The sequence below is a fragment of the Roseateles sp. P5_E1 genome, from assembly GCF_054049335.1.
The window spans coordinates 1-113,164 of record NZ_JBFUMN010000012.1 but is presented as its reverse complement, the minus strand read 5'-3'; the positions used below and the strand labels follow the sequence as shown (position 1 = coordinate 113,164).

The 113,164-nt window shown below is 67.7% G+C and carries 105 protein-coding genes and 1 riboswitch (1 of these 106 cut by a window edge); of the genes, 60 read left to right on the top strand and 45 right to left on the bottom strand.

Translation table 11 applies throughout. The features are described from left to right. The 16 genes from ACXJKJ_RS13240 to ACXJKJ_RS13165 form a co-directional block, all read left to right on the top strand. Positions 1-624, top strand: the 3' portion of a protein-coding gene (locus ACXJKJ_RS13240) for a polysaccharide deacetylase family protein (RefSeq protein ID WP_457390429.1). It extends 114 nt beyond the left edge of the window; 624 of the gene's 738 nt are visible here — the last part of the coding sequence; the start codon falls outside the window, past its left edge; it ends in the stop codon at positions 622-624. A gap of 20 nt (positions 625-644) precedes the next feature. Next, the gene (locus ACXJKJ_RS13235) at positions 645-1,805 is read left to right on the top strand and encodes an alpha/beta hydrolase family protein (RefSeq protein ID WP_457390428.1); all 1,161 of its coding nucleotides are present in this window, start codon (positions 645-647) and stop codon (positions 1,803-1,805) included. Between the two features lie 122 nt (positions 1,806-1,927). Further along, positions 1,928-4,258, top strand: a complete 2,331-nt coding sequence (locus tag ACXJKJ_RS13230; RefSeq protein ID WP_457390427.1) for a bifunctional salicylyl-CoA 5-hydroxylase/oxidoreductase — start codon at positions 1,928-1,930, stop codon at positions 4,256-4,258. Then, the gene (locus tag ACXJKJ_RS13225) at positions 4,255-4,986 is read left to right on the top strand and encodes an SDR family NAD(P)-dependent oxidoreductase (protein WP_457390426.1); all 732 of its coding nucleotides are present in this window, start codon (positions 4,255-4,257) and stop codon (positions 4,984-4,986) included. The genes ACXJKJ_RS13230 and ACXJKJ_RS13225 overlap by 4 nt, the downstream gene beginning before the upstream one ends. Continuing rightward, entirely contained in the window at positions 4,986-5,468 is a 483-nt protein-coding gene (locus tag ACXJKJ_RS13220; RefSeq protein WP_457390425.1) for a MarR family winged helix-turn-helix transcriptional regulator, read from the top strand. The genes ACXJKJ_RS13225 and ACXJKJ_RS13220 overlap by 1 nt, the downstream gene beginning before the upstream one ends. Then, complete coding sequence (locus ACXJKJ_RS13215; RefSeq protein ID WP_457390424.1) at positions 5,465-6,304, top strand: enoyl-CoA hydratase family protein; 840 nt, start codon at positions 5,465-5,467, stop codon at positions 6,302-6,304. Before ACXJKJ_RS13220 ends, ACXJKJ_RS13215 begins: the two co-directional genes overlap by 4 nt. 1 nt (position 6,305) lies before the next feature. After that, a complete protein-coding gene (locus ACXJKJ_RS13210; RefSeq protein ID WP_457390423.1) occupies positions 6,306-7,445 on the top strand; it encodes an acyl-CoA dehydrogenase family protein in 1,140 nt (379 codons plus the stop codon). Between the two features lie 7 nt (positions 7,446-7,452). After that, the gene (locus ACXJKJ_RS13205) at positions 7,453-9,051 is read left to right on the top strand and encodes an AMP-binding protein (protein WP_457390422.1); all 1,599 of its coding nucleotides are present in this window, start codon (positions 7,453-7,455) and stop codon (positions 9,049-9,051) included. A gap of 30 nt (positions 9,052-9,081) precedes the next feature. After that, positions 9,082-10,248 (top strand): ABC transporter substrate-binding protein, encoded by a 1,167-nt coding sequence (locus ACXJKJ_RS13200; protein WP_457390421.1) that lies wholly within the window; start codon positions 9,082-9,084, stop codon positions 10,246-10,248. Between the two features lie 631 nt (positions 10,249-10,879). Then, on the top strand, positions 10,880-11,800 hold the full coding sequence (locus ACXJKJ_RS13195; protein WP_457390420.1) for a branched-chain amino acid ABC transporter permease: 921 nt from the start codon (positions 10,880-10,882) through the stop codon (positions 11,798-11,800). A 46-nt stretch (positions 11,801-11,846) separates the two neighbouring features. Next, entirely contained in the window at positions 11,847-12,743 is an 897-nt protein-coding gene (locus ACXJKJ_RS13190) for a branched-chain amino acid ABC transporter permease (RefSeq protein ID WP_457390419.1), read from the top strand. Continuing rightward, on the top strand, positions 12,703-13,488 hold the full coding sequence (locus ACXJKJ_RS13185) for an ABC transporter ATP-binding protein (RefSeq protein WP_056193533.1): 786 nt from the start codon (positions 12,703-12,705) through the stop codon (positions 13,486-13,488). Before ACXJKJ_RS13190 ends, ACXJKJ_RS13185 begins: the two co-directional genes overlap by 41 nt. Continuing rightward, positions 13,485-14,195 carry an ABC transporter ATP-binding protein gene (locus ACXJKJ_RS13180; RefSeq protein WP_394326311.1) on the top strand — a complete coding sequence of 237 codons (711 nt, stop codon included), beginning with the start codon at positions 13,485-13,487 and terminating at the stop codon, positions 14,193-14,195. Before ACXJKJ_RS13185 ends, ACXJKJ_RS13180 begins: the two co-directional genes overlap by 4 nt. Positions 14,196-14,197: 2 nt before the next feature. Next, a complete protein-coding gene (locus ACXJKJ_RS13175) occupies positions 14,198-14,632 on the top strand; it encodes an acyl-CoA thioesterase (protein ID WP_457390418.1) in 435 nt (144 codons plus the stop codon). Beyond that, complete coding sequence (locus ACXJKJ_RS13170) at positions 14,629-15,057, top strand: RidA family protein (protein ID WP_457390417.1); 429 nt, start codon at positions 14,629-14,631, stop codon at positions 15,055-15,057. Before ACXJKJ_RS13175 ends, ACXJKJ_RS13170 begins: the two co-directional genes overlap by 4 nt. A gap of 57 nt (positions 15,058-15,114) precedes the next feature. Next, the gene (locus ACXJKJ_RS13165; protein WP_457390416.1) at positions 15,115-16,302 is read left to right on the top strand and encodes a DUF4172 domain-containing protein; all 1,188 of its coding nucleotides are present in this window, start codon (positions 15,115-15,117) and stop codon (positions 16,300-16,302) included. A gap of 70 nt (positions 16,303-16,372) precedes the next feature. Here ACXJKJ_RS13165 and ACXJKJ_RS13160 read toward each other — a convergent pair whose 3' ends face one another. From ACXJKJ_RS13160 to ACXJKJ_RS13135, 6 genes are read right to left on the bottom strand one after another with little or no spacing between them, the layout of a single operon-like run. Next, the gene (locus tag ACXJKJ_RS13160; RefSeq protein WP_056193545.1) at positions 16,373-17,065 is read right to left on the bottom strand and encodes a hypothetical protein; all 693 of its coding nucleotides are present in this window, start codon (positions 17,063-17,065) and stop codon (positions 16,373-16,375) included. An 8-nt stretch (positions 17,066-17,073) separates the two neighbouring features. Next, entirely contained in the window at positions 17,074-17,880 is an 807-nt protein-coding gene (locus ACXJKJ_RS13155) for a DeoR/GlpR family DNA-binding transcription regulator (RefSeq protein WP_056193548.1), read from the bottom strand. Between the two features lie 44 nt (positions 17,881-17,924). After that, complete coding sequence (locus ACXJKJ_RS13150) at positions 17,925-18,881, bottom strand: N-acetylglucosamine kinase (protein WP_457390415.1); 957 nt, start codon at positions 18,879-18,881, stop codon at positions 17,925-17,927. A gap of 14 nt (positions 18,882-18,895) precedes the next feature. Further along, positions 18,896-20,065, bottom strand: a complete 1,170-nt coding sequence (locus ACXJKJ_RS13145) for an SIS domain-containing protein (RefSeq protein WP_056193554.1) — start codon at positions 20,063-20,065, stop codon at positions 18,896-18,898. Between the two features lie 4 nt (positions 20,066-20,069). Beyond that, the gene (locus tag ACXJKJ_RS13140) at positions 20,070-21,353 is read right to left on the bottom strand and encodes a D-tagatose-bisphosphate aldolase, class II, non-catalytic subunit (protein WP_457390414.1); all 1,284 of its coding nucleotides are present in this window, start codon (positions 21,351-21,353) and stop codon (positions 20,070-20,072) included. Then, complete coding sequence (locus tag ACXJKJ_RS13135) at positions 21,350-22,273, bottom strand: EamA family transporter (protein ID WP_457390413.1); 924 nt, start codon at positions 22,271-22,273, stop codon at positions 21,350-21,352. The genes ACXJKJ_RS13140 and ACXJKJ_RS13135 overlap by 4 nt, the downstream gene beginning before the upstream one ends. A 385-nt stretch (positions 22,274-22,658) precedes the next feature. Between ACXJKJ_RS13135 and ACXJKJ_RS13130 the strand changes: the two genes are divergently transcribed. From ACXJKJ_RS13130 to ACXJKJ_RS13100, 7 genes are all read left to right on the top strand, one after another. Next, entirely contained in the window at positions 22,659-25,490 is a 2,832-nt protein-coding gene (locus tag ACXJKJ_RS13130; protein ID WP_457390412.1) for a TonB-dependent receptor, read from the top strand. Further along, a complete protein-coding gene (locus ACXJKJ_RS13125; RefSeq protein ID WP_457390411.1) occupies positions 25,490-26,584 on the top strand; it encodes an amidohydrolase family protein in 1,095 nt (364 codons plus the stop codon). Before ACXJKJ_RS13130 ends, ACXJKJ_RS13125 begins: the two co-directional genes overlap by 1 nt. Continuing rightward, positions 26,581-29,265, top strand: coding sequence for an alpha-galactosidase (locus tag ACXJKJ_RS13120; RefSeq protein ID WP_457390410.1), 2,685 nt, complete (start codon positions 26,581-26,583; stop codon positions 29,263-29,265). Before ACXJKJ_RS13125 ends, ACXJKJ_RS13120 begins: the two co-directional genes overlap by 4 nt. After that, a complete protein-coding gene (locus ACXJKJ_RS13115) occupies positions 29,262-31,166 on the top strand; it encodes an NPCBM/NEW2 domain-containing protein (RefSeq protein WP_457390409.1) in 1,905 nt (634 codons plus the stop codon). The genes ACXJKJ_RS13120 and ACXJKJ_RS13115 overlap by 4 nt, the downstream gene beginning before the upstream one ends. Before the next feature lie 123 nt (positions 31,167-31,289). Continuing rightward, positions 31,290-33,221, top strand: coding sequence for a DUF4832 domain-containing protein (locus ACXJKJ_RS13110; protein ID WP_457390408.1), 1,932 nt, complete (start codon positions 31,290-31,292; stop codon positions 33,219-33,221). 23 nt (positions 33,222-33,244) lie between these two features. Further along, positions 33,245-34,117, top strand: a complete 873-nt coding sequence (locus ACXJKJ_RS13105) for a spherulation-specific family 4 protein (RefSeq protein WP_457390407.1) — start codon at positions 33,245-33,247, stop codon at positions 34,115-34,117. A gap of 14 nt (positions 34,118-34,131) precedes the next feature. Continuing rightward, the gene (locus tag ACXJKJ_RS13100) at positions 34,132-34,992 is read left to right on the top strand and encodes a spherulation-specific family 4 protein (RefSeq protein WP_457390406.1); all 861 of its coding nucleotides are present in this window, start codon (positions 34,132-34,134) and stop codon (positions 34,990-34,992) included. Between the two features lie 40 nt (positions 34,993-35,032). Here the strand turns inward: ACXJKJ_RS13100 and fusA are convergent, their stop codons facing one another. Next, on the bottom strand, positions 35,033-37,048 hold the full coding sequence (gene fusA, locus ACXJKJ_RS13095) for an elongation factor G (RefSeq protein ID WP_457390405.1): 2,016 nt from the start codon (positions 37,046-37,048) through the stop codon (positions 35,033-35,035). A gap of 854 nt (positions 37,049-37,902) precedes the next feature. Then, a complete protein-coding gene (locus tag ACXJKJ_RS13090; RefSeq protein ID WP_457390404.1) occupies positions 37,903-38,676 on the bottom strand; it encodes an AraC family transcriptional regulator in 774 nt (257 codons plus the stop codon). Between the two features lie 290 nt (positions 38,677-38,966). Between ACXJKJ_RS13090 and ACXJKJ_RS13085 the strand changes: the two genes are divergently transcribed. Then, positions 38,967-39,368 carry an ester cyclase gene (locus tag ACXJKJ_RS13085; RefSeq protein ID WP_457390403.1) on the top strand — a complete coding sequence of 134 codons (402 nt, stop codon included), beginning with the start codon at positions 38,967-38,969 and terminating at the stop codon, positions 39,366-39,368. A gap of 359 nt (positions 39,369-39,727) precedes the next feature. Here ACXJKJ_RS13085 and ACXJKJ_RS13080 read toward each other — a convergent pair whose 3' ends face one another. Continuing rightward, entirely contained in the window at positions 39,728-40,111 is a 384-nt protein-coding gene (locus tag ACXJKJ_RS13080; RefSeq protein ID WP_457390402.1) for a hypothetical protein, read from the bottom strand. A gap of 74 nt (positions 40,112-40,185) precedes the next feature. Between ACXJKJ_RS13080 and ACXJKJ_RS13075 the strand changes: the two genes are divergently transcribed. After that, positions 40,186-41,181 (top strand): hypothetical protein, encoded by a 996-nt coding sequence (locus tag ACXJKJ_RS13075; RefSeq protein WP_457390401.1) that lies wholly within the window; start codon positions 40,186-40,188, stop codon positions 41,179-41,181. A gap of 487 nt (positions 41,182-41,668) precedes the next feature. On the opposite strand, the gene ACXJKJ_RS13070 is transcribed toward ACXJKJ_RS13075, so the two are convergent. From ACXJKJ_RS13070 to ACXJKJ_RS13030, 9 genes are all read right to left on the bottom strand, one after another. After that, the gene (locus tag ACXJKJ_RS13070; protein WP_457390400.1) at positions 41,669-43,213 is read right to left on the bottom strand and encodes a tryptophan halogenase family protein; all 1,545 of its coding nucleotides are present in this window, start codon (positions 43,211-43,213) and stop codon (positions 41,669-41,671) included. Beyond that, entirely contained in the window at positions 43,210-44,217 is a 1,008-nt protein-coding gene (locus ACXJKJ_RS13065) for a cupin-like domain-containing protein (RefSeq protein ID WP_457390399.1), read from the bottom strand. The genes ACXJKJ_RS13070 and ACXJKJ_RS13065 overlap by 4 nt, the downstream gene beginning before the upstream one ends. A 2-nt stretch (positions 44,218-44,219) precedes the next feature. Then, positions 44,220-44,939, bottom strand: coding sequence for a SapC family protein (locus tag ACXJKJ_RS13060; protein ID WP_457351807.1), 720 nt, complete (start codon positions 44,937-44,939; stop codon positions 44,220-44,222). Further along, the gene (locus tag ACXJKJ_RS13055; protein WP_457390398.1) at positions 44,936-46,468 is read right to left on the bottom strand and encodes a tryptophan halogenase family protein; all 1,533 of its coding nucleotides are present in this window, start codon (positions 46,466-46,468) and stop codon (positions 44,936-44,938) included. The genes ACXJKJ_RS13060 and ACXJKJ_RS13055 overlap by 4 nt, the downstream gene beginning before the upstream one ends. 172 nt (positions 46,469-46,640) lie before the next feature. After that, a complete protein-coding gene (locus tag ACXJKJ_RS13050) occupies positions 46,641-49,655 on the bottom strand; it encodes a TonB-dependent receptor (RefSeq protein ID WP_457390397.1) in 3,015 nt (1,004 codons plus the stop codon). A 634-nt stretch (positions 49,656-50,289) separates the two neighbouring features. Beyond that, entirely contained in the window at positions 50,290-51,336 is a 1,047-nt protein-coding gene (locus ACXJKJ_RS13045) for a LacI family DNA-binding transcriptional regulator (RefSeq protein WP_457390396.1), read from the bottom strand. Between the two features lie 90 nt (positions 51,337-51,426). Beyond that, a complete protein-coding gene (locus ACXJKJ_RS13040; RefSeq protein ID WP_457390395.1) occupies positions 51,427-52,842 on the bottom strand; it encodes a carbohydrate-binding protein in 1,416 nt (471 codons plus the stop codon). Between the two features lie 208 nt (positions 52,843-53,050). Beyond that, positions 53,051-54,607 carry a chitinase gene (locus ACXJKJ_RS13035; RefSeq protein WP_457390394.1) on the bottom strand — a complete coding sequence of 519 codons (1,557 nt, stop codon included), beginning with the start codon at positions 54,605-54,607 and terminating at the stop codon, positions 53,051-53,053. A gap of 77 nt (positions 54,608-54,684) precedes the next feature. Next, positions 54,685-56,451 carry a glycosyl hydrolase family 18 protein gene (locus ACXJKJ_RS13030; protein WP_457390393.1) on the bottom strand — a complete coding sequence of 589 codons (1,767 nt, stop codon included), beginning with the start codon at positions 56,449-56,451 and terminating at the stop codon, positions 54,685-54,687. Positions 56,452-56,765: 314 nt separating this feature from the next. Here ACXJKJ_RS13030 and ACXJKJ_RS13025 point away from each other — a divergent pair, with 314 nt between their 5' ends. The 8 genes from ACXJKJ_RS13025 to ACXJKJ_RS12990 all read left to right on the top strand — a co-directional run bounded on the left by ACXJKJ_RS13025 (position 56,766) and on the right by ACXJKJ_RS12990 (position 65,869). After that, entirely contained in the window at positions 56,766-58,034 is a 1,269-nt protein-coding gene (locus tag ACXJKJ_RS13025) for an ABC transporter substrate-binding protein (protein ID WP_457390392.1), read from the top strand. Between the two features lie 699 nt (positions 58,035-58,733). Further along, on the top strand, positions 58,734-59,624 hold the full coding sequence (locus ACXJKJ_RS13020) for a carbohydrate ABC transporter permease (protein WP_457390391.1): 891 nt from the start codon (positions 58,734-58,736) through the stop codon (positions 59,622-59,624). After that, entirely contained in the window at positions 59,621-60,439 is an 819-nt protein-coding gene (locus tag ACXJKJ_RS13015) for a carbohydrate ABC transporter permease (RefSeq protein WP_457321293.1), read from the top strand. The genes ACXJKJ_RS13020 and ACXJKJ_RS13015 overlap by 4 nt, the downstream gene beginning before the upstream one ends. A 9-nt stretch (positions 60,440-60,448) precedes the next feature. Then, positions 60,449-61,792: a GH1 family beta-glucosidase gene (locus ACXJKJ_RS13010; RefSeq protein WP_457390390.1), complete on the top strand. Its 1,344-nt coding sequence runs from the start codon at positions 60,449-60,451 to the stop codon at positions 61,790-61,792. Positions 61,793-61,913: 121 nt separating this feature from the next. Beyond that, on the top strand, positions 61,914-62,819 hold the full coding sequence (locus ACXJKJ_RS13005) for a glycoside hydrolase family 16 protein (RefSeq protein WP_457390389.1): 906 nt from the start codon (positions 61,914-61,916) through the stop codon (positions 62,817-62,819). Positions 62,820-62,821: 2 nt separating this feature from the next. Beyond that, positions 62,822-63,382: a hypothetical protein gene (locus ACXJKJ_RS13000; RefSeq protein ID WP_457390388.1), complete on the top strand. Its 561-nt coding sequence runs from the start codon at positions 62,822-62,824 to the stop codon at positions 63,380-63,382. A 143-nt stretch (positions 63,383-63,525) separates the two neighbouring features. Then, the gene (locus ACXJKJ_RS12995) at positions 63,526-64,284 is read left to right on the top strand and encodes a substrate-binding periplasmic protein (protein WP_457390387.1); all 759 of its coding nucleotides are present in this window, start codon (positions 63,526-63,528) and stop codon (positions 64,282-64,284) included. 61 nt (positions 64,285-64,345) lie between these two features. Continuing rightward, positions 64,346-65,869 carry a hypothetical protein gene (locus tag ACXJKJ_RS12990; protein ID WP_457390386.1) on the top strand — a complete coding sequence of 508 codons (1,524 nt, stop codon included), beginning with the start codon at positions 64,346-64,348 and terminating at the stop codon, positions 65,867-65,869. Positions 65,870-65,873: 4 nt separating this feature from the next. Here the strand turns inward: ACXJKJ_RS12990 and ACXJKJ_RS12985 are convergent, their stop codons facing one another. After that, positions 65,874-66,935 carry an ABC transporter ATP-binding protein gene (locus ACXJKJ_RS12985; protein WP_457390385.1) on the bottom strand — a complete coding sequence of 354 codons (1,062 nt, stop codon included), beginning with the start codon at positions 66,933-66,935 and terminating at the stop codon, positions 65,874-65,876. Then, positions 66,932-68,182 (bottom strand): ABC transporter substrate-binding protein, encoded by a 1,251-nt coding sequence (locus tag ACXJKJ_RS12980; RefSeq protein WP_457390384.1) that lies wholly within the window; start codon positions 68,180-68,182, stop codon positions 66,932-66,934. The genes ACXJKJ_RS12985 and ACXJKJ_RS12980 overlap by 4 nt, the downstream gene beginning before the upstream one ends. Positions 68,183-68,260: 78 nt before the next feature. Here ACXJKJ_RS12980 and ACXJKJ_RS12975 point away from each other — a divergent pair, with 78 nt between their 5' ends. Continuing rightward, entirely contained in the window at positions 68,261-68,920 is a 660-nt protein-coding gene (locus ACXJKJ_RS12975; RefSeq protein ID WP_056193638.1) for a response regulator transcription factor, read from the top strand. Beyond that, entirely contained in the window at positions 68,917-70,299 is a 1,383-nt protein-coding gene (locus ACXJKJ_RS12970; protein WP_457390383.1) for a sensor histidine kinase, read from the top strand. The genes ACXJKJ_RS12975 and ACXJKJ_RS12970 overlap by 4 nt, the downstream gene beginning before the upstream one ends. Here the strand turns inward: ACXJKJ_RS12970 and pdxR are convergent. Next, positions 70,296-71,720: a MocR-like pyridoxine biosynthesis transcription factor PdxR gene (gene pdxR / locus ACXJKJ_RS12965; RefSeq protein ID WP_457390382.1), complete on the bottom strand. Its 1,425-nt coding sequence runs from the start codon at positions 71,718-71,720 to the stop codon at positions 70,296-70,298. The two genes, ACXJKJ_RS12970 and pdxR, sit on opposite strands and share 4 nt — an antisense overlap. Before the next feature lie 96 nt (positions 71,721-71,816). Between pdxR and ACXJKJ_RS12960 the strand changes: the two genes are divergently transcribed. After that, positions 71,817-72,260, top strand: coding sequence for a carboxymuconolactone decarboxylase family protein (locus ACXJKJ_RS12960; RefSeq protein WP_457390381.1), 444 nt, complete (start codon positions 71,817-71,819; stop codon positions 72,258-72,260). A gap of 9 nt (positions 72,261-72,269) precedes the next feature. Here ACXJKJ_RS12960 and ACXJKJ_RS12955 read toward each other — a convergent pair whose 3' ends face one another. Further along, complete coding sequence (locus tag ACXJKJ_RS12955) at positions 72,270-73,184, bottom strand: LysR family transcriptional regulator (RefSeq protein WP_457390380.1); 915 nt, start codon at positions 73,182-73,184, stop codon at positions 72,270-72,272. 118 nt (positions 73,185-73,302) lie between these two features. Here ACXJKJ_RS12955 and ACXJKJ_RS12950 point away from each other — a divergent pair, with 118 nt between their 5' ends. The 5 genes from ACXJKJ_RS12950 to ACXJKJ_RS12930 all read left to right on the top strand — a co-directional run bounded on the left by ACXJKJ_RS12950 (position 73,303) and on the right by ACXJKJ_RS12930 (position 79,850). Then, on the top strand, positions 73,303-74,037 hold the full coding sequence (locus ACXJKJ_RS12950) for an SDR family oxidoreductase (protein WP_457323358.1): 735 nt from the start codon (positions 73,303-73,305) through the stop codon (positions 74,035-74,037). Positions 74,038-74,099: 62 nt separating this feature from the next. Beyond that, the gene (locus tag ACXJKJ_RS12945) at positions 74,100-76,097 is read left to right on the top strand and encodes a molybdopterin-containing oxidoreductase family protein (protein WP_457390379.1); all 1,998 of its coding nucleotides are present in this window, start codon (positions 74,100-74,102) and stop codon (positions 76,095-76,097) included. 132 nt (positions 76,098-76,229) lie between these two features. After that, positions 76,230-78,224 (top strand): M30 family zinc metallopeptidase, encoded by a 1,995-nt coding sequence (locus tag ACXJKJ_RS12940; RefSeq protein WP_457390378.1) that lies wholly within the window; start codon positions 76,230-76,232, stop codon positions 78,222-78,224. 62 nt (positions 78,225-78,286) lie between these two features. After that, the gene (locus tag ACXJKJ_RS12935; protein WP_457390377.1) at positions 78,287-79,351 is read left to right on the top strand and encodes an aminopeptidase; all 1,065 of its coding nucleotides are present in this window, start codon (positions 78,287-78,289) and stop codon (positions 79,349-79,351) included. After that, positions 79,317-79,850 carry a GNAT family N-acetyltransferase gene (locus ACXJKJ_RS12930; RefSeq protein WP_457390376.1) on the top strand — a complete coding sequence of 178 codons (534 nt, stop codon included), beginning with the start codon at positions 79,317-79,319 and terminating at the stop codon, positions 79,848-79,850. The genes ACXJKJ_RS12935 and ACXJKJ_RS12930 overlap by 35 nt, the downstream gene beginning before the upstream one ends. 119 nt (positions 79,851-79,969) lie before the next feature. Here the strand turns inward: ACXJKJ_RS12930 and ACXJKJ_RS12925 are convergent, their stop codons facing one another. Continuing rightward, positions 79,970-80,737: a tetratricopeptide repeat protein gene (locus ACXJKJ_RS12925; RefSeq protein WP_457390375.1), complete on the bottom strand. Its 768-nt coding sequence runs from the start codon at positions 80,735-80,737 to the stop codon at positions 79,970-79,972. 132 nt (positions 80,738-80,869) lie between these two features. Here ACXJKJ_RS12925 and ACXJKJ_RS12920 point away from each other — a divergent pair, with 132 nt between their 5' ends. Beyond that, positions 80,870-81,199, top strand: coding sequence for a polyhydroxyalkanoic acid system family protein (locus tag ACXJKJ_RS12920; RefSeq protein WP_457390374.1), 330 nt, complete (start codon positions 80,870-80,872; stop codon positions 81,197-81,199). A gap of 40 nt (positions 81,200-81,239) precedes the next feature. Here the strand turns inward: ACXJKJ_RS12920 and ACXJKJ_RS12915 are convergent, their stop codons facing one another. After that, positions 81,240-81,491: an acyl-CoA-binding protein gene (locus ACXJKJ_RS12915; RefSeq protein ID WP_057300694.1), complete on the bottom strand. Its 252-nt coding sequence runs from the start codon at positions 81,489-81,491 to the stop codon at positions 81,240-81,242. Between the two features lie 97 nt (positions 81,492-81,588). Between ACXJKJ_RS12915 and ACXJKJ_RS12910 the strand changes: the two genes are divergently transcribed. Next, positions 81,589-83,019 (top strand): wax ester/triacylglycerol synthase family O-acyltransferase, encoded by a 1,431-nt coding sequence (locus tag ACXJKJ_RS12910; protein ID WP_457390373.1) that lies wholly within the window; start codon positions 81,589-81,591, stop codon positions 83,017-83,019. A 144-nt stretch (positions 83,020-83,163) separates the two neighbouring features. On the opposite strand, the gene ACXJKJ_RS12905 is transcribed toward ACXJKJ_RS12910, so the two are convergent. The 5 genes from ACXJKJ_RS12905 to ACXJKJ_RS12885 all read right to left on the bottom strand — a co-directional run bounded on the left by ACXJKJ_RS12905 (position 83,164) and on the right by ACXJKJ_RS12885 (position 86,025). Further along, positions 83,164-83,523: a hypothetical protein gene (locus ACXJKJ_RS12905; RefSeq protein WP_056193676.1), complete on the bottom strand. Its 360-nt coding sequence runs from the start codon at positions 83,521-83,523 to the stop codon at positions 83,164-83,166. A 109-nt stretch (positions 83,524-83,632) separates the two neighbouring features. Beyond that, positions 83,633-83,974: a hypothetical protein gene (locus ACXJKJ_RS12900; protein ID WP_056193679.1), complete on the bottom strand. Its 342-nt coding sequence runs from the start codon at positions 83,972-83,974 to the stop codon at positions 83,633-83,635. 128 nt (positions 83,975-84,102) lie between these two features. Further along, the gene (locus ACXJKJ_RS12895; protein WP_457390372.1) at positions 84,103-84,444 is read right to left on the bottom strand and encodes a hypothetical protein; all 342 of its coding nucleotides are present in this window, start codon (positions 84,442-84,444) and stop codon (positions 84,103-84,105) included. A gap of 127 nt (positions 84,445-84,571) precedes the next feature. Further along, positions 84,572-85,345 carry a hypothetical protein gene (locus tag ACXJKJ_RS12890; RefSeq protein WP_457390371.1) on the bottom strand — a complete coding sequence of 258 codons (774 nt, stop codon included), beginning with the start codon at positions 85,343-85,345 and terminating at the stop codon, positions 84,572-84,574. Between the two features lie 14 nt (positions 85,346-85,359). Next, on the bottom strand, positions 85,360-86,025 hold the full coding sequence (locus tag ACXJKJ_RS12885) for a TetR/AcrR family transcriptional regulator (RefSeq protein WP_056193685.1): 666 nt from the start codon (positions 86,023-86,025) through the stop codon (positions 85,360-85,362). A 143-nt stretch (positions 86,026-86,168) separates the two neighbouring features. Here ACXJKJ_RS12885 and ACXJKJ_RS12880 point away from each other — a divergent pair, with 143 nt between their 5' ends. Genes ACXJKJ_RS12880 through hisD form a run of 5 tightly spaced genes read left to right on the top strand, consistent with a single transcriptional unit; the run spans position 86,169 to position 90,080 of the window. Then, on the top strand, positions 86,169-87,089 hold the full coding sequence (locus ACXJKJ_RS12880; protein ID WP_457390370.1) for an ABC transporter ATP-binding protein: 921 nt from the start codon (positions 86,169-86,171) through the stop codon (positions 87,087-87,089). Beyond that, complete coding sequence (locus ACXJKJ_RS12875; protein ID WP_457323447.1) at positions 87,086-87,841, top strand: ABC transporter permease; 756 nt, start codon at positions 87,086-87,088, stop codon at positions 87,839-87,841. The genes ACXJKJ_RS12880 and ACXJKJ_RS12875 overlap by 4 nt, the downstream gene beginning before the upstream one ends. Positions 87,842-87,880: 39 nt before the next feature. Next, a complete protein-coding gene (locus ACXJKJ_RS12870) occupies positions 87,881-88,123 on the top strand; it encodes a BolA family protein (RefSeq protein WP_056193694.1) in 243 nt (80 codons plus the stop codon). Continuing rightward, positions 88,120-88,776 (top strand): ATP phosphoribosyltransferase, encoded by a 657-nt coding sequence (gene hisG, locus ACXJKJ_RS12865; RefSeq protein WP_457390369.1) that lies wholly within the window; start codon positions 88,120-88,122, stop codon positions 88,774-88,776. Before ACXJKJ_RS12870 ends, hisG begins: the two co-directional genes overlap by 4 nt. Further along, on the top strand, positions 88,773-90,080 hold the full coding sequence (hisD, locus tag ACXJKJ_RS12860) for a histidinol dehydrogenase (protein ID WP_457390368.1): 1,308 nt from the start codon (positions 88,773-88,775) through the stop codon (positions 90,078-90,080). The genes hisG and hisD overlap by 4 nt, the downstream gene beginning before the upstream one ends. A 14-nt stretch (positions 90,081-90,094) precedes the next feature. On the opposite strand, the gene ACXJKJ_RS12855 is transcribed toward hisD, so the two are convergent. Beyond that, the gene (locus tag ACXJKJ_RS12855) at positions 90,095-91,408 is read right to left on the bottom strand and encodes a GNAT family N-acetyltransferase (protein WP_457390367.1); all 1,314 of its coding nucleotides are present in this window, start codon (positions 91,406-91,408) and stop codon (positions 90,095-90,097) included. 109 nt (positions 91,409-91,517) lie between these two features. On the opposite strand from ACXJKJ_RS12855, the gene ACXJKJ_RS12850 reads away from it, so the two are divergent. The 7 genes from ACXJKJ_RS12850 to hisA are packed head-to-tail and all read left to right on the top strand — an operon-like array spanning position 91,518 to position 95,898. Then, positions 91,518-91,736, top strand: a complete 219-nt coding sequence (locus ACXJKJ_RS12850; RefSeq protein ID WP_056193705.1) for a hypothetical protein — start codon at positions 91,518-91,520, stop codon at positions 91,734-91,736. Beyond that, complete coding sequence (locus ACXJKJ_RS12845) at positions 91,736-92,164, top strand: PIN domain-containing protein (protein WP_457351738.1); 429 nt, start codon at positions 91,736-91,738, stop codon at positions 92,162-92,164. The genes ACXJKJ_RS12850 and ACXJKJ_RS12845 overlap by 1 nt, the downstream gene beginning before the upstream one ends. Next, a complete protein-coding gene (hisC, locus tag ACXJKJ_RS12840) occupies positions 92,161-93,243 on the top strand; it encodes a histidinol-phosphate transaminase (protein WP_457390366.1) in 1,083 nt (360 codons plus the stop codon). The genes ACXJKJ_RS12845 and hisC overlap by 4 nt, the downstream gene beginning before the upstream one ends. Beyond that, complete coding sequence (gene hisB / locus ACXJKJ_RS12835; RefSeq protein ID WP_056193714.1) at positions 93,231-93,845, top strand: imidazoleglycerol-phosphate dehydratase HisB; 615 nt, start codon at positions 93,231-93,233, stop codon at positions 93,843-93,845. Before hisC ends, hisB begins: the two co-directional genes overlap by 13 nt. An 8-nt stretch (positions 93,846-93,853) precedes the next feature. Beyond that, on the top strand, positions 93,854-94,444 hold the full coding sequence (locus ACXJKJ_RS12830; RefSeq protein ID WP_457323442.1) for a hypothetical protein: 591 nt from the start codon (positions 93,854-93,856) through the stop codon (positions 94,442-94,444). Further along, on the top strand, positions 94,441-95,088 hold the full coding sequence (hisH, locus tag ACXJKJ_RS12825) for an imidazole glycerol phosphate synthase subunit HisH (protein ID WP_056193720.1): 648 nt from the start codon (positions 94,441-94,443) through the stop codon (positions 95,086-95,088). The genes ACXJKJ_RS12830 and hisH overlap by 4 nt, the downstream gene beginning before the upstream one ends. Before the next feature lie 60 nt (positions 95,089-95,148). Then, positions 95,149-95,898, top strand: coding sequence for a 1-(5-phosphoribosyl)-5-[(5-phosphoribosylamino)methylideneamino]imidazole-4-carboxamide isomerase (hisA, locus tag ACXJKJ_RS12820; RefSeq protein ID WP_056193723.1), 750 nt, complete (start codon positions 95,149-95,151; stop codon positions 95,896-95,898). 7 nt (positions 95,899-95,905) lie between these two features. Here the strand turns inward: hisA and ACXJKJ_RS12815 are convergent, their stop codons facing one another. Continuing rightward, complete coding sequence (locus ACXJKJ_RS12815; protein WP_457390365.1) at positions 95,906-96,511, bottom strand: CHRD domain-containing protein; 606 nt, start codon at positions 96,509-96,511, stop codon at positions 95,906-95,908. A 120-nt stretch (positions 96,512-96,631) separates the two neighbouring features. On the opposite strand from ACXJKJ_RS12815, the gene hisF reads away from it, so the two are divergent. The 4 genes from hisF (at position 96,632) to ACXJKJ_RS12795 (ending at position 98,851) form a co-directional block, all read left to right on the top strand. Continuing rightward, entirely contained in the window at positions 96,632-97,393 is a 762-nt protein-coding gene (hisF, locus tag ACXJKJ_RS12810) for an imidazole glycerol phosphate synthase subunit HisF (protein WP_457390364.1), read from the top strand. After that, the gene (gene rsmD, locus ACXJKJ_RS12805; protein ID WP_457390363.1) at positions 97,394-97,942 is read left to right on the top strand and encodes a 16S rRNA (guanine(966)-N(2))-methyltransferase RsmD; all 549 of its coding nucleotides are present in this window, start codon (positions 97,394-97,396) and stop codon (positions 97,940-97,942) included. Next, entirely contained in the window at positions 97,939-98,439 is a 501-nt protein-coding gene (gene coaD / locus ACXJKJ_RS12800) for a pantetheine-phosphate adenylyltransferase (RefSeq protein WP_056193735.1), read from the top strand. The genes rsmD and coaD overlap by 4 nt, the downstream gene beginning before the upstream one ends. Positions 98,440-98,563: 124 nt before the next feature. After that, positions 98,564-98,851: a YfhL family 4Fe-4S dicluster ferredoxin gene (locus ACXJKJ_RS12795; RefSeq protein WP_056193738.1), complete on the top strand. Its 288-nt coding sequence runs from the start codon at positions 98,564-98,566 to the stop codon at positions 98,849-98,851. Here the strand turns inward: ACXJKJ_RS12795 and ACXJKJ_RS12790 are convergent. The 14 genes from ACXJKJ_RS12790 to pth all read right to left on the bottom strand — a co-directional run bounded on the left by ACXJKJ_RS12790 (position 98,811) and on the right by pth (position 111,799). Next, positions 98,811-99,818: a S1/P1 nuclease gene (locus tag ACXJKJ_RS12790; RefSeq protein WP_457390362.1), complete on the bottom strand. Its 1,008-nt coding sequence runs from the start codon at positions 99,816-99,818 to the stop codon at positions 98,811-98,813. The genes ACXJKJ_RS12795 and ACXJKJ_RS12790 overlap by 41 nt on opposite strands. Before the next feature lie 11 nt (positions 99,819-99,829). After that, positions 99,830-101,281 carry a cobyric acid synthase gene (locus ACXJKJ_RS12785; protein ID WP_457390361.1) on the bottom strand — a complete coding sequence of 484 codons (1,452 nt, stop codon included), beginning with the start codon at positions 101,279-101,281 and terminating at the stop codon, positions 99,830-99,832. Positions 101,282-101,354: 73 nt separating this feature from the next. Further along, positions 101,355-102,329, bottom strand: coding sequence for an aminotransferase class I/II-fold pyridoxal phosphate-dependent enzyme (locus ACXJKJ_RS12780; RefSeq protein ID WP_457390360.1), 975 nt, complete (start codon positions 102,327-102,329; stop codon positions 101,355-101,357). Continuing rightward, entirely contained in the window at positions 102,326-103,237 is a 912-nt protein-coding gene (gene cbiB, locus ACXJKJ_RS12775) for an adenosylcobinamide-phosphate synthase CbiB (RefSeq protein ID WP_457390359.1), read from the bottom strand. Before cbiB ends, ACXJKJ_RS12780 begins: the two co-directional genes overlap by 4 nt. Further along, on the bottom strand, positions 103,234-103,572 hold the full coding sequence (locus ACXJKJ_RS12770) for a DUF1636 family protein (protein ID WP_457390358.1): 339 nt from the start codon (positions 103,570-103,572) through the stop codon (positions 103,234-103,236). Before ACXJKJ_RS12770 ends, cbiB begins: the two co-directional genes overlap by 4 nt. Next, entirely contained in the window at positions 103,569-104,138 is a 570-nt protein-coding gene (gene cobO / locus ACXJKJ_RS12765) for a cob(I)yrinic acid a,c-diamide adenosyltransferase (RefSeq protein WP_056193756.1), read from the bottom strand. The genes ACXJKJ_RS12770 and cobO overlap by 4 nt, the downstream gene beginning before the upstream one ends. 3 nt (positions 104,139-104,141) lie before the next feature. Next, a complete protein-coding gene (locus ACXJKJ_RS12760) occupies positions 104,142-105,431 on the bottom strand; it encodes a cobyrinate a,c-diamide synthase (RefSeq protein ID WP_457390357.1) in 1,290 nt (429 codons plus the stop codon). Continuing rightward, complete coding sequence (locus ACXJKJ_RS12755; protein WP_457390356.1) at positions 105,428-106,186, bottom strand: ABC transporter ATP-binding protein; 759 nt, start codon at positions 106,184-106,186, stop codon at positions 105,428-105,430. Before ACXJKJ_RS12755 ends, ACXJKJ_RS12760 begins: the two co-directional genes overlap by 4 nt. Then, positions 106,183-107,163: a FecCD family ABC transporter permease gene (locus ACXJKJ_RS12750; RefSeq protein WP_056193766.1), complete on the bottom strand. Its 981-nt coding sequence runs from the start codon at positions 107,161-107,163 to the stop codon at positions 106,183-106,185. Before ACXJKJ_RS12750 ends, ACXJKJ_RS12755 begins: the two co-directional genes overlap by 4 nt. Beyond that, positions 107,163-108,017 carry an ABC transporter substrate-binding protein gene (locus ACXJKJ_RS12745; RefSeq protein WP_457390355.1) on the bottom strand — a complete coding sequence of 285 codons (855 nt, stop codon included), beginning with the start codon at positions 108,015-108,017 and terminating at the stop codon, positions 107,163-107,165. Before ACXJKJ_RS12745 ends, ACXJKJ_RS12750 begins: the two co-directional genes overlap by 1 nt. Beyond that, positions 108,010-108,558: a bifunctional adenosylcobinamide kinase/adenosylcobinamide-phosphate guanylyltransferase gene (cobU, locus tag ACXJKJ_RS12740; protein ID WP_457390354.1), complete on the bottom strand. Its 549-nt coding sequence runs from the start codon at positions 108,556-108,558 to the stop codon at positions 108,010-108,012. The genes ACXJKJ_RS12745 and cobU overlap by 8 nt, the downstream gene beginning before the upstream one ends. 10 nt (positions 108,559-108,568) lie before the next feature. Beyond that, positions 108,569-110,449, bottom strand: a complete 1,881-nt coding sequence (locus ACXJKJ_RS12735; protein WP_457390353.1) for a TonB-dependent receptor domain-containing protein — start codon at positions 110,447-110,449, stop codon at positions 108,569-108,571. 77 nt (positions 110,450-110,526) lie between these two features. Then, positions 110,527-110,764, bottom strand: a riboswitch (cobalamin riboswitch). Beyond that, positions 110,760-111,170 carry a hypothetical protein gene (locus tag ACXJKJ_RS12730; RefSeq protein ID WP_457390352.1) on the bottom strand — a complete coding sequence of 137 codons (411 nt, stop codon included), beginning with the start codon at positions 111,168-111,170 and terminating at the stop codon, positions 110,760-110,762. (Overlaps the previous riboswitch by 5 nt.) Then, positions 111,167-111,799: an aminoacyl-tRNA hydrolase gene (gene pth / locus ACXJKJ_RS12725; RefSeq protein WP_457323777.1), complete on the bottom strand. Its 633-nt coding sequence runs from the start codon at positions 111,797-111,799 to the stop codon at positions 111,167-111,169. The genes ACXJKJ_RS12730 and pth overlap by 4 nt, the downstream gene beginning before the upstream one ends. Before the next feature lie 82 nt (positions 111,800-111,881). Between pth and ACXJKJ_RS12720 the strand changes: the two genes are divergently transcribed. Then, the coding region (locus ACXJKJ_RS12720; protein ID WP_457390351.1) for an MdtA/MuxA family multidrug efflux RND transporter periplasmic adaptor subunit at positions 111,882-113,164 on the top strand (1,283 nt) is incomplete at its 3' end.

Below are 113,164 nucleotides of genomic sequence, written 5' to 3'. Positions count from 1 at the left end.
GGCGCGGCCTGGGGCAAGGCGCAACATGCGGCGCTGCCAGGGCTGGCGCCGAAGGAGGTCGTGCTGACCTTCGACGACGGCCCGCGGCCCGAGTCCACACCGCTGGTGCTAAAGGCCCTGGCCGACCAGTGCGTGAAGGCCAGCTTCTTCATGAACGGCGAGCCCATGCGCGCCCACGCCGCCCTGGCCCGCCAGGTGCGCGACGCCGGCCACAGCGTCGGCATGCATGGTTTCCAGCATCTGGCATTCGGTCAGCTGCCCGCACCGGCGCAGATCGCCGACCTGGATGCCATGGTGGCTGCCTACCGTGAGGTGCTGGGCAGCGAGCCGGCGGCCTATCGCTTCCCCTTTCTGGCGGAATCGCCCGTGCTGATGGCCGCGCTGCGCGAGCGCGACATCACCGTCATGTCCGTCGACGCCGGTGCCGAGGACTGGCTGCCCGACCAGACGCCGCAGATGCTTGCGACCAAGCTGCTGGGCCAGCTGGCCAAGAGCGGCGGTGGCATCGTGCTGCTGCACGACGTTCAGGACCAGACGGCGCGGGCGTTGCCCTTTTTGCTGCAGTCGTTGAAGGCCACCGGCTATCGCGTCGTGCACCTGCGCTGGGACGACGTGCCGCGCTGATCGCCTCCCAAAGGAATTCCATGTCTCGCCTGCTGGCCCGATTGCTTCTTCTTCTGGCCACCGGGGGGCTGGCGTGCGCCCACGCTGCCGACTTCGTCGCCCCACCCGGCCCGTACGCGGTCGGCAGCACCAACATGGCGGTCGCCACCAGCGCCGCTGGCGACCGGCCGCTGGTGGACTATCTCAACGGCAAGGTCGACGGCTCGCGCAGCCTGTACGTCGATGAACTGCTGAGCCGCCGCGACGCCGCACAGCTGCTCAAGGTCACCGTACCGGCCAACGAACCCGGCGCGGGGGCGCTGGCCGGGCAGCAGCTGCCGCTGCTGCTCTACGTCCTGTATCCCACCCGCGCCGACAACGCCCGGCCGAACTACGCCTTCCCCTACAAGGACACCGGCGACAACGTCTTCCCGCACATGCAGGCGCCGGGCGAGCGGCCGGTTTTTGCGGACCCGGCCGCCAAGTACCCACTCATCGTCTACTCGGGCGGCTACAACACCCACGGTCTCTGGCATCTGGCCCACCTCAAGCAGCTGGCCTCGCACGGCTACATCGTCGTCGACATCTTCCATGGCGATGGCCGCGTCAACGGCTATGCCGAACCCGTGGCCCTGCGCCGGGTGGCCTTCAAGGCCGCACTCGATCATGTGCTCAGCCACCCGGACTTTGCCGGCGCGGTGGACACGGCCCGCATCGGCGCCTCGGGCGCCAGCGCGGGCGGCCAGACGGTGCTGGCGATGCTCGGCGGCGCCGACCCGGCTGTGCCCGGGCAGTCCTTTCGCGACGCCCGCCTGAAGGCCGGCTTCGGCCTTGTGCCCTTCCTCGGCGCCAGCTTCGGCATCTGGCCCTTCCAGACCCATGCCTGGTCCTTCGGCCGCGACTTCAGCGGCCTTGCCCAGGTCAAGACGCCGTTCTTCGCCGTCTATGCCGAGAAGGACGGTTCGGTCTCGCCCGACAGCGTCAAGGCCGGCGTGCGCCGCCTGGGCGGCCCGGCCTGGGCCGTCGAAATGCCGGGTGAGGGCCACCTCCTCAGCGGGCCTGCCGAACAGGAAGCCACCGCCTGGGAGCTGCTGTTCTTTGACGCCTATCTGCGGGACAACGCGGCGGCCCGGGCGCGCCTCGCCGATGTCAAGCCTCTAGCCGGTGGGCGCGGCACCGTCAACTACAGCAAGCCGCGCTGACGCCGTCGCGCCGCCCCTCCCCACCGCTTCAAGCTGCGGGTTTGTCCGTGGGGTTGCAGTCAAGATAAATGCTTGACGTTTGAACTATCGATTCCTAAAGTGCTACGCAGAAGGGGTTCCCCATGCGTATCACCTGTGTCGGCGGCGGGCCCGCCGGCCTGTATTTCGCGCTGTTGATGAAGAAGGCCGACCCGGCCCACCAGGTCAGGGTGCTGGAGCGCAACCGCGCGGGCGACACCTTCGGCTGGGGCGTCGTGCTGTCCGACCAGACCGTCGACGCGCTGCGCGAGGCCGACGCCGAGACCGCTGAGCAGATCAGCGAGGCCTTCAACCACTGGGACGACATCGCCGTCCACTTCCGCGGCCGCAGCATCGTCTCCAGCGGCCACGGCTTCTGCGGCATCGGCCGCAAGAAGCTGCTGAATATCCTGCAGGCGCGCTGTGAGGCGCTGGGCGTGGAACTGGTCTACGAGACCGACGTGCTGGACGACGCCGACATCGACGCCGATCTCATCGTTGCCGCCGACGGCCTGAACAGCCGCATCCGCCAGAAGTACGCTGCCACCTACCAGCCCGACGTCGACCTGCGTGCCTGCCGCTTCGTGTGGCTGGGCACCACCAAGCTCTTCGACGCCTTCACCTTCGACTTCCAGCAGACCGAATGGGGCTGGTTCCAGGCGCACGCCTACCGCTTCGACGCCACGCACTCGACATTCATCGTCGAGGCGCCCGAAGACGTCTGGCGCGCCGCGGGCTTGGAGGACATGAGCAAGGAAGACGGCATTGCCTTCTGCGAGAAGCTCTTCGCCAAGGTGCTGGATGGTCACCCGCTGATCTCCAACGCATCGCACCTGCGCGGCTCGGCGTCGTGGATCCGCTTCCCGCGTGTCGTCTGCAAGACCTGGGTGCATCACAACGGGCGCGCGCCGGTTGTGCTGATGGGCGACGCCGCCCACACGGCGCACTTCTCCATCGGCTCGGGCACCAAGCTCGCGCTGGAGGATGCGATCGACCTGGCGCGCGACATCCAGGCGCATGGCAATCTGCAAAAGGCACTCGACGCTTACGAAGCCACGCGCAGCATTGAGGTCTTGCGCATCCAAAACGCAGCGCGCAACTCCACTGAGTGGTTTGAGAACGTCGACCGCCACGCAAGGCTGGCGCCCGAGCAATTCGCCTATTCGCTGCTGACGCGCTCGCAGCGCATCTCGCACGAGAACCTGCGCCTGCGCGATGCGCGCTATGTCGGCGAGTTCGAGCGCTGGCTGGCGGCGCAGAGCGGTGTCGATGCTCAGGTGCCGCCGATGTTCACGCCCTTCAAGCTGCGCGGCGTCACGCTGAAGAACCGCGTCGTCGTGTCGCCGATGGCGCAGTACAGCTGCGAGGACGGCAATCCTGGCGACTATCACCTGGCCCACCTCGGCGCCCGGGCGCTGGGCGGTGCCGGCCTCGTTTTTGCGGAGATGACCTGCGTGTCTCCCGACGCGCGCATCACGCCGGGTTGCCCGGGCCTGTGGAACGACGGCCAGGGCGCCGCGTGGCAGCGCATCGTCGAGCATGTGCACACCCACAGCAGCGCCAGGATCGCCATGCAGCTCGGCCACGCCGGCCCCAAGGGCTCGACATGCGTGCCCTGGGAGGGTGAAGACCAGCCGCTGCCCGACGGCAACTGGCCGCTGATCTCGGCCTCGCCGCAGCAATACCTGGATGGCATCAGCCAGGTCGCGCGGGCGATGACGCGCGCCGACATGGACCGCGTGCGCGAGGACTTCGTCAACGCCGCTCGCCGCGCCGCCGATGCCGGCTTCGACTGGCTGGAGCTGCACTGCGCCCACGGCTATCTGCTGTCCGCCTTCATCTCGCCGCTGACCAACCACCGCGACGACGACTACGGCGGCTCGCTGGAGAACCGGCTGCGCTATCCGCTCGAAGTCTTCACGGCGCTGCGCGAGGTCTGGCCGCTGGACCGGCCCATGTCCGTGCGCATTTCGGCTCACGACTGGGTGCGGGGCGGCACGACGCCCGAGGACGCAGTGACCTTCGCTGCCGCATTCAAGGAAGCGGGCGCCGATCTCATCGACGTGTCGTCCGGCCAGGTCAGCAAGGCGCAAAAGCCCGTTTACGGCCGCATGTTCCAGACGCCGTTCGCCGAGAGCATCCGCAACCGCGTCGGCATCGCGACCATGGCCGTCGGCGCCATCTCCGAGGCTGACCACGTCAACAGCATCATCGCGTCGGGGCGCGCCGACCTCTGCGCCATCGCGCGGCCGCACCTGGCCAATCCAGCGTGGACTTTGACCGAGGCCGCGCGCATCGGCTACCGCGGGCCTATCGGACTGGAATGGCCAAAACAGTACCTGTCCGGCAAGAGCCAGCTGGAGCGCGAATTCGAGCGCCAGCGCGCAGGCAATGTGGCCGCAGCCGAGCAGGCGAACAAGGCGTTGGGTGTATGAAGCACGCAGTGGTGACGGGTGGAGGAAGCGGCATCGGCGCCGCGGTGGCGAAGCGGCTGCTCGCGGACGGTTTTCGCGTCACATTGATGGGTCGCAGTGAAGATCGCTTGCGCAGTGCACAGGCGGCGTTGGGTGATGTGGCCATCCAGATCTGCGACGTCGGCAACGAGGACAGCGTCACCGACGCCTTCGCCGCCGTGGGCGAGGTGGACACCCTCGTCAACAACGCCGGCCAGGTCGAGACGGCGCCGCTCGCCCGCACCTCGCTGGAGCTGTGGCAGCGCCTGCTCAACGTCAACCTCACCGGCAGCTTCCTGTGCAGCCGCGCGGTGCTGCCCGGCATGCTGCTGCGCAAGGAAGGTCGCATCATCAACGTGGCCAGCACGGCGGCGCTCAAGGGCTATGCCTATGTGGCGGCTTACTGCGCGGCCAAACATGGTGTGCTGGGACTGACGCGGGCGATGGCGCTGGAAGTGGCGGCCAAGGGCGTGACGGTCAACGCGGTGTGCCCGGGCTACACCGAGACCGACATCGTCGCGAATGCCGTCGACACCATCGTCGCCAAGACCGGCCGCACGGCCGAGCAAGCGCGCACAGAGCTGGCCAAGGTGAACCCGCAGGGCCGCCTGATCCAGCCCGAGGAAGTGGCGGACACCGTGGCATGGATCGTCGGCAACAGCGCCATCAACGGCCAGGCCATTGCCGTCTGCGGCGGGGAGACGATGTGATGTCGGCCACCGAGTCCGATCTCGAAACGCGGCTTTCGGAAGACGACCACCAGGCCCTCAGGCTCTGGCTGCGCCTGCTGTCCTGCACGACCCGCGTAGAGGACCAGATCCGCCAGCGCCTGCGCAGCGACTTCGGCACCACGCTGCCGCGCTTCGACCTGCTCGCACAGCTGGAGCGCCATCCCGACGGGCTGACGATGCGCGAGCTGTCCAAGCGGCTGATGGTGRCGGGCGGCAACGTGACCGGCATCACCGACCAGCTCGAAGCCGAAGGTCTGGTGCTGCGCGAGACCCGCGCCGACGACCGCCGCAGCTTCATCGTCAAGCTCACGCCGCAGGGCCGCCGCCAGTTCAAGCGCATGGCCGCCACGCACGAGGGCTGGATCGTCGAGCTGTTTGCCGGCTGGACGCCAGCGCAGAAGACTCAGGTCCACGAGCTGCTCGCGCAGCTGAAAACCCATTTGGCCAAGGATGCCGCATGACCCCCTATCTGACTTCCGGCAACAGCCAGAGCCTCGCCGGCTACAGCCCCGAGCACTTCGCCTGGCAGCAGCAGGGCGCCGTCGGCGTCATCACGCTGAACCGGCCCGAGCGCAAGAATCCGCTGACCTTCGAGTCCTACGCCGAGCTGCGCGACCTGTTCCGCCGGCTCAGCTATGTCGATGACGTGAAAGCCATCGTCATCCAGGGCGCTGGCGGCAACTTCTGCTCGGGCGGCGATGTGCACGAGATCATCGGCCCGCTGACCGGCATGAGCATGCCCGACCTGCTGGCTTTCACGCGCATGACGGGCGATCTGGTGAAGGCCATGCGCGCCTGCCCGCAACCCATCGTCACGGCCATTGACGGCGTCTGTGCCGGTGCCGGCGCCATCATGGCGATGGCGTCCGACCTGCGCGTCGGCACCGCACGCAGCAAGACGGCCTTCCTGTTCACCCGTGTGGGCCTGGCCGGCTGCGACATGGGTGCCTGCGCCATGCTGCCGCGCATCGTCGGCCAGGGGCGGGCGTCGGATTTGCTCTACAGCGGACGCAGCCTGGGTGGCGAAGAGGCGCTGTCCTGGGGTTTCCTGAACCGCTTGATCGCGCCCGAGCAACTGTTGAATGAAGCGACGACCTGGGCTGGCGAGATTGCCGCCGGCCCGAGCTTCGGCCACGCCATGACCAAGCGCATGCTGCATCAAGAGTGGGCCATGGGCGTGGACGAGGCCATCGAATCCGAGGCCCAGGCCCAGGCCATCTGCATGATGACCAAGGACTTCCACCGCGCATTTGAAGCGTTTGTTGCGAAGCAGAAGCCCGTGTTCCAGGGAGACTGAGATGGACCATCTCGACTGGCCCTTCTTCGACGCCAAGCACCGCGAGCTGGCGGCCGCGCTGGATGCGTGGTGCGGCGAGCATCTGCAGCATGTCGACCATGACGGCGACATCGACGCGCAATGCCGCACCCTGGTCGCCCAGCTCGGCCAGGCGGGTTGGCTGAATCATGCCGTGGCTGGCGAAGGCCAGGCCATCGACACCCGTGCCCTCTGCCTGATCCGCGAGACGCTGGCCAAACATGACGGCCTGGCCGACTTCGCCTTCGCGATGCAGGGCCTGGGCTCGGGCGCCATCTCGCTGCAGGGCACGCCGGCCCAACGCGAAAGCTATCTGCCGCGCGTGGCTCGTGGGGAGGCGCTGGCGGCGTTCGCGCTGTCCGAGCCCGAAGCTGGGTCCGATGTCGCGGCCATGCAGTGCAGCGCAACCGAAGACGGCGACAGCTATCTGCTGAATGGCGAGAAGACCTGGATCTCCAACGGCGGCATCGCCGATTTCTACGTGCTGTTCGCGCGCACCGGCGAAGCACCTGGTTCGCGCGGCCTCTCGGCCTTCATCGTCGATGCAAACCTGCCGGGCTTCGAGATTGCCGAGCGCATCGATGTCATCGCGCCTCACCCGCTGGCCCGCCTGCGCTTCACCAACTGCCGCGTGGCCAAGAGCCAGATGCTCGGCGCGCCGGGCGAGGGCTTCAAGCTGGCCATGCGCACGCTGGACGTCTTCCGCACCTCCGTCGCCGCCGCAGCCCTTGGCTTTGCCCGCCGCGCGCTGCAGGAAGGTTTGAATCAAGCCAAGTCACGGCCCATGTTCGGTGCCCGCCTGGCCGACCTGCCACTGACCCAGGCCAAGCTGGCCGACATGGCCTGCACCGTGGACTCGTCCGCGCTCATGGTCTACCGCGCCGCCTGGCTGCGCGACCAAGGCAAGACCATCACCAAGGAAGCTGCGATGGCCAAACTGATGGCGACCGAGGGCGCCCAGCAGGTCATCGACGCCGCCGTGCAGCTCTTCGGCGGCCGCGGCGTGCGCCGGGGCGAGATCGTCGAATCCCTTTATCGCGAAATCCGTGCGCTGCGCATTTACGAGGGCGCCAGCGAAGTGCAGCAACTGATCATCGGTCGCGAACTGCTCAAGCAAGCCTGAGGACGTCATGCACCCATCGGCCCATCTGGATACCTTCGCAAGAGACCACCTCCCGCCGCAGGACCAGTGGCCGGAGCTGGTGTTCGAACTGCCCGAGCTGCAGTTCGGCCCCAGGCTGAATGCGGCGACCGAGCTGCTGGACCGCTGGGTGGAGCAGGGCGATGGCGACCGACCCTGCGTGCAGGGCGCCGGCGTGAGCTGGACCTATGCCGAGCTGCAGGCCGAGGCAAACCGCATCGCCAACGTGCTGGTCAACGAACTCGGCGTCGTGCCCGGCAACCGGGTGCTGCTGCGCGGCGCCAACACGCCGCAGCTCGCAGCCTGCTGGTTCGCCGTCATCAAGGCCGGCGCGATTGCCGTTGCGACGATGCCGCTGCTGCGTGCGATCGAACTCGGCAAGGTCATTGCCAAGGCCGAGGTCACGCATGCGTTATGCGATGCGGCACTGGCAGATGAGCTGGCGGCAGCGCAGTTGCAAAACCCGCTGCTGCGCGGCATCTGCCACTACCGCAGCTGCGAGCCCGATGGCCTCGAAGCCCGCGCGGCGCGGCAGCCCGCCACCTTCACCAACGTCGATACCGCCAGCGACGACTGCGCGCTGATCGCTTTCACGTCGGGCACCACGGGCCAGCCCAAAGGCACGATTCACTTCCATCGCGACATCCTCGCGATCTGCCGCTGCTGGCCGGTGCACTGCCTGCGTGCCCAGGCCAGCGACGTTTTCATCGGCAGCCCGCCATTGGCCTTCACCTTCGGCCTGGGCGGCCTGCTGCTGTTCCCGATGAGCGTGGGTGCGTCCGCGGTGCTGCTGGAAAAGCCTGCACCCGAGATGCTGCTGGCGGCGATTGCAGAGCACCGCGCAACGGTCTGCTTCACGGCGCCGACGTCTTACCGCGCGATGGCGCCGCTGGTGGGGCAGCACAACATCTCGTCCCTGCGCAAATGCGTCAGCGCCGGTGAGGCTTTGCCCGCCGCGACGCGCGTGCTGTGGAAGCAGGCAACGGGGATCGAGCTGCTCGACGGCATCGGCGCGACGGAGCTGCTGCACATCTTCATCTCCCATACCGAAGAGACGGCCAAGCCCGGCGCCACCGGCAAGCCGGTGCCCGGCTATCAGGCCTGCATCCTCGACGATGGTGGCCAGCCCCTGCCGGCGGGCAAGGTCGGCCATCTCGCCGTCAAGGGCCCGACGGGCTGCCGCTATCTCGCCGACGAGCGCCAGCACCAATACGTGCAGGACGGCTGGAACCTGACCGGTGATTCCTACCTGATCGACGCCGATGGCTACTACGTCTACCAGGCCCGCACCGACGACATGATCATCTCGGGTGGCTACAACATCGCCGGCCCCGAGGTCGAGGCCGCGCTGCTGAGCCACCCCGCCGTGGCCGAATGCGCCGTCATCGGCGTGCCGGACGAAGAGCGTGGCCAGTTGGTGAAGGCCTTTGTCGTGCTGCGCGCGGGCCATGCCGGTGACGTGAAAGCGCTGCAGGAGCATGTGAAGGCCACCATCGCGCCCTACAAATACCCGCGCGCCATCGAGTTCCGCGAGAACCTGCCGCGCACCGAGACGGGCAAACTGCAGCGCTTCAAGCTCAAAGCCTGACCGCCCCTTTTTCTCATGGAGACCCTGCGCATGAAGAAGACTTTTGCCGCCATCACCCTCGGCCTTGCCTTGCTCCCCACGGCCCAGGCCGCCGACAAGCTCAAGGTCGGCTTCCTGAGCACATTGTCCGGCCCCGGTGCTGGCCTGGGCGTGGATATCCGCGATGGCTTCGCGCTCGGCCTCAAGCACAGCGGCGGCAAGTTCGGCGGCCTGCCTGTCGAGATGGTCACGGCCGACGACCAGCAGAACCCCGAGGTCGCCAAGCAGAGCGCCGAGCGCCTCATCAAGCGCGACAAGGTCGACTTCATGACCGGCATCGTCTTCTCCAACGTGATGCTGGCCGTCGGGCCGTCGGTGTTCGACGCCAAGATCCCCTACATCAGCGCCAACGCCGGTCCGTCGCAGTACGCCGGCGAGCAATGCAACCCGTATTTCTTCAACGTTGCTTGGCAGAACGACAACCTGCACGAGGCCGTGGGCAAGACTGTGACGGAGAAGGGCTTCAAGAAGCTCGTGCTGTTGGCGCCCAACTACCCGGCGGGCAAGGACGCGATGACGGGCTTCAAGCGCTACTACAAGGGCGCCGTCGTCGAGGAGATCTACACCAAGCTCGGCCAGTTGGACTACGCAGCAGAACTGGCGCAGGCGCGCGCCGCCAAGCCGGATGCGATGTACATCTTCCTGCCCGGCGGCATGGGCATCAACTTCATCAAGCAGTTCGTCGGTGCGGGCCTGTCCAAGGACGTGACGTTGTTCGGGCCTGGGTTCTCGGCCGACGAGGACGTCATCAAGGCGGTGGGTGAGCCGATGCTGGGCATGTTCAACAGCTCGCATTGGGCGCATGACATGGACAACGTGGCGAACAAGAAGTTCGTTGCCGATTTCCTGAAGGACTACGGAAGGCTGCCGTCGCTGTATGCGAGCCAGGGGTATGACGCGGCGTTGTTGATGAATGCGGCGGTGAGGGATGTGAAGGGAAAGGTGGAGGACAAGCCTGCTTTGTTGAAGGCGATCAAGGCGGCGAAGTTCGAGTCGGTGCGTGGGGCGTTCAAGTTCAATCGGAATCAGTACCCGATTCAGGATTACTACTTGCGGGTGATCACGAAGGATGGGCAGGGAAGGGTGACGAACCGGACGTTGGGGAAGATCTTCACGCAGCATGAGGATGCGTATGCGGCCTCTTGCAAGATGAGCTGAGGGCTGTTTTGTCGCAGCATGGGTTGACGTACAGGCCCAGCCGGGATTTCGTCCCGGCTGCCGACCTACTTTTTGCGCCGCCAAAAAGTAGGCAAAAAGCTCTCCCCTGCAAAACCGCCCGGCGGAGCCGGGTCTCCTGCGATGCTCGAAGCCCGGGGCCGCGCCCAACTCACTTCGCTACGCTCCGTTCAAACAAAGGGGCGCGAAGTCAGTCGTCGAAGCTCGCTGCGCTCGCGCCCCGGGCTTCTGCGCTTCTCGGCGGTTTAGAAGGGGAGGCTCCCGAAACAACCGAGCAGCCGACAGCCAAGCCCGAAGGCCGTTCGCAACGAGGCATTTCTATTTCCCCCTCTGAGCCCGCCGAGAAGCGCAGGGCCTTGAGGCCGCGAGCGAAGCTCGCTTCAAGCTCTGACTCCGCGCAACTGTTTGAGCAGAGCGTAGCGGCGCGAGTTTTGCGCGGGGGCCTCAAGGACCGAGCATCGCAGGGCACCCCGCTGCGAAGCAAAGGGGCGGGCGGTTCGGGGGCGCTTTCTTTGCCTACTTTCTTGTGCGCACAAGAAAGTAGGTCGCCCGCGGGGGCGAACTCCCCGCTGGGCAGTGGCGCAAAGCCCCAGCTTGGGAAAGCACCCAACTGATGGACTGGATCCTCATCACCGAGCAACTCCTCAACGGCCTCCAATTCGGCCTGATGCTCTTCCTGCTCGCCGCAGGATTGACCCTCGTGTTCGGCATCATGGACATGATCAATCTGGCCCATGGCTCGCTCTACATGGTCGGCGCCTACCTGACCGCGGCGGTCGCAGGCGCAACTGGCTCCTTCCTGCTGGCCGTTCTCGCCGCACTCGTAGGCACCGCCATCCTCGGCATGGCCCTCGAAGTCACACTTCTGCGACGCCTCTACGCCCGCGACCACCTCAGCCAAGTCCTCGCCACCTTCGCGCTGATCCTCATGCTCAACGAGGCGGTGCGCATCCTCTGGGGCGACCAGCCGCTGATGCTGAACACGCCCGCTGCGTTGTCAGGTCCTGTCGAACTGCTGCCCGGCCTGTTCTACCCGGCCTACCGCCTGCTCATCATCGGTGTCGGCCTCGCCGTCGCGCTGCTGATGTGGGCGCTCGTCACCCGCACCCGCGCGGGCATGTGGGTGCGAGCCGGCGCATCCAACCGCCAGATGGCCACCGCCATGGGCATCGACATCCGCAAGCTGTTCACCGCCGTGTTCGGCCTCGGCGCGGCGCTGTGTGCGCTGGCCGGTGCGCTGCTCGGCCCGCTGCTCGCCGTGCAGGTTGGCATGGGCGAGAGCATCCTCATCCTGGCCTTTGTCGTCATCGTCGTCGGCGGCATCGGTTCGGTGCGTGGCGCGCTGGTGGGCTCGCTGCTCGTCGGCCTGGTGGACACCGCCAGCCGCACGCTGCTGCCCGCCGCGTTGCGCCAGCTCGCCTCACCCGAGGTCGCGTCCAACCTCGGCCCGGCGCTGGCCTCCATCCTCATCTATGTGCTGATGGCGGCCATCTTGTTCTGGAAGCCGCGCGGCCTCTTTCCCGCCCATGGCTGAAGCGCGCAGCCTCCACCACCGCGGGCTCGGCCGTTGGATCTGGCCATTGCTGGCCCTGCTCGCAGCCCTGCCACTGCTGCTGCAGGCCATGGGCCTGGAGTTCTACACGGTCGTCGGCACGCGCATCCTCATCTTTGCCATCGCAGCGTCCAGCCTCAACCTCATCCTCGGCTTTGGCGGGCTCGTCAGCTTCGGACATGCGGCCTATGTCGGCTTGGGGGCCTACACGGTGGGCGTGCTGATGGACGCGGGCATCACGTCGGCCTGGATTGCCTGGCCGGCGGCGATGGGGGTCAGCGCAATCGCTGCGGCCCTCATCGGCGCCATCAGCCTGCGTACACGCGGCGTCTACTTCATCATGATCACGCTGGCCTTTGCGCAGATGTTCTATTACCTCGCCGTGTCGCTGAAGGCCTATGGCGGCGACGACGGCCTGCCGCTGGCGCAGCGCTCGGCCTTTGGCTTCGGCCTGGACCTGAAGGACGACGCCAACTTCTATTGGGTGGCGCTCGCACTCTTCGCCATCGTCATGGCCGGCCTGCAGCGCGTCGTGAACTCGCCCTTCGGCTGGCTGCTGCAAGGCGCGCGCGAGAACGAGGTGCGTGTGGCCGCCGCGGGTGGGCGGGTGTTCGCACTGCGCTGGCAGGCCTTCGTGCTCGCGGGCGCCATCGCGGGCCTGGCCGGCGCCATGCTGGCTAACCTCAACGGCTTGGTGTCGCCGCATCTGATGCACTGGTCGCAGTCCGGCCAGCTGATGGTCATGGTCATCATCGGTGGTGCGGGCGCGCTGTGGGGCGGGCCACTGGGCGCGCTGGCGCTGCTGCTGCTGGAAGAGCTGCTGTCGGGCTACACGCTGCATTGGCAGCTCGGCCTGGGCGCGTTGCTGCTGCTCGTCGTGCTGTATGCGCCGCGTGGCCTTGCAGGGGTTTGGCGCCGTGCTTGAAGTCAAACAACTCGTGAAGCGCTTCGGCGCGCTGGCGGCGACCGATGGCGCGAGCTTCGAGGTGCGGGCGGGCGAACTGCATGCACTGATCGGCCCCAACGGTGCCGGCAAGACGACGCTGATCCACCAGATCTCCGGCGCCCTCGCGCCCGACGCGGGCCAGATCGTCTTCGATGGTCGGGACGTCACGCGGCAAGGCATGGCCCGTCGCGTACAAGCCGGCCTGGTGCGCAGCTTCCAGATCACCAGTCTGTTTAAGCCCTGCTCGGTGCGCGACAACCTCGTGCTCGCCGTGCTGGCGCGGCGCGAGGGCGCGCCGTCGTGGTGGCGCACCGCGCGCGCCGACGCGGCCGCGCATGCAGAAGCCGACGCGCTGCTGGCACGGGTGGGGCTGACGGCTCAGGCCGGCCGCACCGCCGGCGAGCTTGCGCATGGCGAGCAACGCCAGCTTGAAGTCGGCCTTGCGCTGGCTGCCAAGCCGCGCCTGCTGCTGCTGGACGAGCCGCTGGCTGGCATGGGTCCGGACGAGTCCACCCGTATGGTCGAGCTGCTGCAGGCACTCAAGCGCGAAGGCCTGACGCTGCTGCTGGTCGAACACGACATGGACGCCGTCTTCCGCCTCGCTGACCGCATCTCGACGCTGGTGGCCGGGCGCGTCATCGCCAGCGGCACGCCGGCCGAGATTCGCGAGCATGCCGAGGTGAAGCGCGCCTACCTTGGCGACGAGCTGGAGGCGGCCGTATGACGGCCTTGCTCGAGATCAAGGACCTGCAAGCCGGCTACGGTGCCAGCCAGGTGCTGTTTGGCCTGGACCTGACCATGCAAGCCGGCGAGGTGGCCACGCTGCTGGGCCGCAATGGCATGGGCAAGAGCACGCTGCTGCGCTGCCTGTGCGGCTGGATGGCGCCCAGCGCCGGCCGCATCCGCTTCTGCGGCCAGGACGTCACCGGCTGGCCGGCCGACCGCATCGCGCGGCTGGGGCTGGCGCTGGTGCCGGAGGGGCGGCAGGTGTTTCCCAACCTCAGCGTGCACGAGCATCTGCGCGCCTTCGCGGCCAACCGCAGCGACGCGTCCGAGCCGTGGACGGTCGAGCGCGTCTACGGCCTCTTCCCGCGCCTGGCCGAGCGCGCCGGCCACATGGGCCAGCAGCTGTCGGGTGGCGAGCAGCAGATGCTGGCCATCGGCCGCGCCCTGGTCACCAACCCGCGCCTGCTGGTGCTGGACGAGGCGACCGAAGGCCTGGCCCCACTCGTGCGCGAGGAGATCTGGCGCTGCCTGGACCTTCTGCGCGCAGCGGGCCAGACCATCCTGGTTGTCGACAAGTACGTGCAGCGGTTGATCCGCCTGGCCGACCACCACACCGTCGTTGAGCGTGGCCGCGTCGCCTGGGCCGGCCCATCGGCGGCGCTCGCAGCCGACCCGGCGCTGTGGCAGAAGCACGTGGGAGTCTGACGATGAGCTTTGCTTTCCAACGTGAACAACTCGTGCGTTTCGGCCACTGCGACCCGGCCGGCATCGTCTTCTACCCGCGCTATTTCGAGATGCTCAACGAGCTGATCGAGGACTGGTTTGCTCGCGACCTCGGCCTGCCCTTCGATGTGCTGATCGGCCAGCGCCAGGTCGGCATGCCAACGGCCCAACTCGATACGCGCTTCCTGCGCGTCAGCCGCCATGGCGACCGCCTCGTGCAAACCATCCATATCGAGCGCCTGGGCGGCGGCTCGATGACGCTGCGCATCGCTTTCGACGGCGCCGACGGCACGCGTGTCGAATTCACCCAGGTGCTGGTCTGCACCTCGCTCGCCACCCACAAGCCCCAGGCCTTTCCCGCCGATCTGCGTGCCGCGCTGGAGCGCTCGCTCGCCGCACAACAGGAGACAAACACATGAGCAACCACAACAAGCAAATCCTGCAGCCCGCCGGCTGGACCCAGCCGCGCGGCTATGCGAACGGCGTCGCGGCCAGCGGCCGGCAGGTCTTTGTCGCCGGCCAGATCGGCTGGAACGAGCGCTGCGAGTTCGACAGCGACGACTTCATCGCCCAGGTGCGCCAGACCCTGCTCAACATCCGCGCCGTGCTGGCCGAGGCGCAAGCACAGCCCGAGCACATCGTGCGCATGACCTGGTACCTCATCGACAAGCGCGAGTACATCGCCCGCGGCCGCGAGGTGGGCCAGGCCTACCGCGACGTGCTGGGCCGCGACTACGGCATCGCCATGAGCGCCGTGCAGGTGTCGGCGCTGATGGAGGACAGGGCCAAGGTGGAGATCGAGGTGACGGCGATGGTGCCGGAGGCTGCGGGCCAGGGCGCTTGAGCCGCAATTCTGGTAATTCGGCTCACAATTTGAGCCGATAGTGCTAAATTGCGGCTCATGACCGCGAGAGCACGCCCCTGGAACTGGCTTCGCGCCGACTGGCCGGACTTCGTTTACGACAATGCGGTCGTCAGCGCCGACCTGGCCCAGGCCTACCGTTTGCATGGCGTCATGGAAGGCAAGGCTGCAGCCATCGGCTTCACCGGTACCAGCGACGTCGCGCTCGACTCGATGGCCGACGAGGTGCTGACCACGGCGGCCATTGAAGGGGAGCGGCTGTCTCTGGACGCCGTCAGGTCGTCGGTCATGCGCCGCATGGGCTTGAAGGCGCCGGGGCCCATCGACCGTGCCGTGGACGGCCTGGTCGCCGTCGTTCACGACGCGACCACCGCATCCGGCACGCCGCTCGATGAAGACCGGCTCTGCCGGTGGCAATCGGCGCTGTTCCCGGGCGGCACTTCAGGTGTTCAACGCATCGCCGTGGGCCGCTATCGGGATCACGAAGACCCGATGCAGATCATCAGCGGCCTGCCCGGCCGCGAGGTCGTCCACTACGAGGCGCCGCCATCGGCCGATGTGCCGCGGCACATGGCGCGCTTCATCAACTGGTTCAACGACACCGCGCCCGGCGGCGCTTCCTCGGCGGCACGCCTGGACGGCCTTGCGCGTGCCGCTATCGCCCACCTTTGGTTTGAAAGCATCCACCCGTTCGAGGACGGCAACGGCCGCATCGGCCGCGCCCTCGTCGACATGGCCGTGGCCCAGCACCTCAGCACGCCGGTCAGGCTGTTCAGCCTGTCGCGGCAACTGCTGGAGCGCCGCTCCGATTACTACGACCAACTGAATCTCTGCCAGCGTGGCGGCATGGACGTGACGAGCTGGGTCCAATGGTTCGCGCAGCAGTGTGCTGCCGCCTACTCGGCGGCCAGCGCCACGATGGACGCCGCCCTCGTGAAGCGCCGGTTTGCGGAGCACCACGGCATCGCCGGGCTGCCTGAACGCCAGCGCAAGGTGCTGCAGCGGCTGCTCGACGACGGTGACGGTGGTTTCGTGGGCGGGCTCAACGCCGAGAAGTACATGAAGATGACCGGCGCATCCAAGGCGACGGCGACACGGGATCTGGCGGAGATGGTCAAGCGCGGGCAACTCTGGACCACGGGCGCTGGCAAGGCCTTGCGGTATCACGTTAACGTGCCGGGCTGGACGCACGGTGGCGCGATCGGTGAGAGTTTGGGCACGCGGTAGTGGGGGAGCTCCGGCACCTCGTGCCGCGCCGGCAGGTGAGCATGAGGTCGCACCTCATTGGCAGGCGCAATTAACTGCCTGGCTTCCTGCTTCTTTGCAGAGCAACACCAGTGAGCTGCGATACATCGAATGGCGCCGATTCCATCGCGCCAAGACACTCCAAGATAATTCGCGCGCAGTCTCTTTTTACGCGCACAAAGATCTGCTGGAGATCTTCATAGCCGATGTGCAACCTTTGTTCGCTCGGAAAGAGGTCTTGCGTGACAGTCAGCTTTCCGAAATCGTCAGCGTGCAGAAACGCCTTCTTGTGAAGAATCGCGTTGCGCAAGATTCGAAGATCGCCCATCACGTCTGACTGAACCATATTCAGCTTTACCTGCATCGAATCCGCTAGTCGCTGGCGTATCTCCAGCTCCCAATATGCATAGATGAAGATGACTATGGAGCGCGCGTGTTGTTGCTCGTTTGAGCCACCAGGAGCGTTCGCCGCCATGTAGTCATTAGCTCTCGTGATGCGGTCCAAGATTACGTCGGGTTGCGAGGGGTCTTCGTACGAAGTCCAAACGACAACCTTTTGGGCAGCTTCGTTAAAACCAGTCTTCGTCGGCCGAAGGATGCGGTGAACCTGACGCTCAACCTTTGTGTGGTGACCTGCGTAGCCAGCGAGAGCATCCATGTACGCGCCGCATTGCGCGTTGACGAAATCAATGAACTCCTGGGCAATAGCCGCCGCCTCTTCATTTGGCTGAATCGCTTTGGTCACACGCAGTCCTAAGCCAACACCACCTCAATCCCCCGCCCCCTCAACTGATCCACGATCGCCTGATCCGCCCCGGTGTCCGTGATCAGCATGTCCAGCTGTTCCACCGGGGCGATGACCGACAGGTTGCGCTTCATCAGCTTGGACGCGTCCGCCACGGCCACGACCTGGCGGCTGATCTTCATCATCTGGGCGTTCAACTGCGCTTCCAACAGATGGGGCGTCATCAGGCCGATGTCGGGGTCGAGGCTGTCGACGCCGAGGAAGAGGCGGTCGGCATACAGGCCCTGCAACGCGGCCACGGCCTGGGGGCCGGACAGCGAGAAGGAGTTGGGCCGCAACTGGCCGCCCGGCATGATGAGGTTGACGTGCGGCACCGTGGCCAGCAGCGCCGCGATGTTCAGCGCGTTGGTGATGACGTTCAGCGACGTCAGTCGCAGACCGCGAATCTGCTTGGCAATCTCTTCGGTCGTGGAGCCCGAGTCGAGCAGGATGGTTTCGCCGTCGCGGATCATCTTGGCCGCCTCGGTGGCGATGCGCACCTTCTGCTCGTGGCGCAGCTTCTGCTTCACGCCGATGGGCACTTCCTCGGTGTCGCGTTGGGCCAGTGCACCGCCGTGGGTGCGCAGCACAGCGCCGGTGGAGGCCAGCGAGTTCAGGTCGCTGCGGATGGTGACGACGGAGGTGCCGAAGCGCTCGGCCAGTTCGTCCACCGTGACGCGGCCCTGCGTCTGCACCAACTCGCGGATCAGCCGGCGCCGCTCGTCGATGAGCAGCGGGCTTTCGGTTTTCGCGGGCAGTGAGAGGGAGGCTGGCATGCAGGGCTGAAGGGCGGGGCCGACTTTCGAATGATATCGACGGCTTAAGCGTCCAACCGCGCCAGCGCTTCGGCCGACAACGGCCGCCCGGCCAGGCGCGCTGCGTACAGCGCCGCGCCCAGTTCAGGTCCAAAGCGCGGTGTCTTCAGCACCGACCCCGGCAGGCGCCGCGCCAGCGCCGCCTGCAGCGGCCCCAGCACTAGCTCCCCGGCCGCAAACACGCCGCCGGAATAGGACACGGGCACGGCCTGGATGCCACAGACCCCGGCAATGCCGAGGTTGCGCGCCACGCCGGCGGCGAGGGCCGCCAGTTCGTCGCCGGCGCGCACCAGCAACTGGCGGGCCTGCACGTCGCCCGCGTTGGCGGCGGCCGTGGCCAGGCGGGCGACCTGGGCCAGCTCGCTGCGCGCGGCGCTGCCGTTGATCTCGCCGCAGAGGTCGAGGTCATGCTTGAGCTCAAAGTGCTCGCGCACCAGGCCGAGCAGCGGGCCGGGCTCGGCGCGGCAGTCGGCCATGCGCGAAAACAGGGCCAGGGTCTCGCGCGCCAGCCAGTGGGCCGAGCCTTCGTCGCCAAAGACTTCGCCCCAGCCGCCGCAGCGCGCGCCGCGGCCCATCCATTCGCCATAGGCGATGGAGCCGGTGCCGGCAACGAGGCTGATGCCGTCGGCGCCGGCCAGCGACCCGGCCCAGCTGCAGATCATGTCGTTGCCGACGCGGCTGTGTGGCACCACGCCGGTGAGCAGTGCGTCGAAGGTGCCGAGCAGCTCACTGTCCTCGCCATGCGCGGGCAGGCCGGCGAAGGTGTAGCTGACGTCGCTGGCCGCCACGCCGGCCTGGCGCAGCGCGGCCTGCACGCCGTCGCACAGCAGCGCGCGCAGTGCGTCGAAGCCGATCTCGATGTAGTAGCTCGTCGTCGACTCGTGGCGCGCGAGCAGGCGGCCGATCTCGTCCACGAGGACGAAGGCGGTCTTCGTGCCGCCACCGTCGATGCCGAGGAACATGGAAGTCATCCTTACTACTGCTGTGTCACGGGATGGATGGTGACACCGCTGACGACGCGGGTCACGGTGCCCGAGGCGCTGGGGTTGTCGGGCGTGATGCCGAGCTGCAGCGAGGCGAGCAGGGCCAGGCATTGCGCGAACACCAGTGCCACGGGTGCCAGCGCCAGGTCGGGGGCGGACGCAGGCAGGGCGAGGTGGACGTCGTCGGCATGCGTAGTTTCGGCACCGTTCAGCGCAGACGTACGCAGGGCCAGCACGCGAGCCGGGCCCTGCTGGCGCAGCTCGCGCAGCAGGTCGAGGTCGTACTGGCGCGTGTAGGGGTCGTTGGACAGGATGATGACGACCAGCGTCTTGTCGTTGAGGATGGTCTTGGGCCCGTGGCGAAAGCCCAGTGTCGAGTCAGCCATGGCGACGAGCTTGCCGTCGGTCAGCTCCAGCATCTTCAGCGCGGCCTCGCGGGCCAGGCCCAGCAGCGTGTTGCTGCCGAGGAAGACGATGCGCTCGAAGGACTGTTCGGCCAGTGCATAGAGGCGGTCGATCTCGCCCTCGGCCAAGGTCTGCGCGGCGCGGGCCAGGTCGGCCACCGGTGCGAGCGGCAAGTCGAAAGCCCAGGCCGCGGCCAACAGCATGCCGCTGAAGCTGGACGTCATCGCAAAGGCGCGGTCGTTGGTCTCGTCGGGCAGCAGCAGCACTCGCGCATGGGACTGGCCAGCCATGCGTTGGTTCAGCGTGCCGTCCGCCGCGCAGGTGATGACGAGGTGGTGGCAGGTCTTGATGAAGCGGTCGGCCAGCTCCACGGCGGCCAGGCTTTCGGGGCTGTTGCCGGAGCGGGCGAAGGACACCAGCAGCGTCGGCACCTCGGGCTGCAGGCATTGTTCGGGGCTGGAGACGATGTCGGTCGTTGCCACGGCTTCGACGCGGATGCCGGGGCGCTGGCCGAGGTGACGCAACAGGGCGGGCGCGATGCATTGGCCGATGAAGGACGAGCTGCCGGCGCCGGTCAGCACGATGCGCAGCTGGGGCAGGGCGAGCAGGGGCGCCAGGAAGGCGTCGAGGGCGGGGCGCTCGGCTTGCAGTTGGGCGTAAACGGTCTGCCAGACGGCGGGCTGATGAGCGATCTCACGGGCCGTGTGCGTGGCGCCGCGGTGGTCGAGGTCGGTGGGGTCGAGGTGAAGCAATGTCATGGGATCAGGCGGCGCAGGCGTGCAGATAGGGGCGCAGGGCTTGGACAGTGCCGTCGCGCAGCAGGGAATCGGTGCCGGTGGTGATGCGGCCGTCGCGCACCGCCTCGTACTGGCGCGGCAGGTACTGGCTCAGCAGCGTCAGCGGCGGCGGCGCGGCGTCCAGGCGGGCCAGCATGGTCCGGCAGGCCTCGCGCACGGCGGGGTGGGCCCAGTAGTAGCGGATGCGGTCGCTTAAGGAATATGCCAGGTCGACATTCAGCCGCGTCGGGTCTTGGTAGTAACCGCGCCAATGCTCGGGCTCGGCGCGCATGACGCCCAGCACGGTGTCGACCAGGCCTTCGCCCTTGCCGACCCATTCGCGCTCGACCGCGGCCAGCGCCCACAGCGTCTCGCGCAGCGCGAAGGTCACGCCGGGGCCGACCTTCAGGATGGCGAAGTGGTCGCGGGCCAGTTGGGCCAGGTGCTCGGGGGTCTGGTAGTCGGTCGAATGGGCTTCGAAAACCATGCCGGGCTGGCTTTCGATGAAGGCGCTCAAGGACCGCGCTTTCTCGGGCCGGTAGTCGATGACCTTGTGGTGGTCGAACTCCACGCCGGGCTGCACGACCATGGCGACGACACGCTCCCAGGCCAGGTCCAGCCCCGCGCGGGCGAAGGCGTCGCGGTGCAGTTCCAGCGTGGAGGCGGCGGCCTCGGGCGACGTCACCGCCAGTTCGCCCAGGTCTTCATGCGCGCCGCCGGGCACGGGCACTTCGGTGCCGATGACGTACACCGGCGGGTCGCCACGGTCGGGCGCGTCGCGCCATGCCTGCTCGGCAGCGCGGCACAGGCGCACGGCACGGGCGGCGATCTCGGGTTCGGGCAGCGGCACCGGGTCGCCGGCACAGGACATCGAGCAATCCAGGTGAATCTTGCGAAAGCCCGCACTCACATACTGCGCCACCATGATCTCGGCCTTGGCCATGGCCGCGCTGGCCGGCAGCTTGCGCCAGGCGTTGGGGCCGAGGTGATCGCCGCCCAGCAGCAGCAGCTCGGGCGCCAGGCCCTCGGCCTCGGCCAGGCCCTGCACATAGCGGCGGAAGTCCAGCGGCGTCATGCCGGTGTAGCCGCCGTCCTGGTTGACCTGGTTGGACGTGGCCTCGATGAGGGCCGGCCGGCCCTGGGCGGCGCATTCGCGCAGCGTGGCGGCGATGACGACGGGGTGTGCGGAACAGACCGAGGGAATGCCAATGGCGACATCACCGTTGGCTGCCTGCTTGTGGCGGCGCACGAGGTCGAGCATGAGCTTCATGCGGCGTCTCCTTGAACGGGTTGGGAAGAGGAAGAAGAGGAGGGCGTTTCGGGTTGCAGCGCCAGCAGCAGCGCAGCCAGCAGGGCCAGCGCGACGCCGAGCAACTTGGCGCCGCTGGGCGAGGCGCCGCTGAGGGCCATAGACAGCATGGCCGTCAGCAGCGGCGCGCCGGCGTTGACCATGGGCGACACGACCATGGCCTTGCCGTAGCGGAAGGCGTAGACCAGGGCCAGCGCGCCGATGGCGTTCAGCACCTGGATGACGGCGGCAAGGCCCGGGCCCTGCCAGCCCCAGTTGATGGGCTGGGAGAAGTCGGTCATCCACAGCGACACCGGCACGCAGGCCAGGGCGCCGATGGCCATGTAGAAGAAGATGCTCTCGGCGCTGGTGCCCGCGTTGGCCAGCTTGATGAAGTAGGCCTGCAGGCCCCAGGCGACGAGCACGGCCAGGGCCAGCACAAACCACAGGCCCATCGGCTGACCCGCCTGGCCGCCTTGGCCAAGCTGCAGGTCGAACAGCGGCAGTGAGCACAGCGCCAGCACGATGCCGGCCACGCCCAGCTTGCCGGTGCGCTCGCCCAGCAGGCCGAAGGACAGCGCGATGGTGATCGCCGGCGACAGCGACACGATCGGGAAGATCAGATAGGCCGGGCCCGACTGCACCGCGCGGAACAGCAGCATCTGGCCACCGGCACCCAGCAGCCCGACGGCCAGGCCGAGCACGACGGAGCGGCGGTCGCGGTCGATGCGCCAGCCCGTGCGGGCCAGCACGATGACCGCCGGCGGGATCATGGTCAGTGCCCACACGGCATAGATCAAGGTGTCCGGGAAACCATGCTCGGCCGGCAGGCCGGTGAAGGCGCCCCAGACGCCCCAGAGCATGGTCGAGATCAGTGCATACGTGAGCCAGTTGCTCTGCATCGGAAGTCTTTCGTGGATCTGGAAGTCCCGTTTGGAACTTTCGAGCGAAAGCATAAACGAACGAAAACGAAAACACAACGACGAAAACGCCTTCGTATGCCAAATTCCGGAGGCGAGGGGCGAATCCCTATATAGCTCGCGCCTCTCCCTTTATGTCAGCGAGGTGGAAGCCTTTCGTGGCATGATTCATCGAAAGCATTCGGCATCGGTGAAAACTCTATACGAAATCAAACGAAAGAATTCGTAGACTTGCGCCAAGCCGGTTCGAGGGGCATCCGAGGAGCCGGCACACCGCACCGGGGGAGAGCTGCCCCGGCATCCAAAGCAGATGACATCGCGCTGCCCTGACGGCAGCCCCGACACACAAGATCAAAGGAACTGTTCGATGAGTCCTCGCCTGCAACCCCGTTGTTTCGCGCTGCACCCGCTGACGCTGGCCGGCCTGATGGCCCTGACCGCCTTCGGTGCCGTCGCCCCGGCCTGGGCCCAGGAGGCCACCAAGGCCGAGACCGACAACACGCTGGACCGTGTGGAAGTGACCGGCACCCGCGCCAGCCTGCAGAAGTCCCTTGCGCTCAAGCGCAACGCCGCCGGCGTGCAGGACAGCATCAGCGCAACCGAGCTGGGCCGCTTCCCCGACAACAACGTGGCCGACTCGCTGAGCCACATCACCGGCGTGTCGATCTCGCGCACGGCCGGTGGCGAAGGCCAGAAAGTCAGCATCCGCGGGCTGGGCCCCGAGTACACGATCACGACCTTCAACAACCGCCTGCTCGGCACCGACAGCGCCGGCCGCTACTTCGCCTACGACGTGCTGCCGGCCGACGTCATCAGCGGCGCCGACGTCGTCAAGTCCGCGCAGGCCTCCCTCGTTGAAGGTGCCATCGGCGGCCTGGTGAACCTGCGCTCGGCCAGTCCCTTCGACCAGAAGGGCCAGCGCGGCCTGCTGCGCGTGGAAGCCGACCGCAACCAGATGAGCAGCCTCAACGGCACCAAGCTGTCGGGCACCTACAGCAACACCTTCGGCGACCAGGTGGGCGTGCTGCTCGGCGTGGTCTATGCCAAGCGCGACGTGCGCACCGACACGGCCGGCAACGACGGTGGCTGGAGCCGCAATCCGGCGCCGAACAAGCCGGAGCTGTTCTGGCCCTGGGGCAACACCTGGGGCGGCGCCATCGACCCCAACGGCAACGGGCAGTTGGACCCCGACGAGGAAGGCCTGATCGGGCCGGGCCAGTTCCGCTTCGGCACCATCATGGAGAAGAAGGAGCGCATGGCGCTCTCCGGCAAGGTCGAGTGGCGGCCGAGCAGCGACGTGAAGGTGGTGGTCGATGGCTTCAAGACGCGACTCGACTCGCCGCAGGTGGGCTACCAGCTGTCCTTCTACCCGCTGTACGCACCGGGCCGCTGGTCCAACATGAAGATCACCAACGGCGTGGTCACCGACTTCACGTTGGCCAACCCCGACCCGGAGATGGCGCTCAACCCCGAGCTGCTGAACAAGACCGAGTACCGCGTGGTGGACACGTCGATGTACGGCGCCAACGCGGAGTGGAAGATCTCGCCCACGCTGAAGTTCGCGGGTGACCTCTACGAGTCCACCTCCAAGCGCCACTCCGGCGGCAACGACAGCTATGTCGTGCTGCGCATGAACCAGCCCAACGTGACGCGCATCCAGCTGACCGGCTCGGCCGTGCCTGACGTGAAGACCACATTCGCCGACGGCCGCGACCTGCAGACTGGCCTGGCCCAAGGCCTGTTCAAGGCCAGTGACTTCAACACACACTACTACAGCCGGGCCGGCGACAACATCGACGACAAGATCAGCGGCGCCACCGGCAACTTCGAATGGAAGCTCGACCGCTTCACCATCGACCAGCTGAAGTTCGGCCTCAGCCAGACCAACCGCAAGAAGTCGCGTGACCTGATCAACAACGCCTTCAATGCGGGCGACGGCCACTACTCGGGCGCCAGCGCCATCAACGTCGGCGCGCTGGGTGGCAACGTCATCAACCAGACGCTGAGCCCCAACGGCTTCCTGGACGGCGTCAGCGGCAACTTCCCGCGCAGCTTCCTGGGCTTCGATGTCAACAACTACGCCGAGGCGCTGAAGGCCTACGACGGCAAGCCCCGCCCCGGCGGCGGCGTCTACAGCTCGGCGGCTTCAGCGCCGGCGTGGAACCCGCTCGAAAGCTACCGTGTGACGGAGAAGACGACCACCGCCTTCGTGCAGGCCGACCTGTCAGGCGATGGCTGGAACGCCGATGCCGGCGTGCGCTTCGTGAGGACCAAGACGACCTCCCAGGCCTGGGACGCCAAGATCACCAACATCATCGAGAACGGTGCGTTCAACTACACGGCCATCTACGCGCCGCCGTCTGTCGTGCAGCAAGAGACCACCTACAACTTCGCGCTGCCGTCGGTCAACTTCACCTGGCTGTTCACCGACAACCTGCAGCTGCGCCTGGGTGCCGCCAAGACCATGGCCCGCCCGTCGGTGGACAAGCTGGCGCCGACGAGCACCACGGCCAGCATCTCCTGGGGCGACTTCACGCAGGTGTTCGGCGGCAATGCCGAGCTCAAGCCCTACAGCGCCCGCCAGGCCGATGCGTCGCTGGAGTGGTACTACGCCAAGGACTCGGCGCTGACCTTCGCCGTCTACCAGAAGAACATCAAGAACCAGATCACCAGCGAGTACCTGACGGGCCAGAACATCGGCGCGCCGGGCGGCCGGCTGTTCAACGTCAGCCGGCCCATCAACGGCGACAAGGCCACCGCGCGCGGCTTCGAGATCGGCCTGCAACACCTGTTCGACAACGGCTTCGGCGTGCGGGCGCAGTACACGCGCAACAAGTCGCGCAGCTGGGTGGGCGGCGAGGAGCGCGCGCTCGAGGGCATCGCGCCGGCCACGTCGTCGCTCGGCCTGCTGTACGAGAAAGGCCCGTGGAGCATGAGCGCCACGGCCGACCACACCGACGCCTTCGTCACCGCCACCAACGTGCTGGGCGCCGGCTTCAACGAGCGCGCCAAGGCCGTGACCTGGGCCACGGCCCAGATTGCCTACGAGGTCAACAAGTGGCTGCGCCTGAGCATCGAAGGCAACAACCTGACCGACGCGACGCAGGAGTACACGCTGGGCAACGAGAGCGTGAAGCTGCCCCAGGGCTACTACCGTTATGGCCGTTCGTTCACCGTCGGCGCTTCGATCAAGTTCTGATGAAAGATCTCCTCCGTGTTGCCGCCCTGCTTGCCGGGGCGGCCTTTTTATCCGCACAGGCTGCAGATGGGGCCAGCTACACGATGGCCGACTACAGCCGTGTCGTGAAGATCGACACCCACCTGCATCTGCACAACCCCGCGCCGGCCTTCATGGCGGCGGCCAAGCGCCAGAAGTTCAAGGTGCTGACGATCAACGTCGACTACCCCGACTTCCCGCCGCTGGGCGATCAGCAGCGCGTGGCGATCGAGCTGCAGAAGCAGTTCCCCAAGGACGTGGCCTGGGCGGCCAGCTTCTCGGTGGACGGTTCGGACCAACCTGCATGGCTTCCCGCCACGCGCCAGCGCATCGCGGCGGCCATGAAGGCCGGCGCCGTCGGTGTGAAGGTGTGGAAGAACATCGGCATGGGCCTCAAGGGTGCCGACGACAAGCTCGTCATGATCGACGACGCCCGCTTCGCGTCGCTGTTCGACGACTTCGCCAAACAAGGCATCCCGCTGCTCGGCCACCAGGGCGAGCCCCACAACTGCTGGCTGCCGCTGGACAAGATGACGGTCAACAATGACCGCGAATACTTCAAGGCCCACCCGCAATACCACATGGCCCTGCATCCCGAGATGCCCAGCTGGGAAGCGCAGATGGCCGCGCGCGACCGCATGGTGGCGGCGCACCCGGGCCTGAACTTCATCGGCGTTCACCTCGCCTCGCTGGAGCGCAGCGTGGATGAGCTGGCCGCCTTCCTGGACCGCTTCCCCAACGCCAAGGTCGACGTTGCCGCGCGCATCGGTCAGCTGCAATACCAGAGCCAGAAGGACCGCGAGCGCGTGCGCCGCTTCTTCATCAAATACCAGGACCGCATCCTGTATGGCAGCGACATGTCGCAGGCGCCGGACCAGGACGGCGCGGCGCTGGCCAGGGAAGCCGAGGGCGTGTGGCGCATGCACTGGCGCTACTTCAACACGGCGGACAGCTTCAAGGTGAGCGACCTCGACAAGCCGGTGAAGGGCCTGGCGCTGCCGCGTGAGGTCGTCGACAAGCTCTACCACCTGAACGCCGAGCGGACCTTCCCCGGCGCCTGGGGCGGCAAGCGATGACGGCACGCCGGGCCTTCCTGCAGTGGCTGGGCGCCGCGCCGCTGGCCACGCAATTGCCGCTTGCCCAAGCTGAGGGCAAGGGCTATGTGCGCGTGCAGGACGGCGCGTTGTCGCTGCAGTTCGACGATCAGATGCGCTGCCGTATCGTCAGCTTGGCTGGCAAGCAACCGGTGCAGCTGACGGGGTTTGATGCCAGCGAGCATCTGGTTGTGAAGGGCAAGGCGTTGAGCCGCTTTGCGCTGAAGCAGGCCGAGCCGGGCAGGGCTGCCACGCCCTTCGGCGCCGGTCAGACGCTGCGCCTCGTCGGCCGCTCAACGGACGGTATCGAGAAGCGCGTTACGGTCACGTTGCTCGACGAGCACCCCGGCGTGGCGCTGCTTGACGTGACCTACGTCAACACCGGCGACAAGCCGCTGACCATTGACGCCTGGGTCAACGCTGCCCATCGCCTGGCCGCAGCGCCGCGCCACGCGGGTGGCTGGTGGACGTATTCCGGCGCCAGCCACGCCGACCGGCGCGACTGGGTGCAGCCCGTCAAGCGCGGCTTCGAGCAGCGCAATTTCATGGGCATGAATGCGTCGGACTACGGCGGCGGCACGCCGGTCGTCGATGTCTGGCGGCGTGAGGTCGGCTTGGCCATCGGGCACCTGGCCCTTCAACCGCAGCTCGTCGCGCTGCCCGTGAAGGCCAGCGGCGACCAGGTCGACATTTCCCTGCGCGGCGAATCACCGCAGACGCTGGCGCCCGGCGCCACGCTCACCACGCCGCAGACCTTCATCGCCGTGCACCGCGGCGACTTTTTTGTGCCGTTGGACCGCTACCGCCGCCTGATGGCCGCGCAGGGCCTGGCCGCGCCCGAGCCGCCGACCAGCGCCTACGAGGCGCAGTGGTGCGCCTGGGGTTATGAGCGCGACTTCTCGCTCGACTATGTGCGCGCCACGCTGCCCAAGGTGCAGGAACTGGGCTTCAAGTGGGCCGTGCTGGACGACGGCTGGCAGGTGAAGACCGGCGACTGGACACCCGACCTCGCCAAGTTCCCCAAGGGCGAGGTCGACATGAAGGCACTCGTCGCCGACATCCATGCCCGCGGCATGAAGGCGCGCCTGTGGATCGCGCCGCTGGCGGTCGCGCCCGGCAGCGACGAGCTGCACGACCACACCGACCTGCTGCTGCTGGACAAGGACGGCGCGGTGCAGAACGTGACGTGGTGGAACAGCTTCTACCTCTGCCCGGCCTACGAGAAGACGCAGGCCCGCCTGGCCGCCACGGTGAAGAAGATCATCGGCGACTGGGGTTTCGATGGCCTCAAGGTCGACGGTCAACACCTCAACGGCGTGGCGCCTTGTTTCAACCCCGCGCACAAGCATGCGCGGCCAGAAGACGCGGTGGAAAAGCTCGCCGACTTCTACAAGGTCATGCACGACTCGGCCCACGCGGCCAACCCGGAAGCGGTGGTGGAGGTCTGCCCCTGCGGCACCGGCTATGCCTTCCACAACATGCCCTTCATGGACCAGGCGCCGGCGTCCGACCCCCTGTCGAGCTGGCAAGTGCGCCACAAGGGCAAGACGCTGAAGGCGCTGATGGGCCCATGGGCCGCCTACGCGGGCGACCATGTGGAGCTGAGCACCGGTGGCGAGGACTTCGCATCCAGCGTCGGCATCGGTGCCGTCGTCGCCAGCAAATTCACTTGGCCGGTGGACCCGAAGCCCAAGGACTCCTTCCTGCTGACGCCCGAGCGCGAGCAGCACTGGCGCCAGTGGGTGGACCTCTACAACCGCCAGCGTCTGGCCGAGGGCCGCTATCGCGGCGAGCTGTATGACCTGGGCTTTGACAAGCCCGAGACCCATGTTGTCGAGCAGGGCGGGGCGCTGCATTACGCCTTCTATGCCGAGCGCTGGGATGGTCCGGTGACGCTGCGTGGCTTGGCACATGGCCGCTGGAAGTTGCGCGATTCGCTGACGGGCAAGGAGCTTGGCGTGGTGAGCGCAGACAAGCCCACGCTGCCCGTTCGCTTCACGCACAGCCTGCTGATCGAAGCGCGACCTGAAACGCCAGACTCGCTGCCTATCGCCTTCGCCGCCAAGGTATCTCAAGTGGGTGCCGACGGCTTCCCGCTCGCCTCGCAATGGGCCGACGCGCCCGCTACCTTCTTCCGCCACGACTGGCAGGGCAAGGCGCTCGCCGGCCCGCAATCCACCCGTGTGCAGTTGCTGCGCGGTGCGAATGAGCTCTACCTGCGCTTCATCTGCAAGTTCGACACGCTGAACACCTTTGAGCGTGCGGCATCCGCCACGGACATCTGGCCGCTGTGGGAGCGTGACGTCGTCGAAGTCTTCCTGCAGGCGCCGGACCGCGCAGGGCTGAAGAGCTATCGCGAGGTCGAGGTGTCACCCAACGGCCTGCTGCTCGAGATCGCCGTCGAGGCCTCGGGCAAGAAGCGCATCGTCGGCGAGAGCCGCGCCAAGGCGCACATCGACGCCAAGCACAAGGTGTGGACGGCCGAGCTGGCCGTGCCGATGCAGAGTGCAGGCGGCGCCGACGACGGCTGGCGGCTCAACCTGTTCCGGGTTGAGGGCCAGGGTGCGGGTCGTGTCTACTCCTGCTGGAGCCCGACGCACACCCCCGAGCCGGACTTCCACCTTCCCGCCGCCTTCGGCCGCCTGATGACCCGCACCGCATGAAGCATCGCCTCGCCCCGATCACCCTCGCCTTGACCCTGCTCCTTGCCACCGCCCATGCGCAGCAGCAACCCCTGGCCTCCACCGGCCGCTGGGCCCATCAGGGCGTCGGCAGCGCGCCGACGCCACCGATGGGCTGGTCGAGCTGGAATGCCTTCCACATGGACCTCACGGAGCAGAGGGTGCTTGACTCGGCCCAGGTCATCGTCGACACCGGGCTGGCCGCGGCGGGTTACAGCAACATCAACATCGACGACGGCTGGTGGCGGCAGCGCCGCGCGAGCGACGGCCGCATGCAGGTGCGCACGAATCTGTTCCCGAGCGCGGGCACCGGCGGCGCGGCCGGCACGTCGCTGCGCCCCTTCACTGACAAGATCCACGCGATGGGGCTGAAGGCCGGCCTGTACTCCGACATCGGCCGCAACGCCTGCTCGCAGGCCTACAACACCGACAGCCCCAACCTGCCCGAAGGCAGCCAGGCCGAGCGGGAGGTGGGGCTGATGGACAACGTAGAGCGCGACATCGCGCTCTACTTCGGCGACTGGAACTTCGACTTCATCAAGGTGGACGGCTGCGGCTTGTCGTCGTACGGCAAGGACCGCCCCCCGGTCACTTCGGGCCGCTTCCGCGAGTTCGGGCCGACGGTCATCGAGGGCAATGCCAACCAGTCCGACATGGACGGCGCCMGCGCCCTCTACGGCCGCGTCACGCAGGCGTTGCGCAGCGTGCGGCCGCATGGCGACTATGTGCTGTCGGTCTGCCTCTGGGGCGCCGCCAACGTCCGCAGCTGGGGCGCCGAGGTGGGCACGATGTGGCGCACGAGCCGCGACATCGCACCCAGCTTCTCGCAGATGGTGCACAACTTCGACACTGTGGCTACGCGCGAGTTCTACGCCGGCCCGGGCCGCTGGAATGACCCCGACATGCTGGAGATCGGCAATGGCGACTTCGACGGCAACCATCTGCTCGAAGCCCGAACGCACATGGGCCTGTGGGCCATTGCGGCCGCGCCACTGATGATCGGCACGGACCTGTCGAAGGCGCCGCCCGCCCTCATCGACATCCTGAAGGCGCCTGAGGTCGTCGCCATCAATCAGGACCCGGCCGGCCATCAGGGCGTGCTCGCCTATGCCGACAGTGACCGGCAGATCCTCGTCAAGAGCTTGGCCGATGGACGCAAGGCCGTGCTGCTGTTCAACCGCACGGGTGCTGCCGCCAAGTTCACGCTGACCGCCGAACACCTGAAGATGGACGCGACAGCACCCGTCGTGCTGCGCGACGCCTGGGCGCGCGCCGACGCGGGCACGTTCACGGACAAGCGCGAGTTCGAGCTGAAGCCGCGCGAGGCGCTGCTGTTCACCGCCACCGGCAAGCACCTGCTGCCGCGCGGCTACTTCGTCTCCGAGCGGCCCGGCAACGTCTACGTGGYGCGCGACGGCATCCGCGCGCTGGAACAGGACCCCATCGGCTACCGCGCGCTGGCCTCGTGGTCCACCACCGACAACGGTGGCACGCGCCCGGCCTACGCCGGCTGGGGCGGGCCGCGCGCCGACTCGACGCCGTACGACCAGGGCTTGAGCGTGCAGCGCCAGGCCTTCCGCCATGGCGTCGGCGTGCTGGCCGATTCGCGGCTGCAGGTGCAGGTGCCCGCCGGCTCGCAACGCTTCGTTGCCCGCGTCGGCGTGGACGACTCGACGCGCGGCAAGACCGCTGCGGTCAGCTTCGAAGTCTGGGGTGATGGCCGCCGCCTCGCGGCCACGCCGCCCACCAAGTTCAACCAACCGGCGCGCGAACTCCGCGCCGACCTGCGCGGCGTGAAGCTGATCGAGCTGATCGCGCGCCAGCATGGGGCCGACACCGCAGGCCCCCTCGTCGTGACCTGGGGCGACGCTCGCATCGAGTAGCCGCCCAGCACGCCTTCTCTCCATCGCTATTTGGCACCGGTCGCGCCGGTGCCCTGGCCGCGCTCGCGCTGACGTGGCCCGGCCCCTCCCGTTCAGCGCTCAGTCGTTCATGAGGAGAACCCGATGCACTCCATGCGTCCCTGCCCCTTGCCCCGCGCTCGTGCGGGGCTGAAGCTCGCCTTCCCGCTCGCCCTGATCGCCGCCTGGCCTGTTGCCGCGACCGCAGCGCCCCTGGTGTCCAACCCCCTGGGTGCCTGCCTGGAAACCAAGGTCGACACCTGGGACATCCGCCTGGCGACCTGCAATGGCAGCGCAGCCCAGGACTTCAGCCTCACGCCGGTCAGCACCGGCAGCAGCACCTACACCCTCAAGAACGCGCAGGCCAATCTGTGCGTCTCCGCCACCGGCACCAGCTCCGGGTCCTTCGTGGAGCTGAACACCTGCCAGCCCAGCCAGACGGGCCAGCGCTTCTCGGTGGTGGCGCTGGCGGGCGGCTCGACCGCCCAGCTCAAGCTCGCGGCCAACAACCTCTGCCTGACGGCGCCGACTCAACTGGCCCAGGTCGGCTTCTCGGTCGCGACCTGCAATACCGGCAATGCGAACCAGGCCTGGCGCCTGAACGCCCCGGCGCCTGCACCGACACCAGCCCCCACGCCGGCGCCCACCCCAGCGCCGACGCCGGCACCTACTCCCGCCCCAACGCCCGCTCCCACGCCAGCACCGACGCCTGCGCCCGCACCGGTCGAAACCAGCTTCACCGCCAGTACCGCCGAGATCGCCAACCCCGAGCGGGGCATGTACACCTGGGCCGCCGACAACCTGCTGCTGTGGACGCAGGCCGATGCGGATTCGCAGTTCCAGTCCGGCTACCGAGTCGTCTATGCCGCAGTGCGCCTGGACGCCTATGCCAACACCACGCTGCCCGCCAGCCTGCTCACGCAGCTCTCGGACCGCTTCGCGATCGCGCGCCGCGCCGGCCTGAAGCTGGTGCCACGCTTTCTCTACAACTACCCGGCCAACGAGACCGAATACCAGAACGTGAAGGACGCGCCGCTGGCGCGCGTGCTCGGCCACATCGACCAGCTCAAGCCGGTGCTGACGGCCAATGCCGATGTCATCGCCTATCTGCAGGCCGGTTTCATTGGCGCCTGGGGCGAGTGGCACACCTCGTCCAACAACCTCACCGCGGTCAGCCCGCGCACGCAGATCCGCGATGCGCTGCTGAACGCCCTGCCGACCGACCGCTTCCTGCAGCTGCGCTATCCGCCGTATCTGATGCAGTGGGCCTCGCAGGTGCCGAGCTGGCGCGACGGGTCGGCGGCCTCGCGCATCGGCGTGCACAACGACTGCTTCCTGGCCTCGGCCACCGACGTCGGCACCTACAGCGAGGACGCCGCCACGCGCCAGAGCGAGCGCAACTACACCGCCTCGCTGTCACGCGTCGCCCCCTTCGGCGCGGAGACCTGCAACCCTGCCGATGAGGAAGGCGCGGTGCCGCGCACCAGCTGCACCGACATCCTGAACGAGGGCAAGCAGTTCGGCCTGACCTATCTGAACAACGACTACTACCGCGACCTCTTCCACACCAAGTGGGAGCAGCAGGGCTGCATGGCGGAGGTCAAGCGCAGCATGGGCTACCGCTTCGAACTCTCGACCTTGCGCCACAACGATGCGGTGACGGCCGGGCAGTCGGGCACCCTCCTGCTCACGGTGCGCAACAGCGGTTGGGCGCGCGCCTTCAACCCGCGTGCGGTGCAGCTGCTGCTCAAGCACAAGACCACCGGCGCCGTCGTGCGCATCGCGCTGCCAGCGGTCGACCCGCGCAGCTGGTTGCCCAACACGACGAGCACGGTGTCGGCGGGCTTCACGGTGCCGGCGGGAACGCCGACGGGCGCCTACGACGTGCTGCTCGCCCTGCCAGACGGCGCCGCATCGCTCAGTGCCGACGTGCGCTACAGCGTGCGCCCTGCCAATGCGGACAACACCGCCAAGGCCCAGGCCTGGGATGCGGCGCTGGGCGCCTTCCGTGCCGGCACGACGCTGACCGTCCGGTGAACAACCTTCTCCAGGAGAAACGAATGTCCAATTTCCAAATCAAGCTCGCCGCCGCGAGCCTGCTGACCCTAGGCGCCACGCTGGCCTGCGCCGCTCCGACCGGCTTCGGCATGGTGGCCTACTGGGGCGAGACGCCCAGCACCTATGGCGGCCAGATCCCGAGCGGCACCCAGGTCGTCATCAACCCCAACAGCGGCGCCACCGGACTCTCCGCCAGCCAGATCACCAACTGGAAGGCCGTCATCGCCAACATCCGCGCCCAGGGCGGCAAGGTGTTGGGCTATGTGGCCACCGGCTACGACTACAACACCGCCGACGAACTGGCCCGCTACAACGCGATCAACGCCAACCTGACCGCCTACAAGACGACGCTGGGGGGCGTGGACGGCTTCTTCTTCGACGAGGCCGCCTTCGACGACGCGGCGCTGACGGACGCGCAGAAGTGCAATGGCACGCCGCCGAAGTTCAGCGCCGTGCGCGCCAAGATGGCGGCCACCGGCACCGGCGGCACGGTGGTGTGGAACGCCGGCTGGCCGGGCGCCAGCAGTTGCTTCGTCAGCGCGGCCAGCTATGGCGAGCACATCGTCATCTACGAGGCCAAGTACAGCGACTACGTGGCCGCGGCGAGCTGGCTCAACGGCGGCGTGCAGAGCCTGGCGGCATCGCTGGGCGTGAAGACCTGGCTGCTGGTGCACTCCGCCACCCAGGCCGAGATGCGCTTGACGCTCAAGGGCAGCGCGGCCAACTACGTCTACGCGACCAGCATGACCTACAACCCCAGCCTTCCCTGGGGCGGCCCGATCTGGAACTACACGCCGACCTACTGGGGCAACGAGGCGCTGAGCGGCTCGGAGCGCTGGTGCCTGAAGAGCCTGAAGACTGGCGGCAGCTGCTGAACGGAGACCCTGACATGAAGCATTTGAAAACCCTCATCGCTGCATTAGCCCTTGCAAGCGCGGCGCCCTTCGCGTCGGCCATCGAGATCATCGTGCCGGCCTACTTCTATCCGTCATGGATGCCATCGCAGAACGAGTGGCACCAGCTCAGCTGGGCTGCGCAGCAGGGTGCGCAGGTCACGGCCATCATGAACCCGGGCAACGGGCCGGGCCTGGCCTCCAACAGCGACTACGTGGCCTCGGTCAACGAGTTCCGCGCCGCGGGTGGCAAGGTGATTGGCTACGTCTACACCTGCTACGGCGTCAACCACTGCACCTCGGAAGTGCCGCCGACGCGCTCGACGCACGAGGTGCTGGCGGATGCGCAGAAGTATGCGAACTGGTATGGCGTGGACGGTGTCTTCCTCGACGAGATGGCGACGCAGCCGGGCGCGCTGCCCTTCTATCAGACCGTCAGCAACAGTCTGCGCGCGGTGCATCCGGGCTGGGAGATCGTCGGCAACCCGGGCGTGACGCCAACTGCGGGCTACACGGCGCTGGCGAACACGCTGATGAGCTTTGAAGGCTCGTACAGCGACTTCATCAACGGCTCCTTCCTGAGCGGCTTGACGAATGCGGCGTCGACCGGCGCCATCGTGCATAGCGTGGCGACGGTGGCCCAGATGCAGCAGGTGATGGGCCTGGCCAGGCAGTATGGGCTGGGGGCCATCTACGTCACCGATGGAACGATGGCGAGCGGCAATCCGTATCTGCATCTGCCGAGCTATTGGTCGGCGGAGGTGGCGGCCGCGGCGGTGCCGGAGCCGGCGCAGGCCGGGATGCTGATGGCCGGGCTGGCCTTGATGGCAGGCATCGTGCGTCGGCGCCGTCGCTGAAGAAAAAAGGCGAGGCGCCTTTCAACGCCTCGCCCTCTGCTTAGGCGGCCAAGGCCGCGACGCTCTTCGGCGCCTCGGCGTAGTGGCCCAACTGCATCGTGAACTGCGCGCGACCTGAGCTGATCGCGCGCAGATGCCCGATGTAGCCGAACATCTGCTCCAGCGGCACCTCGGYGCTGAGCACGACGGCGTTGCCACGTGCATCCTGGCCATGCACATGGCCACGCCGGCGCAGCAGGTCGCCGATGACGTCGCCCAGGTAGTCGGCCGGCGTGATGACCTCGACGGCCATTACCGGCTCCAGCACCACGGGCGAGGCCTTCATCACCGCCTCGCGCAGCGCCGCCGCCGCCGCCAGCTCGAAGGCCAGCGCCGACGAGTCGCGCACGTGGTGGCTGCCGTCGACCAGCGTCGCCTCGAAGTCCACCAGCGGATAGCCCGCGAACGGGCCAGACTGTGCGGCGCGGCGGATGCCAGCCTCCACCGCCGGGATGAACTCGCGCGGGATCGCGCCGCCCACCACCGTGTTCTCGAAGCGAATGCCTGTACCGCGCGGCAACGGCGCCACGCGCAGCGTCAACTCGGCGAACTGGCCGGGGCCGCCGCTTTGCTTGCGGTGCAGATGGCGCACCTCGGCCGTGCCCGCGATGGTCTCGCGATAGGCGACCTGGGGTCGGCCGACCTGCACCTCGACGCCAAAGCGCGCACGCAGCTTCTCGATGGACACCTCGAGCTGAAGCTCACCCATGCCGGACAACAGCGTCTGGCCCGAATCCGGGTCCTGGCGCAGTCGCAGTGACGGGTCTTCGCGGACAAGCATGCCCAGGCCCTTCGAGAGGGCCGCAGCATCGGCCTGCTTGCGTGGCTCGATGGCGACGTCGATGACCGCCTCGGGCACAACGATGCTTTCCAGCACCGCGGCGTCCTTGCGCTCAGCCAGCGTGTGGCCGGTCAGCACCTCCTTCAGACCGACGACGCCCGCGATATCGCCCGCGACGAGTTCGTCGCGCTCGACGCGCCGGTCCGCATGGATCTCGTACAGGCGCGACACGCGCTCGGCCTTGCCGGTGCTGGCGTTGAACACGGAGTCGCCACGCTTGAGCCGGCCGCTGTAGACGCGCACGAACACCATCGCACCGTGGTCGTCGGCGGTCAGCTTGAAGGCGAGGGCAGACAGCGGGCCTTCGGCCGCCGCAGCGGCTGGCCCTTCGCCAGGGCTGGGCAGGTAGGCCACGACGGCATCCAGCAGCGGCTCGACACCACGGTTGCGGAAGGCCGAGCCGGCCAGCACGGGCACGAAGGCGCCCGCGATGGTGCCGCGGCGCAGGGCCGCACGCAGCGCGTCCAAGGGCAGCTCGTCGCCACGCAGCCAGGCGTCGAGCAGCGCGTCGTCCTGTTCGGCCGCAGCTTCCAGCAGGCGTGCACGCGCGGCCTCAGCGGCAGGCAGCAGCTCGAGCGGGAGGGCTTCGATACGCGGCGGTGCCGAGGCGTCGTCACGGTCCCAGACCAGGGCCTGCATCGTCAGCAGGTCCACCACGCCACGGAAGTCGCCTTCCGCGCCGATGGGCAGTTGCAGCGGAAGCGCGCGCACGCCCAGGCGTTCCTGCAGGGACGCGACGACGCGCTGGAAGTCCGCGCCGATGCGGTCCAGCTTGTTGATGAAGGCCAGGCGCGGCACGCGGTACTCGTCCGCGAGGCGCCAGTTGGTCTCGGTCTGGGGTTCGACGCCGGCCACGCCGTCGAAGACGACGACGGCGCCGTCCAGCACGCGCAGGGAGCGGCGCACCTCGATGTTGAAGTCGATGTGTCCGGGCGTGTCGATCAGGTTGATCTGCGTGCCCTGCCAGTGCACGGTGGTAGCCGCGCTGTGGATGGTGATGCCGCGTGCGCGTTCCTGGGGGTCGAAGTCCATCGTCGTGTTGCCGTCGTTGACGTCGCCGATGCGATGGTTTTCGCCCGTGTAGAACAGGATGCGTTCGGTGGTCGTGGTCTTGCCAGCGTCGACGTGGGCGATGACGCCGATGTTGCGCAGGTTGCGGAAGTTGTTCGAGTTCATGGTGATTCCAGATGCGGTGACTGTTGCCAGCCCCCGGTGGAACCACCTGGCAGGGCTAGCGCAAAGGCAGGACGCCGAAGCGCACGAGCGATGAGCAGGACTCAGCCGCGCTCCGGCGCTCGGGAATCGTGGCGATCAGCTTGTCGAAGGTGCGGGTGCGCATGGTTGAACTCAGATCAGAAAAACAAAACCCCGGAGGGACGAACCTGCCGGGGTTTGGATTGACCGGAAGGCTTGGCGCCTTCCGAACACGGTCGAAGGGGCGCTCAGGTGTTGAGGCGGGCTTGGATCGTGTGGTTGAACTTCATGATGGGTGGATTGTGTTGCAGCCCGCGAGGCCTTGGTGCTTGTGGGGAGATGTGGCGGCGCCGCGGTGGACTTCTTCGCAGCTCAGCTGCAGCGGCACGGCTGCCGCAGGCTGTGTTCACGTCCATGTGCTCCGAGGGATGAACAGGCGTGGCGCTGGATGGGACCGCTCGTCCATACGCGGCGGCCTAAGGAGGCGGGGCGGCTTTCGCAGCATGCGGTGTTGGACGTCGGCGCCCTGCACGGATAGAAGCTCGCTCGAGTACAAGCTCGAGCCCCGACTGTTCCTGACCTCAGATCAATCTTGCCGGCCACCCCATCGGATGCCGAAATCAGATCCCGCTGTGATGCGAAAGATTGACAGTGAAGTCCGCATATAAGCAGGCATTAGGATTACGCAGCTCGGGCTCGAACGCCAAGAGCCCAGCAGACCGTGCTCGAGATCGAATGCAACGTCCGATCTGCGTCGATGGGTGCCGGCGCGACGTGTCGATCTGTACTTATGGCATGCATGCGCGAGCATGAGAGACCGGGATGGCCGAGTGCGGCTACAACGAGACATCGAACTGACGGCGGAATTCGCCTGGCGTGCAGCCTTCGATGCTGCGAAAGAACTTGATGAAGTTGGTCGCCTCGTCGAAGCCAAGCCGCTGCGCGATGGCGGAAATCGGCATCTTCGTGTGCACGAGCAGGCGCTTGGCTTCCAGCGCAAGGCGCGAGGCGATCAAGGCCTTCGCGCCGACGCCAGCCACCGCACTGCAGATGCGAGTGAGCGTCTTCTCGGAACATCCCATGGCATTTGCGTAGCGCGAAACGTGACGCCATTGATGCACGTTCTCGTCCAGAAGCCGTTTGAATAGACGGAAGCGCTCCGGCGCGTCGGACGCCGTTCCGGCGGATCGCTGTTGCTCGGCATGAAAGATGTGCAGCCGCGTCACCAGCGTTGTCAGTTCACTCTGGAGCAGCCAGTTCAGCAGCGGTTGCCGGGCGTCGAGCGCGCACTCCTCCTCCAGGCGCGCGAGCGTGTCGGCCAAAAACCGACCCGTCGACCGGTCGAGGCTCAGATTGCCAGGAAGCCCATCGACCAGTTCAGGCATCTGAAGGCGCTCCTCGCCTTGCGAAGCCCGCAAAAGCTCGGGTCGGAACAGCAGGAGGTTTGCATCCCAACGGCTTCCCGGCCCGAAGCGGTGAACCTGCCCGGGCCGAATGGTCAGCAGCGAACCGCCGCCACACTCGATGTGGCTGAAGTCCACCACGGCGCGGCATATTCCACGTCTGACGTGCACGAACATGTGAAAGTCGTAGCGGTGGTAGCGCTGCAAGTGGGCTCGGGACACCCTCCGTCTCAGGTCCGACATCGAGAAGACCTCGAGATCCAGCGCCCTCTCGGCCGAGGGCTGATATCGGACCTGCTCGACATCGATGGGTCTAGTTCCGCGCGGCATCGATCCATTGTCCGATATTCACCATTTCGGCAACCGACTTTGATCGTGTCGAACACGCCGGCAACTCGAACAATACGAGACCGCGGGCACGGGGCGGCCACCATGCTCCGGCTCCCATCCTGATAGACAGTCCGAGGCGACCGATGCAAACCACAAACCGACAGTTCATGGCTCGCTTCGTGGAGTTCATCAACACCGCGGATCCGCGGCTCGCCACAGAATTGGTTTCCCCTGACGCCGTGTTTCAGGTTCCGGGGCGCGCCGAACCCGTGCACGGGCCACAAGGCTACCTGGAGATCATCGGGATGATGCGCGGCGGATTCCCCGATATCCAGTGGACTCTTGAGGAAACCGTCGTCGAAGGTAACGCGATCGCGGCGCGATTCACGATGCGCGGGACGCAGCGCGGAGCCTTCTTCGGCGTGCCTCCCACCGGCAAGACGATTGCCGTGCAAGCGCTGAACATCTACCGGCTTTCGACCGGGAAGATCGTCTCCGAAGTGGGGCAGCCGGACCTGCTCGGACTGATGCAGCAGATCGGCGGGTTGCCGGTTCCTGAGGGCCTGTGAGTGCCGTTTGCATCGACCTCCGGTACAGGCAGTAGTGCGCCGCCGTCGCTCTACAAGTTCGATCGCACGAACTGGCCGCTGCTCATCTCTTCCGAGGCTGGCCGGCATCCTGGTGGCATCTGCGGCGTCTCGGTCTATGGCTCAGGCGCGACTACGAAGGTCGCCTTCCGTGTGTCCGGCACGTGAGGAGGCGTGGGCTGGGTGCAGATGGTGATGCGCTCGGCCACAGCCGGCGCCACGTGTCAGGAAGTTGGCAGATCGATTACAACTTCACCGACCATCTACGGCCGCGTGTTCATGTCGGGCCGAGGGCGTGACTACAACTACTGAGTTTTGCCGCGACAACATTGCGAAAAGACCTATTTCATCCAAGAGGAAACGAATGCCATTGGCACTGAACACCGTGTCCCATGCCCGTCGCGTCGCGATCGCCCTCCTGAGTGTGGGGGTCGCAGCTTGCGGCGGCGGAGGCGGCTCGCCGACGACCGCACCCGCACCTGCACCTGCACCCGCTCCCGCACCTGCACCTGCACCCGCACCTGCACCTGCACCTGCACCTGCACCTGCACCTGCACCTGCACCTGCACCTGCACCCGCACCTGCACCTGCACCTGCACCTGCACCTGCACCCGCACCCGCACCCGCACCTGCACCTGCACCTGCACCTGCACCTGCACCCGCTCCCGCACCTGCACCTGCACCTGCACCTGCACCTGCACCCGCTCCCGCTCCCGCTCCCGCACCTTCGATCACTACAGCCCTCGGCAAGCCCGGCCGGCTCCTCGTGGGCCTCGGCGCGGCCAGTCCTATCGCGGACATGAAGGCCCAGCAGATCGCTCCGGACATCATCGATACCTATCTCGTGGCGGTCACGGGTTTCAACTCTGGCGGCGGCGGTAACGCATGGCCTCAATGGCAATACAACTATCCGGACGGTGGCGTCATAACGGTCTTCTCCGCCGACGTCGCGGCCATGGGCGCCGTGCCGATGTTCACCCTGTTCCAGATGCCTTCCCTGCGGGGTGGCGACGTCACCGTCATCAACGACGCGCCGTTCATGGCCGCCTACTGGGCGCAAGTCAAGTTGATGTACCAGAAGATCGCCGAGACCGGCCGCCCCACCCTGGTCAACCTCGAGCCTGACTTCTGGGGCTTCGCAGAGGGCAGTGCACCCGGCGGCGACCCGGCGAAGTTGCCGGCGCGCGTGAGCACGGTGCCGGAATGCGCCAGCCTACCGAATACGGCCGTTGGCGTTGTCGGTTGCCTGTTGAAGCTCGGGCGGACGTATGCGCCCAAGGCGAGGATGGGCTTCCCCCCGTCAATGTGGTACGGGAACGCAGACGCCACCGGCAGCTTCATGGCAAAACTCGGTGCAGACAAGGCCGACTTCATCGTGGCGCAGACGAGCGATCGCGACGCAGGTTGCTTTGAAGTCCCGACACCCGTGGACGAGTGCGCGGGTCGCGGCACCGGCCCGTTCTACTTGGATGAGAACAACGTCACCACGCCGAATTTCAACCAAAGCCTCGACCAGTGGAAGACGCTACGAAGCCACCTGGGCAACCTGCCGATCCTGTTCTGGCAGACCCCCATGGGCGTGCCCTCGACGACCCCCGGCGGAACGCCGAAGCACTATCGGGACAACCACGTCCAGTACATGCTGACGCATCCAACGCAGTACACGGGCAACGGTGTATTCGCGCTCGTCTTCAGTCCCGGGGGCGCCACGTCGGCGGACATCACGAACGACGGCGGCCAGTTCGCGCGCCTGTTCAAGGCCTACCTGGCGAACCCGGCTCCATTTCCCCCCTGAGCTCAACGGGAGAACAAGGAACTGCGATTCTGAGCCGGTCGTTACGCCACCCGCTTCGTGATGATGCGTACGGGGGCCGGCACGAGCCGTGGTTCGCTCAAGCTTGCCGAGCCGCGGCCAACAGCAGAAGCAATGTTCCGCCGCTGTGGTGGCCGTGCAGCATGGAGCGGCAAATGGAGGCCTTCTCAATCTCAAGATTGGGACGGCGGCGGAGTGGCTCCATTTTGAAACGGCGCCGATATGGCCCGTCGCCCGTTCCTATGCGTGGCGCCCCAACACTGGATGGCTGCGGCGGGTCGGCCACCACTTGGACGGCGTCCAGCATTGTCTTCACCTTGGACAATTCCTCGCCTTGCCTCGACTTCGGGTGGCGCCACGATGGTATGCGAGCGGCGTCGCGTCGGCCCCGTAGACCTCCTGTTGGCGGTCGTCACCGAAGGTCAGCAACTGGCCGAAAGTCGTCAGCCCCGCCAAGCTAGCTGCACCCTCAAGCCCGCAGCGGCGTGGCCGCCAACTGCGCCGTCGTCGCGTTGCGATAGGGCGCGCAGAGCTGCTCGACGTAGGCCTGGTGCTGCGGCAGCCCGGCCACGGTGCGCGAGACCTTCAGGTGGATGTCGCCGAGGAAGGTGGCCAGCTCCTGCTTGCCCATCAGGTCAGCCACCGGGTGGTAGCGCTCGGGCGTGATGCCCTGGCCCATCATGACCTGGACCCAGGAGTTCTCGGCGAACAGCTCGTCGCTCGGTCGGAAGACCCGGCCGGTCTCGCGGAAGAGGTCGATGCGGTGGCGCAGCGTGGCGGGCAGGTCCATCTCGCGCACATGCTTCCAGAGCTTGGAATCGGTGCGCTCGTTGACGGTGTAGTGCAGCACGATGAAGTCGCGGATGTGCTCCAGCTCGCGCTTGGACTGCAGGTTGAACTCGTCGACGTCGGACTGCTGGATGCCGCCCTGCGGGAAGGTCTGCATCAGGCGGATGGCGGCGCGCTGGATGAGGTGGATGCTGGTGGACTCCAGCGGTTCGACGAAGCCGCTGGCCAGGCCCACGGCGATGCAGTTGCGATGCCAGACCTTGTCGCGCTGGCCGGGCAGGAACTTGAGCACGCGCGGCTGGATCAGCAGTTCGCCCTCGACGTTCTTCTTCAGCACCTCGGGCGCGTCGGCGTCGCTGAGCTCCTTGCTGCTGTAGACCAGGCCGTTGCCGACGCGGTTCTGCAGCGGGATGCGCCATTGCCAGCCGAAGGGGTGGCAGATGGAGCGGGTGTAGGGCCAGGCCTCGCGCACGGAGGCGGTCTGCACAGCCACGGCGCGGTCGCAGGGCAGCCAGTAGGACCAGTCCTCGTAGCCCACGCCCAGGGCTTCGCCGATCAGCATGGAGCGAAAGCCCGTGCAGTCGATGAAGAGGTCACCGTCGATGCGCGTGCCGTCCTGCATCTGCAGGGCAGTGATGTCGCCATCTTTGCCCTGCGGGCCGTCCATCAGCACGGCGCCGATCTTGCCCTCGATGCGCTGCACGCCGTAGCCCTCGCTCATGGCGCGCAGGTATTTGGCGTAGCGGCCGGCGTCCATGTGGTACGCGTAGTTCAGCCCATTGCGCGGCAGGTGGGCGAAGCGGTTGGCGTAGGCGGCGACCGTTTCGGGGTTGTAGTCGGTGTAGGTCTTGGACAGGCCTTCGGCCCGGCCCTTGAGCCAGAAGTGCTGGAAGCCTGCGCTCCAGTGGTCGTTGCCTGTCGAGCCGAAAGAGTGGAAGTAGTCCTGGCCGATGTCCTTCCAGCCCTCAAAGGCGATGCCGAGCTTGAAGGTGGCGTTGGTGGCGGCCATGAACTCGGCCTCGTTGATGCCGAGCAGGTTGTGATACGTGTGCAGCGCGGGAATGGTGGCCTCGCCGACGCCGACGGTGCCGATCTCCTCGGACTCGACCAGCTTGATGTCGAGCCGCTTGCCAAGCAGCTTGCCCATCAGGGCGGCCATCATCCAGCCGGCGGTGCCGCCGCCGGCGATGACGACGCGGTTGAATTCCTTCATGGTGGTGTTCATCGTTTCAACTGGGTCAGGAGTTGCGCGCGGGCCTGGCGCGAAAGGGTGTCGTCGATGGGGCCGAGCAGGCCGCGGGCGGCCTCGGGGATGTGGGCCCAGGTGGACTCGTCGGCGCCAAAGACGAAATGCTGGAAGTGGTGCTGCCAGACGCGACGCTCCTTCTCGGGCAGGTCGCGCAGCGTCATCAGCGCCAGGTGCAGGGTGCTCAGCGGCGAGTCGACGTAGTCCGGCGTCTGGCGCCACCAGGCGTTGATGAGCAGGTTGACCGGCGCCAGCCCTTCGATGTGGTGGAACCACATGCTGGGGATGAAGATGGCGTCGCCCGGTTCGAGCTCGGCCACCTCGCCGGCGTCGAGCGCACGGGCGAAGCGCGGGAAGCGCTCGAGGTCGGGCTTCTCGAAGTCGACCAGGCTGACGGGCTGACCGGCAGGTGTCGGGTCGAGCGGGCCCATGTAGAGGTTGGCTATCTGCTCGGGCGGGAAGACCGTGAAGCGGCGCCGGCCGGCGGCGACGATGGCGAGGTTGTCCGGCAGGTCGTAGTGGGCGGCGATGCGGGTGCGGTTGCCCAGCCACAGGCTGACCAGGGCGTCGCGGTTGCCCAAGCCCAGCACGTTGGCATCGAGGAAGCTAGGCAGCACGGCCTCCACGGTCGTCGAGCCGACATAGAGGGCGGGTGGCTCGGGCGTTGCAGCCAGGCCGAGCAGGCCGGTCAGCACCTGGTCCAGCGTCGCGGCGTAGCGGCTGAAGTTGAAGCTGGTCAGCGTCTCGTCGGCATAGAAGACGCGGCCACGGGCCTCGGGCACCAGCTGGAAAAGGCCGATGCGCACGCCGTTGTAGAAGCCCATCAGATAGCGGGCCAGGGCCTCGTCGGACTGACGTGCGGCCTGAACGACGGGCCAGTGCGCGAAGCCGCCGCGCACGACGTAGGGCCGGTCGCCGGTCAGCAGTTCGGCGGGCAGGTTGTTCGGGTCGAACGGCCCGTTCCAGGCCGGTACTGCTTGCATGATCAGAGCTTGCTTTGTCGCTCGACAAGGTCTTGCAACTGCTGCAGCGACGCGATCTGCATATAGATGGGCAGCAGATGGCCCTCGCGGGCCAGGGCTTCCAGCGCGGCGCCCGGCAAGGCGGCGAGGCGCTCCTCGTGGATGGTGAAGAGGCCCGACAGCCGGCCCGGCTCGCCGCTCGTCGATTCGATGTCGATGACGAAGGGCTCCAGCAACTGGTGGCGGGTCAGCGCCTCGATGAAGACGGGCAGGTGCTGGGCCTGGGCGTGCAGGTGCTCCATCAGCTGCACGACATGGTCGAGGTACTCGCTGAAGCCGCCGTGCGGCATGAAGATGGCGGTGCCGACCTCGCCATCCTCGGGCCGCACGATGCGCGGGCTGTCCATGTCGATGTGCAACTGCAGGCTGTCGTCTGGAGCGCGGCCGATCATGAAGGGATCGCGCTGCAGGGCCATGGGTACGACGGGGGCATCCCAGCCCGTGTCGGTCAGGAAGAGGTTCTGGCCTTCCTCCAGGCCGAACAGGGCGACGGGCTGGAAACCGGTCCCGGCTGCGGCGCCTTCAACCAGCTGGAAGACGATGGGGAAATGAGCCTGCAACTGGCGGAACTCGGCGGGCAGGGCCAAGGCCGACTGGCGCGCATCGCCCAGGGCGGCGGAGCGCTCGGCGTGGACGCGCAGATGGCGGTGGGTGACGTTGTCGAGCAGGGTGGGGCGGGTCATGTCTCGGTCTTGTGAATATGGTCGAGCAGGCTGCGGTGGCCGGGCAGGCCGGGCACGAAGCGGCGGGCCTGGCGGGCGGCTTCGCCGAAGCAGGCCTGGGCTGCCTGGAGTTTGGCGGCGGGCAGGCTTTCAGCGTCAGGGCGGAAACCCATGCCGTAGAGCACGTACTGGTAACTGGCCGAGGGGAAGACCTCGTCGATGCGGCCGAAGTCATGCCGCGCTGGTGCACGCATCTGCCACTGCGGCAGCAGCTCGCGCAGGCGCTCGGGCCAGGTGGCCGGGTCGCGATGGGCGCGCCAGTAGTCGCTGTCGTCGCGGCTGCTGAGCGCGTAGTGCAGCTTCAGGAAGTCGATGACGCGGGCCCAGCGGTAGCTGAAATCGTCGTTGAAGCGGCGGGCGACGGCGTCCATCGACGCACGCGTCATCGGCAGCTCGTCGCACAGGCGCTGGGCCGACAGCTCGACCAGGGCCAGGGCGGACGCCTCCAGCGGTTCGATGAAGCCCGAAGAGAGGCCGATGGCGACGCAGTTGTGCACCCAGAACTGCTCGCGATAGCCGGGATCGAAACGGATGGAGCGCGGTGTGGGGCGCTCGGCCGGCGCGCCGGTGGCATCGAGATAGGCGGTCAGCGCGGCGTGGGCCTCGTCGTCGCTGGCGTGGGCGCGCGAGTAGACGCAGCCGACGCCGCGGCGYGAGGGCAGGCCGATGTCCCAGATCCAGCCTTTGGCCCAGGCGGTGGCGATGGTGACCGAGGCCAGCGGCGCGTCAGGGGTGGCGTAGGGCACCTGCACCGGCAGCGCCGCGTCGTTGAAGAGCACGTCGCGTTCGCTCTTCAACGCCACGCCGAAATGCTGGCCGATGAGGCGGGAGGTGAGGCCGGAGCAATCGATGAAGAGGTCGGCTTTGATTTCGCCGTGCTCGCGGGTCTGCAGCGCGGCAATGTCGCCGTCCTCGTGCGACCGCACAGCGTCGACGTGGTCGATGACGTGGTGCACACCGAGCTTGGCAACGGCGTGCTCGCGCAGCAGCTGGCCGAACAGGCCGGCGTCGAAGTGATAGGCGTAGTTGGCAACGGCGCCGAACTCGGGCGTCTGCACCTGCTTGGGCGCGCGGCCGGCTTCGCAGACCTGCACCGAGGGGCTGACGACATCGGCAAACGGTCTCGTGCCCTGGGTGGCCAGCCAGGGCTGCACCAGGTCCACGTCGCCATAGCCGACGGGCAACATGAAGGGGTGGTAGTAGCGGTCGCCGTCCGCGCCCGCTGCACCGCGGGCCCAGCCGTCAAAGCGCGAGCCCTGCTTGAACGAGACCTGGCAGCGGCGGATGAAGTCGGATTCGGACAGCCCGATGCGGCGCAGCGTGTCGCGCATCGATGGCCAGGTGCCCTCGCCGACGCCGATGGTCGGCACGTCGCTGGATTCGATCAGCGTGATCTTCAGCCCGCCATGTTCGGCTGCCAGCAGGCCGGCCACCAGCCAACCGGCCGAGCCGCCGCCCAGCACCACCACTTCACGCAACCTGTCGTTCAAGATCTGGTCCCCAGAAGTAAAAAGGGCCGCTCGCGCGGCCTCGCCAAACGGCGAACAAGGACGGCACCCCAGAGCGCGAGCGCCGCCGAACCAGACTTTGCCTCACAAGGAAGGGCCGGGGAGTCCCGACTTTCCTTGAGGGCCGGCCGCAGCCGACCCCCGAGGCGTTCTCTTAGAACTTGTAGCGTGCGCCGATCATGAAGCGACGGCCCAACTGCGTGACGGCACCCATCTGGTTCTCGTTGCGCATGTGCGTGCGGGTGTACTCGTCGGTCAGGTTGATGGCTTCGAACTGGAAGCGCAGGTGAGAGTTGAAGTTGTAGCCCAGGCTCAGGTCGAACTGACCGTAGGGCTCGACAAACAGCGGCTGGGCGCCTTCCGCTCCGGGGAAGTTGGCAGCCAGGAACTTGCCACGCCAGTTGTAGGCCAGGCGGGTCGTGAAGGTCTCGTTCTCGAAGAAGCCCACCAGGTTGCCGGAGTCGCCCATGCCGACCAGCACGTCGGTCTGCGCACCCCGCTTGTTGACGTCGTAGCTGAGGTCGGATTTCACCTTGGTGAAGTTGGCCGACACGCCGAAGCCGCTGTTGCCGAAGATGTGCTGGGCGTTCAGCTCGATCCCGTTGATTTTGCTCCTGCGCTGGTTGTTGACGAAGGTGCCGAGCCTGAAGATCAACAGCGGGTCATTGGGCTGAGCGGTGATGGTGCCGAGCGACGTGCCAGGCGCACCGGGGCTGACGCCGGGAGCGGTTGGGAAGTTCGCAAAGATGTACTTGCGGATGCACTCCGAATCCGCGCCGCAGCCACCAGCCGTCTGGGCCTGGTTGTACATCGCGCTTCCGACCGGTGTGTGCAGATTGAACAGGTTCTCTCTGGTTTCGTCCGCTTGGTTGTAGTCCTTGAGGGACTTGCGGAAGTAGCTCGCCGCGACGTAGCTGCTCTTGGCGTAATAGTGCTCGGCGGAGAAGTCGATGTTGCTCGACTTCAGCGGCCTCAGGTTGGGGTTGCCCACAGAACCTACACCACCATCGACGCGCGCCAGGGGATCCAGTCGCTGACCGCCCTGGATGGCGTTCCAGGCCGGGCGGCCGATGGTCTGGCCGTAGCTGACGCGCAGCTTGGTATCGGACGTCACGTCGGCGCTGAGGTCGATGGAAGGCAGGAAGTAGTCGTACTTGCCGCTACGCTCCGCGGAGCGCGTGCCACTGAAGCTGATGGGGATTTCGTTGTTGGCAACCCAGGCCACCGACACCGGGATCTTCTCTGTGGACGGTGAGCTGACCTTGGTGCGCTCGTAGCGAGCGCCGAGGGCGGCCTCCATCGGCACACCCCAATCCCAGGCCAGGTTGTACTGGCCGAAGACGGCTTGCGACTTTTCCGTCGTGCGGAAATCATCGCTCCAGTCGAACGAGGCCTTGAGCAGGGCATCCGAGCCCAGGTTTTTGATCGCTGCTGCGCGCAGGTCTTCGAAGTTGAAATAGAAGAACTGGTTGAACAGGCGCGGGTCGTTCGAGCCCGGAATGCGGCTGAAGTACTTGCTGATCGAATCGGCATGCCAGATGTCGTCCGGCATGCCAGCAGGGCCACCTGCGGCGCCACCGCCCCAGGTGTCGCGCTGCACGTTGGCGAACGCCGAGCGGTTCTTGACGTTGGTCAGCGACAGGCCGAAGTCCAGGCTGCTGTCGTCGTTGATCTTCCAGTTGCCCTTGGTCTGCAGCTGGTCGATCTGGTTCTTTTGGTAGCTGTTGCCGAACACCGAGCCTTGCAGTTCCTGCTTGGTCGGGTCCAGCGTCGCGCCGGCGATGCCCAGCACCGGGAACTTGTTGCTGAAGTCGACGAAGGTGTCGCCGCGGTTCAGCGACGCGGTGGCCAGCGTGACGCTGGTGCCGAGCGGATCGTTGGCACCCGAGGTGGCGGTGGAGTGGTGGGCGTCGACGTCGAAGCTCAGCGCGTCGGTGGCCTTCCACTTCAGGTTCAGGCCGATCTGCTGGTTCTTGTTCTTGGTCTGAATGCGCGAGGCACCCATGGCCAGGTCGGAGTTGGCCATGTGCTCGCCGTAGATGACGGGCGAAGAGGGCGAACCGGTCTGGAATTCGCCGAATTGACCACCGTAGTTGAACCAGGCGGAGATGTCGTTGCGGCGTTGGCGGAACTTCTGCTCCGACATGACGAAGTCCAGCGTGCCGACCAGATCCTTGGTGGGTTTGAACTGCATGACGAGCTGACCGTTCAGGCGCTCGCGGTGCACGCCGGTGAACGAGTAGTTCAGGTTTTGCGGCACGCTATAGATGGAGCCGACGGCCGGACGGTTCTTGATCTCGGTCGACGTCTTGGGCAGGCCGCCCCAGACGGCGTTGGAGCCGCTCCAGTCGTTGTCCTGGATGCCGTCGAAAGTCTTCCAGCCGCTGCTGACATTGGCCTGCGAATAGCCGGAGTCGCGCACCTGGTAGGTGCCCATCAGCGCGATGCCGAACATGCCGTCGTTCGTCTGCGTGCTGTAGATGCCGCTCAGTTCCGGCGTGGCGTTCTTGCCCTGCTCCTCGCCAGGCAGGCGGCGGGCAGACTGGTCACTCACCAGCTTCACACCGACCTGGGCGATGGTTTCCTTGATGTCCAAGGGGCGGGGCGTGCGGACGTTGATGGTCGCGCCCATGCCGCCGGTCGGGCTGCTGGCGCGGCTGGTCTTGTAGACCTCCAGGGCGGCGACGCCGTCGGACGCGAGGTTGGAGAAGTCGAAGGAGCGCGAACTCGGCGCGCTGCCGTCGACGCTGGCGCCTGGCATCTGGCGGCCGTTGAGCAGCACCAGGTTGAAGTCGGGGCCCATGCCGCGCACGGTGATGCGGGTGCCTTCGCCGTTGGCGCGGTCGATGGACACGCCGCTGATGCGGCTCAGCGATTCAGCGAGGTTGGTGTCGGGGAACTTGCCGATGTCTTCAGCAACGATGCCATCCACCAGGCCTGACGAGGAGCGCTTCAGATTGACCGAGGTCTCCAGCGACTTGCGGATGCCGGTCACGATGACCGTTTCCAGCTGCGTGGTGCTGGCCAACGCCTGGGGCACCGAGGTGGCTGGCGTGGGGCCGGCGTTGGGGTTGCCCGGGCTTTGGGCCAGCGCGGAGGCGCTGGCAAACAGCAAGCCGCTGGCCGTGGCCAGGGTCGTGAGGCGAAGGGCAGGGCGAGGCTGTCTCATTCACTTGTCTCCAGAGTTATGAATCTTGTCGAGTGATGCTCGTAGACGAGCTGAAAGCGCTTTCAAGAATACGCGAATGGCAGCGCTTTCAACCTAGGCAACACCCTCGGTCTGCTGCGCGTGTGCAACGCGTGACGAGGGCTGTTGGCGGGCTACTCCGTACCGGCCCATGTGACCGCTCCCATAGGGGCGGTGCGCAAAACGGAGGGCGGACTAAGGGTAGTTCTGGGTTGAAAAGCGGTGACCTGGCGAACGCAATGAAAGCGCTTTCAGATAATGATGCGTCGCGTCCAAAGGATCGGCCACATGGTTTACCCGGGCCGAACAACAGTCAGCCCTCGTCCAGTCTTGCCGCGCTGAACGCGGGCAAGCCTGATCGGTCTTGCAGACCGCGCCGCGGCAGTGCCGCAGCCCTTCGGCAGGCGCGACAAGTCCACCGGACTTGCCGTGTCCGGCCTCAGCCCCCGAGGGGACGGCGATGCTTGCGGCGTTGAGCCGCAAGCACATCGCACTACGCGGGCCGGCTCGGTGAACTGGAGTCGGACACAGACAGCCCCTGCGGACTGTTTGTGCCTACGGAAGGCCGCGGGCCTCTGGCCCGTGGCAGGCCCAGCGCTCGACCCGCAAATACGGGCTATCGCTGCATGCGTCTCGTGCTCTCGCGCACAACGAGTTCCGGCTGGGGCAGCTGCGCCTTGGGCTTGCCGCCGCGCAGCATCTCGAGCATGGCCGTCGCGGCCTCGACGCCGATCTCGTAGACCGACTGGCGCACCGTGGTCAGCGGCGGCATGGAGTAGCGCGCCATGATGAGGTCGTCGAAACCGACGAGGGATACGTCGTCCGGCACGCGCAGGTTGCGCCGGTGCAGGCCCAGGCAGGCACCGATGGCCATCTGGTCGTTGGAGGCGAACAGCGCCGTGAAATGAGCATCGCGCTCCAGCAGCCGCGTGACCGACAGCATGCCACCGGCCTCGGTGTAGTCGCTCTGCACGATGAGGCCCTGGTCGACGGGGATGCCGGCCGCGGCGTGGGCGTCGAGATAGCCGTTCTGGCGCTCGACGGCGTCGTCGTGCATCAGGTCGCCAGCGATGAAGGCGATGCGGCGGTGGCCCTGGTCGATCAGGTGCTGGGTGGCCAGGCGGGCACCCTCGCGGTTGTCGAAGCTGAAGCTGAACAGCTGGGGGCCGGACAGCTGGCGGCCGACGACGACGACGGGCAGGCTGTCGGAGACCTTGGTGAGCTCGGCGTCCGCGATGCGGCCGGCCAGCACGATGACGCCGTCGACGCGGCGCGGCAGCAGGGTCTCGATGGCCTTGCGCTCGTCGTCCTCATGCCAGTTGCCGGACACGAACAGGGGCACATAGCCGGCGCGCTCGAGCTCGCGCTCGATGCCGAGCAGGGCTTCGCCGTAGAACGGGCTGGAGATGATCTGCGTGACGACGCCGACCGAGAGCGTGCGACCGCCCGCGAGGCCCCGTGCCACCGGGTTGGGCCGAAAGCCCAGCTCCCGGATGGCGGCCTGCACGGCGTCCTTCTTGAGCTGGCTGACTGCGGCCGTGCCGTTCAGGATGCGCGACACCGTGCTCGGCGACACGCCAGCCAGTTCCGCCACCTGCTCCAGCGTGACGACGCCGTCGGGGCGGCTTGAAGGCGCTTTCTTGGCGGGAGTCTTGTCGTTCATCGGCAATGGCGAAGGGAAGCCATGAGTGTAGGTGCCATGAAAAGGGCCGCTGCTGCGGCCCTTTGGCGGTGCCTTGGTGCGAAACGCGGATCAGAGTTTGGTGAACTTGATCCAGTTCAGGTTCCACCCACCCTGGGCTGCGAACACGCCGACGTTGTAGGTGCCGGCATTGATGTTCACGGTGTGCGAGATGGTCGTCCAGTTTTGCCAGCCGCCGGTATTGGGCACGCCCAGCTGGCCGAGCTGGATGCTGCCCGCGTTGAGGTCTAGCGACAGCGTGCCGCCGGCAGCGCTCGCCACGCGGTAATCGACGCGGTAGCTGCCGCTGGTGGGGAAGGTCACGCTGTTGTAGGCCATCCAGTCGTTGGTATCGATCCAGCCGACGTTCTGGCCGCCCTCCGAGCAGGCTTCAAGCTGGACGCCGGCCTGTGCGCTGAAGGCCTCGGCTTCGATCTGGCGCAACCAGGCCGGGGCGGCCTTGGAGACGATGACGGAGGTGGCCCGGTCGTTGAAGCCTTGGTCCACCAGGCAGCCGGTGTCGCCGGCCCGGGTCACGCTGGCACCGGTGAAGTTGTCGCCGTCGAACAGCTGCACCTGGTAGCCGGCATTCACGCGCAGCGACGACAGGTCGTTGTCCCGCACGCCACGCGCCTGCAGCTGGGCCAGCGTGTAGCTGCCTTCAGGCAGGGCGGCGGCGTAGCCGGCGTAGTTGCAGTCCTGGTAGACCGTCGCCACGCCGCCGGCTGCCGGCGCGTAGACGCGCACATAGTCCACGTACATCTTGGCGGGCAGGGCCGCGGTGTTGACGTTGAAGCCCGGCCAGTTGCCGCCGACGGCGAAGTTCAGCAGCAGGAAGAAGTCCTTCTGGAATTCGTCGGTGCCATTGACGCCGTTGGCGATGTTGGCCTCGTGGTACTTGGTGCCATCCACATACCAGCGGATGGCATTGGCGTCCCATTCCACGGCGTAGACATGCCAGTCGGTCACGGTGGTGGCGATGTTGCCGCCGTACTGGGCGTACTGGCCGTTGTTGTCCTGCCAGTGGATGGTGCCGTAGACCTTCTGCTCGTCGTTGACGTGCTCCATCACGTCGATCTCGCCGGAGGCCGGCCAGCCGACCTGCGGCAGGTTGGCCCCCAGCATCCAGAACGCCGGCCAGGCGCCCAGGAAGGCGGGCAGCTTCATGCGCGCCTCGATGCGACCGAACTTGAAGGTCTTGAGCCCCTGCGTCTTCATGCGCGCCGAGGTGTAGGCCATGCCGCCGAAGTCCTCGCGCTTGGCGGTGATGACCAGGGCGTTGTTCTCGATGGTGGCGTTTTCGCGCCGGTAGTACTGCAGCTCGTTGTTGCCCCAGCCGCCGGCGCCGGTCTCGAAGACCCAGCTCGGGCCGATGCTGCCGTTGAAYTCGTCGCTCCAGACGAGTTGCCACTGGGCGTGGGCGGCGCTGGCGGCTGCCAACAGCAATCCGGCCAGAGCGGGCCGGATGAGGGATCGAAGCAGATTCATGGATGTCTCCAACAAGTGGTGGTGGTGCCCGCCGTCTGTGTCGACGACTTGAAAGCGCTTTCAAGCGTAAGCGGACGAATGCCTGGACGGCAACACCTGGCGTGTGGCCGAACTCAGGGACGGGAATCCCCGGACATGCTCTGCCGTGCGGCGATGGAAAAGCGGGAAAAGCGCCCGCAGCGACTGCCGCGGGCGCTGGGTCAACGGATCAAGGCAAGGCGTTCAGCGCATTGCGCACGCCGTTGGAGAAGGATTGCCCATCCTTCTTGTCCCAGTTGATGGACCAGGTCATGACGCCCTTCAAGGTCGGGTAGGCCACCGGCGGCTTGATGGCGCCGCATTGCGTCAGCTTGGTCAGGCAGTTCAGCGCCGCCGTGATGGTGGCGAGGCTGGCCTGGCCGCTGTTGGCCGACGAGGGCCCCGAGGGCAGGCCGAAGGCGACCTGGTCCGGCCGGATGCCGCGGAACACATACGGCCCGCTGCCGTTGTTGGTCGTGAAGCCCTCGATCAGCATGCGGCTGGCGGCCACCAGCATGTCGGTGCTGCCCTCGGCGAGTCCCTGCGTCGCATAGGGCGTGTAGACGGCGCCGTTGTTGTAGTACTGGACATGCAGCACCGAGAGTTCGTCGCGCAGGCCGTCGATGATGGGCAGGTAGGCGCCCCAGATGCCGCTGTTGGCGACATAGCCGCCCTGCACATACGGGTGCTCCGGTGCCATCGACAGATAGAAGCTGCTGCCGATGCGGGCCTTCAGCTGCTTTACGGCGGTGACGAGGTTGGTGATCACCGGCGCGCCCGACGTGACGCCGGCGCCACTTTCCAGGTCGATGTCGATGCCGTCGAAGCCGTATTTGCGCAGGATGGCCTCGACGCTGTTGACGAAGTTCGTCACCTGGGTCGCGTTGTTCAGCGTCACCGTGCCGTTCTGGCCGCCGAAGGACAGGACAACCCTCTTGCCCTTGGCGCGGGCCGCGGCGACGTCGGCGATGAAGCGCGCTTCACCACCCGAACCCGAGTCGAGGTTGAAAGTGATGCTGCCGTTGCCGCCGTCATCGGCAAAGGCCACGACGATGACGTCATAGGCCGCCGGCACATCGCTGATCGGGAAGGTCGGCCCCGACGGGTTGGTGAAGTTGTGCCAGTAGCCGATGAGCTGGTGCTTGCCGGGTGGCGGTGCGGGCGTGGGCGAAGGTGCCGGTGTGGGCGCTGGGGTCGGCGCAGGCGTGGGAGCCGGTGTTGGCGCGGGAGTAGGCGCCGGGGCCGGTGCGGGTGTTGGCGCAGGTGAGGGCGCCGGTGTGCCGCTGACGATGGTCCAGGGCTGGCCGGAGCCGGCCGGGCCGTTGTGCGTGGATGGGTTGTCGCCCTGGGTCCACCAGTTGGCCTTGTAGTTCACGCCCTGATAGGACACGACGGCGCCGGCCGAATAGGCGGTGCTGGCGCTCCAGGTGCCGGCCGGTGCTGGTGCGGGTGCGGGTGCGGGTGTTGGCGCCGGCGTGGGTGCCGGTGAGGGCGCTGGGCCCGAGGCCGGGCCGATGTCCGTCCACAGCGAGGCATTGGTCGGGTTCCAGCCGGTGGATGCGTAGTCGGTCTGGTTGACGTTGGCCTTGTAGATGCGGCCGTTGTAGGCCACGACCGTGCCGGCCGTGTAATAGGTGTCGGCCTGCCAGGCCGGGTAGGTCTGGGCAAAGGCGGGGTTGCTCAGCAGCAGGGCACCAGCGAGCAGCCAGGGCGTGGCCGCGCGCGGCAAAGGTGGGCGCGAGATCATGGAAAGTCTCCGAAGGGGATGGAAAAGGCCGCCGCCCGGCAGACCGGTGCGGCGGCGATTCAGCTCAGGGGAGCTGCTTACTTCCAGGGCGCGTTCTGCAGCGCCGGGTCGTCGACGAGATTGAGCAGGCCGGCGGCCTTCTTGCCGATGGAGCCCGGCGAGGCCAGGGCCGCGCTGCCGCAGCTGCCGCTCGCCGTCTTCAGGGCCTGCCACAGCATGGCGCCGTCACGCGGGTTCTTGTTGGCCAGCGTGCTGGTCGTCACCGCGTTCAGATAGCGCTCCACCGAATAGGCCTGGTTGATGTTGACGCCATAGCTGTTCTGCAGGATGACGGAGCCCGTGCACTGCGCGTCGGCGTTGTTGACCACCAGCTGCGCGCCAGACCAGCCTTCGGGTGCCGTCTCGAAGCCGATGGACACGATGGTGCTGGCCGGGAACAGCTGGCGGTACTGCTTCCAGGCGGTGACGCCGTCGAAGTGCTCGAAGCGGGCGTCGTAGGTCATGATGTTGACGATGTTGAACGCCGTCTTCAGCGCCGGGTAGGCGTTGACGAGCAGGCGCTCGCCGCCGGCCTTGCCGCCCCAATAGCTGGTGCCCACGCCGTTGCACTGCGCGTCGCTGCCTGTGGAAGCGGTGCAGTCCGAGCCGGACGACCAGGCGGCCACCGTCAGGATGCGGCCGCCGCCGGCCAGGTCCACCGCCTTGCGCATGGCCTTCACCGCACCGGCGTAGGCGTCGGTGGTGATGCCGTCGACCTCGTAGTCCACGTCCAGGCCGTCGAAGCCGACGTCCTTCATCAGGTTGGACAGGGCCGTGATGGTCGGGCCGCTGCCCGCATGGCCTTCAGCCGACAAGGTGCCCCAGCTGTTGTACGTCGCGCCGCCCACGGCCAGGATGACCTTGATGTTGCGGGCGTGCAGGACATCGATGGCGGCCTTGATGTCCGAGGGCCGGCCGTTGAAGTTGATGCCGGTACCCGACCAGTTGTTGGCCGCCATGCCGCCCCACGAGAAGTTGGGCTGGGCGAAGGCCGCCACCACATGGGTGTAGTTGGCCGGGATGCGCGCGAAGTTGCTGGCCACGAAGACCTGGTTCATCGTCATGCCAGTGGCATCGAACCAGTTGTCGCTCCAGCTCGGGTAGTAGACGGTGTAGGCGCGGCCGTTCTGGGTGGCGGACTTGGCGTTCGGGTCGCTCAGGCCGGGCGCCGGGGCAGGCGAGGGGGCCGGGCTGGGCGAGGGGCTCGGGGACGGCGAAGGCGAGGGACTCGGCGACGGGCTCGGGCTAGGCGCTGGGCCGGTCGTGCAGGCGCCTTGCGACGTCCAGGGTTGGCCGCTGCCGGTCGGGCCGTTGTTGGTGGCCGGGTCATTGCCCTGGGTCCACCAGTTGGCCTTGTAGTTGGTCGTGCCCTTGCTGGCGATGGCGCCGCCGCTGTAGGCCGTGCTGCTGGACCAAACCGGCGCGCAGGTGCCGGTGGGTGCTGGCGCGGGGCTGGGGGCGGGCGACGGGGCCGGCGTGGGAGCGGGTGTCGGCGCAGGTGTCGGGGCGGGCGTGGGCGCAGGCGACGGCGCCGGGCCGGAGGCGGGGCCGAGGTCCGTCCACAGCGAGGTATTGGTCGGGTTCCAGCCGGTGGAGGAATAGTCGGTCTGATTGACCAAGGCGCGGTAGTTGTGGCCCTGGTAGGTCACGACGGTGCCGGCCGTGTAGTAGACGTCGGGGGCCCAGGCGGGATAGGTCTGGGCCAGGGCCGCGGTGGCGCTGGCGCCGAGTGCGAAGGCGGTGGCGGTGATGGCGGCAAGGCGACGCAGTTGCTGCATCGGGATGCCGGTAGAGGGCTGCTTCATGAGAGACGTTCCTGTTGTGCCAAGGTCTCGTTGAAAAGGAGAGTCCCAACGGGGCTCTCCGGCGGCTGGCCTGCCTCTCCGTGCGGGCTCTTTGGAGCTGGTTCTAACTGGTATGCATCCAGTTTGCGACTGCTACCACCTCTTGAATACCACTTTGCCACCAGTGATTTCGGCGTCACCGGTGGAAACCCGGAGTTCGGGTGACAAAACGTTGCTGTCGCGGGTTGGAAGCCTTCGTCTGAAGTGGCCCTAGGGTTTGTGCTGCTGGGGCGTCGCACCCGCTAGAAGCACAATCTTGAAAGCGCTTTCAAACTATGTCCGGCTCCCATTCCTTCCCCCGTCGCCACCTGCTCGCGGCCGCCCTTGGCGGCGCTGCCGGCCTGAGCCACGCCAAGGAGCAGTCGCCACTGACCGTGGCCGCCTTCCCGCTGGTCGACGTCATCGCCAAGGATGTGCTCAAGGGCTGGAACCAACGTCACCCCGAGATCCGCACGGAGGTCATCAGCCGCCAGTACGACGACCACCACACGGCGATGACGACAGCGCTATCGACCTCCGGCCACTTGCCCGACGTCATCGCGCTGGAGACGAGCTACCTCGGTCGCTTCTCGCTGGGCACGGGGCTGGAGGATTTGTCGGCGCCGGCCTTTGGCGCCGAGCGCTTCAAGGACCGCTTCGTGTCCTTCGCCATCGAGACGGCGCGCAACCGCGAGGGTGCCATCGTGGCGCTGCCGACCGACATCGGCCCGGGCTCCCTGTTCTACCGCACCGACCTGTTGGCCCAGGCCGGGCTGAAGGAAACCGACCTGACGCAGTCCTGGGAGGCTTATGTCGACGCCGGCATGCAGCTCAAGGCCAAGACCGGCGCCTACCTGATCGGCGACGTGCGCCTGCTCAAGGACATCATCGTGCGCGGCGGCACGCCGCCGGGCGAGGGCCAGTTCTTCGACAATCACGGCCGGGCGCAGATCACGTCGCCGCGCTTCGTGCGAGCCTTCGAACTGGCGCAGAAGGTGCGCCGCCAGAAGCTGGACGCGCGCGTCGAGGTCTGGTTCAACGACTGGGCCGAGATGCTCAAGCGCGGCCGCCTGGCCACCGAGCTGTCGGGCGGCTGGATGGCCGGCCAGATGGCCAACTGGGTGGCGCCGGGCACGGCCGGCAAATGGCGCGTCGCCCAGCTGCCGGAGAACACCTACTGCTCCTACGGCGGCACCTATTACGCCATCCCGCGCCGCTCGGCGCCCGAGCGCAAGCAGCTCGCCTGGCAACTGATCCAGGAGCTGACGCTGGACCGCCAGCGCCAGCTCGAGGCCTTCAAGTCGCAAGACGCCTTCCCGGCCCTGCTGGATGCGCAGCAGGACGCCTTTTTCGACCAGCCGGTACCCTTCCTGGGCGGCCAGCACGCACGCCTGCTGTGGCGCGACGCCGCGCGGCGCATCCCCGTCGTCAAGATGCACAAGCAGCACAAGTTCGCCGACGAGGTCATCAACGCCGAGCTCGACAACGTGCTCGAGTACGGCAAGCCCATCCACCAGGCATTGGAGGATGCTCAGGCGCTGTTGGTGCACAGGGCGAATCGGTGATGGTTGCTCGTTCGAACCGGGGTGTTTTGGCCAAGCCCAGCCGGGATTTCGTCCCGGCGGCCGACCTACTTTTTGCGCCGCCAAAAAGTAGGCAAAAAGCTCTCCCCTGCGAAACCGCCCCTGTCGGGGTCCCCTGCGATGCTCGAAGCCCGGGGCCGCGCCCAACTCACTTCGCTACGCTCCGTTCAAACAAAGGGGCGCGAAGTCAGAAGTTGATGCGAGCTGCGCTCGCGCCTCGGGCTCCTGCGCTTCTCGGCGGTTTAGAAGGGGAGGCCCCGAACAGCCACAACAGCCAAACCCGAAATCGGGCTGCCACTGGGCTGTTCAATCACACCCCCTTTGAGGCCGCCGAGGAGCGCAGGACTTCAAGCCCGTTCGCGCAGCGAACCTCAAGAACTGACTCGCGACGCTTGTTTGAGCAGAGCGTAGCGGCGCGAGTTCGGCGCGCGGGCTTGAAGTCCGACGCACTGAGGCAGGACCGAGCACAGCACCTGCGTGCTGTGCGACGCCTGACGAAGGACTTGCCGCTTGCAAGCGGCAAGGCACGCAGGGCAGCCCGCTGCGAAGCTAAGGGCCGGGCGGTTCGGGGGCGACTCTTTGCCTTCTTTCTGGTCGCTCAGAAAGAAGGTCGCCCGCCGGGGCGACGTCCCGGCATGGCCATCGGCATCAACCTCCGACAGCTCGCGGAGCGCTGACCTCATGCGCATCCCTGCCTCCTGGACGCCCTACCTCCTGGTCAGCCCCTTCCTGATCCTGTTCGCCGTGTTCGGCCTGTTCCCGCTGCTGTTCTCGGCCTGGCTGGCCTTCCAGTCCTGGGAGCCGACCAGCGGCATCGACTCGATGAAGTTTGTCGGCCTCGACAACTTCATCTTCGCGTTGACCGACGGCTGGTTCTGGAAGGCGCTGCGCAACACGTTGTGGCTGGCCTTCGCCTCCGGCGCGCCGCAGCATCTTGTGGCGTTGCCGCTGGCCGTCTTCCTGCACCAGGCCTTCGGGCGCTGGCGTGGCCTGTTCTCGGGTGCCTACTTTCTGCCCTACATCACATCCACGGTCGCCATCGCGATGCTGTTCGGTTCGCTGTTCTCGAACGACTACGGGCTGATCAACCAGGCCCTGCAAGCGATGTTCGGCATGGAGAACATCAACTGGATGCGCTCCCCCGAGGCCATCAAGCCAGCCATCGCCCTCGTCGTGTTCTGGCGCTACGTCGGCTTCAACCTGGTGCTGTATCTCGCCGCGCTGCAGACCATCCCGAACGACCTCTACCAGGCCGCCAAGCTCGACGGCGCCAACGCCTGGCAGCAGTTCTGGCGCATCACCCTGCCCAGCCTCAAGCCCATGATCCTGTTCGGCGTCACCCTGTCCCTGATCGGCGGGCTGCAGCTGTTCGAGGAGCCCTTCATCCTGACCAATGGCAAGGGTGGTGCCGACCAGCAGGCCATGACGGTGGCCATGTACCTCTATCGCGAGGCCTTCGACTTCAGCGATTTTGGCGGCGCCAGTGCGCTGGCCTGGATCATGTTCGGCGTCATCGCGCTGCTGACCTGGCTGACCAACAAGGCCTTTGCGGACAGGCGGGTGCAGGCATGAAGAGGGTTCCGAAGTACGCGGCCTACGCGGTTGTCGGCGCTGGTGCGCTGATCATGCTGGCGCCGTTCTATTTCATGTTCGTGTTCGCGACCCAGTCGCGCACCGACATCTTCAACGTACCGCCGCCGCTGTTCTTCAGCACCGAGCTGCTCAACAACATCGCCGTGTTGACGACGCGCCTGCCGTTCTGGAAGAACGTCGGCTGGAGCCTCTACGTCGGCCTGATGTCCACGGCGCTGACGCTGCTGTTCTGCTCGATGGCCGGCTATGCCTTCGCGATGCTGGAGTTCCGTTTCAAGAAGGCTCTGTTCGCCCTCGTCATGGGAACCATGATGGTGCCGGCCTTCATGAACATGATCCCGACCTTCATGGTCATGGACACGCTGGGCTGGATAGACACGCACCGGGCCCTGTACCTGCCGGGAGCGGCCAGCGCCTTCGGCATCTTCCTGATGCGCCAGTTCGCCGCGTCCACGGTGCCGCACGAGCTGATCAACGCCGCGCGCATCGACGGCTGCAGCGAGGTGGGCATCTATTGGCGCATCGCGCTGCCGCTGATGAAGCCGGCGCTCGGCACGCTCGGCCTCATCACCTTCATCAGTTCATGGAACAACTTCATGAACCCGCTGATCGTCATGCGCACGGCCGAGAACTACACGCTGCCGCTGGCCCTGCGCAGCCTTTTCAGCACCACGAGCACCGAATGGGGCGCCCTTATGGCCGGCTCGGCCATCGCGACGTTGCCCCTGCTCGTCCTCTTCGTCATCTCGTCGCGCCAGCTCATCGCCGGCCTCACGGCGGGCGCCGTCAAATAAGAACAGTCCATGAATCCTCTGCACCGCCCTCTGCACCAGCAATTTCCGCCCAACTTCGTCTGGGGCGTCGCCACCAGCAGCTTCCAGATCGAAGGCGCCGCCCACGCGGATGGCAAGGGCGAGTCCATCTGGGACCGCTTCTGCAGGCAGCCCGGCGCGATCGCCGACGCCAGCAACGGCGACGTGGCCTGCGACCACTTCAACCGCCTCGACGACGACCTCGACCTGATCGCGTCGCTGGGCGTCAACTGCTACCGCTTCTCCATCGCCTGGCCGCGCGTGCAGGCCAAGGGCTACGGCGACTTCAACCCCAAGGGCCTGGACTTCTACGAGCGTTTGGTGGATGGCCTTAAACGACGCGGCATCCAGGCCTTCGCGACGCTGAACCACTGGGACCTGCCGCAGGGCCTGCAGGACCGCGGCGGCTGGAACGACCGCGATACGGTGCACCGCTTCGTCGACTACGCCCGCCATGTGCAGGCCCGCATCGGCGACCGCGTCGACGGCATCACCACGCACAACGAGCCCTGGGTCGTCGCCGTGCTGGGCAATGAGCAGGGCAACTTCGCGCCCGGCATCAAGAGCCGCAGAACAGCCATCCAGGTCTGCCACCACCTGCTGCTCAGCCACGGCCTGGCCCTGCAGGCGCTGCGGGCCGACGGCGCCAGGAGCCAGCTCGGCATCGTGCTCAACCTGTCGTCCACCGTGCCGGCCACCGCCATGCCCGAGGACGTCGCCGCCGCGGCCATGGCCGACGCCCGCAGCCGCCGCTGGTATGCCGACCCGCTGTTCAAGGGCAGCTATCCCGAGGAGGTGATGGCCGAGCTGGGTGGAGACGCGCCTGTCGTGCATGCCGGCGACATGGCCGCGATCGCCCAGCCGATGGACTACCTTGGCGTCAACTACTACACCCGCACCGTCGTGTCGGCGAGCGGCGCGGACTGGAAGCCCGAGGAGCGCGGCCTGCCGGTGTCGGACATGGGCTGGGAGATCTATGCCGACGGCCTGACCGACCTGCTCGTGCTGCTGCACCGCGACTACCCCGGCCTGCCGCCCGTCTACGTCACCGAGAACGGCGGCGCCTTCAAGGACCAGACCGTCGTCAACGGCCGCGTGCAGGACGACGACCGCATCGCCTACCTGCACGACCACATCGCGGCCGTGGCCAGCGCCATGCAGAAGGGCGTGCCCATGGCCGGCTACATGGTCTGGAGCCTGATGGACAACTTCGAATGGGCCAGCGGTTACCTGAAGCGCTTCGGTATCGTGCACGTCGACTACGAGACGCAAGCCCGCACGCCCAAGGCCAGCGCCGAGTGGTACCGCGACTTCCTGCGCGATTGGCGGGGATAGGCCCACCCCCTACCGGCTGCGCCGGCCCCCTCGAGGGGGCGTCGCCAGCGGCCTGGCAAAGCCAGTTCCGCGGCGCCCTTGGGAAGGCACGACGCCTGACACGACAACTATGGAGACAAACATGAAACACATCACTCCCGCTCCCAGCCCCTGGCGCCATGTGCTGCCGGCCATCGCCTTCGTGCTGACAGCCTGCGGCGGTGGTGGCGGTTCGGCCACCGCTGCGCCGGCCCCCGCGCCCGCTCCCGCACCGGCCCCCGCGCCATCCAACAGCTGGACCCTGGTCTGGAGCGACGAGTTCGACGCTGCCGCCGGCACCGTGCCCAAGGCCGCCAACTGGAACTACGACATCGGCAACGCCGAGAACAGCGGCTGGGGCAACCACGAGTTTCAGTACTACACGTCCAACGCCCGCAACGCGCAGATGGACGGCAGCGGCATGCTCGTCATCACGGCCGAGAAGGCCAGCAACGCCGGCCCCTGCTGGAACGCCAAGCCCTGTGACTACACGTCGGCGCGCATCCACACCAATGGCAAGGTCGGCTTCACCTACGGCAAGGTCGAGGCGCGCATGAAGCTGCCGTCCGGCCAAGGCATCTGGCCGGCCTTCTGGGCGCTGGGCACCGACCTCGCGACGGCCGGCTGGCCGAAGTCCGGCGAGATCGACATCATGGAATTCATCGGCAAGACGCCAAACACCACCTACGGCACTCTGCATGGCCCCGGCTACTCGGGCGCCCAGGGCATTGGCAAGCCCTACGACTTCGGCAAGCCGGTCGCGGATGACTTCCACACCTACACGATCATCAAGCGGCCCAACGAGATCGTCTGGCAGGTCGACGGCGTCGACTATCACCGCCTCACGCCCGCGCTGCTGCCCGCTGGCGGCACCTGGGTGTTCGAGAAGCCCTTCTTCGTCATCCTCAACCTTGCCGTCGGCGGCGACTGGCCTGGCGCGCCGGACGCCACGACGCCGCTGCCGGCACAAATGAAGGTGGACTGGGTCAGGATCTACAAGGAGAACTGACCATGCGTCGTCTGCTTTGCGTCCTGACCCTGACCCTGACCGGCGGCCTGCTCTGCGCTACGGCTGTCGCCCATGCCGTCGAAGTGAAAACCTCCTTCGGCAGCTTCAACGCTCCCGAGGGCGTGTCAGTGGTCAATCGCGAGGAGAAGCCCGACAAGGCCGGCAGGCCCACGGGGCTGGCGGTCTATTCGCGCACCGACGATCCCAAGGCCGTCTTCATCGTCTTGTGGAACTATGCCGAGCCCGATCCGGCCAAGCCCTACGACCCGCTGGATGGCGCGGTCAAGATCGGCAACCCCTTCGACAAGAAGCTGAGCCGCGACGCCGCCAAGCCGGTGGCGGTGGGCGGCGTGGAAGGCGGACGCTACGAGGGCAAGCTGCCCAACGGCCTGCGGGCCGTCAGCTACGTGGCCGTGAAAGAGGGCTATCGCCTCATCGTGCTGTTGAAGGCGCCGCCGGACAGCCCTTACAAGGAGCTGTCCGACGCCTTCGCCCGGGGCGTCGAAGGGTTTGCCTGGGCGGTGCCCCTGCCCGAGCAGGCGGCCTCGGCACCGTCGCAGTGAAGCGGCCGCCTGGGCGCTGACGAACTGTTTCTTGCGCCAGGGCGCTGCAAAGATGCGTAGCATGGCGGCGGCTTTTCGATCGTGCCGGTCGTCCGCCGCATTGCGCAGGCGGCCACGGCGAAACAGCCGCCCCAGGAGGAACCGTGGTCGCCATCCGCCTGCCGCTGCGCATGCTTTGCACCGTCCTGGCTGCGATGGCGTTGGATGCCGGCGCCGCGGGCGCGCTGCCCTCCACGCTGCGGCTGGCCAGGCTGGATGGCGTACCCGATCAGCGCATAGGCAGCGAAATCCTCAAAGTCGCCTATGCGCGGCTGGGCATCGACCTGCAGTTCGTCGCCGTGCCGGCCCTGCGCTCGCTGCTCGAGTCCAGCGAGGGGCGTCTTGATGGCGAGGTCCAGCGCATCCTGAACGTCGAGGCGCAGTACCCGACGTTGCTGGCGGTCCGGCCCTCGATCAACTACATCGAGCCGGCCGCCTTCGTGAAGAAACTCGATTTCAAGATCCAGGGCTGGCCCTCCATTGCGGCCTACCAGGTCGGCATCGTGCGCGGCGTGGGCTCCTCCGAGGCGGGAACCCAGGGCATGGCCCGCGTGACGGCAGTCCCTTCGATGGAAGCCCTCATGCGCATGGTCGCCGCGGAGCGCATCGATGTGGCCGTCAACGACCGCCTGAGCGGCATGCTCATCCTTCAACAGCTGGGGCTGCAAGGCGAAGTGCACCCGCTCGATCCGCCGCTGCAGCACATCCCGCTCTACCACTTCCTGCATGTGCGGCATGCGGAGTTGCTGCCGCGGGTCGAGGAAACCCTGCGCGGCATGGCGGCCAGCGGCGAGCTGGAACAGATTCGCTCACGCGCGGCGAAAAGGATCGCCGAGGAGTACGAAAGACGCGCCTTGCCCTGACGCCGCGCTCGCACCGTCGCCTGCGGCGACACTGCGACCGGTCCAGACGCCGATCCACCGCATGCCCTGCACGCCGTTCCACCTCCGCCCCATCCCGAAGCTCTGCCTAACCCTGTGCCTGTGCGCAGGAGGCGCCGCTGCCCAACTGCCCGAGCCCACCGGGCTGCGCCGCAACGAGGCCCTGCTGACCCTCGAATACCAGACCGTCAAGGTGCCGGGCGACCAGTCCATCGACCTGCTGGGCTTTCACGCCTACCGCAAGCTGCTCGACGGCGTCTATGTGGGTGGCGGCTTCTATGCGCCGCTTGTCAGGGGTGCCTATGGCGGCTTCGTGGCCGCGGACCTGGGCCTGCACTTCAGGCGCCCGTTGGCCGGGCCGGTATTCGCGATGGCGGGCCTGTCGGCCGGCGGCGGCGGCGGCGGGCGCAGCGTCGAGCACAGCAAGCTGCTGTCGGGCAGCGGCGGCTTTGCCAAGGGCTATGCGGGCCTCGGCTATGACTTCGGCGAGTTCACGCTGGGCGCCACGGTCTCGCGCCTGAAGTTCCGCCAGGCCATCATCGACGGTACCCAGGCCAGCCTGCTGCTGGAGGTGCCCTTCAGCTACCTCACTGGGCCGTTCTCCGGCCACGGCCAGCCCTTGCCGGCCGTGGACGACCACCGTGCTGGCGCGGAGATGGGCGAGAACATGTTGACGCTGTCCCTGGACAACTACCGGCAGCAGGATCCCCAGGGGTCGAACAGGAACACGGTGCGGCTGGCCGACCTGCAGTACGCGCATTTCTTCGCCGCCGACAGCTATTGGTTCGCCGCCCTGGGCATGGGCTACAGCGGCCTGCCGCTGTACAACCAGTTGCTGGGCGGGGTGGGCCAGCGCTGGCGCGTCGCACCCGACATCACGCTGTACGGGCAGCTGGGCCTGGGCTCGGGCGGTTATTCGTCGGATGTGATTGACACCAGTTCGGGCCTGCTGGTCTATCCCAAGCTGGCCGCCGAGTATTCGCTGACGCGCGACCTGGGTCTGGCGCTCTCTGTCGGATACATGACGGCACCCAAAGGCAGCTCGCGCAACCAGACCTGGGGCCTGAGCCTGACGCACCACTTGCGTTCCGGCCGCAGCGCCGAAGCACCCGGCCCGGCCCGTTGGCAGGGCCTGCGCCTGTCGGTGCTGCACCAGACGGACCTGCACCTGAGCTACCGGGACACCGACCGCCCCTCAGTGCAGATGCTGGGCCTGCAGCTCGACGTCCCCGTCGGCCAGCGCTGGTATCTGCCGCTGCAGGCCTCGGCGGCCTACAACGCCTATCTGGGCTACCCCGGCTATGCCGAGATCCTCGGCGGCGTGGGCGTGCAGACGCTGGCAGGGCCGGGGGAGCGCCTGCAGGGCTATGCCCAGGTGCTGGCCGGCGCCAATGTGCACGGCAAGGCGGTCAAGGCCAATGCGGGTGTGCGCTGGCTGCTGGATGAACGCCTGGCCCTGAACTTCAGCATCGGCCGCGTCGAAGCCCGCAGCGCCGGCGGCGGGCAGTTCAAGGCCGACAACCTGGCGTTGGGGCTGGACTATCGGTTCTCGATCCCGGCGCGTTGAGTACTCACACTTCGATGCGGTCTCCGGCCGCGTCGAACCACATCGTCTTGCCCGCATCGAAGCCAAAGCGCACCTTGGCGCCTTCCTGCACTTCCGGTTGACCCGGCAACACGGCGGAGATGGTCGAGCCGGCACAGCTCAGCCAGACGACATGCTGGTTGCCGAGCGGCTCGACAAGCTGGACCTCGGCCTCGAAGGACTCGCCGGCGCCGACGCGAACGTTCTCCGGCCGGATGGCCAGCGTCAGCACCTCGCCTTGCGGGCGCGCCGCGAGCACGGCGGCCAGCGGCACGCTGAAGGCGGGGGACGCGAACACGCCGCCTTCGCCGACCTGGCCCTCGACGCGGTTGATGGCCGGCGAGCCGACGAAGCCCGCCACTCGCAGGTTGTTCGGCCTCTCGTAGACCTCGGCCGGTGTGCCGATCTGCTGGATGACGCCCTGGTGCATGACGACGATGCGTGTGGCCAGCGTCATCGCCTCGACCTGGTCGTGGGTCACATAGATCATGGTGTTGCCCAGGCGGCTGTGCAGCAGCTTGAGCTCGCGGCGCAGGTCGGTGCGCAGCTTGGCATCGAGGTTGGACAGGGGCTCGTCCAGCAGCAGCACCTTGGCCTCGCGCACCACCGCGCGGCCGATGGCGACGCGCTGGCGCTGGCCGCCGGACAGCTGGCCGGGCCGGCGCTCCAGCAGCGGTGTCAGCTGCAGCATGTCGGCCGCGGCGGCGACGCGCTTTTCCAGCTCGGCCTTGGGTGTCTTGGCCATCTTCAGCGGGAAGGCGAGGTTCTCCTTCACGGTCATCGTCGGGTACAGCGCATAGCTCTGGAACACCATGCCCACGCCGCGCTGGCTGGGCTCGGCGCGGGTCATGTCCTGCTCGCCGATCTGGATGCTGCCGCCGCTGACCTGGTTCAGCCCCGCGATGGTGTGCAGCAGCGTCGACTTGCCGCAGCCCGAGGGCCCCAGCAGCACGAGGAACTCGCCGCTGTTGACGTCAAGGTCCAGCCCCTTGATGACCTCATGGTTGCCGAAGCGGATGCTGAGGTCCTGGATGTGTACGCGGGTCAAGGTCGTCTCCGGTTGTCGTTGTCGTCTGTGTTCTGCAAGACCCTGGCGAGGGTCTGTTGCACCGTCTGCACGGGGATGTCGCGGTTCCAATAGTCGCTGACCGCGCGTTCGAGCGCCGTCAGCTGCGCCGGCGCGAGCAGCAATTCCGTGTTGCCGACCAGCCGGCCGGCATCGCGCAGCGCCGCGGCGCCGGCCTGGGCGCAGACGTCCAGCGTGCGGGTGTCGAGGTCGGTGCGCACCGGTACCGAGCCCTTGCGGGCGCTGAAGGCGAGTTGGGTGGCGGGCGCAGTGGCGACGCGGGCTAGCAGGGCCTGGGCTGGCCGGGCGCTGCCGTCCCTGTCCTTGGGAAAGACCAGCACGTCGCCGCTGACGATGTAGGTCGAGCGCGGGCTTAAGCCCGGCGTGCAGCCATAGTCGCGGCCCGGTTGCTGGCCGGCCTGGGCGAATTCGCCCTTGGCCCAGTCGCCCATGAACTGCAGCCCCGCGCGGCCGCTGACGAGCAGGGCCGTCGTGTCAGCCCAGCTGCGCCCGGGCGAGGCCGGGTCCACATAACGGCGCAGCTTCTTGTAGCTCAGCAGCACCTGGCGCAGCGCCTCGCCCTGCACGGCCGCGGCATCGCGGTCACGCAGCACGGCCAGATACAGGTCGCGTCCGCCCTGGTTGGCCAGCAGCGCGATGAAGAGGTTGAGGTCCTGCCAGGACTGCCCGCCGTGGGCCAGCGGGATCAGCCCGGCGGCTTGCAGCTTGTCCAGCGTGGCGAAGAGCTCGTCCATGCTGCGCGGCTCGGCCTTCACGCCGGCTTTGGCCAGCGCCGCCTTGGAGCTCCACAGCCACACCGGCATGTGGATGCTGACGGGGGCGGCGTAGACATGACCGTCCACCTTCACGGCGTCCAGCAGCACGGCAGGCAGCACCTCGGCCCAGCGGCCCTGGGCGGCCACGTCGTCGATGGCTTGCAACCGGCCTTCGCGCGCCAGCCGCACGAGGGCGAGGGACGGGTTGAACTGCGCCGCCATCGGCGGGTTGCCGGCGGCGACGCGCTCCTGCACGACCGCGCGCGCCTGCTCCGACGCCGTCACCGCCAGCTCGCGCCACTGGCCGCCGGCCGCGCGGTAGGCCTCGGCCAAGGCCTGCTTGGCGGCCGTCTCGCCGGGCGAGATCCACCAATGGACGACGTCCGTCGGCGTCCCGGCCTGGGCCACGGCGGCAAACAGGGACGTGACAAGAAGGACGCAGGCGCGGAGCATCACGGCATCATTACCGAGAATTAATAAACTTAATATCGTATTAACCACTAGCGCCGACGCCATTAAAGTCTGCCAACCATGAACCTGCTGCTCGCCGAAGACGACGCCCTGCTGGCTGACGCGTTACAGCAGCAGTTGCTTAACGCCTCATTCAAGGTTGAATGGGCCGAGAACGGCGCCGTGGCCGAGTACCTGTTGCGCAAGCAGGACTTCGACATCGCCATCCTCGACCTCGGCCTGCCCATGGTGGACGGCCTGACCGTGCTCAAGCGCGTTCGCGAGGCCGGCCGCACCCTGCCCATCCTCGTGCTGACGGCGCTGGACGCGCTGGAGCACCGCGTCGCCGGCCTGCAGGCCGGTGCCGACGACTACCTGACCAAGCCCTTCGACTTCCCCGAGCTGGAGGCGCGCCTGCACGCGCTGCTGCGCCGTGGCCGCCCGGCCTCGCAGACCCAGCAGCTGCGCCGCCTGAGCCTGGACCGCGCCGCGCGCCGCGCCAGCGTCGGCGGCGAGCCGCTGGAGCTGAGCCCGCGCGAATGGTCGCTGCTGGACCTGCTGCTGACCGAGCGCGACCGCGTCGTCACCAAGGCGCAGATCGTCGAGGCCTGGGGCGCCGATGAAGGTGGTTCCATCGAGGTCTATATCCACCGCCTGCGCAAGAAGCTTGAAGGCTCGGGCCTGGCCGTGCGCACGGTGCGCGGCCTGGGTTATCTGCTCGAAGCCACCGCGTCATCGTGAACTCACCGGCCGGCCGCTCGCTGCACCGGCAACTGCTGTTGTGGCTGCTGCTGCCGCAGATCGTGCTGTGGCTGGTGGCGGCTTTCGGCGCCTATCGCCTGGCCAGCAGGCATGCCGACGAGCTGGTCGACAGCAGCCTCTTGCAGGCCGCCCGGGCGCTGGCGCGCCAGATCCGGCCCACGGCCAGCGGCCTCTTTGTCGACCTGCCGCGCTCGGCCCAGGACATCCTTGCTGCCGACCCCGACGACCGCGTCATGTACATGGTCAGTTCGCCGCCGGGCCAGCTGCTGCTGGGCGACGCACGCCTGCCGCCGCCACCAGGCTCGCCAGCGCTGAACGAGCCGGTGTTCTTCGACGCCACCGTGCCTGAGCGCATGCGCGTCGTGTCGCTGGACCTGCATCTGGGCGCGGCCGGCACGGCGGATTCGACGCTGCGCGTGCAGATCGCCCGCTCCAGCGCGCCGCGCGAGCTGCTGGCGCAGCGCATGCTGCTGGACACGGCCCTGCCGCTGTCCCTGCTGATCGCATTGATGAGCATGGTGGTCTGGGCCGGCATCCGCAAGGGCCTGAAGCCGCTGGCCGAGCTGCAGCAGCAGGTGGAAGGCCGGCGCGCCGACGCGCTCGACCCTGTGCAGCTGCGCGCCGCGCCGCCCGAGGTCAGCGCGCTGGCCGGCGCCGTCAACGAGCTGCTAGGCCAGGTGCAGCAGAGCCTGGCCACGCAGCGCCGCTTCATCAGCGACGCCGCCCACCAACTGCGCACGCCGCTGGCGGGGCTGAAGAGCCAGACCGAGTTGGCGCTGGAGGCCAACACCGATCCGGCCCTGCGCCAGCGACTGGAGCGCGTGCACGAGAGCGCCGTGCGTGGCGCGCGGCTGGTGTCACAGCTGCTGGTGCTGGCCCGCGCCGAGCCCGAGGCCGTGGCGACCCAGGGCTGGGCGGCGGTGGACTGCGACCGCCTGGTACACGAGGTCACGGCCGAATGGGTGCCGCGTGCTCTGGCCGCCGGCTGCGACCTGGGTGTGGACATCGTCAACGCGGGCCTGAGCGTGCAGGGCGTTGAGCTGCTGCTGCGCGAGGCCCTGGTCAACCTGATTGACAACGCGGTGCGCTATGCCGGCCGTGGCGCGGCCATCACCGTCAARCTGCGCCGCGCGGGTGACGACGTGTGGCTGGACGTCGAGGACAACGGCCCCGGCCTCACGCCCGAGCTGCGCGGGCGCGCCTTCGAGCGTTTCGTGCGCGGCTCGGCCCATGGCGAGGGCTGCGGCCTGGGACTGGCCATAGCCCGTGAGATTGCAGAGCGCCACGGCGGCAGCGCCGAGTTGCTGCCGGCGGCACCCACGGGCTGCATCGCGCGTCTGACACTGCCGGCCGCCTAGGTCAGCAGCTCGGCGACGCGGCCCAGTGCCTCGGCTATGCCATCGGGCGTGACGCGCCCAAAGCCCATCAGCAAGCCGTCCCGCCCGGCCGCAAACGCCTGCAGCGGATACAGCCCCACGTCCACGCGCCGGGCCAGCGCCGCGAGCTGCGGTGCGTCGATGGCAACGCCCGGCTTGAACAGCGCCGCCTGGTGGAAGCCAGCCTCCGCGGGCAGCAGCGTCAGCCATGGCGCCAGCGGCCCGGCAAAGCCCGCCATCAGCCGCTCGCGCCGCTGCGCATACTCGGCCACGCAGCGGCGCAGATGCTTGCGGTAGTTGCCTTCGGCCATGAAGCGGGCCAGCACGTTCTGCAGCAGGCTGGGGCCGTGCACGTCGGCCAGGTGCTTGGCGTGCAGCAGCGCGTCGCGCAAGGCCGGCGGTGCGATGACATAGCCCAGCCGCAGCGACGGCGCCAGCGTCTTGGAGAAGCTGCCGACGAAGGCCACGCGGCCGTCCGTGTCCAGCCCCTGCAGGCTGTCGCGCGGTTGGCCCTCGAAGCGGAACTCGCTGTCGTAGTCGTCCTCGATGACGACGGCGCCCGTGCGCGCCGCCCAGGCCAGCAGCGCACGCCGTCGTTCCATGCTCATCGCCACGCCGAGCGGGAACTGATGGGCCGGCGTCGTGTAGACGAGCTTGGCGTCGGGCGGCAGCGCGTCGGTCACCAGCCCCTGTTCGTCCACCGGCACGGGGGCGATGCGCGCGCCCTGGGCCTGCAGCAGCCCGGTGATGGGCGGGTAGCCGGGCGACTCGATGGCCGCCACATCGCCGGGCCCGACCAGCACGCGGATGAGCAGGTCAAAGGCTTGTTGCGCACCCTGGGTGACGATGACGTCCGCCGCCGAGCAGCGCACGCCGCGGGCATAGGCCAGGTGTTCGGCAATCGATTCGCGCAGCGCGGCCAGCCCGGCCGGCGGGGCATGCGCGCCGCCCTGGCCGAGCTGGCGCTGGGCCGCGTGCAGGTGGCGGCGCCAGTCCTCGTGCGGGAAGAGGGCGGGCTCGGGCGAGCCGCCGATGAAATCCCAGCGCGCCAGCGGGTTGTCGGCAAAGCGCAGCAGCGGCACCGGCAGGGCCTGGAAGGCGGCGATGCGTTCGGCGCTGGCGAGGCGCGCGGTGGTTGCCACGGGCCGTTCGGCCTCGGCCGCCGGTAGCGCGCGCACAAAGCTGCCGCGCCCGCGCCGCGCCTCGATGAGCTGCTCCAGCGTCAGCCGCTCATAGGCCTCGGCCACGGTCTGACGCGCCAGGCCCAGTTGCTCGGCCAGCAGCCGTGTGGGTGGCAGCTGGGCACCGGTGGCCAGCCGGCCGCTGCGGATCAGGCTGCGCAGCTGGCGCAGCAACTGCTCGCCCAGCGGCTGGTCGCGGTCGATGACGATGTGGAGATCCATCCGGTGGCCTGCTCGATTTGGTCGGGATTGGACTGCTTGGCGCGGCGCCCGGGATTCAACATTCGTTCACCCCAACCCCACCCGCTGGAGCATCTCATGACCACCCCCCGCATTGACTTCTACACCGCCTCCCCCGCCGCCCTCAAGGCCATGCTGACGCTGGAAGGCAGCATCGCCAAGCTGGGCCTGGAGGCCAGCCTCATCGAGCTGGTGAAGATGCGCACCTCGCAGATCAATGGCTGCGCCTTCTGCCTGGACATGCACAGCCGCGACGCCCGCGAGGCCGGTGAGAGCGAGCGCCGCCTGCACGTGCTGCCGGCCTGGCGCGAGACGACGCTGTTCACGCCGCGCGAGCGCGCCGCCCTGGCCTGGACCGAGGCGATCACGCTGATCACCCAGGGCCACGCCAGCGACGCCGACTACGCCGCCGCCACGGCCGAGTTCAACGAGGCCGAGATGGTCAACCTGACACTGGCGATCACGACCATCAATGCCTGGAACCGCTTCGCCATCGGCTTCCGCAAGGCATTGCCCGCCTGAGCGGCCTGATCAGGCGTAGCCGTCCACGCCATTGACGAGCCGCGCGCACAGCCGCGGCTCGCCGAGCTTTTCCAGCCACCAGGCTAGCGCCCGGCCATCGCCGGCGCGCCAGCCCAGGTAAAGCGTGTTGGGTTCGCGCGGCACGCTGGCCTGCTTGGCCACCAGTTCTCCGCGCTTGAGCAGCGAGGTCACACGCACCTCCGGCAGCCAGCCCACGCCCAGCCCGGCGCGTTGGGCGGCAATCTTGGCCGTCATGCTCGGCACGGCCAGCGTGGCCTGGCCGGCGCCGTGACCATAGGCTCGGCCATCGCCACGGCGTGAGCTGTCGGCCACGACGATGGCGCGGTGGGCCTGCATCTGCTCGGCCGTCAGCGGCCCCTTGACCTTGGCCAGCGGATGGCGCGGCGACACCGCGTAGACCCAGCTCAGCACGCCCAGCTCACGCCACTGCACACCGGCCAGCGTGGGCGGCTCGTTCGTCGCGCCGATGACGAGGTCGGCTCGGCCCTCGGCCAGCGCCTCCCAGGTGCCTCCCAGCACCTCGTGCGTGATGCGCAGGCTCACGCCCGAAGCCAGCGCATCAAAGTCCTGGATGACCGGCATCAGGCTCTCGAAGGCGATCAGCTCGTCGGTGACGATCAACAGCCGGTCCTCCCAACCCTTGGCCACCTGCGTGACGCGCCGCGTCAGGCGCTGCATGTCGTCGCGCAGCCGCGTGGCCTCGCGCACCAGCAGGGCGCCGGCGGGCGTGAGCTGCAGCCGGTAGCGGCGACGGTCGAAGAGCAGGGCGTCGAAGCGGGTCTCGATCTGGCGCAGCGTGTACGACACGGTCGACGGCGCCTTGCCCAGGCTGGCCGCGGCGCGCGTCAGGCTGCCGCTGGCCCCGATGGCCTCCATCAACTGGATCTCGTCGTCGCTGAGCATGATGTTCGAAAGCCTTGCACGAGTCGGCCAACACGGCCGTGCGTCAAAAGGGACGCTGAATCCGAGTATCGAGTCCACGGCAAACAAGCCGCTAACCGCAGACCCAAAGGAAACCATCATGTCTTCACGCTTCACCAACAAGACCGTCCTCGTCACCGGCGGCACCTCCGGCATCGGCCTGGCCGCCGCCCGCGCCTTCAAGGCCGAAGGCGCCCACGTCATCGTCACCGCCCGCCCGGGCAAGCAGCACGAGACCGAAGGCTTCGAGCTGGTGGCGCTGGATGCGTCTGACGTGCTCGGCGCCCGCGCGCTGGGTGCCCACCTCGCCGCCGCCGGCCGTCAGCTGGATGCCGTGTTCGTCAACGCCGGCATCGCCGAGTTCGCATCCCTGGCCGATGCCAGCGAAGACCTGTGGGACCGCACGTTCAACACCAATGCCAAGGGCGCCTTCTTCCTGATCCAGGCGCTGCGCCCGGTGCTGGCCCGCGGCGCGTCCATCGTGCTGAACGGCTCCATCAATGCCCATATCGGCATGCCCAACTCGGCCATCTACGCCGCCAGCAAGGCCGCGCTGATCTCGATGGCCAAGACGCTGTCGGCCGAGTTGCTGCCGCAGGGCGCGCGCGTCAACGTCATCAGCCCGGGCCCGGTGACCACGCCGCTGTACGGCAAGCTGGGCTTCGACGCCGACACGCTGACGCAGGTCGCCGCGCAGATCCAGAGCCAGGTGCCACTGGGCCGCTTCGGCACACCGCAGGAGATTGCGTCCACGGTGCTGCACCTGGCCGCGCCTGAGTCGGCCTTCATCGTCGGCAGCGAGATCGTTGTCGATGGGGGTATGAGCCAACTTTGAGCAGGGGGCGGTGCGGATTGCGACAATCGCGGCTCAGCCTGATTTGCGATTGCCTGATCGACATGCACACCCGTACCGTCTTCGGCGCCTGCCCCCACGACTGCCCCGACACCTGCGCGATGCAGATCACCGTCGAAAACGAACGCGTGATCAAGGTGCAGGGCCGCGCCGACCACCCCAACACGCACGGCGCGCTGTGTACCAAGGTGTCGCGCTACCCCGAGCGCACCTACCACCCCGAGCGCCTGCTGCACCCGCTGAAGAGGGTCAGCAAGAAGACCGAAGCGCCGCGCTTCGTGCAGGTGAGCTGGGCCGAAGCCATCGCCGACATCGCCGCCCGGCTCCAGGCGGTGAAGGACCCGCAGTGCATCCAGCCCTACAGCTACGCCGGCACCATGGGCCTGATCCAGGGCGAGGCCATGGCCGGCCGGCTGTGGAACGCGCTCGGCGCTGCGCGGCTGGACCGCACCATCTGCGCTTCCGCCGGCGGCGCCGGCCTGGCAGCCACCTATGGCCACAAGCTGGGCATGCACACGCGCCACTTCGCTGGCGCCAAGCTCATCATCATCTGGGGCAGCAACTCCATTGCGTCCAACCTGCATTTCTGGACCTATGCGAACCAGGCCAAGCGCGAGGGCGCCAAGCTGATCTGCATCGATCCGCGCAAGACAGAGACGGCGGACAAATGCCACCAGCACATCGCCGTGCTGCCCGGCACCGACGGTGCGCTGGCCCTGGGCCTGATGCATGAGCTGATCCAAAACGGCTGGCTGGACCAGGACTACATCGACAACCACGTCGACGGCTGGGATGAACTGCGCGGCAAGGCCCTGGACTGGCCGCCCGAGCGCGTCGCCGAGGTCTGCGGCATCAGCCCCGATGAAGTGCGAAACCTGGCCTGCGATTACGCGACCACCAAGCCCGCCGCCATCCGCATGAACTACGGCCTGCAGCGTGTGCGCGGTGGCGGCAATGCCGTGCGGCTGATCGCGCTGCTGCCCTGCCTGACCGGCGCCTGGCGCCACCAGAGCGGTGGCGTGCTGCTGTCGGCCTCGGGCTGGAACGCGCCGTACAAGAACCCGGATCTGGAACGCCCGGGCCTGCTCGCCGGGCGCACACCGCGCATGGTCAACATGAGCACCATCGGCGACGCGCTGCTGCAGGCCGCCCCGCCCATCGAGGCGCTGATTGTCTACAACAGCAATCCCGTCGCCGTCGCGCCGGAGTCGCCCAAGGTGGTGAAGGGCTTTCAGCGCGAGGACCTGTTCACCGTCGTGTTCGAGCACTTCATGACCGACACGGCCGACCTGGCCGACTATGTGCTGCCGGCCACGACCCAGCTCGAGCACCTGGACGTGCACACCTCGTATGGCCACACCGATGTGCTGATGAACCAGCCGGCTGTTGCGCCGCTGGGCGAAGCCAAGACCAACACGCAGATCTTCCGCGAGTTGGCCGCGGCGATGGGCCTGACGGATCCCTGCTTCAAGGACAGCGATGAGGACCTGGCCGCGCAGGCCTTCACGTCAGACATCGACATGGGTTTGCTGCGCGAGCAGGGCTGGCAGCCCCTGCCCATTCCCGAAGCGCCATTTGCCGAGGGTGGTTTCCGCACCCCCAACGGTCGCGCGCAGGCCGCCGGCGCCGACTACGTGCCCAACTACGAAAGCGCGCAAAGCTCGCCCGAACTGGCCGCGCGCTACCCACTGGCCATGATTTCGCCGCCGGCGCGCAACTTCCTGAACAGCAGCTTTGTCAACGTGAAGAGCCTGCGCGACATCGAGGGCGAGCCCATCATCGAGATGCACCTCGGCGATGCCGTCGAGCGCGGCCTGGCCGATGGCGCCCTGGTGGCCGCCTTCAACGACCGTGGCCGCTATGTGGCCAAGCTCAAGGTCAGCACGCGCGCGCGGCCCGGCGTCGTCAACGGCCTGGGCGTGTGGTGGCGCAAGCTCGGCGTGCAGGGCAGCAATGTCAACGAGGTCACCCACCAGCGCCTGACGGATATGGGCAATGCCCCGGCTTTCTACGACTGCCTGGTGCAGGTTGAAGCTGCCTGAACTTTCCTGACGTGATTTTTGACGTCTGAACTGGGCGGCTAACGGCGCGATGCGCCGGGACGCGTTGGCACAATCCGTGCCCGGCGCCACGCACGAGGATGCGGTGCCGAGAACACAAGGACAGGGAGAACGATGGGGGGCCTCTTCAAGGCTGGGCTGCGCCATGTGGCGGCTGCCTGTGGACTGATGCTGCTTGCCGCCTGCGGCGGCGGTGGAGGCGGTGGCGGTGTGTCGACACCGACGCCGACGCCGCCAACGGCGCCCGCCGTGCCAGACCCGGTCGTGCGCCTCAGCGCCTCGGCCACCCAGCTCTACGCCGGCGAGTACGTGCAGTTCACCGCTGGTGATACGCAGAATGGTGTCAACTGGCGCTGGGAGTTCAGCGACGGCGCAGCGGCCCAAGGCCTCACCGTGGAGCGCCGTTTCGCCCAGGCGGGCAGCTTCACCGCCACGGCCGTAGCGCAGAACAGTGCCGGCGTGACGGCGCGCGCCAGCACCACCGTCCAGGTCGAAGCACAGCCTTCGCCAGTGGCACGTGCTGCAGGCTCACTCTTGCCAGGCTGCAGCGGCCTGCACTGTGCGGTGGCTGCGGATGGGGGCTATGCCGGCAGCGGCGTTGGTGTCTGGCGTTTGCGCAACGCCGGCGCCACGTCCCAACTGGTCGACGTGGACATCGCCAACGCGCAGCCTGGGCAGTCCGTGACGCTGGTATTCAGCAACGGCCAGGCCAGCGATGCCACCGAGCTACCGAAGAGCGGCAGCGCTGCAGTGGTCAGCCTGGGCGCGGCACCGAACGCCCGAATTCAGGCTGCCAGTGCATCAGCTGCCGACGAATCCCACCACGACGCCCTGCACGCGCGCATGCTCGGCCTGCAGCAGCAACAGTCGCTGGAGGATCTGCAGGATCAGCAACTGCCTGCTCGGCCCCTGCCGGAGAGCGCCATCGAGCCGCGCCGCCGCGCCCTCGCCGCCGCCGAGGTCGGCAGCACACGCATCTGGAACGATCTCTATGACGATCCCGCCAAGCCCGTGCCGTTCACGGCCAGCGTGCTGAGCACCTGCAGCACCGGAACCGGCCGTCGTCTCGTCTTCTGGGTCGACCAGGCGCTGACCACGGCCCGCACCGTCGAAGCGGCCCAGATCGAGCCCCTGAAGCGCAGCTTCTGCGGCGACCAGGGCGGCTTTGCGCGTGTCATCGCCATGCTCGGCGACGTCTGGGGCGGCAGCGAGGTGACCAACCGGCCGTGGCTGATCCAGGAAAGCGCGGCGCAGCTGCAGGACGTGAACATTGTCGTCACCGACCACATGGGCGCCGACGCCTCCGCGACCGGCTACTTCTATGGGCTGAACAACTCCTACCGCTGGCGCAACAGCCGCTACGCGAATTCCAACGAAGCGCTGGCCTTCTTCGTGAACGGCACGGGCCTGGCAAGCAACCCGACCTTCTACGCGTCCACGCTGGTGCACGAGCTCACGCACATGGTGACCTATCACCAGGGCACGATCCAGCGCGGCCTGCTGCACGACGCCTGGCTGGAAGAGACGGCTGCCATGGCCACCGAAGACCTGCTGGCCGAGACCATCACGCCGGGCGCCAACAAGATCGTCATCTTCAGGCTGCCCAGCTACCTCCGTTCTGGTGGCAGCGTGGCCATGATCGACTGGCTGGAGGGTGCCGACAGCGCCAACTATGGAGCCGGCGGCAGCCTGGCCGCCTTCTTGAACCGCCGCTACGGCAGCGGCTGGTGGCGCCAGTTGGTGACTGATTGCAGCGCGACGGCCAGCAGCTACAGCTGCCTGGACACGCTGCTGCGGCGCGCCGGCAGCGAGGGCCTGGCCGACGAGTGGGAGCGCCTGGGCAGCAGCGTGTTCGGCGGCATGCCGCAGCGCCATGCGCCCTGGGGCTATGGTTTCCCGCAGGTGCAGTGGGAAGGGCTGTGGCTGATGGGCACCGACACCGCGCAGCAGGCCACCAGCCGCAAGGCTGCGCCCATCAGCGGACTGACGCGCTTTGGCCGCACCGGGCACACCTACCTGGACGATCAGGTGCCGGCCGGCGCAACGCGCTACCAGCGCCGCGGCGTGCGCGTGCCCGCGGGCACCGTGCTCACGGTGGTGCTGCGCTGACAGTTACCTGCGTGGCGAAGCGGGTGGTGACAATCGCGGCTCCGCCTGCACCGCGATCTCGCTTGATCTCTCCACGTGCCTTGCTCGTTGCCGTCGCCGCGCTCTCCCTGAGCGGCTGCGGCGCCGTGGGCCATTGGGGCCAGGCCGCCGGCGGCCATCTGGGCATCGTTCGCGCGGCCAGGCCGGTCAGCGACTGGCTGGCCGACCCGGCCACCCCGCCCGAGCTGGCCGAGCGCTTGAAGCTGACGCAGCAGATGCGCGACTTCGCCACCGCGCGCCTGGCCCTGCCCGACAACAACAGCTACCGCCGCTATGCCGACCTCAAGCGGCCAGCCGTCGTCTGGAACATCGTCGCCGCGCCCGAGTTCGGCTTCCAGCTCAAGACCTGGTGCTACCCCATCATGGGCTGCGCCGGCTACCAGGGCTGGTTCGACCGCGATGCCGCGCAGCGCCACGCCGACGAGCTGAAGGCCGAGGGCTGGGAGGTGCAGGTGCAGCCCATTCCTGCCTATTCGACGCTGGGCTGGAGCCGCTGGTTCGGCGGCGACCCGCTGCTGAACACCTTCATCCGCTACCCCGAGGGCGAACTGGCGGCCATGGTCTTTCACGAGCTGACCCACCAGCGCGTCTACACCAGCGATGACACCGGCTTCAACGAGGCCTATGCGACCGCGGTCGAGATGCTCGGTGCCCGCGAATGGCTGGCGGCCAAGCCCGAGGCCCTGGCTGCCTTTGAGGCCGGGCGGGCGCGGCGGGCGCGCTTCCTGGCGCTGGCGCGCGAAGGGCGGGAGAAGCTCAAAGCGGTTTACGCCGGCCCGGCCGAGTCGCGTGCCGAAGCCAAAGCCGCCGTCATGGCCGAGCTGCGCGAACGTGCCCCCAAGGAGGCGCCAGGCTACGAAGCCTGGTTCCAGCGTGCCAACAACGCCAGCTTCGCGATCCTTTCTGCCTATGACGAACTGGTGCCGGCCTTCACGCGCCTGTTCGAGCGCGAAGGGCGCGACTGGGTGAAGTTTCACGCGGCCGTCGAACGGCTGAAGCCGCTCGCGCGCGAGGAGCGTCGGGCTACATTGAAGAGCCTTGAGGGAGGGACTTATGACACTGATCCTGCGACGCGCCCGGGCCAGTGATGCCGCTGCTATTGCCGAGCATCTGGCCGAGCCGGACATCTTTCCTGGCCTGCTGCAGCTGCCCTACGCCAATGCAGAACTGTGGCAACAGCGCCTGAGCACGCCACCCGCCGCTGGCTCGCCCGAGCTGTTCCTGTTGGCCGAACGTGACGGCAAGCTGCTCGGCAGCGCCGGCCTGCACCCGGTCGGCGCCCAAGTGCGCCGCCGCCACGCAATGGCGCTGGGCATCTCGGTGTCGGCCGCGGCGCAGGGGCAGGGCATTGGCGGTGCCTTGATGACTGCGCTGCTGGACTACGCCGACAACTGGGCGCAGGTTCTGCGCGTGGAGCTGACGGTCTACCAGGACAACGAGCGCGCGATCCGGCTGTACGAGCGCCATGGTTTCGAGCACGAAGGGCGGCTCAGGGCCTATGCGCTGCGTGATGGCGTCTACGTGGATGCGCTGACGATGGCGAGGCTGCATCCGAGGCAGCCGTTGGTGCGGGCAACTGCCGCTTGATCGCTAAATAGGCGGTGTGTGCCAACGCACCGGACTGGCGACGGACAGTTCGTCGCAGGTGTGGCCCCTACGCGAAGACGTCAATCAAGTGGTGTTGAGCGGCTGGCTGCGGCGCATGTTCATGCGATGGAGGTGGGGCCGGAATCATGCGCCAGCGGGTGGCTGTTGCGCCAGCCGAACAGGCCGGCCAGGGCCGCGGCGAGGCCCGCGATGATGGCCGTGGCGCTGGCGACGTGCAGCAGCCGGCGGCGCTGCCTGGCGCTCAGCATGGCTTTGCGTGCCGGAGTCTGCGCGAGCTCGTGAATCAGCATGATCTCGTGCTGGCGCTCCTCGATGGCGCGCGCCAGTTCGCTGCCGTGTTCCATGCGGCGCGCGAGTTCGCGCACCGCCTCCAGCTCGCGCTCGCGGATGCGCAGGCCTGGCGCCTTCAGCGGGCTGCCCATGGCGCGGGCGCGCATATAGAGGGCCTTGGCGGCCAGGCGGTCGGGCTGGCAGCCCCAGCCTGACTCCAGGCAGGCGGCCAGATTGAACGTGGCATCGGCGTGGCCTTGGGATGCAGCGACGGTGTAAAGCGCCACGCCGCGCGGTGCATCGGGGTCGCCACCCCAGCCGGCGACGAGGATGCGGCCTAGATGGAATTTGGCAGTCAGGCTGCCCTCGCTGGAGGCGCGCTCCAGGCGCTCACGGGCCTGCACCGGGTCCCGCGGCAGGCCCAGGCCCTCAAGCTGGCAGAGCGCGAACATGGCCAGTCCCTCGGCGTCGCCCGCGTCGGCGGCGACGCGGAACCAGTAGACAGCCTGTTCATGGTCGGGCTCGGGCGCACGGAAATGCGTCAGCCCCTCCATGAGCGGGTCGAGGCAGAGCGGGTCGGGGTCGACAAGGCGCATGGATCCTCCCTGGGCTTCGGCTGGCTTTGCGCCAGGCTTTTCTGCGCCTAAGTATGGAGGCAAATGCGCCCACGGCAGTGGCACCGCCCTTCTCGCTTAGAGTGGGGTGCACGAGACAACGGAGAGCCGCTGATGGCCGAGATCCGCATTCACCGAGACCACGACCTGGGCCTGAAGAAGGCCCGCGAGATTGCCTGGAAATGGGCCGAGCAGGTCGAAGAGAAGTTCGACATGGAATGCACGGTGCATGAGGGTGACGACGGCGACACCGTGGAGTTCACGCGCTCCGGCGTCAAGGGCGAGCTGACCGTGGCGGCCGACCACTTCGACCTGGTAGCCCAGCTCGGCTTCCTGCTCGGCGCCTTCAAGAAGACGATCGAAGGCGAGATCGAGAAGGAACTCGATGCGCTGCTGGCGGCCGGGGCCAAGAAAAAGGCGCCGGCCAAAAAGAAACCGGCCTGAGCAAAGGCCCGGCCGGTTTCTTTTGAGGCGGCTGAGCCGCTTACTTCAAAGATTCGATGAGATCGATGTACTGCTGCATCGCGTCATCGTTGCTCGTACCCTTGAGCTCGTTCCAAGCATCCCATTTGGCACGACCGACCATGTCGGTGAAGCCGGGGCGCTTGCCGTCGACGTCGCCGGCGCTGCCCTGCTTGTAGAGCGCATAGAGCTTCAGCAGCGTCATGTTGTCCGGCCGCTCGGCCAGGTTCTTGGAGTCGGCGACAGCGGCTTCGAATTGGTCTTTCAGGCTCACGGGGGTTCTCCAGGCTGATTGGGGCGTCGATTCTCATGACAATCGACCGACGGGCCGCCGAGTTTAGGCCCGGCCAATAACGAATCCGAGGAGACGCATGGGCCCCAGCAGCGAACGCATGTCCAAGGTGGATACCGCCTGGCTGCGCATGGACACCGAGGCCAACCTGATGATGATCGTCGGGGTCTGGTCCATCCGCCCCGGCATCACGCTGGCCGCGCTGCGCGAACGCGTGGCCGAACGGCTGCTGCAGTACCCACGCTTCCGGCAAAAGGTCGTCGAGGACGCCTTGCTGGGTGCCCAGTGGGTGGCCGACAAGGATTTCGATATCGCCCGCCACGTCGTCGCCGAGGTGCCGCTGCCCCTGCGCGGCCAGAGCCGTGACGAGGTGTTGCGCGAGCGTGTCGCCGAGCTGTGCTCCGAAGCGCTGGACCCGGCTCACCCGCTGTGGCAGTTCCAGCTCATCGAGGACATGGGCGACGGCACGAGCGCGCTGATCGCCCGCATCCACCACTGCATTGCCGACGGCATCGCGCTGATCGCCGTCATGCTGTCCATCACCGATGGCGGCAAGGCGCCGCCCAAGCGCGCGGCAAAAGATGTTGAGGAGCCCGGCGAGGCGGACTGGCTGCTCGACGCCTTCCTGCGCCCGATCAGCAACCTGACCGTCAAGGCCATCGGCATGACGGGCAAGGGTGTGGCCAAGGGCGTGGACCTGGCCATGCGTGGTGACACGCCGATGGATTCGTCGCTGGAGATGGCCCGCATGGGCTACCAGGCCGTGTCCGACGTGGCCGCCTTCGCGCTGATGCCCGACGATTCGCCGACCCGCCTCAAGGGCAAGCCCGGTTCGAAGAAAACCGTGGCCTGGGACGACAGCCTGGCGCTGGACGAGGTCAAGGCGGTGGGCAAGGCCTTGGGCGCTTCCATCAACGACGTGCTGCTGGCCTGCGCGGCCGGCGCCATCGGCCGCTACCTGGCGGACAAGGGCGACGACCCGGCGGGCAAGGAGATCCGCGCCATGGTGCCGGTCAATCTGCGCCCGCTGGAGCAGGCCTGGCAACTCGGCAACCGCTTCGGCCTGGTGCCGCTGGTGCTGCCCATCGGCATCGCCAACCCCATCGAGCGGCTGTTCGCGGTGCGCGCGCGCATGAGCGAGCTCAAGGGCAGCTTCCAGCCGGTGATGGCCTTCGGCCTGCTGTCTGTCGCCGGCCTGCTGATCAAGCCCGTGCAGCACGCGATGCTCAACCTCTTCGCCAAGAAGGCGACGGCGGTGATGACCAATGTGCCGGGCCCGGCCGAGGCGCTCAAGTTCTGCGGCTCGACGGTGGAGAAGGTGATGTTCTGGGTGCCGCAGTCGGGCGACATCGGCATGGGCGTCAGCATCCTGACCTACGCCGGCCGCGTGCAGTTCGGCCTCATCACCGACACCGGCCTGTGCCCCGACCCCGAGGCCATCATCGCCAACTTYGCACCGGAGTTCGAGAAGCTGCTGATGCTGGCGCTGATGATGCCCTGGGAAGCCTGAGCCCCTCGTCCAAGGACATACCTTGGCCGGTCCCCCGAGGTGACGGCGATGCTTGCCGGATTGACCAGCAAGCACATCGCCTTACGCGGGCCGGCTAGGGAGCGGCCCGGCGCTCGGCCCGCAAGGCGCGCGCTCCGGCTGGGCTCACTTCGACTTGGGCACCGCCGCCGTCGTGACGGCGTTGGCCTTCTTGGACTTGGCCTTGCCGGCGGCGGTGGGATAGGCCATCGTCACCGTGGCCGGGTCGGCCTTTTCCAGATAGGACGCGAACTGCGCTTCGTCGCAGGGCTTGGCGTCGTTGTAGTACCGGTGGTCGCCCTTGGGGCGTTCGCCGGTGAAGGTCGGCGCCACCGCGCCGGCGGCGTAGTAGGTGGCGACGTGGCTGGCATAGGCCTGGGCGCAACCATCGTGCAACACGGCCTGGGCGTGGCTGGCCGGTGTGTCGGCCGCGAAGGCCGGCAGCGCGGTGACCAGAGACGCAATGGTGACTGCGAGGGTTCTCATGGCGGACCTCCTTGCTGCTCAAGGTGAGCCCAAGGCTACGCCTAAGTGCAAGCAAATGCACGCCGCACTGCACCAATCAAAAGGCGCCCGAAGGCGCCTTTGCATCGACTCAGCCCTTGGGCGCGGAAGGCGCCGTGGCCGGCTTCTTGGCCTTGGGGCGGCCGGCGGCGGAAGGGTAGGCGCGCATGACGAGGGCAGGGTCGGCCTTGTCGAGATAGGCCGCCAGCTGCTCCTCGGTGCAGGGCTTGGCGTCACCGTAGTACTGGGAGTCGCCGGGGTATTTGTCGCCGCGGTACTCAGGCGCATTGCCGGCTGGGTGATGGGCGCTGAAACTGGCGTAGCTTTGCGCGCAGCCGGTGCGCAATTCGGAACGGGCCTTGTGCACGTCAGCGTCATCTGCGAGGGCAACGGTGCCGGCCAGGCAGGTCAGGGTGGCGATGAGGATCTTCACGGCGTGGCTCCTTGGAAAGTCCGGTGACTTTCAACATTAGGTCGGCCGCGCCGGAAAAACAAAAGGCGCCCCGCAGGGCGCCTCGTTGGCTGACGATTCGAAACGATCAGCGGCGAATCACAGGCGTTTCACAGACGGAAAGGCTCGGCCTTCTTCTTGGCGGCGGTCGGGCGGCCGGCGGCCGTCGGGTAGGCGGCCATCACCTTGGCCGGGTCGGCCTTGTCCAGGTAGGCGGCGTACTGCTGCTCGGTGCAGGCCAGCAGCTTGCCCGGCTTGGCTTCGCCCTTGTACTTGCCATTGGCGTAGACAAACTGGTACTCATTGGACGGGACCGGCGTTGCCACGCTGCTGGTGTCGGTGTAGCTCTTGGCGCACTCGGCGCGCAGTTCGGCCTGCTCGGGCGTGGCGTTGTTGCCGGCTTGGGCGGCAAAGACGGTGACGGCAGCGAAAGYGGGGATCAGGAACTTCATGGCGCGGTCTCGTGTGGGGGGTGGCTGGTGGGGACGAAGCTTACGCCGCGACGCGCTGACTTGCACCCCCGGAGGCACGGGAGATCGGGTCGTGAACTCCGTCACGATCTGCGATCGGTACCGTGAATTACTCCTCAAGTTCCTCTTTGGCCAGCTCGATGTCGAGCAACTCCATCGCGTCCATCGCCTCGCAGGCGGCCGCGTCGGCGTACAGCTTCTCGGCCTCCTTCATGCGCTTGTCGCCCTCCAGCATGACGAGGCCGTTGGCGCGTTCGATCATGGCGATGGCACTGGCCGGGTTGAGCTTGAGGGCCTGCTCGAACATCTTCAGGCCGGTGGCCGTGTCTGCACCTTGCGTGCGGCCCAGCAGCTTGCCGACCTTGTCGATGACTTCGGCGTGGAAGGCGCCCAGCGCGATGTGCGCGTCAGCGTGCTTGGGCGCGAGTTCGATGGTGGTTTCCAACGCGTTCTTGACCTTGCTGCCCAGGCCTTGCGCCAGCGCTTTGGCGACGCTGATGCCCTGGCCGTAGCGGCCGATCGCGTAAGCCTGCCAGTACCAGGCGTTCGGGTTCTTGGGCTCCTCGCCCTGCTGCGCCTCGGCGCGCTCCGCGATCTCCAGGAACATCTCCAGCTTCACCTTCTCCTTCTTCTCGAGGTAGTTGGCGTAGATGCCCTGGGCCTTGTTGGCGACCGTGATGCCGGCGCCACCGGCGGCGAGGCCCGCGTCGTAGGCGGCCTGGAAGTCACCGGCATGGAAATGAATCCAGGCCTGCAGCACCGCGGCGTCCTTGGGGAGGGGCTCGGCGTCACCGGCATGCAGCCGCGCCCAGTGCTTCTTAAGCGTGGCCGGCGTGTAGACGAAGGCGCTGTTGTCGTAGGGGAAGGCAGTCCACTTGGCCATCGCTTTTGTCTCCATCAGGGTTGTGATGATTGGTATTGGCCGGCGAGCTTGAAGAGGTGTTCCTTGGACGCAGGCTCAAGGTAGGGTAGCAGCAGGGAGAGCGCGTGGAAGGCGCCACGCATCAGCGCTGCGCCGGCGCGATCGGGCTCCAGCGCATGGCGCGGGTCGCGCACGTATTCGTAGCTCAGCCAGTAGCTCACCACCACGACCATCGCGTTGGCCGTCGGCGCCGCCTCGCGCAGGTCCATCTTCAGCGCGCCGCCCAGGTGCAGCCCCGACAGCACATGGCGCATCGCCTGCTCCTTGGCGGCAAGCAGGGTCTGGAAATGGGTTTCGAGGCGGCGGTTCTTGAACAGCAGGTCGTTCAGGTCGCGGTACAGGAAGCGGTGCTTCCAGATCAGCTCGAAGAGCATGTGGAAGAACAGCCACGCGTCCTCCACATTGCGCACGTTGTCGGCCGCGGCGAGCAGCTCGTTCAGCTCCGCCTCATAGCGGCCAAACAGCGCGTTGACCAGTTCGTCCTTGGCCGGGTAGTGGTAGTAGAGGTTGCCCGGGCTGATCTTCAGTTCCGCCGAGATCAGCGTCGTCGACACATTGGGCTCGCCAAAGCTGTTGAACAGCTCCAGCGTGACCTCCAGGATGCGCTCGGCGGTGCGGCGGGGGCGTTTGGGGGTGGGCATGTCAGGAGCGCGCGGCCGCCCAGAGCGGATGACGCACCCCCTCGGGGCACAGTGAATGCAATGAGCATGGGGGCGCACAGGTCATCGGGTCATTCTGGCAGTGATCGGCACCGAAATAGGGCTGACTTTTAGAATCGCGCCCCATGCCGAATTCAGCCTCCCCGCCCGCCATCTCCTTCGAGAACGTCAAGAAAACATACCGGGGAGGGCAGGTGAAGGCGTTGGACGGCGTCAGTTTCGACATCCACTGCGGTGAGTTCTTCGGCCTGCTGGGCCCCAACGGTGCCGGCAAGACGACGCTGATCAGCGTGCTGGCCGGCCTGGCCAAGGCCACCGAAGGCCGTGTGCGCGTCATGGGCCATGACGTGGTGGACGACTACGCCGCCGCCCGCAAGGCGCTGGGCGTGGTGCCGCAGGAACTGGTGTTCGACCCTTTTTTCAGCGTGCGCGAGTCGCTGCGCATCCAGAGTGGCTATTTCGGCGTGCACGGCAACGATGACTGGATCGATGAATTGCTGCACAACCTGGGCCTGACGGACAAGGCCAACGCCAACATGCGCCAGCTGTCGGGCGGCATGAAGCGCCGCGTGCTGGTCGCCCAGGCTCTGGTGCACCGCCCACCCGTCATCGTGCTGGACGAGCCCACGGCCGGCGTGGACGTGGAACTGCGCCAGACGCTGTGGCAGTTCATTGCCCGCCTCAACAAGGAAGGCCACACGGTGCTGCTGACCACGCATTACCTCGAAGAAGCCGAAGCCCTGTGCCAGCGCATTGGCATGCTGAAAGCCGGCCGCATCGTGGCACTGGACCGCACCTCGCAGCTGTTGGCGGGTACGGCGTCCACGATGCTGCRTTTCAAGACCGATGCCGCGCTGCCACCTGACATCGCGGCGCGTGCGCGGGTAACGGGGCGCATCGTGCAGGTGACGGCGCATGACGCCCATGAGGTCGAGACGACGCTGGCCGAGCTGCGCGGACAGGGAGTTCCCATCGAAGACCTGGAGATCGGTCGCGCCGATCTCGAAGACGTGTTTCTTGAAATCATGCAGGGAGAGCACGCATGAATGGTGCTTCCACCCTCTTCAAGAAGGAAGTCCTGCGCTTCTGGAAGGTTGCGTTCCAGACGGTCTGCGCCCCGGTGCTGACGGCGGTGATGTACCTGCTCGTTTTCGGCCACACGCTGGAAGACCATGTGAAGGTCTACGACAGCGTCGGCTACACGCAGTTCCTGATCCCCGGTCTCGTGATGATGAGCGTGCTGCAGAACGCCTTCGCCAACAGCTCGTCCAGCCTCATCCAGAGCAAGATCACCGGCAACCTCATCTTCCTGCTGCTGACGCCGCTGTCGCCGTCGGCCTGGTTCGTCGCCTATGTCGGCGCGGCCGTCGTGCGCGGGCTGGCAGTGGGGGCGGGCGTGCTGCTGGTCACCGCCTGGTTTGCGCCGCCGGGCCTGGACAACATCCTGTGGGTGCTGCTGTTCACGGTGCTGGGCGCCGGCCTGATGGGCACGCTGGGCCTGATCGCCGGCCTGTGGGCCGAGAAGTTCGACCAGTTGGCCGCCTTTCAGAACTTCATCATCATGCCGATGACGTTTCTGTCGGGCGTCTTCTACTCAGTGCACTCGCTGCCCGGTTTCTGGCAGGGCATCAGCCACCTGAACCCCTTCTTCTACATGATCGACGGCTTCCGCCGCGGCTTCTTCGGGGTCAGCGACGTGTCGCCTTGGCTCAGCCTGGGCGTTGTCGGGGTCAGCTTCGCGGTCACGGCAGGCCTCGCTTTATCGCTGCTGAAGAGCGGCTACAAGATCAGAAGCTAAGCCGTCTCTAGAATCTCGGGTTTCCACCGAGGACCCGTGATGGCCGACCCGACCCCGCAAGAAGTGCGCGATTTCATTGCCGCAGGCCTGCCCTGCGCGCATCTCGAAGTCGAGGGCGACGGCCGCCACTTCTTCGCGACCATCGTGTCGGACGAGTTCAACGGCCTCTCCCGCATCAAGCGCCACCAGCGTGTCTACGCGGCCCTGGGCGAGCGCATGCGCGAGCAGATCCATGCGCTGTCGATGAAGACGCTCAGCCCCGAAGAGTGGAGCGCCCAATGAGCGGCCTGACCCTCGCGCTCTCCAAGGGCCGCATCTTCGAAGAGACGCTGCCGCTGCTGCGCGCCGCCGGCATCGAGGTGCTGGAAGACCCCGAAACCTCGCGCAAGCTCATCCTGCCGACCAACCGCGACGGCGTGCGCGTGGTGCTGGTGCGTGCCAGCGACGTGCCGACCTATGTGCAATACGGCGGCGCCGACCTCGGCGTGGCCGGCCGCGACGTGCTGCACGAGCAGGCCCTGGCCCAGGGCGGCTCGCATGGTCTCTACCAGCCGCTGGACCTGAAGATCGCCCGCTGCCGCATGAGCGTCGCGACGCGCGCCGACTTCGACTACGCCGCCGCCGTCAAGCAGGGCTCGCGCATCCGCGTGGCCACCAAATACACCGAGATCGCCCGCCAGCATTTCGCCGACAAGGGCGTGCACGTCGACCTCATCAAGCTCTACGGCTCCATGGAGCTGGCGCCGCTGACCGGCCTGGCCGAGGCCATCGTCGACCTGGTCTCCACCGGCGGCACGCTGAGGGCGAACAAGCTGGTCGAGGTGGAGCAGATCATGGACATCTCGTCCCGCCTCGTCGTCAACCAGGCCGCGCTCAAGCTCAAGCGCGACGCGCTGCGTCCGCTGATCGACGCCTTTGCCTCGGCCATTGCATGAAACTCGTTCGCCAACTCTCCACCGCCGCGCCCGACTTCGATACCGAGTTCGAACGCCTGCGCTACTGGTCGGCGGCGGACGATGCCGCCATCGAAGGCCGCGTCGCCGAGATCCTGGCCGATGTGCGCGAGCGTGGTGACGCTGCCGTGCTGGATTACACCGCGCGCTTCGACCGCGTGACGGCCGACAACGTCGCCGCGCTGGAGATCACGCAAGCCGAATTGCAGGCCGCGCTGGCCTCGATCACGCCGGCCCAGGCCACCGCCCTGCAGGCTGCAGCCAAGCGGGTGCGGGCCTACCACGAGCGCCAGCTGGAAGCCTGCGGCCGCAGCTGGAGCTACCGCGACGAGGACGGCAACCTGCTCGGCCAGAAGGTCACGCCGCTGGACCGCGTGGGCATCTATGTGCCGGGTGGCAAAGCGGCCTATCCGAGCAGTGTCTTGATGAACGCCATCCCCGCACAGGTCGCGGGCGTCGGCGAGATCATCATGGTCGTGCCCACGCCGGACGGCGTGCGCAACCCGCTGGTGCTGGCCGCCGCAGCGGTGGCGGGCGTGCATCGCGTGTTCACCATTGGCGGCGCACAAGCCGTGGCGGCGCTGGCTTACGGCACGGCCACCATCCCGCGTGTCGACAAGATCACCGGCCCGGGCAATGCGTATGTGGCTTCGGCCAAAAAGCATGTGTTTGGCCAGGTCGGCATCGACATGATTGCCGGCCCCAGCGAGATCCTCGTCATTGCCGACGGCACGACGCCGCCCGACTGGGTGGCGATGGACCTGTTCAGCCAGGCCGAGCACGACGAACTGGCGCAGAGCATCCTGCTCAGCCCGGACGCCGCCTTCCTGGATGCCGTCAGCGCCAGCATGGAGCGCCTGGTCGAGGAGATGCCGCGCGAGGCCGTCATCCGCGCGTCGCTGGCGGGCCGCGGCGCGTTGATCCTGACGCGCTCGATGGAAGAGGCCTGCGAGATCAGCAACCGCATCGCGCCCGAGCATCTGGAGATCAGCGCCGCCGAGCCGCAGCGCTGGGAGCCGCTGCTGCGCCACGCCGGCGCGATCTTCATGGGCGCCTACACGAGCGAGTCGCTCGGTGACTATTGCGCCGGCCCCAACCATGTACTGCCCACGGCCGGCACAGCGCGCTTCTCGTCCCCGCTGGGCGTCTACGACTTCCAGAAGCGCAGCAGCCTCATCGAAGTCAGCGCCGAGGGCGCGCAGACACTCGGCCGCATCGCCAGCGAGCTGGCCCACGGCGAAGGCCTGCAGGCCCATGCACGCGCAGCCGAACTTCGATTGAAGTGACCTACAGCTGAAAGCTAGGCCGCGTCGACAGGCGCGGCCTTGAACGGGCTGCGCTCCGGCGGCTCATCGTGCTCGGCCGTCTTGGTCAGCGCGGTGGTGATCCAGTTCAGCGCCGACACGCGGTGGCGCACCGCGCAGCTCAGCGGCTCAGGTCTACAGCCCATCTTGGCCTTGGGCTCCAGCGCCGTGCGGCCCAGGCTCAGCCGCGTCGAACCGAAGGCGATCGCGTCCTGCACAGTGGACTGCAGCAGCGTCAGGTAGATCGGTGCCTCGGCATTGGCCGCGCGGTCGTAGCCGATGTAGTAGCCCAGCGTCGTGTCGCCGTCGTGCACGCTGGTGACGAAGCCCAGCCAGCGCCCGTCGGCATGCTCGGCCACGCGGCAGCGGAAGCGCGCACCCAGGGCGGCGGCCATGGCCGGCAGATAGCCTGGCGTCAGCGTTGCCAGCCGCAGGCCCTGGGCCTGGTGGACCTGGCCATAGAGAGCATGCAGCTCGTCGGCCCGCGCCAGCAGCTCCTCGGCGCTGGCCTCGCGCAGCGTCAGGCCGGCCGCGGCGCAGTCCTTCAGCAGCTTCTTGGCCGCGCTGCGATAGCCCGAGGTCATGCTGGCCAGGTAGTCGTCCCAGCTGCGCCATTCGGGGCGCAGCGTCAGCACCATGTCGGGTTCGGTGTCGACGCTGCGATAGCCCAGCAGGCGCAGTGACGGTGAGACGTTCTGGGCGGCCATGCCGAGGTCCTTGATCAGCGCCAGGTCGGACTGGCCGTCGAGCTTGTCGGCGCGGCGCAGCCGGTAGATGGCTTCGCAGACGCCATGCCAGAGCTGGCCCTCATCGGCATGCGGCGCCAGGGCCATGGCGCGCGCGCCCCAGACGAGCAGGTTGCCGCAGACCAGCAGATGCTCCTTGAGCCCGGCCATGGGTGCATCCATCAGCTTCTTGCTGCCGGGCTTGCGCAGCTGGGCGCCGCCGACGGCCACGCGCTGCAGTAGTAGCGCCGCGACTGGCGCACCATCGGCATAGGCCATGGCGTAGCGCGGCTCGATGTTGTCCGGTGCATGCTGCTCCAGCACGCGCAGGTAGTCGCGCGACAGGAAGAGGGTCTGCGCCGCCAGTGCATCCCAATGCAAGGGGTTCAGGAAGTCGATGCGGTCGGCCAGCACCAGTTGCAGGCCCGAGGCTGTGCGCCGCGCGACGCGCCTGGCCTTGATGTCCTGCAGGGCCTGGACGGGGTTGACCACCTGGGGCTTGAGCTTGCCGAGGGCGCGGCCGGTGCGCTTGAGCTTGGCCACGGTGGCCTGCAGGGGCTTCTTGGCGAGGGGCGATATGGGCATTGATGGTGGAGTGACAACGGGATGCAAAGGCTAACTCAATCGATTCAAGCGGGAGGTATTTGGACACGAAGTTCGTGCAACACGAACTTCGTGTGATACGCTTGATGCCATGAAGAACGTCACCGTGTCCATGGATGACGCCGTGGCCGAATGGGCCCGGTTGGAAGCCGCGCGGCGCAACACCAGCGTGTCTCGCCTGCTGGGGGAACTGCTGGGCGAGAAGATGCGCCACGACGACGCCTACGAGCGGGCGTTGCAGGACTGGTTGCACCGCGAGCGGTCCTGGGCCTCCGACGGGCAGCCCTATCCCGGCAGGCAGGTGCTTTGATGGCGGATCCCGTCTTCGTCGACACCTCCGTGCTGCTGTTCAGCGAGGACGGCGCCCGCCCCGCTGAGCGCGAGCAGGTGCTGGCCTGGCTGCGCGAGCTGTGGGCCACCCGCACCGGCCGGGTGTCGGTGCAGGTGCTGAACGACTTCTACCTGCTGGCCACGCGCCAGGTCACGCCGCCCATGCCGCAAGGCGATGCGCGTGCCGAGGTGCGCCGCTACCAGCACTGGCGTCCGTGGGCGACGGACCAGGCGACTGTCGAATCCGCCTGGTCGCTGGAAAGCCGCTTCGGCCTGCCATTCGCCGACGCCCTTGTCGTCGCCAGCGCCAAGGCGCAGGGCTGCACTCGACTGCTCAGCCTGGCCCTGCCGCACGAAGCCGTCTTCGACAGCGTGCAGGTGTTCAACCCCATCGTGACTGCGCCATGACCGATTCGCTCGCACACGCCCTCGCCCAGATCCGCCCCGACGTGCGCGCGGCCCACGCTTACGTCGTCCAGCCGAGCACCGGCTTCGTCAAGCTGGACATCATGGAGAACCCCTACCGCCTGCCGACCGAACTGCAGTTGGCGTTGGGCGAGCGCCTCGGCGCCGTTGCCATCAACCGCTACCCGGCCGAGCGCACCGCCGACCTGGCCGCGGCGCTGAAGGTCCATGCCGGCCTGCCCGAGGCCTTCGGCATCACGCTGGGCAATGGCTCGGACGAACTCATCAGCCTGTTGACGCTGGCCGTGTCCAAGCCTGGTGCGGTCATCCTGTCGCCGCTGCCCAGCTTCGTCATGTACGAGATGTCGGCGCGGCACCAGCACCTGCGTTTTGTCGGCGTGCCGCTGCAGGCTGGAGACTTCGAGTTGGACGAGGCCGCCATGCTGGCCGCGATTGCGGAGCATCAGCCGGCACTCATCTACCTCTCCTACCCCAACAACCCGACCGGCAACCTCTGGGACGCCGCCGCCATCGAGCGCATCGTCGCCGCGGCGCCTGGCCTGGTCGTCATGGACGAGGCTTACCAACCCTTTGCATCCTCCGACAGCCTGGCGCTGATGGCCCGCCACCCGCACGTGCTGGTGATGCGCACCATGAGCAAGTTCGGCCTGGCCGGCGTGCGGATCGGCTATCTCTGTGGTTCGGCCGAGCTGGTCGCGCAGATCGAGAAACTACGCCCGCCCTTCAACGTCAGCGTGCTGAACGCCGAGGCCGCGCTGTTCGCGCTGGAGCATGCCGAGGTCTACGCCGCCCAGGCCGCCGAGCTGCGCCAGCAGCGTGAGCGCCTCTTCAGCGCCTTGCAGGCCATGCCCGGTGTCACACCCTGGCCAAGCCAGGGCAATATGATCCTGGCCAGGGTTCAGGACGCCGCCGCCACCTTCGCGGCGCTGAGGGCCCGGGGCGTGCTGATCAAGAACGTCTCGGCCATGCACCCGCTGCTAGCGAACTGTGTGCGCATCACGGTCGGAACGCCCGACGAAAACACCCTGCTGCTCCAAGCGATTCAAGCATGTCTGAACTGAACGCCTCCACAACCGCGCGCATCGCCGAAGTCACTCGCAACACCCGCGAGACGCGCATCACGGTGCGCGTCAACCTGGACGGCACGGGCCAGTCCAAGCTGCAGACCGGCATCGGCTTCTTCGACCACATGCTGGACCAGATCGCCCGCCACGGCCTGATGGACCTGGACATCCATTGCGAGGGTGACCTGCACATCGACGGCCACCACACCGTCGAGGACGTCGGCATCACGCTGGGCCTGGCCGTCGCCAAGGCCGTGGGCGACAAGGCTGGCCTGACGCGCTACGGCCACAGCTATGTGCCGCTGGACGAGGCCCTGTCGCGGGTCGTCATCGACCTCTCCGGCCGCCCGGGCCTGCACATGGACTGCAAGTTCACGGCCGGCAGCGTCGGCGCCTTCGACACCCAGCTGACCTTCGAGTTCTTCCAGGGCTTCGTCAACCACGCGCTGGCCACGGTCCACATCGACAACCTGAAGGGCCACAACGCCCACCACCAAGCCGAAACCATGTTCAAGGCTTTTGGCCGCGCGTTGCGCATGGCGACGACGCCGGACCCGCGCTCCGCAGGCGTGATCCCGTCGACCAAGGGCTCGCTGTGAGCCGCGCCTTGCTCCGCAGCCTCGCGGCACTGGCGTTGAGCGGCCTGTTTGCCGTGGGCGCCATGGCGCAGGAAGGGCAGCCTTGCCCGCGGCCGGGCACCCAGGAGGACATGCCCCAGATGCTGGGCCCGGGCTTTGAGCGCATGATGACCCATGGCTTCGAAGCCACCATGCCCGGCGGCGGCTGCAGCATCCGCTACAAGCATCCGAGCGGCATGTGGGCCGACGTCTACATCTACCAGGCCCAATTGGGTCGCGTCGAGGACGTTGCGCGAGATCCCCGGTTGCTGGAGGAGTTCAAGTCCGCGATGAGCGGCATCGTCAAAGGCTGGCAGCAGCGTTACCCCGACACCAAGGTGCGCGACGTCGTCGCGCAATATGAGAACCACGGCCAGAGCCGAACCGAGGTCTTGGTGGGCTGGGCCACGATCGACCGCCCCGAGAAGGAAGTTTTGCGCAGCTATGTGCAGCTGTGGAGTGGCGGTGGCTCCATCTGGAAGCTTCGCACCACCTTCCCCGGCGTCGACAAAGCCGTGTCCGAGCCCGCCGTGACGGCACTGGGCAATGCGCTGGTCGACCTGTCCCGGGGGAAGCCATGACCCGCACCGTTGCCGTCGTGGACTACGGCATGGGCAACCTCCGCTCGGTGTCTCAAGCTGTCATCCATGCCGCCGAGGGCCAGGGTTTCGAGGTGGCCATCACTTGCGACCCTGAAGTGGTGCGCGCCGCCGAGCGTGTTGTGCTGCCCGGCCAGGGCGCCATGCGCGACTGCATGCGCGAGCTGGCCGACTCGGGCGTCAAGGAAGCCGTGCTTGAAGCCGCCGCCACCAAGCCGCTGCTGGGCGTGTGCGTTGGCATGCAGATGCTGCTGGATCACAGCGAGGAGCAGGACACGCCCGGCCTGGGGCTGATCCCGGGCCGCGTGCAGCGCTTCCGCCTGGAAGGCCGGCTGCAGGAAGACGGCAGCCGCTTCAAGGTGCCGCAGATGGGCTGGAACCGCGTGCACCAACCGCGGGCGCATGCTGTTTGGGATGGCATCCCGGACGAGAGCTGGTTCTACTTCGTGCACAGTTTCTACGCGACGACTGCGTTGCCGGAACACAGCGCCGGCGAGACCGACTACGGTGCTCGCTTTACCTGCGCGGTGGCCCGGGATAATATTTTTGCGACCCAATTCCACCCCGAGAAAAGTGCCGCACTGGGCCTCGCCCTCTACCGCAATTTCCTGCACTGGAAGCCCTGAACGGGTCTGCACTTTCTCGTCTCCCGCCTTCCTTCCCCTCCAGCCCCTCAGCCCCCGGCCATGCTGCTGATCCCTGCCATCGACCTGAAAGACGGTCGCTGTGTCCGCCTCAAGCAAGGCGACATGAACGACTCCACCACCTTCGGCGAAGACCCCGCTGCGATGGCGCGCCGCTGGCTCGACGCCGGCGCGCGGCGCCTGCATCTGGTGGACCTGAACGGCGCCTTCGCGGGCAAGCCGGTCAACGAGCCAGCCATCAAGGCCATCATCAAGGAGATCGGCGACGAGATCCCCATCCAGCTCGGCGGCGGCATCCGCGACCTCGACACCATCGAGCGCTACCTGGACGATGGCCTGAGCTACGTCATCATCGGCACCGCCGCGGTCAAGAACCCCGGCTTCCTGAGGGACGCCTGCACGGCCTTCGGCGGCCACATCATCGTGGGCCTGGACGCCAAGGACGGCAAGGTTGCCACCGACGGCTGGAGCAAGCTGACCGGCCACGAGGTCATCGACCTGGCGCAGAAATTCCAGGACTACGGCGTCGAAGGCGTCATCTACACCGACATCGGCCGCGATGGCATGCTGACCGGCATCAACATCGAGGCCACCGTCAAGCTGGCCCAGGCGCTCACCATCCCGGTGATCGCCTCGGGTGGTCTCTCGGACATTGCCGACATCGAGCGCCTGTGCGCCGTCATGGGCGACGGCGTCGAGGGCGTCATCTGCGGCCGCTCCATCTACACCGGCGCGCTGGACTTCACGGCCGCCCAGGTGCGGGCGGACGAACTCATCGCAGCGGCCGGCTGAGAGCCTCTCAGCGACTGCGCCGGCGGGCCAGCAGGGCCAGCGCGCCCAGGCCGCCCAGCATCAGCGCGTAAGTCTCGGGCTCAGGTACCGGTGCAGCCACGAGGAAGGTCCTGATCTCGCCGCCGGTCGACAGCGTGGAGTGGATGTTCAGATAGGCCTTGCCGTCGGCCAGGCCGGTCGCGAAGGCGGCAAAGGCGCTCGACACATTGCCGCCATTGGCCGTGACGAAGGCAGGGTTCCAGCTCGATGTCTGCGTCATGTCGAAGGTCATCGAATAGGTGCCCGACATGACACCCGCGCCCGAGGGAAAGGCCGGGAAGCTCGGTACCGGCGTCGCGACGCCCGCCGAGCCCCCCCCGGCCGCCGCCGTGCAGCAGTGGATATGGCTGGCCGTGACACTGCCGGTCAGATTGCTGAAGGTCACGTTCACCTTCATCGAGAAGGTGTCGTCATCGAAGATCACACTGACCGTGCCCGTGCCGAGCGATCCGGCCGCCGCGGCAGGTTCACCGAGGTTGCTCAGCGTGCCGATATAGGTCACCGGGTGAGCCGAGGCAGCGGCGGCGCCCAGGGCGAGGGTTGCGGCGAGCAGGGCGGGGGAGGTCAGTCTCATCGTCATCTCCTGTTGTGGTGGTGGAACTTGCGAAGCTACGGATTGAGCGCCAGTTCGGTTCCGCCGCGAAGCCCCTAACCATCGAGGGAATAATTCAGCCCTCGCTTCCGTATCCCCGTCATGCTTGCCAAACGCATCATTCCCTGCCTCGACGTCACCGCCGGCCGCGTGGTCAAGGGCGTCAACTTCGTCGGCCTGCGTGATGCGGGCGATCCGGTGGATATCGCCGCGCGCTACAACGAGCAGGGCGCCGACGAGCTGACCTTCCTCGACATCACGGCTACCAGCGATGGTCGCGACCTCATCCTGCACATCATCGAAGCCGTCGCCTCGAAGGTGTTCATTCCCCTGACCGTGGGCGGCGGCGTGCGCGCGGTGGCCGACGTGCGGCGGCTGCTGAACGCCGGCGCCGACAAGGTGTCCTTCAACTCGGCGGCAGTCGCCGACCCCGACCTGATCCGTGCCGCCAGCGACAAGTACGGCGCCCAATGCATCGTTGTCGCCATCGACGCCAAGCGCCGCGCGGATGGTTCGGGCTGGGACGTCTACACCCACGGCGGCCGCAAGAACGTCGGCCTTGACGCCGTCGATTGGGCCCGCAAGATGGCCGAGTTCGGCGCTGGCGAGATCCTGCTGACCAGCATGGATCGCGACGGCACCAAGAGCGGCTTCGACCTCGAATTGACCCGCGCCGTGTCCGACGCCGTGCCCGTGCCCGTCATCGCCTCCGGCGGCGTGGGCTCGCTGGATGACTTAGCCGACGGCATCACGATCGGCGGCGCCGACGCCGTGCTGGCCGCCAGCATCTTCCACTTCGGCGAGCACACTGTGGGCGAGGCCAAGGCCTTGATGGCGGCGCGCGGGATTCCGGTCCGCCAGTAGATGGGCGAAGTTCGCATCATCGGCGGCCAGTGGAAACGCTCCAAGCTGCCCGTGCCTGACCTGCCTGGGCTGCGCCCCACGTCGGACCGCATTCGCGAAACCCTCTTCAACTGGCTGGGCCAGACGCTGGACGGCTGGCGCGTGCTGGACGCCTTTGCGGGCAGCGGCGCACTGGGCTTCGAGGCCGCGTCGCGCGGGGCGGAGGCCGTGGTGATGATCGAGCGCGAGGCAGCGCTGGTGGACGGCTTGAGGGCCAGCCAGAAGCGTTTGCAGGCCACGGCCCTCACCATCCACCGGGCCAATGCGCTGAACTGGATGACGGCCTGCGCGGACCGCTTCGACCTCATTTTTCTTGACCCGCCGTTCGCCGACAACCTCTTCGACCGCGCGCTGGCTGCTGCCATGCCGCTGTTGGCCGAAGGCGGGCTGATCTACGTCGAATCCCCGGGCGAGATCGCTCCCCCGGCCGGATTCACGACCTGGCGCCAGGGCCGAGCCGGCGCCGTGCACTACCAATTGCTGCGTCGCGAGGACAATCCAGCCGCATGACGACCCGCACCACCATCACGGCCATCTACCCGGGCACCTTCGACCCGATCACGCTGGGCCACGAGGACCTGATGCGCCGTTCTGCCGCGATGTTCGAGCGCCTGGTGCTGGCGGTGGCGGTCGGCCATCACAAGAAGACCATGTTTTCCCTGGACGAGCGGCTGGCGATGGCCCAGGAAGTGGCGGCACCGCTGGGCAATGTCGAGGTCATCGCCTTCGACGGTCTGCTGCGCGACTTCGTGCGCACCCACGCCGGCCGTGTCGTCGTGCGTGGCCTGCGCACCGGTGGCGACTTCGAATACGAGTTCCAGATGGCCGGCATGAACCGCAAGCTCATGCCCGAGGTCGAGACCATCTTCCTGACGCCCGGCGAACACCACCAGTACACGTCCAGCACCTTCGTGCGCGAGATCGCGACGCTGGGTGGCGAGGTGGCGGAGTTTGTGTCGCCCGGGGTACTGGCGCGGCTGAACGAGCGCTGCAGGAAGGGGGGCTGACGATGGCGYTGATGATCACGGACACGCGGGGCGGGAATCGGCAAGGCATGCCTTGCCCCGCCRCGCGCGGCGAGCGCATGCAGGCGCTTGCCGTATTCGTCCGCCAGSCCGATGGAGGYRTYCCATGGCGYTGATGATCACGGACGAATGCATCAACTGCGACGTCTGCGAGCCCGCCTGCCCGAACAACGCGATCTCGATGGGCGAGGAGTTCTACAAGATCGAGCCGAGCAAGTGCACCGAGTGCGTCGGCCACTTCGACGAGCCGCAGTGCGTGATGCTCTGCCCAGTCGCGTGCATCCCGATCAACCCGGCCCATATCGAGAGCCGGGAGACCTTGATGCAGAAGTATCAACGCCTCACCGCCGCGGCTACCGCGGGAACGCTGCCTGCAGCACCCGGGCCAGCCTAGCTCCTGCGCGCGTCAGCTGCTGGCGCTTGATGGCGTCTGCCCTGGCGCCGTAGCCGCCGGGCAGTTCGATGTCCCACTGCGAGCCCTGCCTGGCCGAGAACTTCAACCCGTCGAAGACGCGTCCGGCTTGCTCCAGTGACTGCGTGGCCCAGTGGGGCGGCCAGTCGACCGCAGTGCCTGGGTCGGCACCAACCTGGCGCGCCTCGGCCAGCCAGTCGGCATCGACATGCTGGGGCCTGAATTCCTCAGGCACGTTGTCCCAGTACGAATGGAAATTCTTCGACCCCGTCGTCGTGGCCGGATCGAGCAGCAAGCTGTTGCCACCGATGGTGAAGCTGGCGCGATCGAAGCCCTGCTTGTCGGGGTCGACACGCTGCCCCTGGGCGTCGAGATAGACGCTGCCGACGTGCAGCGGCTGGTGGATGTCGCCCACCAGATGCACCAGTACCAGCAAGGCCTCGCGTTGGTTCTTGAAGTTGGGCTGACCGGGCGAGGGCTTGCCCTGCAGCACCAGGATGGCCGCACGCAGCGCGCCGACGACGTCATCCGGGCGCGTGCCGGTCACCTTCGGTAGGTAGCGCCCGCGCTGCACGGCGATGTCGGCGTAGTGGGTCTGCTTGTGGCAGCTGTCCTCGTCGAGGCCCAACTGGCACTGCCGGTCGTTGCGGCGCACGTAGTCGGCCATCTCGGCGATGCGTGCGGGCGTCTCCAGCGCGGCGCACGCGGGGTACTTGCCCGGCGCGGGATAGGTATAGCCCTGGCTGGGCGCGATGCCCTTCACGCAGTCGGCCCAGATCGAGGCCAGCGAAAGCGGCATGTCGCCCAGCAGCCCGGCGACGCGGGCTTCAGCCGGGGTACCTTTGATGAGGCCGGCAGCGATGGTCGCGACGGTCTGGTGGCCGTCAGAACCCCAGGCGTGGGCGGCCAGGGGCAGGGCGAGCAGGGCGGTGGCAAGGAGGCGGCGCATGCGGAAATTCGTCAGCCGATCAAACCCGCAATCTTGCCCGGTTGAAAGTGCAGGTCGATGAAGTCCGCCAGCCCATCAAAGACGGCATCCAGCGACCGGCCAGCCTGGCCGAACAGGGCCTTGAGCACGGCCGGCTGCTCGAACAGGCCGTGGGCGTAGACGCCCAGCACCTGGCCGGCCTGCCAGCCCACCGCCTCGCCGGCGGCATTGCGCAGCGCCACGCGCGGCGGCGGCAGGCCGGCGTGAGGCTGGGTGCGGCCGTGGCGGATCTCATAGCCACTGGCCTGCACACCGGCCAGGGCCTGCCAGCCGCCGTCCAGCGACGTGGAGAAGCTGAACTCCGCGCTGCGCAGCAGCTTCTCGGGCTCGAAAACGGTCACCAGCGGCAGCAGGCCCAGGCCCGGCGCATTGCCGTCCAGGCCATGCGGGTCGATCAGCGCCTCGCCCAGCATCTGCAGGCCGCCGCAGATGCCGAGCACGCGGCCGCGGTGGCTGTTGATGGCGGCGTCGAGCTTTTGCGCGCGCAGCCAGGCGAGGTCGGCGGCGGTGGACTTGGAGCCGGGCAGGATGATCCAGTCCACGCCGGCCAGGTCCTTGGGCTCGCGCGCCCAGCTCAGGCGCACGCCGGGCAACTGGCGCAGCGGCTGGAATTCGTCGAGGTTGGAGATGCGCGGGTAGGCGACGACGGCGATGCGCAGGCCGCTGCCGGCGTGGCCTGTGCTGGCGTCGTCGAAGACGCCGTCCTCCTCGGGCAGGCCGTGGCCCCGCCACATCGGCAGCGTGGCGATGGTGGGCACGCCGGTCAGGTGCTCGAGCTGCTCGGGCCCGGGCGACAGCAGGCCGGCGTCGCCGCGGAAGCGGTTCAGCACGAAGCCACGCACCTGGGCGCGCACGTCATCGGGCATCAGCTGGTGGGTGCCATACAGGTGGGCGAAGGCGCCGCCGCGGTCGATGTCGGTGACGATCAGGCAGGCGGCGTTGGCGTCGCGAGCGGTGCCGAGGTTGACGTAGTCGCTGGGCRCCAGGTTGATCTCCGCCGGCGAGCCCGCGCCTTCGATGACGACGACATCGTTCTCCCGCATCAGCTCGTGCAGGGCCGCGCGGGCGCGGGGCTTCAGCAGCGCGCTGCGTTCGCGCCAGGGTATGGTGGCCATGGCCGGGTCCACTTCGCCAAGCACGACGACCTGGCTCTGCGTATCCGCCTCGGGTTTGAGCAGCACCGGATTCATGCGCACCTCGGGCACGCGGTTGGCGGCCAGGGCCTGGAAGTACTGCGCTGAGCCGATCTCGCCCATCAGGCCGTTCAAGCCGGGCACGACGCGCGCGTTGTTGCTCATGTTCTGGGCCTTGAAGGGCGCGACCTTGAGCCCCTGGCGGGCATACCAGCGGCACAGGGCCGTGGCCAGCCAGCTCTTGCCCGCGCCGCTCGTCGTGCCGAGCACCATCACTGCTTTACTGATCATTGATGCACCCTTCGGCCTACGGCCTGTCCCGCCGAGCGGGAGCGAGTTTGCTTGGGACGGCCCGGCGCTGCACTCATGAGTCTTCGCTTTCGATTTCAAGCAGGGCCTGCTGCAGTGCCTGCTGCGAGGCGGGAGGTTGGGCTGACACGCGCACCCAACCGGGCAGGCCGAAACTGGTTGCGTCGCGCACGCGGATGCTGCGCTCGCGCAGCCGGGTCGCGATGTCAGGTCGCGGTGGGCGAGCCAGCCAGAAGTGGGTGCAACTGGGTCGCTGCAGCCAGTCCAGGCCAGCCAGCATCTTGCGCTGCTGTGCCGTCCATTCACGCAGCTGATTGCGGGCCTTGGCCAGCCAGGCTTGCGTGTCGTCGTTGTGCCAGTGCATCAGCATGGTCACGCCCTCGGCCGACAGCACCCAGCTCGGCGCCAGCGACAACGCACGGGACCAGAGCGGGTCGGCGGCTGGCGCGATGAGATAGCCCGCGCGTACGCCGGTCAGGCCCAGGGCCTTGTTGGGGCAGATGAGCTGCCAGGCTCCGGGCGGCAGGGCAGGGCTGTCGCCGTGCAGGCGCAGCGGCTCGTAGGCGCGGTCGATCACGACCAGGGCATCGAGCTGCGGCCATACCGGCACGCTGGCGCCGGTCGGGTTGCAAGGCTCGCAGATCCAGACCACGGCCGGCGCCGTCGGTCGGATGTCGACGGGCGCGGCATAGGGCTTCACCGGCAGGCCCAACGCCTGGGCGGCGAGGGCGTAGTCGCCAAAGCCGGGTTGCGGCACCCAGACCTCGCGGCGACCCGTCAACATCGCCGCCAGCGTCAGCCGGCGAATGCCCTCTGCGCCACCGGCCGTGGGCAGGACCAGGTCCGCGTCACCGAGATGGCGGCGCAGCGTGCGGTAGTTCGGGTCGGGGTAGGCCTGACGGTCGGCGGTTTGCACGGCGTTCATCAGCGTCGGCGGCGGGCCCAGCGGGCTGGCATTGGTCGAGAAGTCGTGTGCTGCTGGCGGACCCTCATCCGGTCCCCCATGCTCGGGCAGCATAGGCGCGTTCATGCCCTCAACGCCCAGGCGAGCGCGGCAAGCAGCACGGCACCGGCAAAGACGGCCTGCTGGGCGACGGCGCGGGCAGCGTGCACATCGCCGGCCTGCACGGGGCTCCCTTCGGCATTCAATGCATAGACGCCGGGCTTGGACAGCCGCCGGCCCAGCCGCAACGCCATCGCCGCCATGGGCCAGCCGCTGTTGGGGGAGGGCGTGCGCCGGGCTTCGCGCGGCAGTCGGGCGAAGGAGGGCGGCATCAGTACCAGCGCCGTCAGCCGGGCCGGCAGCCATGACAGCAGGTCGTCCGCCCGCGCCGCCCATTTGCCGCACCACTCGCGCGCGTCGCGGTAGCCCCACATCGCGTCCGCCGTGTTGGCGAAGCGGTAGATGGCCGCACCCGGCAGTCCGGCGATGGCGAACCAGAACAGCGGCGCGATGACCGAATCGTTGAGGTTCTCGGCCAGCGTCTCGATGGCAGCCTCGCGCACCTCGGTCTCGGTCAAGGCCGACGTGTCGCGACTGACCAGGCGCGACAGCCGCGCGCGTCCAGCTTCCAGCGATTCATTCAATGCGGCTTCCACGGCCAGCGCCTCCTCGGCCAGCATGCGCCAAGCCAGCAGTGGCTTGAGCAGCAGGCCGACAGCCAAGGCAGCGCCGACGAGGCGCAGCGGTGAATGCCAAGGCTGCAGCAAAAGCAGCACCCAGCCCTCCAGCCACAGCGCGATGAAGGCCACCAGCGCCGCGCCGACCAGCCAGGCCAGCGCGCCGGCGATGAAGCCGACGGCTGGCGGTAGCTTCGTCAGCTTGAACAGGCCAAGATAGCGCCCCATGCCGACGACAGGATGGGCCCAGCTCGGCGGCTCGCCCAGGCGATCCACCAGCAGAGCCACCATCATGGCCAGCGGCAGCAGCAGGTTCATATGCCCAGCGGTGGCAGGCGGGCCACCAGGCCGCCCTTGAGTCGATCAGGCCGGCGGTCCCAGGCCAGCAGGCCGTCACCCGGCTCCGAATGTTGGGCGGCCACCGACAGCAGCGCGTCGACGCTGGCGGCGTCGGGCGCGAGCTGCCCGAACAGATAGCTGTGCTTGCCAGGGCCTTGCAGGGCCGCCGTGCAGCTCTGCTTGCAGGCAGCCATGCAGGCTTGTCCCCGAACGGGCAGCAACCAGTCGCGTGCCAGCGCCTCGTTTTCGACGGCTTCCAGCAGAGCCTGGCCCTGGCCATCGGCGCAGGTGGTGCAGATGATGAGGGCGCTCAATCCTCGATCCCCCGCTGCGCCGGTACGCCGGCCTTGTAGTGGTGCTTGATCATCGCCATCTCGGTGACCGTGTCGGCCAGCTCGATCAGTTCGGCCGGCGCGCCACGCCCCGTCAGCACGACGTGCACATGCGGCGGGCGCTCGCGCAGGCAGGCCAGCACCGTCTCCAGCGCCAGCCAGCCGTAGCGCAGCGGGTACATGATCTCGTCCAGCACGACGAGGAAATGGTCGCCCGCACGGATGACCGATTCGGCGCGGCCCCAGCCCTCGCGGGCGAGTTCGGCGGAGTGCTCCAGGTCCTTGCTCTTCCAAGAGAAGCCGTCGCCCAGGCCTTCGATCGGCACGCCCAGTTGCTCGAACACGCGGTGCTCGCCGAAGCGGGCGCTGGGTACCTTCATGAACTGGTAGATGCGCACCGGTTTGCCGCGGCCATGCGCGCGCAGTGCGAGGCCAAAGGCGGCGGTGCTCTTGCCCTTGCCGTCGCCGGTGTGGACGATCACCAGGCCACGGCGCTCGCCGCTGGGGATGACGCGTTCGCGGTCGACGGGAGGTTGTTCGATTTCCATGGGTCAGCCCCTGAAGAAAGCCGCTATGGCCTCCGGGTTGGACGGGAAGTAGTGGTGCACATAGCTCGCCCGCAGCGAGCCCTGCTGGTAGAGGGCCTCGGCGGTGTTGCCGCCATTGGGGTTGCTGGCCCGCATGATCGGCGCCAGCGGCGTCTCCAGCGTCGAGTAGTGATAGCTGTGGCCGCGCAACGGGCCTTCGGGCCAGGCGATGGCCTGCAGTCCCAGAGCCGCGAGGCGGTGCTGCACATGGGCGCGGCCGGGCATGACGCCGACCATGCGGTGAGTATCGCCGGCCGCGTCGGTCAGTGAGTCCAGCAGGGCCAGCATGCCGCCGCATTCGGCGAGCAGCGGTTTACCTGCGGCGACATGGCCGGCCAGGGCTGCGGCCAGCGTGGGGTGGGCACCCAGCGCCTCGACATGCAACTCGGGGTAGCCGCCGGGCAGCCACAGCGCATCGCAAACCGGCAGGGCCTCATGGCGGATGGGCGAGAAGAAGGACAGTTCGGCGCCCAGGGCGCGGAGCAGGTCGACATTGGCTGCGTAGATGAAGCCGAAGGCGGCGTCGCGGGCGATGGCAATGCGGCGGCCGTGGAGCAGCGGCGGCAGCGGCGGCTCAGTGTTCACCTCAAAGGCCTGGGGCTTGAAGGCCAAGCCAGGCCGCAGCCCGGCTTCCCAGGCATCGGCCCAGGCATCGAGCTGTGTATCCAGCCTCGGCTGCTCAAGCGCCTGCACGAGGCCGAGATGGCGCTCAGGCAGGATGAGCTTGGGCTCGCGCGGCAGCGCGGCAATCAGCGGCAGGTCGTCCGGCAGGCCTTCACTGAGCATGCGCCCATGCGCCGCGCTGCCGATGCGGTTGGCGATGACGCCGCAGTGGTGCAGCTCGGGCCTGAAGCGCTGCAGTCCCGTCGCCAGCGCTGCGAAGGTCTGGGCCATGGCCGAAGCGTCGATGACGCAGACGACGGGCAGCCCGAAGGCGACGGCCAGGTCGGCGCTGCTCGGGTTGCCGTCGAACAGGCCCATGACGCCTTCGACGAGGATGAGGTCAGCCTCGCGCGCGGCCTCGGCCAGCAGGGCCTGGCAGTGGGCGAAGCCGCCCATGAAGAGGTCGAGCTGGTAGACCGGGCGGCCGCTGGCGCGCTCGAGGATGCTGGGGTCAAGGAAGTCCGGCCCGGTCTTGAAGACGCGCACGCGCTTGCCGCGCCGTGCATGGCTGCGCGCAATCGCCGCAGTGACGCAGGTCTTGCCCGATCCCGAGGACGGGGCGCTGATGAAGAGGGCGGCGCAAGAGGTCATAAAGGCAGGGCGACCCAGCGGCCCTCGATCTGTGCGATGTGCAGGCGGGGACCGAAGACGCGTTTCAGCGCCGCATGCGTGGCTGCATCGGCCGGTGCGCCGGTGTGCACGATGCGGCCATCGGCCATCAGCACGAGATGGTCGGCCTGCAGCGCGAGATGCAGCTCGTGCAGAACGCTGACGACGCTGTGGCCGGCGGCGACGCGCTCACGCGCCAGGGCCATCCATTCGGCCTGGTGGGGCGGGTCGAGGTGGGCCAGGGGTTCGTCCATCAGCGTCAGCGGCGCGTCGACGGCCAGGGCGCGCGCCAGCAGCACGCGCTGGCGTTCGCCGCCCGACAGCGAACCGAGACGGCGCTCGCGCCAGTCCCAGCTCTGCGTGGCCTGCATCGCGGCCCGTACGGCGGCCTCGTCGGCGGCAGTGGGCGACGCCAGCCAGGGGCGATGGGGCAGGCGGCCGAGCTGCACGACGTCCTGGGCCGTCAGGTCGTCGGCGCCGGTCTCCTGCTGGCCCATCCAGGCCAGTTGGCGGGCGCGCTCGCGGGACGGCCAGTCATTGAGCGGCTTGCCGCCGAGCAGCACATTGCCTTCACAACGCTGCAGGCCGGCGATGGCGCGCAGCAGCGTCGACTTGCCGGCGCCGTTGGGGCCGACGATGGCCGTCCAACGGCCCTGGGGCAAGGCAAGATCGATGTCGCTGATCAGGTCGCGGCCGTCGATGCGGACGCGGGCGATGCGGGCGTGCAGGGCATTCATCGCTTGGGCGCTCCGCGTCTATGCATCAGCACAAGAAGATAGACGCCGCCCAGCAGCGCGGTGACGAGACCGACGGGCAGCTCCTGCGGTCGCATCAACCCGCGCGCGATCACATCGGCCACCAGCAGCAGGGCGCCGCCGGCCGCGGCCGACATCAGGATCAGCCGGCCGTGAAGCATGGGGCAGAGGCTGCGCACGAGGTGGGGGGCGACCAGGCCGACGAAGGCGACGATGCCGGTCTGCGCGACGGCAGCACCGGTGGCCAGCGCAAAGGCCAGGATCAGCAGCAGCCGCATCAGGCCCATGCGCACGCCCAGCGACGCGGCGGTGGCCTCGCCCAGCGTCAGCGCATCCAGGGCCGGGCTGGCCAGCAGGCCGATGACGAGGGCCGCGATGCCACTGGCGGTCATCACCGTGACGCTGCTCCAGCCCAGCAGGCCGGTGTTGCCGAGCAGGAAGGCCTGCATGGCGCGCAGGATGTCGGGCGCCCACAGCGTGGCCAGGCCGGTCAGCGCGTTCAGCACGACACCGACGACGACGCCGGCCAGCAAGAGGCGCAGCGTCTGCTCGACGCCGCGCGCCAGGATCAGCGTCAGGCCCACGCCAACCAGCGTGCCGACGAAGGCGATGCCGGTCAGTCCGACATGGGCCAGCAGCGACGAGGTCTGGGGCGAGATGCCGGTCAGCGCCAGCGCGATGGCGACCGCGAGACCCGCGCCCGAGGCGCTGCCCAGCAGATAGGGATCGGCCAGCGGGTTGCGGAACAGGCCTTGCGACATCGCACCGGCCATGCCGAGCAGGGCGCCGGCCCACCAGGCGCCCAACGAGCGCGGCAGGCGGATCTCCCACAGGATGATGCCCATGCTGTCGTCGCCGAGGTCAGCCCAGCCGGTGCTGCCGACCAGCACGCCCCCCAGCACGCCGCCGGCACCAACGAGCAGCAGCAGCGTCAGCAGCAGCCCGGGGCGGATGTTCATCACGAGGCGCCCTTCTCGCGCAGGCAGCGGGCCATGATCTGCGCCGCCTCGGCCATGCGCGGCCCCGGGCGGGTGAGGATGTCGCCCTCCTCGGGCTTGAAGATGCAGATGCGGCCGCGCTTGACGGCGTCGATGCGGTCCCAGCCGGGGCGCTGGGTCAGGCCTTCGGAGCCGCGCTGGCCGATCATGATCAAGGCCGGGTTGGCCTTGACGACGAACTCGGGGTTGATCTTGGGGAAGGGGCCGAGCGACGCCGGGATGATGTTGCCGGCGCCGAGCTTGGTCAACGTCTCGCCCATGAAGGAGGACTCGCCGGCGGCCCAGATGCCGGGGGCGACCTCGAAGTAGACGCGCACGCCCCGCGCCGACGCTGGCACGCTGCTGGCCGCCGCGGCGACGCCGGCCTCGATATGGCGCCAGACGCGCTGGGCATCAGGCACGCCGAGCACCTGGCCGATGATGTTCAGCACGCGCTGAACGTCCTTGTAGCTGCGCGGCTCCAGAACGACGACCTTGAGGCCCAAGGCGCGCAGCCGCTCGGCCACGCGCGAGGACACGGCCACCAGCACGACATCGGGCTTGAGCGACGCGATCAGCTCGACATTGGTGTCTTCCATGCCGCCGACCTTGGGCAGGGCGTTCACTGAGGCGGGGAAGTTGGAATAGCGGTCGACGCCGACCAGCCGGGCGCAGGCACCGAGTTCGCAGACGGTCTCGGTCAGCGAAGGCAGCAGGCTGACGATGCGCTGCGGCGGCGTGCTGATCAGCGTCACCTGGCCGAGGTCGTCCTTGATGTCGATGGCAGCAACCGGCAGCGCAATGGCCAACAGCAGCAGGGCAAGCAATCTACGCATGGTTCGAATCCTCGACGGGTCGTGTCCAGGCCTGGCCCGCGACCATCAGTGTCAATCGGCCGCACAGGCGCGCGACGTCCTGGTTCAGGCGGCCAAGCTCGTCGATGTAGTCGCGCACCTCTCGACCCAGCGGCGACACGCCCCAGCCGACCTCGTTGGAGACGAAGACGACGGGCGACTTCAAGCGTGGCAGCAGATCCAGCAGCGCGGTGCGCTCGGCCGGCCAGCCGGCCGCATCGGGCGCGCCGCTCATCGGCATCAGCCAGTTCACGAGCCACAGCGTCAGGCAGTCGACGACGATCAAGGTACGGTCGTCATCGACTTGTTGAAGCGCCGCGCTCAGGGCCAGCGGGGCTTCGACAGTCTCGAAGCCCGCCGGCCTTGTGGCGCGGTGGTGGGCGATGCGCGCACGCATCTCGTCGTCCGCTGCCAGCGCCGTGGCGATGACGGCAACGCGGCCCGTCCAGCGTAGCGCCAGCCTTTCGGCCCGGCGCGACTTGCCGCTGCGCTGGCCGCCGACGATGAGTTCGTGTGTGCTCATCAGCGCGAGCTTAGAGGGTGGGRCTCCAGCGCAGGCTGATCAGCGCCGTGCGCGGCGCCGACGCATAGCCATAGGCCGTCGACGTCTCGCGGTCGAAGGCGTTGTCCAGGTTCAGCTGCAGCTTCAGATCCTTGCGGATCTTGTACTGCGCGTTGAAGTTGACGAGGCCATAGCCGCCTAGCTTGCGCGTGTTGGCGGCGTTGTCCCAGCGCGCGCCGGAGGCCTGCACGCTGCTGCCCAGCACCCAGTCGCCCAGCTCGGTGTCGGCGCCGACCGTGGCCAGGCGCTTGGCGCGGCGGGCCAGCAGCAGCCCGGTGCTGGCGTCCGTAGGCTTCTGGAAGTCCATGGTGGCGCGCAGGTTCACGCTGCCGGCCTTGGTATTGCCGGCCAGGGTCACGCCGCGCAGGCGGGCCGCCGCCACGTTCTGATAGCAGCCGAAGGCGCTCTGGCAGCTGCCGGCGGCGCCGAAGATGATGAGGTTGCTGACGCGGTTGCGGTAGGCCGTGGCCGTGAGCTCGGTGTCGCCAACGCCGTACTTCAGGCCGAATTCGACATTGCGGCCGCGCTCGGCTTCGAGCGGCTTGACGCCAGGCTTGCTGAGGTCTGGCCCGTAGACCGTGCCCTGCTGGTAGAGGGTCGGTGCGCGAAAGGCATTGCCGACCGAGCCGACGACGCGCAGGCCGGTCACGACCTCATAGCCGGCCAGCAGGGTGCCGGTGTCGACACTGCCGAACTGGCTGTCGTTGTCGTGGCGGGCGTGGGCTTGCAGGCTGAAGGCACCGGCATTGAGCAGATAGCCCGCGCCGATGGCATTGCGGTGGCGCTTGCCGACGCCGGCGGTCACAAGGCCGCTGTTCTCCAGCTTGTCCTCGATGCGCTCGCCCTGGAAGTTGATCTGCTGGCCCTGGCCCAGCACATAGGAGCCGGTCAGCGCCAGGTTCTTGACCTTGGTGATGGTCAGATAGGGCGAGGGTGAGGTCTCGTAGCGGTCGCGCGACTCGCCGTAGCTGAGCTGGGTCTGCAGCGCCGGGGCCCATTGCGCCGTCCAGGCCAGACGGGTGGCGTCGGTGTCCTGCACGGTGTGGTCATCCACGAGGGGCCGGGACTTGGAGGAATCGTATTGCGCGTTCGCGTGGTTCTTGATGACGATGATTTCGGCGCGATGGCCCTCGGCCAGTTGGGCGCCGATGCGAGCCGTGCCCTGGTACTTGCGCCAGCCGTCCCGGTCAGGGATGTAGCTGAAGGAGCCGGGCACGTCGATCGTCGAGTTGAAGCCGTCGCTCTCCTCGATGGCGCCGGTGAAGGCGAAGTCGATGATGCCTTGGCTGCCGAACAGGCCGCCGTCGGCCTTCATCGTGCCCTGGGTGCCCAGGCCCACGCCGAAATCGGCGCTGATCTTGCCGCCGCCATTCCCTCCTGCTTTACGGGTGAAGATCTGCACGACGCCGCCGACGGCATCCGAGCCGTAGATGGCGCTGGCCGGTCCCTTCAGCACTTCCACGCGCTCGACCTGCGAAACCGGGATGCCCTGCCAGCTGGCGCCGCCGGTGGACTGCGAGTCCATGCGCACGCCGTCGACGAGGACCAGCGTGTGGCGCGTATCGGCGCCGCGCAGGAAGAGGCTGGTCGTGGACGCCGCACCGCCGTTGCGGACCATCTCGGCACAGCCGTTGTTGCGCAGCAGGTCGGCCACGCTGGCGGCGGCCTGGCGCTCGATGTCGGCGCGGGTGATGACGGTCAGGTCGGCCAGCACTTCCGACAGGCGCTGGGGCGTGCGCGCGGCGGTGGTGACGACGGTGTCGAGCTTGTTCTGGGCGTGGGCGGACGAAGCCAGGGCCAGCACGGCCAGGGCGAGCAGCGACCGACGGGCCGCGAGGAGGGAATGAGACATGAGAGGAGACGCGAACGAACACCCAGCCGCGCTGACCCCCGCAGCAAGGCTGAAAAACGGCCACCGCGCAAGTGCGCGAGGCGGCCCCGTCGTTGGCCGGTATCCGGGCTGATGGACTTGAGTTCTGCTCGACGCCTTCCCGGTGCACGCACCAGTGGCTATGTGGTCGAACAGTGAGGCGCCAAGGCCTCGTCCACTTACCGTTGCGGGGACAGCTCAGGTTAGATCTGCGGCGTGACCGCTCGTCCTCCTGATTCCCGTTGAACTGCAGCCGCCGTGAAGGCGGGCGCGAGCACCAACGGCGCGGATTCTATCGATGGCCGCTGGCGGCGGTGGAGGGCTTGTGCGGTTTGGCCGTCTTCGGCGGCTTCAGATGGGTGACTTGTGGGGCGCTGGCCGCCTGGGCGGGCGGTGGCGGCGCCTGCAAGCCGACTGCCTGAGCGCGCAGGTGGCGGGCTTCAGCCTCGCTGGCGCGGCGAGACTGGGCCAGGACCGCAGCCTGCCGGGAGTCCGCGAAGTGGCGGTCGCGCGCCGCCTTGCTGTCGGCGGCGCTGGGCTGGTCGTAGTCGACGCTGCTGGCCGCGCTGCCACCGGGGCAGGGCGAGTCGCGCAGGTCGCGACCGTCGAGGCCGCAGCGGTAGACCTGGGCGCGGCGCGTCTGGGTCTGCGCCAGAACAGGCAGTGCGAGTGCGAGGGCCAGAATCAGCAGCAGAGGCTTCATGAGGCCGGAGTGTCTACTGGCGGCTGGGGTTTGGGCGGCTTGGGCCGCGGCGGTTTGGCGTGAATTTTGGCCAGCGCCTTGTCCATGTCGCCGCGCAGCATCAGCTCGACGGCGCCGTAGCTCTTCTCGATGCAGTCCTCCACCGCCTGGCGCTCGGCCAGCGGCGGCTTGCGCAGCACATAGCCGGCCACCTCATCCTTGTGGCCCGGGTGGCCGATGCCGAGCCGCAGCCGCCAGAAGTCCCCGCTGCCAAGCTGAGCCCGCATGTCCTTCAGGCCGTTGTGGCCGCCGTCGCCGCCGCCCTTCTTGAACTTCATCTCGCCGGGCGACAGGTCCAGCTCGTCGTGGATGGCCAGGATCTCTTCCGGCGCGATCTTGAAGAAGCGCGCCAGCGCCGCGACCGACTTGCCGGACAGGTTCATATAGGTCATGGGCTGCAGCAGCCAGATGGGGCCGCTGGCGCCCGGCGCCTGGTTCACGCGGGCCACCAGGCCGTGATAGGCCTTGTCGGGCGCCAGGCTCACCTTGAGGCCCCGGGCCAGGCCATCGATCCACCAGAAACCGGCGTTGTGGCGCGTGTCTTCGTACTCGGCACCTGGATTGCCCAGGCCCACCATCAGCTTGATCATGACCATGATCGTAGCTTTGAGACCCAGCAATGCTGCAGCTACATTCGGCCGGGAAACTTGGCTGCAACCAGGAGTGGACCGAATGCAGAACAAGGAATCCAAGGGCAGCAAAACCTGGATCTGGGTCGCGGTAGTCGTCATCGTCATCGCGGGCGCGGCGTGGTGGTGGAAGGGCCGGGGCGGCGAAGGCGGCGCTGACGGGCCGGCAGGTGCGGCGTCCGCTGCATCCGGTGCCGGCGGGTCGGGCCGGCCCGCGGGCGGGCGCTTCGGCCGCAGCGGGCCGCAGCCGGTCACGGTGGCCGCCGTGCAAAAGCGCGACATGGCCGTCATCGTCGACGCCATCGGCAGCATCGCCTCGGCCAACACGGCCATCGTGCACGCCAAGGTCAGCGGCGAGCTGAAGGCCATCTATTTCCACGAGGGCCAGCCGGTGAAAGCCGGCCAGGTGCTCGCCCTCATCGATCCCAAGCCCTACGAGATCGTCCGCGACCAGGCCCAGGGCACGCTGGCGCGMGACCAGGCCCAGCTGGAGAACGCCCGCGCCGACCTTGCCCGCTACAGGGACCTCGTCGCCAAGGAGGCTGCGCCGCGCCAGCAGCTCGACACCCAGCAGGCCCTCGTGCGCCAGTTGGAAGCCACACTGCTGTCGGACCAGGCGGCGGTGGACAACGCCAAGCTGCAGCTGTCCTACACCCGCGTCACCGCGCCCATCGCCGGCCAGGCGGGCCTGAAGCAGGCCGACCTCGGCAACAACATCACGCCCGGCGACGCCAACGGGCTGCTGACCATCGCCCAGATCCAGCCGGCCGCGGTCGTCTTCGCCGTGCCGGACGCGCGCCTGCCTCGCATCCGCCAGCAGCTGGGCGACAAGCAGGCCTTGCCCGTGCAGGCCTGGGACCGCGAGCGCCGCACCAAGCTGGCCGAGGGCCGCGTCGCCAGCACCGACAACGCCATCGACGCCACCACTGGCACCATCAAGGTCAAGGCCCTGTTCGACAACAAGGACGGCGGTCTCTTCCCCAACCAGTTCGTCAATGTGCGCCTGCAGCTGGACACGCTGAAGGATGTCCTGGTTGTGCCGACCGCGGCCGTGCAGCGCGGCTCGCAGGGCATCTTTGTCTACGTGGTGGCCGACGGCCAGGTGGCCCTTCGCAAGGTGCAGACCCTGGCGACCGATGGCGATGCCACCGCCGTGCAGGGCGAGCTGAAGGAGGGTGACCAGGTCGTGACCGACGGCGCCGACCGCCTGCGGGACGGTGGCAAGGCCGAGGTCATCAAGGTGCCGGCCGGCGGCGCCTCCGGTGCGGGTGGACGTGGCGGTCGTGGGCGTGGCGCTGGCGCTGCCAGTGCGCCGGGCGCGAGGAG

Coding starts and splice junctions, on each gene's coding strand:
- ACXJKJ_RS13070 (WP_457390400.1), bottom strand. CDS start 43,213: ATGAACACCACCATGAAGGAATTCAACCGCGTCGTCATCGCCGGCGGC.
- hisG (WP_457390369.1), top strand. CDS start 88,120: ATGAGCGGCCTGACCCTCGCGCTCTCCAAGGGCCGCATCTTCGAAGAG.
- ACXJKJ_RS13175 (WP_457390418.1), top strand. CDS start 14,198: ATGAGCTTTGCTTTCCAACGTGAACAACTCGTGCGTTTCGGCCACTGC.
- ACXJKJ_RS12845 (WP_457351738.1), top strand. CDS start 91,736: ATGGCGGATCCCGTCTTCGTCGACACCTCCGTGCTGCTGTTCAGCGAG.
- ACXJKJ_RS12975 (WP_056193638.1), top strand. CDS start 68,261: ATGAACCTGCTGCTCGCCGAAGACGACGCCCTGCTGGCTGACGCGTTA.
- ACXJKJ_RS13005 (WP_457390389.1), top strand. CDS start 61,914: ATGAAACACATCACTCCCGCTCCCAGCCCCTGGCGCCATGTGCTGCCG.
- coaD (WP_056193735.1), top strand. CDS start 97,939: ATGACGACCCGCACCACCATCACGGCCATCTACCCGGGCACCTTCGAC.
- ACXJKJ_RS13140 (WP_457390414.1), bottom strand. CDS start 21,353: ATGAAGCTCATGCTCGACCTCGTGCGCCGCCACAAGCAGGCAGCCAAC.
- ACXJKJ_RS13060 (WP_457351807.1), bottom strand. CDS start 44,939: ATGACCCGCCCCACCCTGCTCGACAACGTCACCCACCGCCATCTGCGC.
- cobU (WP_457390354.1), bottom strand. CDS start 108,558: ATGAGCACACACGAACTCATCGTCGGCGGCCAGCGCAGCGGCAAGTCG.
- ACXJKJ_RS12955 (WP_457390380.1), bottom strand. CDS start 73,184: ATGCTCAGCGACGACGAGATCCAGTTGATGGAGGCCATCGGGGCCAGC.
- ACXJKJ_RS13105 (WP_457390407.1), top strand. CDS start 33,245: ATGTCCAATTTCCAAATCAAGCTCGCCGCCGCGAGCCTGCTGACCCTA.
- ACXJKJ_RS13035 (WP_457390394.1), bottom strand. CDS start 54,607: ATGATCTCGCGCCCACCTTTGCCGCGCGCGGCCACGCCCTGGCTGCTC.
- ACXJKJ_RS12750 (WP_056193766.1), bottom strand. CDS start 107,163: ATGAACATCCGCCCCGGGCTGCTGCTGACGCTGCTGCTGCTCGTTGGT.
- hisB (WP_056193714.1), top strand. CDS start 93,231: ATGTCTGAACTGAACGCCTCCACAACCGCGCGCATCGCCGAAGTCACT.
- ACXJKJ_RS12905 (WP_056193676.1), bottom strand. CDS start 83,523: ATGAGAACCCTCGCAGTCACCATTGCGTCTCTGGTCACCGCGCTGCCG.
- ACXJKJ_RS12925 (WP_457390375.1), bottom strand. CDS start 80,737: ATGCGCCTTGTCGACCCCGACCCGCTCTGCCTCGACCCGCTCATGGAG.
- ACXJKJ_RS12885 (WP_056193685.1), bottom strand. CDS start 86,025: ATGCCCACCCCCAAACGCCCCCGCCGCACCGCCGAGCGCATCCTGGAG.
- hisF (WP_457390364.1), top strand. CDS start 96,632: ATGCTTGCCAAACGCATCATTCCCTGCCTCGACGTCACCGCCGGCCGC.
- ACXJKJ_RS12780 (WP_457390360.1), bottom strand. CDS start 102,329: ATGAACGCGCCTATGCTGCCCGAGCATGGGGGACCGGATGAGGGTCCG.
- ACXJKJ_RS13200 (WP_457390421.1), top strand. CDS start 9,082: ATGAAGAAGACTTTTGCCGCCATCACCCTCGGCCTTGCCTTGCTCCCC.
- ACXJKJ_RS12950 (WP_457323358.1), top strand. CDS start 73,303: ATGTCTTCACGCTTCACCAACAAGACCGTCCTCGTCACCGGCGGCACC.
- ACXJKJ_RS12760 (WP_457390357.1), bottom strand. CDS start 105,431: ATGACCTCTTGCGCCGCCCTCTTCATCAGCGCCCCGTCCTCGGGATCG.
- ACXJKJ_RS13120 (WP_457390410.1), top strand. CDS start 26,581: ATGACGGCACGCCGGGCCTTCCTGCAGTGGCTGGGCGCCGCGCCGCTG.
- ACXJKJ_RS13180 (WP_394326311.1), top strand. CDS start 13,485: ATGACGGCCTTGCTCGAGATCAAGGACCTGCAAGCCGGCTACGGTGCC.
- ACXJKJ_RS13130 (WP_457390412.1), top strand. CDS start 22,659: ATGAGTCCTCGCCTGCAACCCCGTTGTTTCGCGCTGCACCCGCTGACG.
- pdxR (WP_457390382.1), bottom strand. CDS start 71,720: ATGGATCTCCACATCGTCATCGACCGCGACCAGCCGCTGGGCGAGCAG.
- ACXJKJ_RS13050 (WP_457390397.1), bottom strand. CDS start 49,655: ATGAGACAGCCTCGCCCTGCCCTTCGCCTCACGACCCTGGCCACGGCC.
- hisD (WP_457390368.1), top strand. CDS start 88,773: ATGAAACTCGTTCGCCAACTCTCCACCGCCGCGCCCGACTTCGATACC.
- ACXJKJ_RS13000 (WP_457390388.1), top strand. CDS start 62,822: ATGCGTCGTCTGCTTTGCGTCCTGACCCTGACCCTGACCGGCGGCCTG.
- ACXJKJ_RS12890 (WP_457390371.1), bottom strand. CDS start 85,345: ATGGCCAAGTGGACTGCCTTCCCCTACGACAACAGCGCCTTCGTCTAC.
- ACXJKJ_RS13215 (WP_457390424.1), top strand. CDS start 5,465: ATGACCCCCTATCTGACTTCCGGCAACAGCCAGAGCCTCGCCGGCTAC.
- ACXJKJ_RS13170 (WP_457390417.1), top strand. CDS start 14,629: ATGAGCAACCACAACAAGCAAATCCTGCAGCCCGCCGGCTGGACCCAG.
- ACXJKJ_RS13230 (WP_457390427.1), top strand. CDS start 1,928: ATGCGTATCACCTGTGTCGGCGGCGGGCCCGCCGGCCTGTATTTCGCG.
- cobO (WP_056193756.1), bottom strand. CDS start 104,138: ATGGAAATCGAACAACCTCCCGTCGACCGCGAACGCGTCATCCCCAGC.
- ACXJKJ_RS12990 (WP_457390386.1), top strand. CDS start 64,346: ATGCCCTGCACGCCGTTCCACCTCCGCCCCATCCCGAAGCTCTGCCTA.
- ACXJKJ_RS13010 (WP_457390390.1), top strand. CDS start 60,449: ATGAATCCTCTGCACCGCCCTCTGCACCAGCAATTTCCGCCCAACTTC.
- hisA (WP_056193723.1), top strand. CDS start 95,149: ATGCTGCTGATCCCTGCCATCGACCTGAAAGACGGTCGCTGTGTCCGC.
- rsmD (WP_457390363.1), top strand. CDS start 97,394: ATGGGCGAAGTTCGCATCATCGGCGGCCAGTGGAAACGCTCCAAGCTG.
- hisH (WP_056193720.1), top strand. CDS start 94,441: ATGACCCGCACCGTTGCCGTCGTGGACTACGGCATGGGCAACCTCCGC.
- ACXJKJ_RS13225 (WP_457390426.1), top strand. CDS start 4,255: ATGAAGCACGCAGTGGTGACGGGTGGAGGAAGCGGCATCGGCGCCGCG.
- ACXJKJ_RS13045 (WP_457390396.1), bottom strand. CDS start 51,336: ATGAACGACAAGACTCCCGCCAAGAAAGCGCCTTCAAGCCGCCCCGAC.
- ACXJKJ_RS12930 (WP_457390376.1), top strand. CDS start 79,317: ATGACACTGATCCTGCGACGCGCCCGGGCCAGTGATGCCGCTGCTATT.
- ACXJKJ_RS13100 (WP_457390406.1), top strand. CDS start 34,132: ATGAAGCATTTGAAAACCCTCATCGCTGCATTAGCCCTTGCAAGCGCG.
- ACXJKJ_RS12850 (WP_056193705.1), top strand. CDS start 91,518: ATGAAGAACGTCACCGTGTCCATGGATGACGCCGTGGCCGAATGGGCC.
- hisC (WP_457390366.1), top strand. CDS start 92,161: ATGACCGATTCGCTCGCACACGCCCTCGCCCAGATCCGCCCCGACGTG.
- ACXJKJ_RS13015 (WP_457321293.1), top strand. CDS start 59,621: ATGAAGAGGGTTCCGAAGTACGCGGCCTACGCGGTTGTCGGCGCTGGT.
- ACXJKJ_RS13110 (WP_457390408.1), top strand. CDS start 31,290: ATGCACTCCATGCGTCCCTGCCCCTTGCCCCGCGCTCGTGCGGGGCTG.
- ACXJKJ_RS13145 (WP_056193554.1), bottom strand. CDS start 20,065: ATGACATTGCTTCACCTCGACCCCACCGACCTCGACCACCGCGGCGCC.
- ACXJKJ_RS13030 (WP_457390393.1), bottom strand. CDS start 56,451: ATGAAGCAGCCCTCTACCGGCATCCCGATGCAGCAACTGCGTCGCCTT.
- ACXJKJ_RS13210 (WP_457390423.1), top strand. CDS start 6,306: ATGGACCATCTCGACTGGCCCTTCTTCGACGCCAAGCACCGCGAGCTG.
- ACXJKJ_RS13125 (WP_457390411.1), top strand. CDS start 25,490: ATGAAAGATCTCCTCCGTGTTGCCGCCCTGCTTGCCGGGGCGGCCTTT.
- ACXJKJ_RS13195 (WP_457390420.1), top strand. CDS start 10,880: ATGGACTGGATCCTCATCACCGAGCAACTCCTCAACGGCCTCCAATTC.
- ACXJKJ_RS12940 (WP_457390378.1), top strand. CDS start 76,230: ATGGGGGGCCTCTTCAAGGCTGGGCTGCGCCATGTGGCGGCTGCCTGT.
- ACXJKJ_RS13165 (WP_457390416.1), top strand. CDS start 15,115: ATGACCGCGAGAGCACGCCCCTGGAACTGGCTTCGCGCCGACTGGCCG.
- ACXJKJ_RS12855 (WP_457390367.1), bottom strand. CDS start 91,408: ATGCCCATATCGCCCCTCGCCAAGAAGCCCCTGCAGGCCACCGTGGCC.
- ACXJKJ_RS13075 (WP_457390401.1), top strand. CDS start 40,186: ATGAAGGCCCAGCAGATCGCTCCGGACATCATCGATACCTATCTCGTG.
- ACXJKJ_RS12875 (WP_457323447.1), top strand. CDS start 87,086: ATGAATGGTGCTTCCACCCTCTTCAAGAAGGAAGTCCTGCGCTTCTGG.
- ACXJKJ_RS12730 (WP_457390352.1), bottom strand. CDS start 111,170: ATGAAGCCTCTGCTGCTGATTCTGGCCCTCGCACTCGCACTGCCTGTT.
- ACXJKJ_RS13185 (WP_056193533.1), top strand. CDS start 12,703: ATGCGCCGCGTGGCCTTGCAGGGGTTTGGCGCCGTGCTTGAAGTCAAA.
- ACXJKJ_RS12755 (WP_457390356.1), bottom strand. CDS start 106,186: ATGAATGCCCTGCACGCCCGCATCGCCCGCGTCCGCATCGACGGCCGC.
- ACXJKJ_RS13205 (WP_457390422.1), top strand. CDS start 7,453: ATGCACCCATCGGCCCATCTGGATACCTTCGCAAGAGACCACCTCCCG.
- ACXJKJ_RS13065 (WP_457390399.1), bottom strand. CDS start 44,217: ATGCAAGCAGTACCGGCCTGGAACGGGCCGTTCGACCCGAACAACCTG.
- ACXJKJ_RS12815 (WP_457390365.1), bottom strand. CDS start 96,511: ATGAGACTGACCTCCCCCGCCCTGCTCGCCGCAACCCTCGCCCTGGGC.
- ACXJKJ_RS13085 (WP_457390403.1), top strand. CDS start 38,967: ATGGCTCGCTTCGTGGAGTTCATCAACACCGCGGATCCGCGGCTCGCC.
- cbiB (WP_457390359.1), bottom strand. CDS start 103,237: ATGAACCTGCTGCTGCCGCTGGCCATGATGGTGGCTCTGCTGGTGGAT.
- pth (WP_457323777.1), bottom strand. CDS start 111,799: ATGATCAAGCTGATGGTGGGCCTGGGCAATCCAGGTGCCGAGTACGAA.
- ACXJKJ_RS12960 (WP_457390381.1), top strand. CDS start 71,817: ATGACCACCCCCCGCATTGACTTCTACACCGCCTCCCCCGCCGCCCTC.
- ACXJKJ_RS13235 (WP_457390428.1), top strand. CDS start 645: ATGTCTCGCCTGCTGGCCCGATTGCTTCTTCTTCTGGCCACCGGGGGG.
- ACXJKJ_RS12920 (WP_457390374.1), top strand. CDS start 80,870: ATGGCCGAGATCCGCATTCACCGAGACCACGACCTGGGCCTGAAGAAG.
- ACXJKJ_RS13020 (WP_457390391.1), top strand. CDS start 58,734: ATGCGCATCCCTGCCTCCTGGACGCCCTACCTCCTGGTCAGCCCCTTC.
- ACXJKJ_RS12980 (WP_457390384.1), bottom strand. CDS start 68,182: ATGCTCCGCGCCTGCGTCCTTCTTGTCACGTCCCTGTTTGCCGCCGTG.
- ACXJKJ_RS13150 (WP_457390415.1), bottom strand. CDS start 18,881: ATGTTCCTCGGCATCGACGGTGGCGGCACGAAGACCGCCTTCGTCCTC.
- ACXJKJ_RS12790 (WP_457390362.1), bottom strand. CDS start 99,818: ATGCGCCGCCTCCTTGCCACCGCCCTGCTCGCCCTGCCCCTGGCCGCC.
- ACXJKJ_RS13135 (WP_457390413.1), bottom strand. CDS start 22,273: ATGCAGAGCAACTGGCTCACGTATGCACTGATCTCGACCATGCTCTGG.
- ACXJKJ_RS12745 (WP_457390355.1), bottom strand. CDS start 108,017: ATGCGTAGATTGCTTGCCCTGCTGCTGTTGGCCATTGCGCTGCCGGTT.
- ACXJKJ_RS12945 (WP_457390379.1), top strand. CDS start 74,100: ATGCACACCCGTACCGTCTTCGGCGCCTGCCCCCACGACTGCCCCGAC.
- ACXJKJ_RS12870 (WP_056193694.1), top strand. CDS start 87,881: ATGGCCGACCCGACCCCGCAAGAAGTGCGCGATTTCATTGCCGCAGGC.
- ACXJKJ_RS13155 (WP_056193548.1), bottom strand. CDS start 17,880: ATGCCAGCCTCCCTCTCACTGCCCGCGAAAACCGAAAGCCCGCTGCTC.
- ACXJKJ_RS13025 (WP_457390392.1), top strand. CDS start 56,766: ATGTCCGGCTCCCATTCCTTCCCCCGTCGCCACCTGCTCGCGGCCGCC.